Below are 115,343 nucleotides of genomic sequence, written 5' to 3'. Positions count from 1 at the left end.
TGTGCAGAAGCCGGATTCGGCTGAATTCACAAGCATGCCTGAGAATGCGATAGCGACAGGATTGGTGGACTCCGTATTGCTACCGGGAGACATGGGCGCCCAGATACAGGGGTACCTGCACCAAAATCAGGAGTCAGTTCAGGTTCAGCGCGAAGAGGCGCTGGCATCAGCCGGGGAGCTGCGACGGATCTGTAGTTTGTTACTGGCTCGCACAGGCAACGATTTTTCCTGTTACAAGCCTAATACCATGCGGCGGAGAGTTGCCAAGCGAATGGCTTTGCATAACTTTCAGAAAACATCTGATTATGTCGAATACCTCACTCACGATGAGGAGGAGGTTACTTTTCTCTTTCGTGACATGCTGATCCGGGTGACCCGGTTTTTCCGGGATCCGGAGTTGTGGGATTACCTCCGGAAGACCCTTTTCCCCAAATTGCTACGCCAACCAGATTACTCAGATGGCTTACGCATATGGGTACCAGCCTGCGCCACGGGAGATGAGGCTTATTCAATCGCCATCCTCCTGAATGAGATTCTTCGAGAGAGTGGCGAATCCAAAAAAATTCAGATTTTTGCCTCAGACCTCGACGCGGATGCCATTGCGATTGCCAGACGAGGGCGGTACCCGGCCGGGATTATCAATGAAGTACCAGAGAGTTTGTTAAACAGATACTTCTCGTATTCGGATGATCATTACACTATCTGCAAGTCGATCCGAGAGCAGATTGTTTTTGCTCCACACAATCTGATCAAGGACCCTCCTTTTACCCAAATCGACCTTATCTCGTGCCGGAATCTGCTGATCTACCTGAAGCCGGATATGCAGGCCGACCTACTGTCCATGTTCCACATGGCGCTTCGGGAAAACGGTACGCTGGTGCTGGGGCCATCAGAGTCAGTAGGCGAAGCGTCCGAGGCTTTCGAGACGGTTAATGGCACGTGGAGGGTCTTCAAACGCAATCCAGATATTCTGCTAGAACGAGATTCAATGAAACACTTTAACTCTATGGGACGAAGAGGTTTATTTCCGCGCTTCAGCCAGGCCCGGATGCAGCCCAGTCCAACCGATGACAGTGACCTGACGCAAAGTGTGCTGAAGTTGCTGGCCAGGAAGTTTGCACCCGGGGCTATTTTGGCCAGCGAGCGAGGGGATATTTTCTACCTGCATGGTAAAGCGGGGAGCTTCCTGGAGCCTCAAGAAGGCAGACCCCACTATAACATTTTTGAAATGGGACGTGGCAGCCTTACACAGGAGCTGCCCGTTTTAATGCGACTGGCAGGCTCCTCCAAAGGCAAGCGGGTTGAGAAGACTTTAAAAGTCGAACCTTCTGACGACCGGGAAGTGCTCGTCGGCGTCGAGAAACTGCAAGCTCCTGAATCAATGAGGGGGCTGTTCCTGATCATTTTTCGTGATTCCGAGCTACAGACCGTCAGCGCGACTGGCCCGAAAGAGACTCAATCGAATGGGAACGAGTCTCCACAAGTCTCCCATGTGTTTGAGCTGGAGCGAGATCTGGAACAGTCACGAGCCGCTTATCAGGCACTGTTGCAGGAGGTCGAAACGCAGAATGAAGAGCTCAGGTCTGCAAATGAAGAGTTGCAGTCCACCAACGAAGAGCTTCAGAGCAGTAATGAGGAACTCGAAACCGCCAAAGAAGAGACTCATTCGCTGTATGAAGAGTTGAGCTCAATCAATACAGAGTTGGTTGAGAAAGTGAACAATCTGTCAGAAGCTAATGACGACATGGCCAATTTGCTGAATAGCACGGCTATGGCGATTCTGTACCTGGATAACGAGCTCAGGCTCAAGCGGTTTACGGATAAGGCAAAGGACGTTATTGCAGTTCGGGAATCGGATGAGGGGCGCCCCATCAGCGAACTGGCAGTCTACCTTGCAGATGAAGACCTGATAGGAGATGCCCAGTCTGTGCTGGCGACACTGAAAGCTATTGAAAAAGAAGTGAAAACCCAAGACGGGCATTGGTATTTAATGAAATTGCGGCCGTACCGAACCCGTGAAAACGTCATTGATGGCCTGATCTGTACCTTTGTCGACATTAACGAGGTCAAGGGTATCCAGCGGTCAGAATGAGCATTAATGAACCGCAGCTCGTGTGGGTAGGTGTGAGATGAAACATTCAGGAAGTGGACATGACAATGGCCATCAGCCAGAGAGCGGTAAATCGGTTAATAATGACCTCCGGTTGATCGCTGAGAAGAGGCTTAGGGAGCAGCGGGGGGTAAACGAGGAAGAGGACCTGAACGGTCTCGTCGAAGAGCTCAGCATACATAAACTCGAGCTCGAGATTCAGAACGAAGAATTGCGTAAAATTCAAGGCGACCTCCGAGTGGCCTACGACCGCTATGCTGTGCTCTATGAACGGGCCCCTGTGGCATTTCTGACGCTTTCGACGAAAGGCAATATTCTGAACTGCAACCGGGCCGCTTCAAAATTATTCGAGGTGCCAGCGCAACAGATTATCGGGCGCCGGCTACATGATTTTGTGGCACCGGACTCCCAGGACGATCTTCATCTACACCATTACTCGCTCATTAATGATTCAAGAACCCAGTCAACATCACTAATACTGAAAACGAAAGGCAACCAATCCAAGACTGTTCTGCTCGACAGTGAGCTTGATCGCCAGTTGAATCCAGGTGAGCTCAGTTGGTTCGCGTCCCTTACGGATATATCGGATCAGAAGAGGCTGGAAACGGAGCTGACAAGCCTGAATCGGGAACTTGAGGAGCGCGTCGAGGCGCGGGCACAACAGTATCTGACCAGCCGACAGGAGACCCTGGCGGTTCTTAATGCGGCCGCCGATCCGATCATAACCATTGACGGCGAATATCTGATCCAGTCCATCAACCGTGCCACATTACGGGTGTTCGGCTACGCCGAGGATGAACTCCTGGGTGCCAGCCTCATGAAACTGCTGACTGACACCGGGGCATTAGTCTTCAGGCGTGCTTTGGCCGATTGTGCCCGGGAGCTAATTGGCCAGGCACCGAAAGTGCGCAGGGAATTGCGATGCAAAGACAAGAGTGGCGAGCAGATTCCCGTTGAGACGGCGCTGGCCCGTGTTGATGAAGAAGAACATTTCATGATTATTTTCCAAGACCTGCGTGAAAAAAGACGTCTTGAGTGGGAAGTCATGCAGGTTGCTGAGGATGAGCGCAGCCGAATCAGCCGTGAACTGCATGATAGCCTCGGACAGGAACTGGCAGCAATGTCTCTCGATACCCGGGTGATCGCAGAAGATCTGGCGCAAACCGACGAGGCTGCATCTTCGAAATTCATGGGTTTTAGTGAGAAACTTCAGCAGTGTGTTGCGGATCTCAGGGGTATTATTTTTGACTTGGGCCCAATGGAAGTCTCTGATGGTGGGTTGGTGGATGCCCTCGAAGCACTGGTAAGAAACTTTCCGGAAAATGAGGGTATCAAATGCAGTTTCCACCACTCCCATTCTGAGCAGATTGGCAACTTGCCCCATGAAACCGAGATACAGTTGCTGAGGATTGCGCAAGAGGCCGTTCACAACGCCAGAAAGCACTCCCAGGCCAAACAGATCGTGGTGCGTCTTTCCGGCAAAGAAGACTCCATCGAACTCCAGATCATTGACGATGGCCTTGGCCTGCCGGTGAGCAAGCGGCCTTATCTCTCAGGACAGGGCCTCCGGATCATGGAGTATCGCTGCAGTCTGATTGGTGGAGCTCTGAATATCAGTAACTTTTCACCAAACGGCACCAGGATCGCGTGCTGCATAGACCAGGCTCCGGATAAGGGAACGCATGGTAATCAGTGATGACGACTAAAATCATGATCGTGGATGATCATCCGATATTCAGAGCAGGCCTTGCGAACCTGATCGGTCGGGATGAGCGGTACAGTGTTGTCTCGGAGGCCGCAGGGGCCACAGAGGCAATGAAGCTCCTGAAAGAAAACCCTCCCCAGTTGGTGATTGTAGATCTCACTCTTACAGAGGGCAGCGGCCTTCAACTTATAAAGCGAATACACACGCACGATTCGACCATCAAAATCCTTGTTGCTTCCATGCATGACGATATGATTTATGCAGAACGCACGCTACGGGCGGGTGCCCATGGCTATATCAATAAGGAACAGGCAGCCTCAAAATTGATCGGCGCAATTGAGGACGTCATGCGCGGAAGCATTTATCTCAACCCGGAAGTGGCGACTCACATCGTACAACGCCGAACCCATCGGGATGACCGGGTGCCGGAACGGCCCGAAGAGATACTTACCGATCGGGAGCTCGAAGTTTTTACCTTGCTGGGAAAGGGGTTTTCCTCGAAGGAAATTGCCGATCAGTTGTGTCTGAGTCCGAAAACGGTGGACTCCCATCGGGACCACATAAAGAAGAAGCTCGGTATTGAGAAAAGTTCGGTGTTGATGCAACGGGCCGTAACATGGACTTTGAGGATGGGTGACTGAAGGGATGAATACCTTGAAAATCAAAAAGTTGCATGTTGAATTCCCGTCACTACCGGTGCATTTTTGAAGAATCGGAATGGCGGGATTCAATGATTGAACAACAGCTTTTGATGCCGGGCGACCAGCAATTATCGTTTGATTACGACGTTTAACTCGGCTTCGAAGCCGTCCTGCCACCCCCTCGCGGGGGAGTGCAGTCCCAGTCGGATACCGGCACCACTAACAATGGCTTCTGCAATGGCAAGCCCGAGCCCGGATCCCAGGGCATTTGTCTCGGCGCGAACAAAACGGTTCCGCAAAAGCGCCATGTCTGACGGAGCAACAATGTCCCCGTGATTTTTGACGCTCACGGTGCCGTCGGCCGAAAGACGGATCTCAACTGCGCCTCCTTTTCCGCCGTGTTTGAGCGCATTCTCAATAAGGTTTCTGATGAGAATGGCGAAAGCATCCGGATTCAGTAATGAGGTAACCTCAGTATTCGGAAGCTGTGCGTCTATCCGGCCAGGGTTCAATCGTTCGTAATCACCGATAATCGTTTCAAGAATTGGCACGAGGTCGTGCTCTTCTTCGGACAGAACGCCACCGCCTTCCGCTTTCGCCAGCTCCAGTAATTTCTGAGACAGCCGCGCAAGATTGTGCAGGGATTCTTCAATCTCGGACGCTTTCTGGAGAGATGTTTTTTCAGATAATTCCGTTTTCAGTCTCTGGACTTTTGCCAGAGCCGTTGCGAGCGGGGTTCTCAGCTCGTGAGCGCTATTTGCGGTAAAGCTTCGCTCAGCCTCCAGGGCCCGCCGGAGTCGTTCTAATAAGCGATTGATTGAGGCCGCAATGGGCTCAAACTCTGCAGGAAGCCTTTCCACAGCAATGGGGGACAGGTCTGCAGAGCCTCGAGATTCAAGGGTTTCCCGAAAAACCACAACCCTTCGAAGCGAACATCGGACAGCCCACCAAACGCCTATCAGGCTGACCGGGATCAAAACCAACAGCGGCAAGAGAAGGGCGAGGCCTGCCTCAAAAGCCGCTTCTCGGCGGTGGGCCAGGGGTTCGGCAACCTCAATGAAAAGCGTGTCACTGACTGCAGACTCACCGTAGATACGGTGGGTATCGGTATCAAAAAAACCCTGCCTTGGGCGGGCATCGAATACGGAGATGTCTGTATCGTGAGACTGGAGCAGGATCTTTCCCGAAGCGTCTCGGACCAGGTAGGTGAGGTACTCCTCATGATCTCCCATCGCCGGTGCTCTTTTCTGACCAGTCCCGGCCTCCCGGCTGAGAATGTCAGTGACCGCAAGGGGCAGAATTCGCTGAGCGGTTTCTTGCAGCGCACTGTCGAATACCTCATTCATCTCATGCTGGGCGACCATAGCGGAGGCGGTAACGCCCATCAACCAAAGTAAGGTGACGCCGACGGTGAGCCCAAGGCTGAGTGTTCGCTGGAGGCTGTGTCTAGCTTTCATAGCTATTCAATCGGTAGCCCATGCCACGAACCGTTGCGATCACGCCCCTGCCCAGTTTTTTGCGAAGTCGGCTGATGTATACCTCGATGGTGTTGCTTTCAATCTCGGCACCGAACTCGTAGAGCCTGTCTTCGAGCTGCGGCCGGGAAAGTAGCCTTCCGGGGTGCTGAATGAAGGCTTCTAAAAGCGCCCATTCCCGAGAGGTCAATTCTATTGGATGACCATTGCGGACAATATGATGATCATTGAGGTTAACTTCGAGATCGCCCACAGACACAACCGGGTTCGGGTTGCCCCGGTAACGCCTGGCTACGGCCGCTATGCGGGCTGACAGCTCCGTCAGATCAAACGGCTTTACCAGATAGTCATCAGCGCCGGCATTCAGGCCTTTGATGCGGTCCGACACCTGGTCCCTTGCCGTGAGGATGATGACTGGCGTGGTGCTTCCGGTTTGCCGCAGTTTTTCCAGGAAATCGATGCCGTGGCCATCTGGCAGCATCAGGTCCAGAAGCACCAGATCATATGTTGTGGTTCGAACGCTGGTTTCGGCATACCCGAGACTCTGCACCCAATCCACGGCATGTCCATCTTCAGTGATTTGCTCCTGAACCGCTTCTCCCAGCCCCGTGGCGTCTTCCACCAATAACACCCGCATGTCTCGTCCTTAAACCGGCTATTTGGAAAAGATACTACAGCTTTATTCTGACAACAGCCTGAAATCCTCACTGCCGGCATTGCCCCAAAAACGAACGCTATGTCAGTTCCTTCAGCGTGCTGTCAGAAATGTGAGATACATTGACCACAACGATCACTGAGGAGGGTAACCATGAAGACCAAATCCATTGCACTGGGTATCTCGATGTTGCTTCTGAGTGGAGTGACACTTGCCGATGATGACTGCGATGACCCCGTGTCCGGGTGGCAGCCAAGAGAGAACCTGCGACAGCAGCTGGAAGCGGAAGGCTGGACAGTTTACCGGATCAAGGTTGACGACGGCTGTTATGAAGTAAAAGGGCGAGACAGTGAAGGTAACAGGGTCGAGGCCAGTTTCGCACCGTCGTCTCTTGAGCTCAAAGAGATGGAGCATGAGGACGACGAATACGATGAAGATGATGAATATGAGGACGACGATCGTAGCGAACAAAATGGCGGAAGCGACAGGAATAAGGATAACCCCATGGGCGAAAAGCCCTTGCCGGGCAACGGAATTATGAAGAGTCGCCCTGATGTGACTGTCCAGTAACCCGCTTTCCGGCTGTGACCGGCCTTAAAGGAGATAAGATCATGAAAAAAATGTGTTTTATGCTTGGTCTTGTGCTGGTGATGGCAGTTCCGGCCTACGCACAAGCAAGGGAGGTAACCTTCACGACGCAGTTGAATAACTACCGTGGCGATGGGGCGTACATGGCGATCTATCTGACCGACGCAAACGGCGCATATCAGGGAACCATCTGGATTTCTGGCAAAAAAAGTAAGTACTACAAGCACCTGCGCGACTGGGCCAGGGGTAGTGGTATGAGCCGATCCGAATATGACGGTTTGACCGGTGCCAGCGTCACCAGTGGCCGAACCCTGAAAATGACAGTCGACCTCAACGATTCGCTGATCGATAGCGGCTATCAGGTCCGCGTTGATACTGCGGTAGAGGATATGCGCGACAACCGCTCTGATGTCGTCGTTCCGCTGACGACGGAAGGGGCAGGTAAGGCGATCAATGGACGGGGCTATGTGCACTCGTTCACCTACGACTTCTGAGTCATTGGCAAGAGGAACCTCCTATGTGGCGCAAGCTTCACTCGATTCCGGGCCTGTTCGCGGCCTTGTTCCTGATCGTCCTCGCTATAACAGGCGCGATTTTGTCGATATCGCCCGCATTGGAGCGTTCAGGTGCCATAGTTCCGGTTGCGGGTGAGGTTAGCGTCGCTCATCTCGCTGAGCGAGTGGTAGAGCAATATCCGGGCACTCAGCAGATTGAGCGCTCACCATCCGGTGCTGTCATCGTCTATTACAGTCGTGACGGCCAAGCGGGGGCTGATCTGGTCAACCCGTTAACAGGGAAGGCAATAGGCCCATACCAGCCGTCATCCTTCTTTCGCTGGGTGAAAGACCTGCACCGCGCCTTTCTTCAGGATGATGGCGGGAGGCTGATGGCCGGAGCGATGGCGTTGCTGATGGTGCTGATGTGTGTTTCCGGCACCTTTATGTTGTCCCGTCGCGTGGGCGGATGGCGATTTCTCATTAAGCCGTTAAAGGGGGCGGGTGACCATCGGATTCACTCGGAGTTGGCGCGGTTCGCGGTGATCGGACTGCTGCTGTCTGCAATGACCGGGACCTATATGTCCGCGGTTCGATTTGGCGTTTTGCCAGAGGCTTCCGGCGGCGAACCGTCATTTCCGGAAGAGGTTTCAGGCGGCGTGCCGGCGCCCATCGGGTCACTGGCAGCTCTCAAAAATACCGACCTTAACAACCTCCGCGAGCTTGTATTGCCATATCCCGATGACCTTCAGGATTTCTTTTCTCTGAGCACCCGTCAGGGCTCAGGATTCATCGATCAGTCGACCGGCGAATACCTCAAGTATCAGGCAACGCCCACCAATAGCCAGATTGTTGACTGGATTGTCCGCCTCCATACAGGGGAGGGCCTGTGGTGGCTCGGCCTGATACTCGGAGCCGCCGCCTTGACGGTTCCGGTACTGTCGATCACCGGTGCCCGTATCTGGTGGTTGCGCCGTCGTGCCTCACGAAAGACCCTGGATAATGCGGATGAGGCTAACGCGGATACCGTGATCCTGGTGGGGACGGAAAACAACACAACCTGGGGGTTTGCGAGGGATCTCCATGAAAAACTCGCTGAAGCGGGGCGTCACGTGCTTTCTACAGACATGAACCAGTTGGCCGAAGAATACCCCAGGGCAGAGTTACTTTTCGTACTGACGTCTACCTATGGTGATGGCGGTGCGCCGGCTTCCGCCAATACCTTTATGGAAAGGCTGAGGCGCTTTCGGAACACAAGCGGTCTGAGATTCGCGGTGCTTGGTTTTGGTGATCGACAGTTCCCACGGTTTTGTCAGTTCGCCGTAGACGTGGATGAAGCCCTTGGTTCCCGGGGACTTGAGAGGCTGGAGAAGGTTACCACTATTAATCGGCAATCTACTGATCAGTTTGGAAAATGGGGGGATCGAATTACCGGCCTGACAGGCTTGTCCCTCGCACTGACTCACAACCCTACACCCACCAGGAGATTTGATCTGGAGTTGGTTGACAGGGCCGATTTCGGGCTGGAAATTCAGGCGCCCACCAGTATCCTACGTTTCAGGCCTGCCGACAGAAAGAGTGGCTTCCGAGGGTTATTCGGGAAAGGAAATGCCCGGCTGCCTGATTTCGAGGCAGGTGATCTGGTCGGCGTTTTTCCACCCGGCGACGACACACACAGGTATTACTCCCTGGCGTCTTCCAGCGATGACGGACTGCTTGAAATCTGTGTACGCAAGCAGGCTGGCGGATTATGTTCCGGATTTCTTCACAACCTGAATCCGGGTGACCGTATTCAGGGGTTCATTCAACACAATCCGGATTTCCGGCCAGCGCCAGGCAGTAGGCCCATTATTCTGATTGGTGCTGGCGCCGGTATAGGTCCACTTGCTGGCTTCATCCGGAAAAACGATTCCCGTCACCCAATGTACCTGTACTGGGGTGGCAGGAATCCCCAGTCCGATTTTCTTTATAAGCCGGAGCTCGGACGCTACCTTGAAGACCAGCGTCTAACCCGTTTGAACACGGCCTTTTCCAGAACACAGGAGAAAGCGTACGTTCAGGATAAAATCAGTGAGGATGCGATGGACGTGCGCAAATTGATTGAAATGGGCGCGCAGATACTCGTTTGCGGCGGACGTGACATGGCTTTGGGCGTAAAGGAAGTCATTAATGAAATTCTCACGCCAATGGACATTGATGTGGATAAGCTCAAACGCGAGGGGCGATACCTGGAAGATGTCTATTGAAGGGCTGCCCACGGATGCAGGAACGGATTACTTCTCGGAAATCCTGCGAGGCTGTCGATCGAGAAGCAGGTCTTCGGTTCTGGGGTTGCGGGGGTAATAACGCTCGGGCAAACGCTCGATGTGAGGAAAAAACCGGGTATCTTTGTAGGGCATTTTCATAAAACCGGAAATGCCGAGTCCCGTGATCTGTTCCACCGCCGACAGAATTTTATGCAGCAGCCGGCTGAATTCCTGCTCCTGGTCCGGATCGAGCAGCCGGTAGTGGCTGTGGATTTTGAGATGGCGGGGCAGGGCTTCGAAGATGATCATACCGGTGTGGTGTATGTTGTTCAGTGCCTCCAGAGAGCGGATGATCGTGTCGGGCAGGACAAGAAACTCCTCCGGGTCGGGGCCATCCTCGAAGTAGGAATGCACTCGGGTCTCATCTTCCACTTCCGGTGCTGCGCTTACCTCGTAATGCAGTTTCATGTCAGGCGAGACCAGAAAGGGGTGGTCCGGGTCGTCGCGGTCAATATGCAGGGTGTTTCGGGCGTTAAAAAGGCAGCTCTTGAAGATACCCTTTCGATAGATTGCCTGGGCCAGATAGACCATGTTGTTGACCGCCTGTACGAAGGCGGATTTCAAAGCCGGATCGTGGAGGTTCAGCGAGGTATCGATGTACACGCCGTCGGTTTCCCAGCGAACCGCGAGCCCTCCTTCGACCGGGTATCGCCCCAGCCGGCTGACGGCGGCCAGAAAGGCCTTTTCAGTTTCCCCCATTCCCTGCATGAAATTCTTGTAGTAACGGTCCAGCTGCACGTCATTGACGTCGTTCAGGGTTTCCGGGGCTCCTTCTTCCCGAAGAAACGATTTGCGCGAACTGTAAACCACCGTGTCGATTTCCTGTCCTGAGGCTCGCACCCACACAGGTACCAGCGGCACGACGGGTTGCTCCGGCAGGTCAATCATCACGGTACGTGCCATTCTTGGCATTTCGTTCAGGTAGTAATCACCGGCTTTTCGGCGGGTTTCAGGGTCCGGGGCCAGCATTCCGTCGAGCATGCGCGCAAATTCCATCGGCAGCCCAAGTGAGGTGGCGGGGATCGCCTGGTGGCCGAATCGGCAGGACTGTGCCGAAGCCAGCGCGTACAGCGTTCCCGCCGCGCCCTGTTCGTCAAAGCGAGGAGAGGATAACCCACCGTTCAGCTGCTCCTCACCGATGAAGTAGACGTCCCCCAGCCGGGCATTGGTTTGCTGCAGGTTGTCGGACATCAGCTCCATCACATTGGCGGTAATAAACTGCTGGTTCGCGTCCAGTTGGGCAAACACCGAAGAGCCCCAATCAATCAAGGCAATGGTTTCGGTGCGTGCGTCGAAGACCAGGTTTGATGGTTTGATGTCGCCATGAACGATGGGGCGCCCGGCAGAGCCGTTTTCCCTGCGAAGGTTGCGGAGTATGTCCGCAAGCTGGTCGGCGATCCGGATGATTAGCCGCGGCTTCAGGCGCCCCTCAAGCAGCGACACTTCCTCCAGATTAAGCCCCGCGGCACGCTCCATGACCAGGATCGGCTGATTGTGGGCACGCTGATAGGAAATCAGCCGGGGCACCCTTGGGTGTCGGACTTGCTCAAGTATGAAAGCCTCATCCTCCAGTCGGTCCTGCAGGTGTTGGGGCAGATTGATGCGGGTGAACTTGAAAACATGCTCCGGGCCACTGTTGTCGTGGCGTGGCAGACGTCCTGCGAAAACAAAACCGTAGGCGCCCTTGCCGATCAGTTCAATGTCCCGGTAACCCAGCTGTCGGAGCTGGGTAGCGCAGAGCGCCACCCAGTCCTTGAGCTTTTTGGCGTCATCATGGCTGAGCAGGTAGACCGACTGCTCTTCCGGTATATAGAACTGCTGAAGCTGCGTTTCCTGCGCCATGATTGCCCGTTAACCCATGTGCAGCAGCATCGACTGCGGCGATTCCAGGTAGCCTTTCCAGCGGTTGCAGAAGCGCGCAATGGTTCCGCCATCAATAATGCGATGGTCCCCCGCCCAGCTCACGGTCAGGATAGCCCGCTCGACCACTTGACCATTCGCGTCGAAGCGCGGCAGTTTCTGGGTTCGGCCGAGGGCGACGATTGCCACTTCCGGCGCATTGATGATGGGCGAGGCGTAAGTGCCACCCAGCGCGCCTATATTGGAGATGGTAATGGTGCCTCCTTTGAGGTCCTCCTGGCTGACCCGGCCCGATCGCGCCGCCTCGGTCAGGCGGGCCACTTCATCGGCAATGCCCAGTAAGGTCCTGCTTTCGACGCCTTTGACATTCGGTACCATCAGCCCGGCCTTACCGTCCACGGCCATGCCGATATTGCACTGGGGCAGATAATGAATCTCCGTTACATCGTCGTTGAGCTGGCTGTTGAGTACCGGGAATTCCTGAACCGCCAGGGCCATGGCTTTCATGAAGAAGGGCATCAGTGTCAGCCGTGAGCCCTTGGCTTCGGCTTCCGGCTTCAGGCTCTCCCGCAGGCTCAGCAGGTCAGTGACGTCAATATCCTCGCTGTAGATAAAGTGAGGAATGGTCGTCGCCGACGTTACCATGCTGCGCGCCATTGCCGCTCTCATGCCCCGGATCGGCTCCACCCGAGCTTCCTGTTTCTGCTCCGGCTGCCTGCGCGTGCCGCCGGTATTCGCAGGTAGCGAGTCGCCAGTGCGATCCGGAGCTTGTGCAGACTGATCGAGGTGTGCCAGTACGTCGGCTTTCAACACCCGGCCGTCCTTTCCGGAACCGGCAATATCGCTCAGGTTCAGTTGGTGCTCCCGAACCAGCCGGCGGACAGCGGGACTGGCGGGAGTGCGTGCCCGGTTTCCACCCGCTACGGGTGTCGCCTTTGCAGGCGATGACTCAGGGGATGGCAGGGTTTCGGGTTTTGCCTCCGCGGGTTCCTCACGATCCCGAGGAATAAACGCGAAGAGAGGGGAGTGCACCCGGGCCATGGCCTGTTGCTGATGGTAGAGTTTGGTAACGCGACCGGCCTTGGGCGCGGTGATTTCGACCATCGCCTTGTCGGTCATCACGTCCACCACTGGCTGGTCTTCCTCGATCTCGTCACCCTCGGCCACTCGCCATTCCACCACTTCACACTCGACGATGCCTTCACCAATATCCGGCAAGATAAAGTCTTCGGTGGCGTTGTCATCGGCTTCCGGGCTTGAGGTGGACTGTGCGCGCTGCACCGGCTCCGGAGTGGAACCAGCCTCGGTAGCCTCCGGCGCAGTGTTCCCGGTGCTCTGGCCAGTGTCTTCGCTCTCGTCGACCAGTTCAAACAGCGGAGCATGAACCTTCGCGATATCGCCCTCTTTGTAATACAGGCGCGTCACCCGGCCTTTGTAGGGCGCCGGGATCTCCACCAGAGCCTTGTCGGTCATTACCTCCGCCACCGGCTGGTCTTCTTCAATCACATCACCTTCACTAACCAGCCATTTAACCAGCTCGCATTCCACGATACCTTCGCCGATATCGGGCAGTATAAAATTACTCATGGTTACTCTCCTGTCCTGATATCAGCCTAGAATTCGACGCTCGCCCTGATGGCCTCATAGACCTTCAGGTGATTGGGCAGGTGCTCTTTTTCCAGCACCAGCGGGAAGGGTGTGTCCATCCCGGTAACCCGCGCGATCGGAGATTCCAGATACAGGAAGCAGCGGTCCTGTATGGTGGCGGCGATTTCACCGGCAAAACCGCCGGTCAGGGGAGCTTCATGGGTGACGACCAGGCGCCCGGTCTTGAGCACGGAATTGGCAACGGTTTCCACGTCCCAGGGCAGAATGGTTCTCAGGTCGATCACTTCGCAGGAAATCCCTTCTTTCTCGGCGAGCTCGACGGCCTGCTGGATGACTTCCATCTGTGCGCCCCAGCCCAGAAGCGTAATGTCGGTGCCTTCCTTGATAACTTCGGCTTCGCCCAGCGGCAGCCGGTAGTCCTCATCCGGCACGTCGCCGACAGAGGCCCGATACAGGCGCTTGGGTTCAAAGAACAGGGTCGGGTTGGGGTCGTGAATCGCGCCCAGCAGGAGCCCTTTGGCCTGATGCGGATTGCGGGGAACCACAATCTTGAGACCCGGTGTGTGGGCAAAGTAGGCTTCCGGGGACTGCGAGTGATAAAGGCCGCCGGCAATACCGCCCCCATAGGGTGCGCGAATGGTCAGGCCACCGACATTAAACAGGTTGCCTGAGCGATAACGGAATTTGGCGGATTCGTTGACGATCTGGTCGAACGCCGGAAAGATGTAGTCGGCAAACTGAATCTCGGCCACCGGCACCGAACCCTGGGCTGCAAGACCGTTGGCAAAGCCGATAATCCCCTGTTCCACCAGCGGTGTATTGAAGCATCGGGCTTTGCCGTACTTCTGTTGCAGGTTGCTGGTAGCCCGAAAGACTCCCCCGAAGACGCCGACGTCTTCGCCGAAACAAAGCACTCGCTCGTTCTCCGCCATGGCAGTGTCCAGGGCGCTGTTGATAGCTTGCAACATGTTCATTTCAGTCATCTCAGGCCCCTCCCTTCGCGTGCTCTGCGCTCTTTGGATAGGCGTCCGGATGCTTTCGGATATGCGCCTTCAGGTTCTTGAACTGTTCCTCCAACATCGGGGGGACTTCATCGTAAACATCGGTTACGAGTGTTTCGAGTGCGGGTGGCGGACGTTTCTGCGCTCTTTTCATGGTTTCAAGCACTTCACGCCGCATAGTCTCCTGCAGTTGTTTTTCGTCACTCTCGCTCCACCAATTTTTGCTCTCGAGCCAGAGCCGCATCCGCAGGATCGGGTCTTTCTCCCGCCACACGGCTTCTTCGTCCTTGCTGCGGTAGCCGGACGGGTCGTCGGAAGAGGAGTGGGCCGCCAGTCGGTAACTCATGGCTTCAATCAGCACCGGGCGGTTGTGTTCCACCGCCAGCTTTCGAGCTTCCTGTGTAGCCTGATACATCGCAAGAATATCGTTACCATCCACCCGGATGACGTCCATTTTGTAGCCGTAAGCCCGGGGTGCAACGCCATCGGCGGCGAACTGTTCTGCGGCCGGCGTGGAGATAGCGTAGCCGTTATTACGGCAAAGGAAGATAACCGGTACCCGGTGAACGGCGGCCATGTTCAGGGCGGCATGAAAATCGCCCTCCGAAGCAGCGCCTTCACCGAAATAGGTAATCGTACAATGGCCATCGCCCGCCAGTTTCTGGCCGTAGGCATAGCCGGTGGCCTGGGGAATCTGGGTTGCGAGAGGTGAGGAAATAGTCATGTAGTTCAGCTTTTTGGAGCCATAGTGGACGGGCATCTGCCGGCCCTTGCCATAGTCCATTTCATTGCCGAACAATTGGTTCATGAACTCGTCGATGGTGAACCCGCGATAGGCGAGGGCGCCCTGTTCCCGGTACTGAGCCATGATCATGTCATCATCATCCAGTGCGGCGGCACTGCCAATAACGGCAGCTTCCTCGCCGGTACACTGCATGTAGAAACTCAAACGCCCCTGGCGCTGGGCGGCAAGCATGCGCTCATCGAGTATTCGGGTGGTGATCATGGCCCGATATATACGTAGGGCCTTTTCCTTGTCTAGGTCAGGGGCCTTGGCACTCTTGTAAAGTGAGCCGTCCTGTTTCAGAAGCTTGAAGGTGGGGATACGGAACTCCGCACCGTCGGTAAACACTGGGGAATACACAACTTTGGACTTTGTTGTTGTCATAATCCTCTTCCTGGGGTGATGGCCTGAGGAACAAAACACTCCTTGTGGGAGTGTAGTTAATGTCATTGTAGACAGCCTGGCAGAATCTGGTGTGATTCGTGCCAGGTTGATGTTTACCTTAACGTAAACTGCAATATTCCGGTAGACCTGCGGGGCGGATTTTTATGCCTGCCTTTTCGCTGAAATACCTCTCAGACTGGCGAATAACTCCATTAATGGCGGATAGGCACGTCGAAATCGCTGCCCCGTAGCCGAAGGCCAAGTGCGTAAAACAGCGTTGATGTAGGTCAAATCCATCGAAAGCCTTCTTCCAATTTCAGCCCCAATTCAGCTTAAGATGTTCACATCTATGGGAAGATACCGAGCCAAAAGGTGGACCCCCGTGGCTAAAGCTCGTAAAGCGTCAAACCAAAAGCTGTTTACTCAGAGTAGCGAACCAGACAGAACAACTCGCTATCAGGAAGGCAGCCTTACCCTGCCAGGAACGGTAATGCTGGGTACTGGCGTCATGATTGGCGCCGGTATATTTGCGCTGACAGGGCAGATGGCGCAGATGACGGGCGTTCTTTTCCCTCTCGCGTTTCTGGCCGCTGCCGTTATCGTTAGTTTCAGCGCCTATTCCTACATCAAGATCTCCAATGCCTGGCCTTCCGCCGGAGGCATCGGAATGTATCTTCACAAGGCCTACGGGAACCGATTACCGACCGCGTTCAACGCCTTGCTGATGTATTTCTCGATGGTGATCGCACAGAGCTTTCTTGCCCGAACGTTCGGTTCCTACACTATGCAGCTGTTCGGGGGCGACGAAAGCGGGCGCATGGTCCCCATTCTCGGTGTATCACTGATCCTGGCGGCTTTTCTGATCAACCTGCTGGGAAACCGGATGATCCAGGGTGTGGCCTCCTTCATCGGCATTCTGAAGATCGGGGGAATACTGATTTTCGGGCTGGTGGGTGTCTGGATCGCAGACAGCATATCTGTTGATTTCTCGGCACAGGGAGAAACGGGAACCGTTGGTAATTTCCTGGGTGCCACCGCGCTCGGGATACTGGCCTTCAAGGGTTTCACCACCATCACCAACAGCGGCTCCGAGGTAAAAAATCCGCACCGGAACGTGGGGCGTGCTTCGCTATTTGCGGGCAGATGTGAAGGCAAGTGCCTGGGTGCCGGCCATGGCGATCATTCTGGATATGCTGGCACTTGGTGGTTTTGTCTGGGTGAAACTGAACACCGATCCTTTTGTTATCGGTGTGGCCGTGGCAACGATGGCCGTGATTGCCATTGTCGAGCAGCTGTTCCTGACCAGAACTGCGCGCACCCGGGAATCCGGGCATGAGGGAACTCAGGTGCATCATCACCATTAATAGGTTATCGACCTGGAGAGCAGTACCATGATGGGAAATGGAGCGTTTGGTAATACCATGTTTTATAACACGATGTGGGCCGGACACTGGTTGTGGATGCTGGTGATCGGCATTGTGGTCGTCATACCGGCCTGGCGTATTTGCCAGCGCACGGGATATCCGGGCTGGATGGGCATTCTGATAGTGATTCCCGTCGTTAATCTTTTCCTGCTCTACTTCATCGCGTTTTCTGAATGGCCCGCGGATAAACAAGGGGGGCCGAATGCCTGAGCACCAGCATGCCCACCACGCCCACCATGGCCACCACGGGAATGAGCTCAAGCAACAAGAACCGGTAGCCCCTGGCACCATCTATACCTGCCCCATGCACCCGGAAATCCGGCAGGAAGGTCCGGGTGATTGCCCCATCTGCGGCATGGCTCTGGAGCCGGAGCAGGTGAGTCTCGATGAAGGACCGTCGGAAGAGCTCAGGGACATGACCCGGCGGTTCTGGCTCGGCCTCATACTTACCCTGCCGGTGCTGGTGCTTGAAATGGGCGGGCACCTGACCGGGCTCGATCACATTGTCGCCCCTCAGCTATCCAACTGGATCCAGTTGGTACTGGCAACGCCGGTTGTCCTCTGGTGTGGCTGGCCCTTCTTTGTCCGCGGTTGGAAGTCTGTGGTCAGCCGCAATCTGAACATGTTCACTCTGATTGCCATTGGTACCGGTGTAGCCCTGATCTACAGCTTGGTGGCGACGCTGGCGCCGCAGATTTTTCCGGGTGCTTTCCGGCAGGACGATGGCTCGGTTGCCGTGTATTTCGAGGCGGCAGCGGTCATCGTGGTGCTGGTGTTACTGGGGCAGGTGCTGGAACTGCGGGCGAGGGAGAAAACCTCCGGCGCCATCAAAGCTTTGTTGGATTTAGCTCCCGCCACAGCCAGAAAGCTCGATGGTGAGGGCGGCGAGGCCGATGTGTCGCTTGATCAGGTCAAGGTTGGCGACCGCCTTCGGGTTCGTCCGGGGGACAAGGTTCCGCTGGACGGTGAGGTGCTGGAGGGCAACTCCAATGTGGACGAATCCATGGTCACCGGTGAGCCTTTGGCGGTCAGCAAGAAATCGGGCGATCAGGTGATTGGCGGCAGCATCAACCAGCAAGGCAGTTTTATCATGCGGGCGGACAAAGTGGGCCGCGACACCATGTTGTCCCAGATCGTACAGATGGTGGCCAGCGCCCAGCGCAGCCGGGCACCGATTCAGGGCCTGGCGGACAAAGTGGCGGGATACTTTGTGCCGGCCGTTATCCTGATCGCCATTATCGCCTTTATCGCCTGGTCCTTCCTTGGGCCAACGCCACCTATGGCGTTCGGTCTGATCGCTGCTGTGAGCGTGCTGATTATCGCCTGCCCCTGTGCGCTGGGCCTGGCCACCCCCATGTCCATCATGGTGGGTGTCGGCCGGGGCGCCCAGAGTGGTGTGCTGATACGGGACGCGGAAGCTCTGGAGCGCATGGAAAAGGTGGATACGGTTGTGGTGGACAAGACCGGCACTCTGACAGAAGGCAAACCTCAGGTCACAAAGCTGGTTCCTGCCGAGGGATTCAGCGAGGAAGAACTCATGCGGTTTGCCGGCGGCCTGGAAAAGGGCAGTGAGCACCCGCTGGCCCATGCCATTCTCGACAAAGCCAGGGCCATGGACCTGACGCTGCCCGACGCTGAGGGTTTCGATTCCCCTAACGGCAAAGGCGTGACCGGGAAGATCGATGGGCAGCAGGTACTGATTGGTAACCGGCTGTTGATGGAATCCGAAGGCGTCGATACCTCGGATTTTGAGTCTGAAGCCGACCAGCTCCGCAGGGATGGGGCCACCGTGATTTTCGCAGCAGTTGACGGAAAAGTTTGCGGGTTGCTTGCCATTGCCGATCCGGTGAAGGAAACCACTGAAGCTGCCATAACGGCACTACAGAAGGATGGCATCCGTGTCGTCATGCTGACCGGCGATAACCGCACATCGGCTGAGGCCGTTGCCCGCAAACTGCACATTGACGAAGTGGAGGCGGAAGTCCTGCCGGAGGACAAGGGCAAGATCGTTCAGCGCCTGAAAGATGAAGGCCGTATTGTGGTCATGGCCGGCGATGGCGTAAACGACGCACCCGCATTGGCAACGGCGGATGTGGGTGTGGCCATGGGCACAGGTACGGATGTCGCGATCGAAAGTGCCGGTATTACACTGCTCCGGGGAGACCTGATGGGCATTGTGGAAGCCCGCCAGCTGTCTCTGGCGACCATGCGCAACATCCGGCAGAACCTGTTTTTTGCCTTTATCTACAACTCTGCTGGCGTCCCGATCGCCGCCGGGGTGTTGTATCCGTTTGCGGGCATCCTGCTGTCCCCGATTTTCGCAGCGGCCGCCATGTCGCTGTCTTCAGTCAGCGTGATTGTCAACGCACTGCGTTTGCGAGTGGTCAGGCTGGGATCGGACCACTGAACTTTTCTCTCACAGGAGATAACCATGTCATACACGATCAACCGTCTCATCAAGAATGTCGATTTTGAGGATGTCGACCAGAGAGCGCGGAAGGCCCTGGGGGACCATGGCTTCGGCGTGCTGACCGAGATCGACGTCAAAGCCACCATGAAGAAAAAGCTCGACAAGGACATGTCGGCCTACCGGATTCTGGGGGCCTGTAATCCCGGTATGGCCTGGGAAGCCATCGGCGTGGAACCCCGCGTCGGTGCCATGCTGCCGTGCAACGTGATTCTCAGGGAAGTTTCGGATGGCGTGGAGGTCAGTGCAATTGACCCTGTCGCCTCCATGACGGCCATTGATAATGACGAACTCAAACAAGTTGCGGGGAAAGTCCGTGACAGGCTCTCCGAGGTGGTTGAGGCGATCTGATCAACTCAGAACGATGAGTAATCAGTCAACGAGCTGAAGCCATCAAAGCCTCCCGGCCTTGTCGGCCGGGAGGCCCCAGGTTGCAAGTTCTGGCATTCAAGAGCTCCAGAAACAGTCGTGATCCCGGCCGCAGGCCGGGGATCGGTCTCAGTAATCACTGTGTTCGCGGAACACGCTCTGCTGCCCGAAGCAGTTGAGGGATCAGGAGAGGGTATCCGGTGAGGGTGTCAGGACTTCACCAACAGGGTCCTCATAGACCATCAAGCCTGGTTCCGCGTTGGCAGGGTTCTTTGTCGGCATGGACAGTGTCAGCGTCCGGGCTGTTACGCCGTAAACCGGCGTAGATGCGCAGTGAGCTGACGTGAGGTGGCAGCTCGTCTGCTGGTCATTGTCACAGTTGATGGGCAAATCGGAATGACCCATGGCCCCCCGCGCGTAGTCCATTCCATTACAGTCTTCCAAAGAGGTGACTGCCCGGTTCCCGGTTTTTTCGCTCGCCACGGTGGCGAACGCCTGTGTCGGACTGACTAGCAACAGCAAGACACCCAGCAGGGCTGCAATGAGTTGGTGATAAGACATGTCAGTTCCGATGAGGTAAATGGCTACACAACGGCAAAGCCGAGCAAGTGATAACAGTTTAAAACCTTTGAGCTGATCATACGTCAAGCAATGGAGCCATTGTTTCTGACCGATGATCAGCGATTTGATTGAGGTCAAACGGATATATCTTTTGGGCGGGGATTTCAGTTCTGTTTCAGCTTGGCATGGTGAACTCAGGTTGATTCATTTTTTTCTGTCCTCTGATCAAAAGGTGATCTTATGAAGTTCCCCTCACACAAGGCTTGGTTTTCGGGACTGACCGCCGTGATTTTGATGAGTTTGGCCGTATCGGTGTCGGCGGCCGGGAGTCTTGCCTTCATCCCCATGGGTACCGCCGACGCTGTCGGCGTAATGGATCTGGAAACCAACCGATTGACGTCGACGGTCTCCGGTACGGTCAATACCCATGGATCTGCGCTGACTCCGGGTGGCCGGTACCTTGTTGTAGGAAGCTTGACTGCCCATGACAATCAGGACGCGCCCAAACGTCCGGAAGGCGTTACAGCGGAGGATCATGCGGCCCATCACGGGGGCGGCAGCACCGCAGCGTCGGCATCATCCGGGACGGGGCGGCTCTATGTTGTGGATACCGGTACGAACACCATTGTCCGGGTACTTGAGGTACCGGGGCCAGTGCATCATGTTCTGGTGACACAGGACGGCCGTTACGCGGTTTCAACACACCCGATGGGTGGCGGTATCAGTGTTGTTAATCTGGAATCCGGGAAGATCGTTGAAGTTATCGCCACCGGTCCTTCTCCCAACTACCTGGCGACGACAGCGGATGGCCAGACGTTATTCGTCAGTAATACCGGGAATGGCACGATCAGTGAGGTGGATACCAAAAACTGGTTCGTGAAGCGCAACGTGCGCATAGGCGGGGGACCGGAGCACATGGCGCTCGCCTCCGATGGCGATCATCTTTACATCAATGACGCCGCGTCTGGTGAAGCGGTTGCTCTCAAGCTTTCCGACGGAGCTGTCATTGCCCGATATGAAATTGGGGAAGCGCCGCATGGCCTAGGCCTGACCACCGATGGCGGGGCTCTCCTGGCAACAAGTCAGGGCGACGAAGAAATCGTTCGCGTAGAGCTGGACTCCAATTCACGAAAAAGCGTTCAGTTAAAACCGGCTCCCTACCACCTGACCGTCTCTCCGATCGATGGCCGAATACTGGTCACCAGTCGTGCCGAGGCAAAGCTCTGGGTCCTTGATCCGGCGTCTCTCACCATTGTTGATGAGGTCTCGCTGGATGGGATAGGTCATCAGATATCGATTGAGGCGCAATAATTTCTTGACCTGGGAGTAACTGATACATGCTAGAAAAATAAGATATGGACGACTTAGGGGCGTTGGGGGGCGTATGGACACAAAACCGCTTTCTATTATTGCAGTACTTGCAATGCTGGCAACGCATTCATTTCAGGTGCTGGCGCAACCACTCAATGCCGAACAGCTGGTGGCCGGGATGGAAGACACCCTGTGGTCGGATAGCAACCACGGTCGGTTCACCATGCGTATCGAATCGGAGTACTGGACCCGTACCCTGGAGCTGGAAGCCTGGATGGACCGGCCGGAACACACCCTGGTTAGAATCCATGCGCCCAAAAAGGAAGCCGGCATCGGGTCGCTTCGAATCGGCGATGCCATGTGGAACTACCTTCCCAAGGTTGATCGCACCATCAAGATCCCGCCATCGATGATGCTGCAGCCCTGGATGGGCTCGAATTTCAGCAACGACGATCTGGTGAAGGAAAGCTCCTTCGTCGATGACTACACCCACGAACTGGTAGCGACCGATGAGTCCGGCGAGGTGCCTGTTTATCGGATCGTTTCGACGCCCCGGCCGGAAGCGGCGGTGGTCTGGAGCCGCCTGGAATTCCGGGTTCGGGCAGATGCTATCCCGGTGTCGGTTGCCTATTACGGTGCGCGGGAACAGGTGGTAAAGCGCATGACCTATGACCGGGTTCAATCCATGGGAGGGCGCCGGATTCCAACGCGGTGGACGATGGTTGACGCAGATAATGCGGAATCCCGAACGATCATCACGGTCCAGTCCATCGAATACGACCTGCCCCTGGACGACGAGATTTTTTCGCTGCGTCGCCTGCGAAACCCTCAGTGAGGCTCCGGAATGAGCATTGTGAATGTGGAGAATGCGTCCCGTATCTATCGCCAGGATGCCATTGCCGTCAAGGCACTGGATAACGTTTCGGTTTCCATCGAGGCGGGGGAATTCATAACCCTCGTGGGTCCCTCGGGTTCGGGCAAGACAACGTTGTTGAATCAGATCGGGGCACTGGACGAACCGGATGCCGGGCGTATTCAGGTCGCGGGTGAGGAGATCACCGGGCTGAGCCGAAAGAAACGAACCACCCTACGGTTGTGGAAAATCGGATTTGTGTTTCAGGAGTACAACCTCATTGGTGTGCTGTCGGCCCAGGAGAACGTTGAGTATGTGCTGATGCTTCGGGGTGTTCCGTTTCGGGAGCGACGTGCCGAGACCCGGAGTATTCTCGCGGAGGTCGGCCTGCACGGGATGGAGCAGCGCTTGCCCCACGAACTCTCGGGTGGCCAGCAACAGCGTGTTGCCGTGGCCCGGGCAATTGTCAGCAAACCCGCGATTGTTCTGGCAGATGAACCCACCGCCAACCTCGATTCGACGACCGGAGCGGCCCTGTTGGACCTGATGCGCAAACTCAATGCCGAGCACGGCATTACCTTCGTGTTCTCCACGCACGACCCGATGGTGATGGAGCGGGCCCGGAGGGTGATTCATCTCAAGGATGGTCGTATCGAGCGTGAGGAGCGGCGGCAGTGAATGCGTGGGTACGACTCGCCCTGGGAAACCTCCGGGCGAATCGTCGACGAACGGTGATCACGCTGATATCCGTGGCGGTTGGAGTGGGGGGGCTGGTGTTTCTCTGGGCATTCATTGATGGCATCAATACCCAGATGATCAACAATATGACCGGTTATGTCACGGGGGATCTGAAAGTCCATCAGCGGGGCTTTCACGACGACCGGGAGATGAACATTGCCCTTGTCGAGCGCTGGAACCTGACGCCAGAAATGTCAGCGGTAGCCGGAGTGGAGGCCACAAGCCCGCGGATCACCGGACACGCCCTGGCCAGTCGCGCCGACCAGTCGCGAACAGTGCAGGTTATGGGGGTTGATCCCACGCAGGAGCCTAAGGTCACGCGCCTTGATCAGTCGATTGTCCGTGGCCGTTACCTCGAAGGGGGCAATGAGATCCTTGTTGGCGTGGACGCCGCTGCTGCCTTGGGAGCGGCGCCGGGCGACGAGCTGGTTTTGGTGGTCCAGGCCGCGGATGGTTCGATTGGTGCAGACCGGTTCGATATGGTGGGGACGTTCGAAACCGGCATCAAACGGATTGATGGTTTTGTGGCGCAGATACCGCTGGCCTCGGCCCAGGACCTGTATGCTTTTCAGGGCCGAATTACCGAGATTGCGGCACGGGTGGGGGATGCCGGCCAGCTCGAACAGGTGGTTGATGCGGTGCAGAATGAACTTCGGGGGGGGCGGGATGTGGAGGTTCTCGGCTGGCCGCAGTTGATGCCATCATTGGTGCAGATGGTCGCGTTTCACGATGCCGTCACCTACATCGTGGTATTTGTGGTGTTTGTGGTGGTGGCTGCCGGCATCGTTAACACCATCCTGATGTCGGTACTGGAGCGCGGCCGGGAGTTTGGTGTCATGATGGCGCTGGGGACGCCCGGCAGTCACATCATCAGGCTGGTACTGCTCGAAACCATTATCCTGGCCTCTTTCGGATACCTTGTGGGGCTGGTCCTCGGCTTATCACTGACCGGCTATTTCGGTACACACGGGCTGGACTTCACGGCCTATATCAAGGCTATGGATACCATGCCGGGACTCAGCGGCATCGTGTATCCCACCATCATACCTGAGCGCCTGGCGGTAATCGGCGTAACCGTCGTGTCGGTCGCCCTGCTGGCGGCGGCTCTCCCGGCCTGGGCGGCGGGTCGCAACAGTCCATTGGAAGCGATGGGTCTACACCGGACTTTAACCAATCGCATCCGGCGAATTCACTGGCAGGTGACCTCCGATCATCGTCTTCTTATCTTTGCTCAGATGGCCCTTCGCTCAGTCTTCCGAAACCCGCGACGATCAGTCATCACAGCATCAGCAACAGCGTTCGGGCTGGCGGCCTATTTATTTCTTTATGCCTTCGCTGACGGCTTTTTCGAGCAGATGATCCAGAACTCAACGCAGCAACTCAGCGGGCATGTGCAGGTAATGGAGACGGGGCATACTGTCGACCTGTCGCCGGCGTTGCGTATTTCCGGGAGTTCCGAATTAGTGCAGCGATTGCAGGCAAGGCCTGACGTCGAGGCCGCCGCGCCGCGGGTGGCATTGCGCGCCATGGTGGCGAGCCCGGGAAAAAGCCTGCCGGTGGAACTGGTGGGGATTGAGCCCGAGCAGGAGAGGGCGGTCACCAGGCTTGCCGGTTATATGGAACAAGGCGAATACGTTGAGCCGGGCGCGAATGGCATTGTTATCGGGCGGAAATTGGCCGAGGAGCTGGATGCCCGGGTGGGCGACAAGCTGGTCATTACCGTACAACAGGCGAACGGTGACCTTTCTTCAGCCGCCGAGCCTATTCTGGGTATCTATAATACCGGTAGTGATCTGTTTGATAGCGAGTATGGGTTTATCGACATCGACGGCGCCCGAACACTGGGAGGCCTGGGCGAGGACCAGGCCTCTCGGATTGCGTTGCGGCTTTCAGATCGTGCCGGGAGTTCTGCTCTGGCGCAGTCTCTGAGCCAATCCCTGCCCGCCGGCGGCCTCGTGGCCCAGGACTGGGAAACCCTGCTCCCGGTGGTGGTTCAGATGGTGGAAATGACCCGGGTCGATTTCTACCTGATCCTTTCGGTGGTGTTTGTTGTCGTTGCGATCGGCGTGATGAATACCATGGTCATGTCGGTCATGGAGCGCACCCGGGAGCTGGGTGTCATGTTGGCGCTGGGCACCAGGGGCCGCCAGTTGCTATTGACCATTCTGTTTGAGGCCTTCTTCCTTGCGCTGCTGGGTATGGGTGCTGGCGCCATCGTGGGCGGCCTGATTGTCTACTGGTTCAATAAGACCGGCATTGACCTGTCCGCCATTCGCCGTTCCATGGAAACCATTCCGGGCATTACTGACCGGATTTATCCGGTGCTGATCCTTGACCATGTATGGCTGCCCTGTCTGCTGCTCTTCGCATGTTCGGTTCTGGTGGCATTGTATCCCGCTCGGCGTGCCTCTCGACTCGACCCGGTGGAGGCTATTCATCGTGGTTAGGAAAGCTTGCCTGCTTGTCTCCGCGGTGGCGGGTATCATGCTGACTCCCAATGCCTGGGCAGACTTCAGTCATTCCGGCTCACTCAAAAATCTGAGTGTCGGTTCGCGCTCTCCGATCGACGAAAATTACTATTTTTCAAACCTCAGCCGGCTTCGGCTGGAACCCCGCTATCGATACGGGGCCTGGCGGCTGGACGCAGCTTATGACCTTGAATGGATCACGGGAAGTTTTCTGGACAGTCCGGAATTTGCCCTGCTCAGGAACTCTGCAGATCCACGTTACTGGGATCTGCAGGGCAACGTGTACGATTCCCGGGACCTCGTGGCTCGCCATCAGCTTTATCGGGGCACATTGCAGTGGCGTTCACCGGTGGGTGACTTGCGCCTGGGACGCCAGCAGGTGAATTGGTCCACGGCACTCATCTGGAACCCGACGGACATCCTCAACCCTGTCACGCCTACCAGCCTGGAACCCGACGAGCGGATTGGCGTCGACGCGCTGCTCTGGGACAGGCCGTGGGGCGCGCTGGGCCGAATCAGCGCGGTCTACGCGCCGCAGCACCGTTACGCTGATAGCAGCAAGGCGGCGCGAATAAAGCGTTATCTTATCGGCATCGATATCGCCCTGATGGTGGGGGAGTTCGCTGATGTAGCCAAGGCCGGCCTCAGCGGTAGCGGATCAGTGGCCGACACAGGCTGGCGTACGGAATTCGTCTGGAGCAATCCGGATGCTGGCAACCATTACTGGCAGGGTGTCGTGGATCTCAACTGGGCATTTCCCGGCGGGTTTAACCTGGCAGTGGAGTATTTCTACAACGGTCAGCCTGAACCGCAGGCGGGGGTTGATCTCGCAAGACTGCTTCCGACACAACCGGTATATTCAGGTCGCCATTACGCCGGGCTGTTGGCGTGGCAGGATATCAGTGCATTCTGGCAGTATCGTGTGGTTGCGATCCGCAATTCCGATGATGCGAGCTGGGTATTTTACCCTCGTTCAACCTGGACACTTCCGCTTGAGCCGGAAATCTATCTGACAGCCGGAGCTCAGTGGTTTGGTGGTGACGACGACAGTGAATATGGAAGGTTTGAGCCTGTAGGACTGATGGAGGTGCAGTGGTTCTTCTGAAAGTTGCCCATCGGCCGCGAGCCGTAATTGTGCTTGCGCTAATGATTTGGGGTGTCAGTTTCTTTCTGCACTTTTTCTGGGAGATGGTGCAGGTGCCGTTTTTCGCCGATATGACTGGTGCCCCTCACTGGGATGTGGTTTGGCTATGCACCCGCGCAACCTTTGGAGATGCCAACATCGCGATTGGGGCATACGCGATTGCCGCCCTGATTTGTAGGGACTGGTTTTGGGCAATGAGCGGCTGGAGCCGGATGAACCTGTCGGCCTACCTTGCGGCCGGGCTGATGGTAACCATCATATTAGAGTATTGGGCAACGGGGGAAGGTCAGCGGTGGGGCTACAGCGAACTGATGCCCATTTTTTCTTGGACGGGAACCGGGATACTCCCCCTTGCCCAATGGGTATTCTTGCCCCTGGTAGCGGTGGTGGTTGTCAAATGGATGATCCTTGGATGGCTCGCCTTGAGGGAAATGAATCCTCACCTTTCGGAATGTAATAAATAGCCGGCCATCTTTAATATTATTTGGTCGGCTATTTGTTTGAATTTATTATTTTGGAATATTATCAGGAATGAGCATGATCTGGTCTTTTTTGGCTGGCTCGTTTGCTTTTTGCTTCTTTCCGTGTTTTTCCATATGTATTTGTTACCTCCTTGTCTTTTATTATCGTTATTTCCGCGCTATTCGTGTTGACAGATTTGTTTGGATAACTGCTTGCTTCATTAATGCGATCTGCCAAGCCCGAATTGGCAGTGGCTATGGCTGGAAATAAAGCTATGATTGCTGCAGCGATAATTACTTTCTTCATAATGTCATCCTTTCTTACTATGAGCTGGATCTTTGATTCAGCTCTGTTTCAGGTTTGTATGGTTTAATCACTCCTGATCACGGTGCCGACTGCTCAAAATTGGAGCCAATCGGTGCCTGCGTCTCCACGAGTTAGCTTTGCCGCAGGTATTATCCTGCGGTGTTTTTTTGCGTCTTTTGCAGAGCCTTGTGATACGCGCGGCCCTCGTTGGTACTGATCATTTTTAGGCGAGCCTCCATTCCTACCTCGGACATCCCGTACACCGTCATATCTCGGTGCAAACGTTGCATATCTTCATTTTGAAGGATCTTTTCAATAGACTGTTTATTCTTCATTTCTGCACGCCTAACGTTCATGTTCTCAGATTCTGACATGTTGCCGGCGAGCACCGAAGTTGAAATAAAAATTGCTGCTGTAACTATAAATAAACGTTTCATATTTTCACCTCGTTATTGATTGGCTATTGAATTAAATCACTCGCCCCTGAATTTACCCTGAATTTGTCATTAAAATAATGCAATGCCCGGCTATTAAAAATGACAAACTAGGTATCGAATGGAAATCCTGAAACAGGCTGACATGCAAATTAGGGTTCAATGTTCGCCATATAAAACGGGTAGTTTTATGAGCCTGCGCTTTACTTTAATTAAAAGTGGAAACTTTTTTTGACAGTTTGCAGTGGCAAGCTAGTGCCATCACCGCTGACCGCTCGGGACCTGACGTGGCATATTTTCTGATGGGTTTTCAGTGTTTGCGGGAAGCGTGGTACCGTCAAGGCATAAGACTTTTTGGAAATAATTTCTGGAAACTGATTCTGATAGGAAAAGTTATGGACGTAGTTATCATCGGCGCGGGGATTATGGGAACCACTTTTGCCACCCTGGCGAAAGAACTGGCGCCCGAGTTGAATATCACCATTCTGGAAAGACTGGACAGTGCCGGGGCAGGGAACTCCTGGGTATTCAACAACGCTGGCACGGGGCATGAGGCGAACTGTGAGCTGAACTATACCCCAGTGGATGAAGAGGTCATCTCCGTCGAGAAAGCCCTCAAGATTCATTCCCAGTTCAATGTCGCCAAACAGTTCTGGTCTTATCTGGTCCAGAAGGGCGCCATCAAAGATCCCAAGTCATTCATCAACCAAACCAAGCACTGCACCATTGTGTCCGAGCCTGCGATTGAAGAGCTCCGGTTACGCTTTAAGGAAATGTCCGCTCATCACTTTTTCGAGCAAATGAGTTACTCGGAAGATTTCGATGAAATCAAGAGCTGGATCCCCTACACCATGGAGGAGCGTCCCCGCCAGGAAAAAATGGCGGCGACGGTAATCGAAACAGGTACAGACGTTAATTTCGGCGCTCTGACGGAACAGATGGCCGAGTATGCGGTGAATGACCTGGGAGTGAAAATCGAATACGGCACGCATGTAAAACGCGTGCATCGAAGCCCCTCCGGCAGCTGGCTTGTCGAAACGGAAAACGGGGGAGTTGCGAGACGGTACAAGGCGGACGTGCTGTTTGTAGGTGCCGGTGGCGGTGCATTCCCGATCCTGAAAAAGAGCCACTTGCCTTTTGCGAAACGGTTCACCGGCTTTCCTGTGGGTGGACGCTTCCTGCAAGCACCGATCAGCGCCGAACAGGCCGAGCAATACCGCGCCAAAACCTACGGTAAAGCAAAGGTGGGCGCACCGCCGATGTCCGTTCCGCACCTGGATTTACGGGTCGCGAACGGAAAGTATTACCTTCTGTTCGGTCCGTTCGCCTCGTTCAAGCCGGTCCTTGAAAGAGGCCGGGGATTTCTGGATTACCTGCGAGCGATGCGCCTGCATGATATCCCGGGTTTGCTGAATGTCGCGCTGGAGCATTTCCCCCTGGTCAAATACCTGGTGTCAGAAACCTTCAAAGGTGAAACGAGCATGTTCGAGGAACTGGACAGCTTCGCCCCGGGTATGAGTAAAAAGTTCAACTGGAAACCGGTCGAGGCTGGCCAGCGGGTACAGATCATCCGGGATGGGGATCTGCAAATGGGTACCGAGATCCTGGTGTCAAGTGACAAGACCTATGGCACGTTGCTGGGCGCATCGCCGGGGGCGTCGGTGTCACCGGAAGTCATGCTGCGTTGCCTGGAACAGCTTCTGCCGTCTATTTTTACTACTGAGGAAGCGGGCAAGAAGAAAAAAGAGATCTTCCCCGAGGACGATCTGGATACCCTCGCCAAGAACCCGGAGCGTTACCGGGAGATCCGCGATTCCGTCAACAAGCGCTTGGGAATAACCCGGTCCGCGGACCAACAAGACTGATCAGGCCACCGAACTGCAGGGAGAGAGTCATGGACAGCAGCATCAAAGTAACGTCGCCTCTGGTTATTCTTCACGGAGACGAGATGGCACAGGTTGCGTTTGAACACATCCTCCGGAAGTTTGTAAGCTCTCGCCTCGATATTCAGCTGGAAGAAATCGACCTGTCTGCAGAAAACCGGCTGCTGACCAATGGCCAGGTCGTCATTGATGCCATCGACGCACTTCAGCGCCATGGTGTCGGTGTGAAAAACGCCGGCATGACCGTTAACCGCCAACAGTTGGAGGAGCTTCTCCAGAAGCATCCGGATGTGGATGGCAACAACCTGAACCCATTGGCCACCAAGTCCCCCAACGGCGCGATACGAAAGGGCATCAGCGGCAACATCACCCGGGAGGACATCCAGTTCCGCAACCTCAATATCCGCCGCCCGGAGTGGGTAGGGCGCGATATTGAGGTGGATACCATGGAATTCGGTGGCATCAAGGACAGCTTCAACCAGCTGTCCCTGGCAACCGGCGTGGTCAAACTGATGTTCGTGGGGAGCAGCGGGGACCCGGTGGAGCTCCACCGCCGTGAGATCCGCAAGGGCGATCCCTGGCTGCTGGCGACTAACGACATTGAGGACGTTAAAGCCTGGGCCCACCGTTTCTTCCAGCGTGCCATCGTGGAAAAACGGGACGTGTATCTCGGGCTGAAAGATACCGTGATCCCCGGATACGATGGCGCTATGCGTTCGGTGATCGAGGACATCTATCACAGCGACTATCAAAAGCAGATCGAGGATCTGGGGCTAAAGTATTTCTACGAGCTGATTGACGCCCAGGCGGCGCGCATTGTCTCCAACCCGCCGGAGCGGGCACTCTGGGGTGTGCCTGATAACACCACCGGGCGCAAACTGCTCAAGCTGGTGAATCAGCTTCGTGAGTTCGGTATTCCGAGCCGGGGTGCCCATGTGTCCATCTCACGCATGAGTGCCGGTGGCGGCGACCAGTACGGCAGCTTCAATATGGCAGCCCAGGAGGATGGCATTCTCAAGGTCATCGTCGACGGTGACGAGAAACATGCCCGCCGGGTCAAGAAAGGCGATCCCATGCTGCTCATGTCCAATGACCGGGAAGCCATCAAGGACTGGGTGCTGCAGGTATTCCGGGATGCCTCGCGCAAGGACAAAGAGGTGTATTTTGGTCTCAAACGCGAGTACATGGAGTACGACGAAGTCTACAGCGATGTCATTACCGAAGTGCGCAGGGAGCTGGCCAGCGAGCACACGCCGCCGCCATCGTTCATGATCATGCGGCCTTCGAGCCAGCTCAAGAAGATGATTACAGACCCACCCCGAAACGCTTTGTATCCGTCCCAGAATCTGGACGGCGATATCTTCTCGGACATTTCAGCAGCGCTCGGCGGCAGCCTTGCGACCGCCAGTTCGATCATCGAGAGCAAGGACGGCACCATGCTGTTCGAAGCGCCTCATGGCACCGCTCATGATCTGTATCTGAAGTATCTGGAGAGCGACGGCCGGGTCGCCCATTTCAATCCTTCGGCGCTGATCTTCGCGCTGGCCAACGCTCTGGAAACCCTGGGCGAACGTGAGGGCAACGAGCCCCTGAGCCAATATGCTGTCCATCTGAAGGCAGCGCTGACCGAGACAGTCGACCGTGGCATTGTCACGGCGGATCTCAAGGGCAAAACCGTCGATCCGGATTCGGAGCAGGTGGTTGATATGGTTGGTTTTCTTGAGGCAGTCGAAAAGGCGCTTCTATAAAAAGTGTCAGCCGGGTTGGCCATAGAGAAACGATTGCCAAGCCGCTTTCTAACCCTTTTCTTCGTCATGATCATCCTGGCGGGCCGACGTCCGTTCATGACTATGCGCCCGGGCTGATCAGCGGTGACTATGGCATTCAGGCCACCGTCGAGGCCCATTACAGCGGGCTTAATGCGCTGAGTGGTGCCCTTGATCCATTTGTTTTCTGTGACATAGGCACCGTTCGATCCAAAAACCCCTCGCAAACACCGAGAGTGGCAGGAGTTGGCCTCGGCTGGAGTGGCGTAAAAGGAATTGGGGTGACGATGACCTACGCCAAGGCCTTGGCCGATATTACGCCGGATCAGGATGATTGGGATTTGTATGCCCGGCTGAGTTGGGAATGGGGGGAGGTAGCATGTTTGGTACTCCGCCAATCAACCTCCTCGATGGCGTTGCGGTAGTGGTCTCCAACACTTAGGCTTCGAGGGGTCGTGAGCAATTAAGTGGATGATCATGCAAAACCTGGACTATCAAGTCTTAACGCAGGCTGCTCAATGGCTGGAGGAGGGCAGGACGGTTTGGTTATGCACCGTCCTGTCAACATTCGGTTCCTCGCCCCGCGAACCAGGGTCACTCATGGTCGCCACGACAGATGGGGGCCACGTCGGGTCCCTGTCCGGGGGGTGTGTTGAGGAAGACTTTCTCGAACGCCTGACTGCCGGAGACTATGAGTTGCCGGCAGTTACAGTGCGCTATGGCGGCCCGGAAGAGGCACCGGCAAACCCCCGGATTCGACTGCCGTGCGGTGGCGTTCTCGAAGTGCTGGTTGAGCGAATGGCAGCCACTGAGGAGAACAGAGCCCACTGCGGGCAGTTGGTTGAGGCCATGGTGTCCAGCCAAAGAACGCTTGCTCGCATGGTAAGACTCACCGATGGTATGAAATGGCTTGAAATCGCTCAGTCCATAGGGCCACGAGTGGCAATAGACCAGTCTGAAGAAACTGTTTCCATTCGTGTAGGTGCGATATCCAAACTCATCCTTGCAGGCTACTCAACCGTCGCAGAGGCTTGCGCCAGTTTCGCGGTGAGTCTTGGCTATCAAGTGGTTATCTGCGATCCACGAGATGAGGTCACTGCCAACCTGCAGCTACCGGATGGGGTTCAGTTCGAGCCGGTTTTACCCTCACTTTATATAAGCGCTCAGGGCGCGTGCACGGATGCCACTGCCGTGGTCGCCACAACCCACGATCCGAAAATTGATGATCTTGCGATGATGGCGGCGGTAAAAACCCCCGCAAGCTACATCGGCGTCATGGGTTCGATGAAAACGTCGCAGGCCCGTGCGGAGCGACTGAGCCGCACTGGCGGACTCAGCCAGGAAGAGATTAACCGCATTCACATGCCTATCGGACTTCAACTGGGCAGCAAGACCCCTGCAGAAATTGCACTGGCGATCATGGCCGATATCGTTCGCGTGAGGCGTGGCCGCGAACTGGTTGATCTATGAATGTAAGGCCTCTTTGCCTCGGCGACCTCCCTAACCGCCTCCAAAAAAAGGTGCGCTACACGCATCAAATTGTCATGATGTGCAAATAATTTCATCATTTCATCAAACATACTCATGCCATGGACTCGGCATACGCTGAGGTACAATTATGCCGATTTCAATCCGCAGCAGGTTGCTGTTGCTCGCTTTGCTGCCTGTTTTGTCTTTGGGGGTCATCCTGTATTTCACCTTTGGATACCAGACCCGCGACCTTGTTGATAAGCAGATGGAATCGGTTGGCGCAGACGTCACTGACTTGAAGCGCAGCGAGCTGAAACAGCTGATGGAAATGACATACAGTTCCATTGCCCACATTTATGAGAACGGTGGCGACCTGGAAGAGGCCCTGCCAATCCTGAAAAACCTGAAATACGGTGAAAGCGGCTACATCTTTGGCTACACAGAGACCGGCGACCGCGTTGTACTTGGCCAATCCGACAAAGGATTCGGCGAGAACTTCTGGGACTTACAGGACCAAAAGGGAAATTACCTGGTCCGGGGAATCGTAAAAAGCGCGGTAAACGGCGACGGGTACTACACCTATTGGTTTCCCAAGCCTGGTGAATCCGAGGCTTCGCCTAAGTCCTCATACAGCATTCACCTTGATAAGTGGGATGTAGTGCTTGGGACGGGGTTTTATTTTGATGACGTTAACGCTGTCCTTGGCGTACTGGCAGAAGCCGGCGAATCCGAGCTCGAAAGCTCACAAATCATTTTTATGTCCATAGCCATCATTGCAGTGATCGGCTCCGTACTGGTGGGCATTTTGATTAGCCGGACAATCAGCTCACCGATTGCGACAATCTCCAAATCCGTTGCGGACCTCTCTGAAGGTGATGCTGATCTGACCGCTCGGATTAAAGTTAACGATAAATTCGAGCTTGGTCAGCTTGCCGATAATTTCAATCGATTCCTTGAACTGCTTGGGGGCCTGATCACGGACGTTAAGTCCAACGCAGAGCGGACCCATGAGAATTCGGAAAGCATTGTTGGCCATGCAGGTAAAATGGCCGATCTGGTGAATGAACAGGATGCAGAAACAGACCAGGTGGCTACGGCCGTCACCGAAATGACCTCCGCTGCTAACGAAATTTCCTCAAATGCCTCTACTGCCGCATCCGCAGCTACAGATGCAGAAAAAGAAACCGCCACTGCGAAACAGACGGTTTCTGACGCTGCCGCTGAAATGAACGCGCTGGCTAATGACATTGCCGCTGCGGCTTATGAGGTTGAAGAGTTGGGCCAGGGGGTCGGAAGCATCAACAAGGTTGTAGAAGTGATCAACAGTGTTGCAGAACAGACAAATCTGTTAGCTCTGAACGCTGCGATCGAAGCCGCCCGAGCAGGGGAGCATGGTCGCGGGTTTGCAGTAGTTGCCGATGAAGTCAGAGGCCTCGCTCAGAAAACCCAGAGAAGTACGGACGAAATCGCCGAGATGATCGCTACGCTTGATAAAAAGGCGAAGTCTGCGGTTGATTCGATCCGGCAATCAAACGACCGCAGTAGCAAGGCATTAACGAAAAACACCGAAGTAGTCGATGCCATCAACCGTATCGTCAGTTCGATTGGTGAAATAACCCAAATGAACGAGCAGATTGCTTCCGCTTCGGAAGAACAGACCAGTGTTTGTGAGGACATCACAGAACGGCTGGTAACCATTGCAGACAAATCGAAAGAAACCAGCGAGAAGGGCAGAGAAACGGCTGTCTCGGCAGATACTCTGCTCGACAATTCAAAATCGCTGTCAGGATTGGTAAGCCGATTCCGAACCTCCTGAAACCGCCAGCTACCAAGCGCTGATAAAGGGTAAAATGATCTAACTTACGGCATAGTTTATAGAAGGAGCCCCTATGATACCGCGACGTCACCGGGAAACGCCTACAACGGTCGTGACCCTCGACGATCTCGCAACGTTGGCAGACTATTCACTCATGGACACGCTCAACTGCGATCCCGAGGGGAAAGCAAACGGAGCTGACCACTCGCCACGACAGGTATTCTCGGGCCACTATGTTCCGGTCAGTCCCACGCCACTCGAAAACCCCGAATACGTCGCGCATGGGAAAGATCTTTTTCACGAACTGGGTTTCGCCGACAGCATGGCGCAATCCAGTGACTTCGTCCGCATGTTCTCCGGAGACTTGTCGCGTGTTCCGGAGCCTCTGCGCAACGTCGGGTGGGCGTGTGGCTACGCACTTTCTATCTACGGCACCGAATTCTACCAGCAGTGCCCGTTCCAGACCGGCAATGGCTACGGCGACGGCCGCGCGATTTCGGTGTTCGAGGCAGTCATCAACGGGCAGCGCTGGGAAATGCAGTTGAAAGGGGCAGGGCGCACACCCTACTGCCGCGGCGCGGACGGCCGGGCCGTTCTGCGGTCCAGTGTTCGGGAGTTCCTGGCACAGGAGCACATGCACGCCCTCGGTGTGCCCACGTCAAGGTCTTTGAGTCTGTACGTGTCGAAAACCGAGAAAGTCAGGCGTCCATGGTATTCGGAGGGCTCACGCTCAATAGATCCAGATGTGCTCATATACGAGCCAGTTGCCATCTCGACGCGTGTTGCACCGTCGTTCATACGGGTAGGGCAGCTCGAGCTCTTTAGTCGTCGTGCCCGCAAGCAGGAACGCCCGCAGGCGATGGAGGAGCTTGAGAAGATCGTGTTGCACCTGATCGACCGTGAGTACGGTGACGTTATCGACCAGTCACTGGCCACTGCCGAAAAAGTCGTGTTGCTTGCGCGTGAGTTCCGCTGTCGACTGACGTCGCTTGTTGCGAACTGGATCCGCGTTGGCTACTGCCAGGGTAACTTCAACAGCGACAACTGTGCGGCGGGCGGCTTCACGCTCGACTATGGACCATTCGGATTCTGCGATGTGTTTGATCCGCAGTACCAACCATGGACGGGTGGCGGGCATCACTTCGCGTTCCTCAACCAACCAGCAGCGGCCGAACGCAACTTCCATTCGTTTTGTTCGGCGGTTCGGACTTTGTTGGCAGGGCATCCAGACTGTCTGCGGCAGCTGGAGGAGATTCAAAGTGATTTCCCAAAGGTGATGCAAGCGCAAATGGAGAAGATGTGGGCTGCAAAGCTTGGACTTGACGCTTTTGACGCGGCCTTGTTCCGCGAGCTGGCAACGCTGATGATGCAAACGCCTGTTGATTACACCATTTTCTTCCGGGAACTCTCGTCGTTGCCAGATGACATTGAGCCACTCAAGAAAAGCTTCTACAAAGGCCCGGCCTATGCTGCAGACCCCGAAGGCATAGACAAGCGCTGGTCAGCGTGGCTCACAAATTGGAATTCGCTCACTCGACCAGGCACGCGTGAGGAGCTTTCCAGCCAGATGAAGCTTATCAATCCGAAGTTCAGTTTGAGGGAGTGGTTTGTTGTGCCTGCTTATCAGCAAGCGGCAGCGGGTAATTACGCTTTACTGCGAGAACTGCAAGACGTGATGACGCAGCCATACGCCGAGCAATCGGAGGACGTAGAGAAGAAATACTACAGGCCGAAGCCGATGGAGTTGTTTGAAGTTGGTGGATCGTCGCACTATAGCTGCTCGTCGTGACGGGCAGCCGATGTCACTGTCACCAACAGAACCGCCACAATGGACGACCACAGAAAGTACTAAATTCGCCGGCCAGATTAATGAATAGGAGGCAATGGTTTTTGTAGGCAAACGCGTGCTTGATTCTCAGTTGGTAGTTTTCGCACCAAAGCATGCACATGTAAATATCTTCGATGATCCGTTCACTGTACGTCAGGCTCTTCACCAACATGCATAAATTCACGGAAAGCGGAAACGGCCGTATTTTGCTCAACATTGGTGGCCCAGGCGAGACCCACATCCATTGTTGGTATCCGGTCGGCCAGGGAGGTGACTTCGACGCGGCGCCCGTCGAGCGACCATGGCCGATAGATCATGTCAGACAGGATCGTGACTCCCATGCCGCTGGCAACCATTGAGCGCACGGCTTCAACTGAACTCGTGCGGAAAGTTGTATGTGGGCGATAGTTCGTTCGATTCCAGTAGCGCTGCGCTGTGTTACTGGCTTCGTCGACTGTCAGCATGATGTAGGGCTGGGCAGCAACATCGGCCAGGGAGATCGATGGTAATTCGAGAAGGGGGTGGTTCGCCGACAGCCACAGTCTGCGACGTGATTGCAGCAGTGTTTCATAGGATATTCCTTCCTGATCGACGATATTAGATGTCAGCATCACTGCGAGATCAAACATTCCCGAAGCAAGCCCGTCTTCGATTGCAGCTCGCGAAGATTCGGTTAACTGCAGGTCCACACCGGGGAAGACGCGAAGGAACCGCTCGATATAAGTTGGGATATAGTAGCCAGCAACAGTGTAGGTCATTGCCAAACGAAGAGTGCCCTTTACGTCATGACGTAAGCGGCGCGGCGACCTGACTGCCTCTTCCATTACAGCCATTATTCGTCGGGAATGATCGAAAAAGATATTGCCCTCGTAGGTCAGTGCCACACCACCAGCATGTCGTGCGAGCAGAGGGGTTCCGACAATTTCCTCGAGTTGTTTTACAGCCGTCGTCACTGCAGATTGGGAGACATTAAGTTCCAGGGCTGCCCGTGAAATCTGCCCCAAATTCGCAACGGCAATGAAGTAACGGATCTGACGAATTGTAGGTATATTCATATTTTTTATAAGAACTATTGATTAAACAGAGTGAAAAATAATACCGGATTGCACTGAGGACGATTTCGACCTCGCCGGTGCAGTCGCTTTACCCTTTCAGTTTCCCCTTAATTCCACGCCCTTAAACACATCCTAGTGCCATTGTGGCGACTTTGGCATGTCGAAGTTTGCCTCGACCCAATAGTAATCGGGATATCAGTTTATCAGATAATAGGCTGCCGGAAATCGTATTATACAAATTTACGGTCGCATTTTATGCTTATTTTAACGCCGGTCCAAAGGGACTGGCGTTGGGCAGCACAGATCCCTTCACATCAGGAGAAACAATAATGAAAAGAACTCTCAGCGCGTCGACTGCGACCGTGGCGATGGTATTTGCACTATCCAGCAGCGCAATGGCCGAAGATTGGTATCCCTATCCCGTCGAAGTCTGGACTCCGGCGTTCAACATGGATAGCCCGCGCAGCAAGGCGGATTACGTGCCAGTCGAGAAAGCCGCCCAGAAATGGAATCTCTGCGTTTCTTTCCCGCATATGAAGGATGCCTATTGGCTTGGCGTAGACTACGGCATCACCGAAGAAGCCAAACGAGTAGGTGTGGCAGCCACTGTGACTGACGCAGGTGGCTACACCAACCTCAACACTCAGATTTCGCAGATTGAGGATTGCGTTTCAGCAGGTGCTGATGCCGTTATCATCGGTGCCATCGCCTATGATGGGCTTAACAACTTGGTCGCGGAGATCAGTGATAAAGGTATCCCGGTCATCGACGTCATCAACGGAATGTCGTCCGATAAGCTCTCAGCCAAGTCGCTAGTATCCTTTGGCGAAATGGGTGCCAAGGCCGGTGAATTCCTGGCCGACCTGCATCCTGCCGGTGGTGAGTCCGCAAAAGTAGCCTGGTTCCCGGGTCCCGCCGGTGCCGGCTGGGTCGAAGCAGGTAATGCCGGATTTCTGGGCGCAGTAGAGGATTCGGCGATCGAGATGGTAGAAACGAAATACGGCGACACCGGTAAGGAAGCCCAGGCGAGGCTCGTCGAGGATACCCTCCAGACCTACCCGGATCTTGACTACATTGTCGGCACTGCGGTCACAGCAGAAGCGGCCATTCCAATCCTGCGTTCACGCGGTCTGACGGATAAAGTTAAGGTCGTCTCCTATTATTATGCTCCGGGTGTTGATCGAGGTATTTCGCGTGGCCAGATCCTCGCTGCACCAACTGACTCTACCGTTATCCAGGGTCGTATCGCTGTCGACCAGGCCGTGCGTATTCTCGAAGGCAAGGATTATCTGAAACACGTTGGCCCTAAGCTATATGTGGTAACGCAGGAAAACTACGACAAGTTCGACCCGGCTTCAACCCTGGCACCGGACGGCTTCCGCCCAGTCTTCTCGGTTAAATAAGTCATGTTGAATTCAAACAACAAACAGCAGGGTTGTGAGGAGGCGGGGGCAACCCGGCCCCCTCTCCTCCAGACGCAGGCTATTACCAAGGACTATCCTGGCGTCCGGGCGCTTGATGGGGTGGATTTCGAGCTGCTTGCCGGTGAAGTTCACGTGCTGTTCGGTGAGAATGGTGCAGGAAAGTCAACCCTGATTTCCATACTGGCTGGTGCGAACCAGCCGAGCACAGGTCAAATCACCTATAAAGGAAAGCCGGTGACATTGACTTCGGTTCACGACGCTCGCTCCCTGGGAATTTCGGCGGTTTTCCAGGAATTTTCATTGATCCCTCAGATGACTGTGGAGGAGAACCTGTTTCTTGGTGCCGAGCCCAGGCGCGCCGGATTGCTCGACCGCGCTCGCGCCAGCCGCGAGGCAAAGGAGACACTTGATGAGCTTGGTTTCGCACTGAGACCCGACCAACTTGTCGATGATCTGACCCGTGCAGAGCAACAGATGGTCGAGATTGCCAAGGCATTTCGTTCCGAACTTCAGGTTTTGATTCTCGATGAACCTACGGCCTCACTCACCACGCATGAGACTGACCAGTTATTCGAATTGATTGGTGGCTTAAAGGAACGGGGTGTTGGTGTCATCTACATTACTCACCGGATGGCTGAAATTCGTCGTATTGGCGACCGGATCACTGTCCTTCGCGACGGCCGCTACATTGACACTGTCAATGCGGCGGAAGCGACGGAGGATGATCTCGTGCAGCTTATGACGGGTCGTGTAGTTGGTGCCATTTTTCCGGAGCTGAATCTGGATGCACCAGGCGATGTGGTTCTCGAGGCCAGGAATGTCACGACGCACGACGGCGCAGTGGTCGACGCATCCATGACCGTACGGGCTGGCGAAATTGTCGGGATGGCCGGCCTGGTTGGATCGGGAAAATCGGAACTGATGCAGGCCTGCTTCGGTGCAACGACGATCCGCAGCGGGAGCGTCACACTGAACGGACATGGTATCACTGGCCACACGCCAAAACGCAATATACGCGACGGTTTCCTCTATTTACCTGCAGATAGGCACCATGAGGGCCTGATGATGACACGATCGGTGCGCGAGAATGTTGCGCTCGCGTCACTCGATATCGAGCCATTCTCAAAAGGTATTTTTATCAATCGTGGTGGCGAAAAAAAGGCGGTCGAAGCACTCACAACACGGCTCAATCTGTCGCCGCCGCAAATTGAACGCACGGTCGAACACTTTTCCGGTGGTAACCAACAAAAGGTGATGCTCGCCCGTGCCCTGACCCGCAAGTATGACTTGATCGTTTTCGACGAACCAACAGTCGGCGTGGATGTTGGCACACGCGCTTCAATTTATGAGTTTATTGTTGAGCTCGCACGCAACGGCGTGGCCATCGTTCTTATCTCGTCCGACTTACCTGAAATACTTCATCTTACTACCCGCGCCTACGTTTTTTACCACGGACGGACTCAGGCCGAACTGCAGGCCGACCAACTCACAGAGGAGAAGGTGCTTGCCCATTTCTTCGAAAAGGAGGCCTGCTAATGGCTGAGCAATCTAATACTGCGCCGAGCGCGCCGGCTATTGGCGGCATTACGAACTTAACCAAGCGTGTGTTCGTCAAGCTCGGCATTCTGCCGTTTCTCCTGTTCATCGCGATGGTTGTGTTTACGCTGTTGTCGGAGAACTTCCTCACGTTGCAAAACCTGATGAACGTGCTTCGCCAATCGGTCTACCTCATGATTGTTGCACTTGGCCAGATGATGGCCCTGCTCACCGGGGGCTTTGACCTGTCGGTTGGCACGGCCCTGGCACTGAGCTCAGTGGTCGGGGCGTTGGTGATGGCCACCATCTTCTCGATGGCTCCCGACATGGTCTGGTTGGCCATCGCCGTTGGCTGTTTGGCCGGCATTCTGGCAGGCGTCATGATTGGTGTCGTCAACGGTGCGGGCGTCGCCTTCTTCAATGTGTCTCCTTTCATGGTGTCGCTCGGCATGGCATCGGTTGGTTTCGGTATTGCACTTTACCTGACCGGTGGTGTGCCTGTTTACGGCATGCCACGGGCCTTCAGTGACACCTTTGGCTATGGATCCCTGCTCGGTATTCCCGCACCGGTCTTCGTCGCTGTATTGCTGGCAGTCGCACTGTATGTGTTCCTCTACCGTACGCCGCAGGGCCGGTATTTCTATGCGGTCGGCGGCAATCTGAAAGCGGCATCACTGTCAGGTATCAACACCAAAGGCACGCTGTTCTTCACCTATGTGCTGAGTGCCTTCTTCGCAGCCGTCGCCGGTATGCTTTTGACGGCGCGGATTGATACCGGTGAGGCCAACATTGGTGCTTCGATGCCGTTGGAATCAATTGCCGCCTGCGTCATCGCTGGAGTCAGTCTGCGAGGTGGAGTAGGGCGCCTTGAGAGCGTCGTACTCGGTGCACTGTTCATCGGCCTGATTCAGAACGGGATGAACCTGGCGCAAATCGAATCCTACTTACAAACCGTAGTGCTTGGCACTCTGTTGATACTCGCGGTTATCGCGGACCAGATCAGGCTTCGCTACGTTGCCTCTCTCAAGAATTAAGGAGAACAAACGATGCGTGTAGATATGAATTGTGATATGGGCGAAAGCTTCGGCCTGTACAAGATGGGTGACGACGAAGGTATGATGCCGTACATCACCCAGGCAAACATAGCCTGCGGTTTCCATGGCTCCGACCCTAACCACATGCGTAACACCGTAGAGCTGGCGCGTAAGAATAATGTAAAAATTGGCGCACATTTCTCACTCCCCGATCTGGCCGGATTCGGCCGGCGCGAAATGAAGATTGGCCGTGAGGAAATGGCCAATATCATCCTCTACCAGATCGGTGCACTGAAGGGCTTTCTCGATGCCAGCGGTGTCGCCCTGTCCCACCTGAAACCACACGGCGCACTCTATGGCATGGCAGCGCGGATGGAGCACATTGCCGATGCGGTCGCCGATGCCGCCGAAGTCTATGGTGTGCCCGTGCTTGGACTGGCTGGCACCCAGCACGAAAAGGTTTACAAGGAAAGAGGAATCCCCTTCCTGGCAGAGTTTTATGCCGATCTGGAATATGATGATAACGGAAATCTGATCATTACGCGGTCGCACAGCGAGGTCGACCCCGGATATGCGGCATCGCGCGTTCTCGAGGCTATGCGCAACGGCAAAGTGGATAGCGTCAACGGCAAGTCACTGCCTGTGCGCGCCGGAACCGTTTGTGTCCACTCTGATACACCCAATGCCGTTGATATCGCGAAGGCGGTCAGTGAAGCAATTAATCAGCTTTAAACAGCCTGAGACAGCATCAAAACAACAACCAGGAGTCATTACCGATGTCTAAGCACGAAGTAAAATCACCCATCCCGGGAACGTTCTACCGTAAACCGGCACCGGACCAGGCCGCCTACCGCGAAGTTGGCGATACCGTCACCAAAGGCGAAACCATCGGTCTTGTCGAGGTCATGAAAACCTTCCATGAAGTGAAAGCGGATGCTGACGGAACGATTGCAGACTTTCCGGTCAGTGACGGTGAGCCCGTTATGGCAGGGCAGGTTATTGCCGAGCTGAACTGAGGTCATCATGAAAAAAACAGGTATTCAAAAGCTGCTGATCGCAAACCGGGGTGAAATAGCAGTCCGAATCATCCGCGCTGCACGTGATCTCGGGATCGCTACAGTGGTCGTTCACAGCGACGCTGACACCGAAAGCCGAGCCGTTCAAATGGCGGATGAAACGGTTAACATCGGGCCGCCAATGGCGGCAAAATCCTATCTCTCTATCGATGCGATCCTGACGGCGGCAAAGGAAACCGGTGCCGACGCCATTCACCCTGGCTATGGCTTTCTTGCCGAAAATGCGGGCTTTGCAGACGCTGTAGCTGCAGCAGGACTTGTCTTCGTAGGTCCGGATGGCAACACCATACGCTTGATGGGAGATAAGGCGGCCGCGCGAGCCGAAGCGGAGAAGGCAAATGTACCAACGGTGCCCGGCAGTGACGGCGTTATAAAGGACATGGATGCCGCCGCCGAAATAGCAGAGGAAATTGGTTTCCCGGTAATGATCAAGGCGGCGGCCGGAGGCGGCGGTCGCGGCATCCGTGTTGCTCATGACGCTGCCGAGTTCCGGGAGCTTGCTCCCCAGGCTTCCTCGGAGGCTGCTGCAACGTTCGGTGACGGAGGCATCTATATAGAGAAAGTTATTGAGCGTGCCCGGCACATCGAGGTCCAGATACTGGGCGATGGCGAAAATGTTGTACATTTCTTTGAGCGCGAGTGCTCTTTACAGCGCCGCCGCCAGAAGGTGTGGGAAGAAGCTCCGTCGGTCGCTTTGAATGATCGGGTTCGCGATGAACTGTATCGCTCGGCTGTTGCGCTGGCAAAGGCTGTCCACTATAAAGGCGCTGGCACCATTGAGTACCTCTACGACGACGAGACAGAAAGCTTCTATTTCATTGAGATGAACACCCGCATTCAGGTCGAACACCCTGTGACAGAAATGATCTGCGGTTTCGACTTGGTCGCCGAAATGATCTTGATCGCCGGCGGCACAAAGATGGGCGTTACACAGCAGACAATACGCAGAACCGGGCACTCCATTGAAGTGCGGTTAAACGCAGAGGATCCGGCCAATAATTTCATGCCGTTCCCCGGTATTGTCGGAAACTTGCTGACCCCGGACGGGCCGGGTGTACGTTTCGACCACATGCTCTATCCGGGCTACGCCGTTCCGCCTTTCTACGATTCACTGCTGGGCAAACTGATTGTCTGGGCCGAAGATCGCGACCGGGCATTGTTACGGCTAAAACGCGCGCTGGACGAGCTACAAATCGAGGGGCTGCCTACCACCGCGCCCCTGTTCCAGGCTTTGCTCGAGAGTGAAGAGCTGCAGCAAAGTGCTGTCCATACCCGTTGGTTGGAGCCGTGGCTGGAAAACAACCTTGATCTCATCAAACAAAAAGGGGCTCAAACTCATGAGTAGTCGATACACATTTGGCGGCGATGAGCACATTTTCGTAGAAGTCGACGAAGAAATGTCGCTTGAGGCATTCTTTGTCTCACTGTCCATGACCAACGCCGTGCGCAAGGCCAATATCAAGGGCGTCACCGAAATCTGCCCGGCCAATGCCTCGTTCCAGATCAAGTTTGATCCGGATGTAATTCACCCCGACGACATGATGAAGGAATTGAAGCGACTGGAAGCCGAGGCGGAGCAGGGCGACAATGTCCTGGAAACTCGCATTATCGAAGTTCCCGTCTATTATCAGGATCCCTGGACGCACGATACGCTGATGCGGTTTCGCGAACGCCACCAGGACCCCAGCGCGACCGACATCGAATACGCAGCATCGATCAATGGTTATGACAGCGTAGAGAAATTCATTGAGGCGCATTCCGGAGCACCCTGGTTCGTGTCAATGGTCGGTTTTGTATCCGGTCTGCCGTTTCTCTATCAGATGGTCGACCGGTCGCGTCAGATCCAGGTACCAAAATACCTTAGCCCGCGTACCGACACACCACGGCAGACAGTTGGCTATGGGGGCAGTTTCTCCTGCATCTATTCCGTTCGTGGCGCGGGCGGGTACCAGATGTTCGGTATCACCCCCATGCCGATCTATGACCCGGAGCAAAGAGTTCCCTACCTGAAAGACTTCATGGTTTTCTTCAAGCCGGGGGATATCGTCAGATTCAAACCAATCAATCGCGAAGAGTATGATGCCGTGATTGCCCAGGTGCAGGCCGGCGAATACATGCCCCGTATCAGAAACGTTCGCTTTTCGCTAAGCGAGTTCAATGCCGATATGGACGGTACCAACGCCAAGCTGATGGAGGCCCTTTATGACCGTTAATGTAATCTCAGCCGGTATTGCCACCACGATTCAGGACCTGGGACGGCCGGGCTATTATCATCTTGGTATTCCCATGGGTGGGGCCATGGACCGCCTGGCTCTCAAAACAGCCAACCTGCTTGTTGGCAACGATGAGGGAGCCGCCGGCCTCGAATCCGTATTCGTCGGGCCGGAACTTGAGTTCACCCAGGATGCAACCGTCGCCGTCTGCGGTGCAGAACTGCCACCAAAAGTGGATGGCGAGCCGCGCGATACCTGGACCGCCTTCACGGTGAAAGCCGGCCAGGTACTGTCTTTCGATTTTCTGAAATCCGGCGCGCGCATCTACATTGCCATTTCCGGTGGTATCACCACCCCCATGTACCTTGGCAGCCGCTCGACCTATGCAATCGGGGCGCTTGGTGGTGTTGATGGCCGCCCTGTCCAGCCCGGCGATTCCCTGCCTCTCGGCAAAAGCAGCAAAATGGTTAAAGGCGGATTATCAGTACCCAAAGCGCTACGCCGCGGCCCGTCCAATCCGGCCGAGTTACGTGTGCTGCCTGGACTTTACTGGCACCGACTCACTGAACAGGCCCAGAAAAATTTCTTTGAGGATACCTGGAAAGTCGCCAACGAAGCTGACCGCATGGGTTATCGCTTTCAAGGCGGGCGCAAACTTGAGTTCGTGGAACGCGAACAGCCGTTCAGTGCCGGCGCCGACCCGTCCAACATCACGGACGCCTGTTATCCGTATGGCTCAATACAGGTACCGAGCGGATCCGAGCCGATTGTACTGCATCGCGATGCAGTGTCGGGTGGGGGATATTTCATGTTAGGTACCGTGATTTCGGCTGACATGGACCTGATCGGCCAGTTACAGCCCAATACGCCCGTTCGGTTTGTGAAAGTGGATATGGCGGCAGCCCTTGCCGCGCGCAAGGAGCAGGCGACCATCATGGATGAGATTCGGGAAGTATTGAGCTAAAGATGACAGGACCATGTCTTAGAATGGCTTGACGATTTGTGACGAAGTCAGCGACTGCAGGGCGCTGACTTCGTCAGTCGTTCCCGAGATTTCTGCGCTATCAATGGACGACCACACAAAGTGCTAAATTCGTCGTCCGACTCCCAGTTCGGAATAGTCTCGCTGGAACCGCGAAATTGGAGGCGAGCAACGGGCCTTGTTAGCAGGGGACGCCATTAAACAAAAGCGAACTTTTGCTTTGCGCCTATACGACCCGGATTTTCGTCGCCTAAGCAGGAAAAAAAAGCCCAATATTGCGTGGCTGACGAGCCGGACTCACACTCCTTTGACACACTGAGCCGCTATTTAGGAATGTCCGCAGTAACAGCGTAGACCCGGCGGCAAGGCCGGACACTTACCAACATTTGCCGTCAACTCAAGAACATCGAGCTTTGCGAGCATATTGGTTCATTGCCCACAATACGCCTGCAACCAGCATGGTAATCGCAATAGCCTCCATTGGACGTGGTAAGCGACTGCTGTAGACAAAACCGTACAGCAGTGCGAACACCGGTTCGAACACGAAGACTTGCCCCGTCAATGAAATAGGTAAACGCCTCGATGCGCCATTCCAGAACATGTTGGCAATTAGCGAACCACCCACTCCGATTCCAAAACTGACAACCCAAAACAAAAGCCAGTCTTTTCCATCCGGTACTGCGTTTGCTGAGATAGAGGGCGATCTGGCTATCCATAATATTGCTGCAAGTCCAAGCGCCCATAAACCTGCACTCACACCTATCATCGAGGACCACAATCTACTCGACATCTCAGCTCGGCGTTTCAACGCCCTCGCATTCAAAACTGTAAACAGGCTCCAGCTAGCGAGTGCGCCAAATGCCATCAGCAGGCCCCTCACGGACTGGCCAATAGACTGAGACTGCTCACCCGCCATTTGGAAAGCATCAGCGTTGATAAAGAAAATCCCGAGAACAATGCATGACAGTGGCCCAGCAAGGACAGAGAGTGGCAGAGTGTCCTTATCGGACCGTCCAAGGAGCGTGACCACAACCGGGGCCATTCCCACTACCAATGATGCTGGGCCAATGCCCACATCTTGGATTGATCCGGCCAGCAAGGCGAAGAATAGGACATTTCCTAAAGCGCCGAGCATCATGAGAATACCGATATCTGAGAGCGACAGTCGTTGCCAGATCCTTAAAAACGATGGCGCGAGAAGGATCAGTGATATCCCGCCGTACATCAGAAACCGGCCAGTGGCGATCTCTAACGCCGAGAACGACTCCAACACCAGCGGGCTGAGGAAAACCAATCCCCAAAAAGCGCCTGCTACAGCGCCGAGCAACACCCCAGTACGAATCATAAAGTTTCCCTTTGGCACGCAAACGTAGATTTGAGCACTCTAGGGCAGTGATGCTTGCTCCAGTAGAGACATATTCGACTTGAGCCATGCCAATACGGCATTGCTGTTATTTGTCGTCGGGTTTACGCAAAATGGCCTGCAAAACTGCCCCTGAGTTAGGAACTTAGACCTATGAATAAACTGAAGCGGCTCCCACCTATCCATACGATTTCTGCTTTCGAGTCAGTGGCGCGGCTGGGGAGTTTTACTGCCGCCGCTGATGAACTTAATTTAGGCCAAAGCGCGATCAGCAAGCAGATTAAAACTCTGGAAGAGCAAACGAGGACGCCGCTTTTCATGCGACATGCACGTGGTGTAGAGCTAACTCATGCTGGAAAAGAATTGCTTAATTCTGTTCAGCCGGCGCTACACCAGCTGTCGTCTGGTATCGAGCAAGTTCGACAGCGCCATGATGCGAATACCGTCACCGTCATCGCGACCCATGCTGTAGCCCATTATTGGTTGTTCCCTCGCGTAATAGAGTTCAATCGGATCCACCCGGAGATTACTGTTAGCATCCGCTCGGATAACGCCATTGATGCGTCAAAGGTGACAGAATATGATTTCGGCATCCTGTACGGTGAAGGGCGCTGGACTTTCCTCGATAAGGTGTCGTTGTTTGCGGAGTCTGTGTATCCGGTATGCCATCCGGAGCTGAAGGTGGAAGATCCCAAGCAACCTGGGGATCTGGCGCACATGCCTCTGATAGAGCTGGATTCTGCCGAGTGGGATTGTATCGGTTGGTATGACTGGTTTCGTAGCTTTGGTGTGGAATACCAGTCGGCCGAGAATTCGCTGACCTTCAACCAGGTCACTCTTGCTTACGAGGCAGCTCGTCAAGGTCTTGGAATTGCCCTAGGCTGGCACTTTATGGTCAAAGAAGATCTTCGATCTAACACTCTGAAGCGTGTGGGATCATTTGTTTTCGAATCTGGTAAAAGAGACTACCTTGTCCACAGTACTCTGTCTTCCTTGAAGCCATCGGCACATATATTCCGGGAATGGCTCCTTACCTCCTTATGAATTCGGAACTGACGGAATTAAACGAGACAGGTAGTCAATACGTGGCTGTTGCCGGACGTATCTACACGGCGGTCCGCCGCGCCGCAAAGCCAGGCGAAGATGTCGCAATCTGAATGTCCGCTTTGCGACCAAACCCAACTTCGCTCTTCAGTCACCGGGGCATCCCCAATAGCCATGCAATCTACGTTTGATGGGCCGGAATCGTAATATGAGTCGAACTGGAAGGGGCAGGGCGGCTATCGATGTCCGGCGCTATCAACAAGACTCATGACAAGTGGGCTGAAAATTTTAACCTGTTAGGTACGAATACCAGGGGGCATTCGAGGCGTTTGGACAATAATAACGACTGTGCTCTAAAGTTTATTCGGTTGCTGGACTAACCAACATATTTGTATCCGGCATCCTGCAACGCTTCCTTCAGTGACTCCTCGGGAGGTTCTTCGTAAATAAGCGTTGTTGACGGTGACACATGGCCAGCGATTTTTTGCGCGACTTTAACTGACTTCTTTTGTTCATGAATGATATTCGTCATTAAAGTCCGCCGGCCACTGTGGGAGCTGGCTCGCTCAATACCTGCCCAATGCCTCTGCATGAGAGCGAAGTGTTCCTGGGCGCCGGCCTTGGCCATGGTGTCAATTCGCTGAACAAGCTGGTGGAAATCGTGAACACTAAAACTGATTCGACGCCGCTGGTACGTGGATTTGGATCGCTTCAACGCATCGGCACCCTTAGTGTAAGCCGCAGGCAACGCTAAGATTTCCTTAAGTTTGAAAGAGCGCTGACCAGAACCAGAACTTTCAGGGCAGAGTTCGCCCACCTCTTGCTCGTGATCAAAGAGCATCGCTACCCGGAAAAGAATACGGCACTCGTTCAGATCAGCTTCAAGCTCGGACTGCGAGTTCAGGAGATCGCGTGCCTGGCCGGTTTTGCTCATCAGGGAGGCTCCAGGTGGTCGCTCGGATGCAAGGAGGGGGCAAACATAAAATTGGACGACCACACAAAGTACTAAACTTCCGCTATCAAATATCAGCGACTTAACCTCCAAAATCCACACAAAGTGCTAAACAGACTTAAAGCAGATTCGAGAATAGGGCGCTCATTCCAGCTTCCACACAAAGTGCTAAATTCGGCGTCCGACTCGGAGTTCGGAATAGTCTCGCTGGAACGGAAAGATTGGAGGCAAACAACAAGCCTTGTAAGCAGGGGACGCAATTAAACAAAAGCGAACATTCACGCCGCGCCTACTTTTCTCTTTTCCCACCCTCGGCCGCCGAGTAAATCTTCTACCTTCAGGAGCGAAGAAACTCCTTTTTGCTCGGGACTTTCGCTTTTTCGGGACACAAACCTGCCTGGCGCTAAAGTAGGCGTTTAATGAACAGTCGCTAGAATCGGTGCTTTTTATGCGGTTTAACTTGCACAGCTCTGCACTCTTTCCTCAGATGCAAAGACCCAAAAAGGCCAAGAGCCATCTAGTAAGCCCATGAAAAATTATCGTTATTCGGGTTGTGAAGCAGTTTTGGATGGAATGGTGCAGTTGCGGTTTATACAAATGCAAACTAATAAGCTATTAGGACTTCTTTGCATCATATCCGTTAGAGAGGAAGGGAGGCACAAGTGGAAAACCAAGAGACTTACCACAAAGCGAAGAAAAGACTACAGGCTAAAATTGGATTTTATATACATCTGGCGGTCTATTTGGGAATCAATACCCTGCTTGTTGTCATCAACCTTCTCACATCAAGCCAATACCTCTGGTTCAAGTGGCCACTTATTGGATGGGGTATTGGCGTATTCTTTCATGCCTTGGGAGTCTTCGTCTTTTCTCGAGGATCGGCTATTAATGAACAGATGATTCAAAAAGAGATGAAGAAAGAAGCGCGTAAGAAGCAGTGATTCCAAAGGAACAACTACTAAAACCATAAGCTTGTCCTGACAGGGGCGTTCACAAGGGGGAAGTTCGGGGTGTGGTCGATGGGCTTTATTTTGAATATACGTTCTCGGTCAGCAGTTGTTGCTTGAACTAAAATAATCAGTATCGGGGATTGTTTTTAAACATAGGGAGATGGATAGGGAGGTCTCGCCGTATGACAGCTGCATCAAATGAAAACCAATTCGACGTTATTGTCATTGGTTCTGGAATGGGCGGTATGACGACGGCTACGGCACTCTCCCGCATGGGGCACCAAGTTCTCATGCTTGAGCAGGCGCAGGTACTTGGCGGGCTGACTCACTCTTTCACTCGCGCTGGTTTCAGCTGGGACGTTGGTCTCCACTATTGCGGCATATTCGGCCACGCCCAATTCGCCGGCCGGATTCTGGACTGGCTCAGTGGCGGAACCATCGAATTTCGCTCACTCGGCACCATCTATGACACGCTGCACTTCCCGGATGGTTTCGAGATTGCCGTCGGGCGCCCGGCGGAAGCCTATAAGATGGAGCTTAAAGACCAGTTTCCCGACAATGCGGCTGAAATCGATGCCTACTTTGAGGCATTGCTGTCGGCGGAGGAAGCGGCATATATGGTGGGTGCGGAGCGATCGATACCTGAGCCATTTCGTTCGGCCCATCGCTGGTGGAATAAAAAGAAGATCCAGCGCTGGGCTAATCGCACGACGGGTGAGGTGATAGATGAGCTCATCAGCAATCCAAAACTCGCCGCCGTGTTGTCGGCCCAGTGGGGTACCTATGGTGGCAAACCGAGAGAAGCCAGCTTTGCCTTTCATGGCATGGTCATGGGGCATTACCTTGAAGGTGCCGGCTATCCCGTCGGCGGCGCCGGCGCCATCGCAAAAGGACTGGTTCCTGTGATCGAAGCAGCCGGTGGTTGTGCGCGCGCTGGAACACCGGTTAGTGAAATATTGCTGGAAATCGGTAAAGCCGTGGGCGTGCGCACCCAATCCGGTGAACAATTTCATGCGCCCATCATCGTCTCGGCGATCGGCGCCGGTGAAACCGTGAAGCACCTGTTGCCCAGGGAAATTTGCAAACAGTCCTGGGCACAGGAGATAGCCACTTTCAAACCATCGATCTGTCACTTCGATCTTTATTTGGGCTTTGAGGGAGACATCGCCAAACACGGGGCAACACGCTCGAACCACTGGTTTTACAATAGCTGGGACACCAATGATGCTATCTGGACAGGGGGAGACAGTGAGCCATTTTCGATGGCGTTTGTGTCGTTTTCGTCTCTTAAAAACCCCGCTCATGATCCAGGTCCGACGAGCAAGCACACTGGCGATGTGATGCTCTGGGCTGACTGGTCGTCAGTGGCCAAATTTGCGGATGGCGGTGCGGCTGAACATCCCGACGAGTGGGCCGCATTCAAGCAGAGTATCGAATCCAGGATGCTGAACTTCTTCAAGGAGAAGTTCCCGGATCTCGCACCACTTATCGTCTACCATGAACTCGGCACGCCACTCGCAACGGCATTTTTCACTGGCCACGAGAAAGGCGGATTCTATGGTGTCGAAACGACTCCGCGTCGAATGTTATCGGATGCACTCAATGCTCGCACACCTGTCCCCGGACTATTCCTGACAGGCCAGGACGTCATGAGCCCAGGAATCGCAGGGGCTCTTGCCGGTGGTATGTTTAGCGCTGCGGCGGTTGATCCACGTGTATTCCAGAAACTCAAATAAGGCATTTGAGATATCCATGAACATTAGACACTTCCTTAACAATTCATTTCTAATCGAAAGATGATTTGGAAATTTGCTCTAGTTTTATTCGCCGTAGGAGGCATAAGCCATATCATTTTTGGCATCGTCTATGTCACTGCTAGCGAACTGATGCCATACCATGCGCAAGCCTTAAATGTTGATTGGAATAGACTTGGTGAAAACTACAAAATCCTGTTCCTCGCCTTTATCAGGTTGGCAGGGGCCGGAGGGTTAGTGGCAGGCCTCGTTAACTTGACCCTTGTAAGCTATCTCTATTATCGCGTCGAATCTAGGATGGTTTGGCTATTAATAGCTTCGAGCTTAATTTTTCAGTCCGTGACGAATTATGTTGTCTATTCCGTGTATATAAATACACCCGGAGATCCCCCATTACTGATGGTAAGTATTGGTTCAGTAACGTTTATCATTGCCACCATAATGCTATTAGCAGGCTTTCGAGATCAACATTCCTAACAATGGGCTTCACCGTTTTAACCCATTTGTAGGGGCTGTGAGGGGAGACTCCCAGTCGTTGCGACACTTCGGCGACGGTATAGCCCCGCTCCAGCACTTGTCGGACCGCTTCGTCTTTGAATTCCGGGGGATAACGTTGGCTGCTCATGACAGTTCCTCCTATGCTCTAATCATAGGCTAGGAGTGTCTAGTGGACCGGGGTAAGTCCAATCATAGGCTAGGAGTGTCTAGTGGACCGGGGTAAGTCCAAGCGGATATTCGCGGCCTCAATTTTGCGCCCGTTTAAGGCTGGGCGTAATGGCAGTCTCAACAAGTAGATCTTTGAAGGCGCTTTAGATTCCCAGTGTTTAGCGCGTCTATCCCGGAGCACAATTAGAGCCGAATTATTACAACTCTGAGTGGATATAAAACGGGGTCAGGGTGACAATGAACAACCATTGCCTCGGTGTTAAACGCAATCCAATTCCGACTCCGCACCATGAGTGAGAACCTCCCCATTTTATTCGGGATTTACCCGGTGTTTTTGTCAGGAATCACTCTGGCTTGGCTGCTCTGTCTGCAACGGTGCAGCTGGACGATTTGGGGCGCGCGGGTATTGGCGTGCGGAAGCATCATTGCTTTCATTTTTATGGCGGGGCCTTGGGCCTTCACGAGTTATTACTTACGTTACGTTTTTCTCGTGCTATTCGCCTTAACCGTTGTTTTGTCCTATTTCCGAATAGAACGCAGTAACCCTCACTTTGGAATCTGCGCTGATCGAATCCCGATTGCCTCGATATTTGTTTTTCTTCTTTTTGCGGTTCTGAATGCTCTGGCCCTAAAGTCCTATTATCCATCTGGGCGGACGATTGACATAACTTTTCCGCTCAGATCAGGCACCTATTACGTGCTACAAGGGGGCGGCAGTATAGTGACGAACCCTTTCCACGTGCTGGCCGGCAACAAGAAGGCCATAGATATCGTTAAGCTAAACCCGCTCGGCAATCAGGCAGAAAATATACCGCCGCGAGTGCTGAGTGCCTATCAAATCTTTGGCGAGAAACTCTACAGCCCATGCCACGGGCGAATCTTAGAGGTTCGTGACAGCTTGCCGGATAATCCTCCGGGACACCCCGATACAAAGCACCCGGAAGGTAACTACATAGTGCTGCAGTGTCCCATGGGGAATATTTTGATGGCTCATCTGAAGCGAGAAAGCATTATGGCAGGGCCCGGTCAGATCGTAACCGAGGGCCAGCAGTTGGCTGAAATCGGCAATTCAGGAAATACGCTTGAGCCACACCTGCATATTGAGGCAACGAAAGACGGCAAACCGACGTGGCTTAGGTTTAACGGACTCTCGTTGTCGGTAAATAGCCTGATAACGAGAAAGTGAATAATACATAACAATGCGAACGACGCGGCCAAAACAGGCGACCTCGAAAAGGGAGAAAGCCAAGGTCTGCCAGTGAGGTGACTGCATTCTGCCTGTCTTTCATGACCAGCGTGGCGAGGATTATATGGCAAATCAGGGTTTGAAAAAGGCAATCGGCCTCGCGGCGGTTTCAATTGTTTTACTCGTAGAGTTCAGTATGTTCTACGATTTTTTTTACCCGTTTCGGTTTCTGTGGAGCCAAGGCCTTATAACCGAGCTTCTCCTTTCGGTAGTAGTTTTCCTGTGGAGTTTGGCTGGCGTGTTTCTGGTCTTTTTCGGTGGCCGCAGTCTGTTCCGAACAATCACCCTGCCGTTTTTTATATTTTTTTATCTTTCCAATATTGGCTCCTTCTTCGTTTCAAACGGACCTATCGATTTCCAGCAGGCAGACCTGATCGTAAGTTACTTCCAGTGGTGGGCCGGGGCAGTGGTTGAGAATATTGGTCTGGCTGTACTGCCGCTTCTCATAGTCCTTGTACCGCTTATTCTTGTCGTCGAACGTTTGCCTCGCCTTTTCACGCTGAATATTCGCGGGAGGCTCTACGCCGTTCCAGTCCTCACAGTGCCGCTTGTCTTCATCGCTCTGCTACTTAGCGATGGTGTTTTTGATCGATACCCCTCTTTTTTCAGGGTGCCGGCATTGCTTGCATTTGCGGGCCAAAGCGATCTTTACAGTGCAGAGCGATCAGATGTCAGCTACTCCGGTTCTTTCGAATCGCAGGTTGAGAAAATAGTTCTGATTGTCGATGAAAGTATCCGAGCTGACATTCTTGGCATCAATGGGTACGTGAAAGATACGACCCCCTATCTACGCTCGGTGGACGAGGGACTGGTGAATTTCGGTCTGGCCGCTTCGGCTTCAAACTGCAGTGATTATTCCAACCTCATCCTCAGGACAGGGATCAGAAAAGAGGCGATCCCGGACCGGGTTCAGAGGAGTTTGAGGATACCGTCGATCTGGCAACTTACCGGGCGGGCCGGGTTTTACAACGTCTACCTGGATGCTCAGAGCGCAGAGGAGTGGGCGAACTACCAAAACTTCATGAATGAGCATGAAGCTACTCACGTAGACGAAATACTAAGGCTTCGCCAGGACCTTGCCTACGACAGCGACACCGTGGCTCGCGACAGGTTAACTGAGCTGCTAAAGCAACCAGGTAAGACCTTCATAATGCTTAACAAGTCTGGGATTCATTTCCCGTACTTCAGGAGCTATCCCAAGGACTTCAAGCTCTTCACCCCAGCTCTCGATCCAGGTGAGCCAATGAATGATCGAGAGAGGTCCTTGAATTCATACATGAATGGAGTGCGCTGGAGCGTCGATGATTGGTTCAGGAACTTGTTGTCCGAAAGAGAAGTATTCAGGAAGTACGTCATCATCTATACGAGTGATCATGGACAAAACATCGTCGATGACGGGACATTGGCCACACACTGCAGGCCGAGAGCGAACCGTTTCGAAGGTATTGTGCCCATGATGGTTTTCTCGAACGACTCGGAAATCCTGGAGCAGTTTGAGGCATCGCAAACGACGAACTACGACCAAACGAGCCATTTTCAGGTATTTCCTACGTTGATTAGCCTCGCAGGCTACAATGAACTCTGGGTGAGGAATCATTATGGCGCCTCTCTTAAGGAGCCCGTCGGTACGCCACCAGAATTTTTTGTGGGGGATGCCTTTGGCCGGGGATCGGTCAGAGAATGGGTCCCAATATTTCCTCGCAGAGACTGAAAGCTTCTGAACCATTCGAGGGTCGGTGCATTGCTGCAGCGCTATCTCTCGGTTAACCACTGAATGGCACATCTCCCCATGGACAATACAACTCCGATAATCAGAGTATTTTTTGCCAAGATGAAGCCGGATTTTTTTCAACTATCCGAGGAAGAGCAAGGGCAGTTCATGGCTCGTGACCGGGCTAACCTTGACGCTTTGGGCATGAAGGCAATTTCCATGATCGACTGTACGAAAACTGATGATAAGTGGGACTACATCGGTGTGGAAAGTTGGCCGTCAATGGAAGCGCTGGAACAACGAGAGTGGTTTGAAAAGGAGGAGCTTCAAATTTCTCGGTATGTGGTGTACCGGGTTCATTGGGGTGTTGAGCAGTCTTTCGAGGAGTATGGCCAGGCCTAGTGAACGCCACCCGGGGCAGTCCCACACTCGAACGCTTAATCTCTGGAAAAGAGGTATCAGTGACGATGAGTGATAAAAATACGACCCACGCGGTTTCATTTCGCCAGTGGCTCAGGTTAGTGGTGGCGTATTGCCTGATACCATTGGTTCTCTTCATATGTGGTGGCGACCTTGGTTGGCTGCAGGGTTGGTTCTATTCCATGCTCGTTTTGGTGACTGGTATCGGTGGCCGCGTATGGGCGGAGGGGCGGCATCCCGGGATAACTGCTGAAAGGCAAAATAAAGAAACATTTCAAAACGCCAAGGCCTGGGACAAGGTGCTTGCTCCCCTGATGGCGGTGAGCATCGTCTTCCCTATGGTCATAGTGGCAGGGTTGGATCATCGCTATAGCTGGTCCCCCGAATTTCCAATCTGGCTCAGCGTAGTAGGCTTGATCGTTATCGCCTTCGGTTACACCTTTGCTGCGTGGGCCGTGGTAGAGAACCGCTTCTTTTTAAGTGTTGTAAGTAGCCAGGCAGATCGAGGTCATGTGCTCTGTGATACCGGTCCATACCGGTTTGTGCGACACCCAGGCTATGCTGGAAATAGTGTTGCACTGTTCGGATTTGTTCTTGCTATGGGCTCGGTATGGGCACTTATTCCTGCAGCATTCGCCTTGCTCATCTCGGTGACGAGAACCGTGCTTGAAGACCAGACTTTGCGGGAAGAGCTACCTGGCTATCGGGGCTATGCTCAACGGGTGCGCTACCGGCTGATTCCTGGTCTTTACTGAGGAATCTGGGCGTCGGATGCTAAAGATCACAGTTTGAGGTCTATCACAGACCTTGATCGGCCGAGCCTGAATGTCCGCTTTGCGACCCGCGCAGACCTACCCCAGGTCCGTAAACGAAAGCGGTCAGTGGGCCGGGAACGCTCTTCTTCGACGCCCCCAGGTAAATCCATGCTGTTTTATACGGTATGATTGGTTGCGCAGGGGGCGCAATAACGAAGAGGTCAGTTTTCTGGAATCATAAAGACGTCTGGCCGATAGCTGACAGCTTGAAGAAATACACCGTAGGGGGCTTATGTGAAAATACCTATTGAAACAAAGCGTTTCGTCATACGCCGATTCGAAGAAAGTGACCTGAAGGGTTTTCTAAGCTTCATGTTAAATGAGGGGTCTACGAAATATCTAATGTTCGAGGCTGAACAAAAAACCGAAATTGGAGCACGAGCACTCTTCGACTATGTTCGCGATGCATATGATTCGAATGAGCCTGTTCACTCTTATGCAGTAGCAGAAAAAGGAACCAATAGATATGTTGGTTCATGCGGCTATGCGCCCTATGATGATGGAATAGTTGAATGCTACTACAGCATTAACAACGATGATGTTGGAAAAGGAATTGCTACTGAGGTCACTTCGGCTTTGGCAAGGTTGCTTTCCACTGAAGTAGAAGTCCGTGCTTATTGCCATCCAGAAAACTATGCAGCACACGCTGTTGCAGAGAAATCTGGGTTTGAGCCAAAAGGCATCCAGAATCACAAAAATTTTGGCAATTCTGGCAGGCTCTTTGTCTATGAACGATCCAGCTAACAAACGGCACCAACGTACAGAAAACTCTGATCAGCGGTGCAACTGAAATAGGGATGTTTACACTCCCATAGCCTCAAACGGAGGCTATTTTATTTGCATTGACCTCCTTGCCCGAATGTCCGCTTTGCGACCACACTGAACTCCACGCTTCAGTCACCAAACCATCTCCAATTGCCAAGAAACCAACGTTTGGTGGGCCAGAGTTGTCATATGAGCCGATCTAGAGGGGGCAGGGCAGCTATGGGTCCCGCGCTATCAACAAGACTCATCACAAGTGGGCTGAAAATTTTAACTTGGCAGGTAAGCATTCCGGGGGCGTTTGAACAGTAATAATGAATGCGCTCCAAAGTTTATTCGTTTGCTGGACTAACCAACATATTTGTACCCTGCATCCCGCAACGCTTCCTTCAGTGACTCCTCGGGAGGTTCTTCGTAAATGAGCGTTGTTGACGGTGACACATGACCAGCGATTTTTTGCGCGACTTTAACTGACTTCTTTTGTTCATGAATAATATTTGTCATTAAAGTCCGCCGGCCACTGTGGGAGCTGGCTCGCTCAATGCCTGCCCAATGCCTCTGCATGAGAGCAAAGTGTTCCTGGAGAGTGTTGGGAGAATAGGGGCCTCCTTTCTGAGTCAGGAATAGAGGATCCGTCCTTTTCACCGAGGGGTGCGCTGCCAGGCGGATCGCAAGGTGTTTTTCTATGGCCGTTCTCAGCGCAACGTCATTCATTGGAAGATCCCGCGATTTACCACGATGTTTTTTGACCTCAGGATAAAAATCCTCTGGTTTGATCTCGGCGCCGGCCTTAGCCATGGTTTCAATTCGCTGAACAAGCTGGTGGAAATCGTGAACACTAAAACTGATCCGACGCCGCTGGTACGTGGACTTGGATCGCTTCAACGCATCGGCACCTTTAGTGTAAGCCGCAGGCAGCGGGAGGATTTCTTTGAGTTTGAAAGAGCGCTGACCAGAGCTTTCAGGGCCGAGTTCGGCGACGTCTTTGATCTGGAGCAGCGCGATTTCCTGGACTCGCAGTCCGAGCTTGAAGCTGATCTGAACCAGCGCTGTGTTCTTTTCCGGGTAGCTCCCGGTGGCTCTGTCACAGCTTAGAAGACGGTAAGTACCAGACTCCGTTTATAGCCAAACTGTGGTGAATGTCTAATGTGCTTTAAATCAATAACCTAAGGGGTGCAGCACTTGTTGTGGAAATTTAGCACTAGTTTTTGTCGGCCAGTCAGAGCTGACGCCATTCCATAATCGAAATTAACCGCCAAAATCCAAGGCACTGATTGCCCGAAAGGCGCTATTCGAGAAAAAAACCGAAAAGTGTTCAGAATCAGGAATATAGAAAGGTGGGCGACGAATTTAGTACTTCCTGTGAAAATTTCGTACTTTCTGTGGCTATTCTTTAGCACTTTCTGTGGTCGTCCACGGATGCGAGGAGAGGGTAAAGATAAAATCCGTAATAATGTTATTTCCAAGCATACCGTACTGCGCATAATGTATATTATGTTAAAGCAAATACAGCTGATCCAAAGGATAAGCTGTATTGTGGACGACCACAACTAGTACTGAACGAATTCCACAACAAGTACTGAACCTCCACAACAACTACTAAAACCGTCGTCCAGCTCCTAACCTATTGTTTTAAAATGCTACTACGATTACTTAGGGAAAAGGAGGAACTACCGAGGTTGTGGCCTATCGTGAGTCCTTTTTAGTAAGGGGCAACTGGGGAGACGTAGCTATGCCCCAATCTTTGAAGAGCGATGAGATCTTAGCCTCCACCATTAACGGAGAATGCCGTGAGTCAATGCGGTAAAGCGCCATGCCTGTGCAGCCCGGGCAGTTTTAAACGTCATTGACAAATTTTTCCATCAGGTCATTAATGAGGAATAGATTTCACACGGTGTTCATGGGTATGAAAGTTCACATTTCTAAACAGGCCTCGGACGACTTCTTCGATCGCCGAGCAGCGAAAAAAGAGGTTGTGCGTATGCGTGAATATCGCGACCCAAACTACGCCAAAGGAATGGATGCTCTTTTCGGTGGTGCCGTAAAGGCGCCGAAGCGTGGTCGTATGCGATTCTGACCGAGGTGTGCTAGTCAAAAATCTTCCGCATAGCTCCCTAGAGCTCCTACCGCAGAAGTACCAAGTAATTGTCGGCCAATTCCAGTGCAGCCCCTGATTGCTCTCGACTTTAGCCCTTGCAATCAAATCACAAATTTACCTTCCAGAGATCTGGGCTTGCCTGACTGTTCTGAAAGAAACCCAAAAATCCGTTAAAATAACATTATTACGGATTTTATATTTGCCCTCTCCTCGCATCCTAGCGGCTTACCAGGAGCTTATCCGATGAGCAAAACCGGCCAGGCACGCGTGCTCACGCCTGAACAGTTCGCCCACCTCTTGCGTGAGATCAAAGAGCATCGATACCCGGAAAAGAACACGGCGCTGGTCCAGATCAGCTTCAAGCTCGGACTGAGAGTTCAGGAGATCGCGCTGCTTCAGATCAAGGACGTTGCAGAATTAGGCCCCGAAACCTCAGGTCAGCGTTCGTTCAAGCAGAAAGAAATCCTTGCGTTGCCTGCAGCTTACACAAAGGGTGCCGATGCACTGAAGCGGTCTAGATCATCGTACCATCGGCGCCGAATAAGCTTCAGCGTGCATGATTTCGACCAACTTGTACGGCGTATTGAGACTATGGCGAAGGCTGGTGCTGACATTAAGCCTGAGGATTTCTACCCGGAAGTTAGAAAACATCGAGGTAGATCGCGAGATCTTCCAATGAACGATGTTGCATTGAGAATTGCCTTAGAGGAATACCTCTCAATCCGCCTAGCCAAAAACCCTGCGGTTAAAAAGAGCGATCCTCTCTTCCTTACTCAAAAAGGAGGCCCCTACTCCCCTAACACCTTACAGGAACACTTATCCCTCATGCAGCGGCAATGGGCTGGAATCGAAAGAGCCAGCTCCCATAGCGGTCGTCGGACCCTGATGACGAACATCATTCATGGGCAAAAGAAGTCAGTAAAAATCGCTCAGAAAATCGCCGGCCATGTTTCGCCATCTACGACACTCATATATGAGGAGCCTCCTGAGGATTCGCTGAAGGAAGCGTTGCAAAATGCCGGATACGATTTTATCGGCTAATGCTTCGGCGTCCTTGGAAAGTTTGTTGAACCTGACCTTGTGCTCCGTATTCAATGCATCGGCAATAATGCCAATTTTGGACCAACCTTTAACTAGCGATTGACATGTCATCACGCGTAATCCAGCGCTTTTATTATTGCGCCCTCAGACTCGTCAGAATTTCCAGGAGTTCACGGCTGCTATTTAATCCGAGTGTAGGCAGCAACGCCGACAAGAAATTTATTACCCTTGCGGACGTCGAAGCTTCAGAATTGGTTAATTCTTGGCTTATCAGACCTTCGTGAAGAGTTAGTTTAGTGAGCATAGAACGTTGATTTTGGGTAATGAACGCCCATCTTCGATTTAACCAAGGCAGCAAAACCTCGCAGGCGAGCTGGAAGTGCCCATATGGCTTGGCAATCTGTAAAGTTTTCAAGGAGATTTCAAAAGTCTGTGTAGGAGAAATGGATTGGAAGCCTCGAATGGCCCGAGCTTGTTCAAAGATAAGGTTTCCAAAACTTGTCTCATAGTCAAAAGCCACTCCCTTTCCTTGAATCGCATTCAGCAAATCTGAACGGATCTCGAAACCACTTGAGTTAGGGAGCGCTCGGAGCAATTCCTCGACAGCAGATACGTTTTCATTCATGAGTGAAAAAGAAAAGTAAAGCAATAGTAGCTGCTCGGAAATATTTCTATGCTCTTTTTGCTCGGGTTCAGTGGCCAAAGGAAGTGTGCCATAGTCAAAGTTGACCAGACTGATTTCGCGAGCTTGTCGCAGAAGCGTATTTGCGTGTGCAAATGATGAGATTGTCGAACGCAAAGCATAAACAAACAGCTTCGCATCAAGTTGATTCAAGGCGTTGTGTCTAAGGCCAGGAACTAAAAGAAGCTGGCCCTGAATCAAAGGCCCATTGGGCAGGTAAGCTTCAAGGTTTTTCGTTACACCCACATTTATCGACGCATAATTCTCGATCTTCGCCAACATGTACCACGCGTACTCTATTGGTAAAAGCCGTCGCTCGGAGATCTCTTTATTGGGTTCTGGATTGCTAACGATCCCCGGGTAGATTTTTGTTTCCTCACCCTCTCCAAACTGATGAGGTTCGCCAGCTGCATCCTGGGCCAGCCACATCAACACGTGCCGACTAACAGCGTGACAGTGAGCCGTGCGAGTTGTGATGTTTGTATCGAGTTGAGGAAGTTCTTTTAAAACCTCAATGAAGTATTTTAAACAGATCGACTTTTCGCCATCATGCCAATTCGCTAAACCTGCGTCTGCGAGGAGCCCAATGCGCATAGCTTCCATGTCCGGCAATCCAGATTTGCCAGCTGCTTCGCTACCGAATAGATAATATTTCTGCGCGGTTTGGTAATCGCCTTGCTTTTCTGCACTGATCGCGGCGTCTCGCCCTAAAAAAGCTTTCTCCACCTCTGAGAGCTGTGTGTCGTTTTCTATAAGCCTTTTCGACAGTGCTAAACTACCTTCATGATCCTCTGAACGATACAAAACTTTGGCCTTGGCACGGACCAGCTCCGAGTTAGTTTGCCCATAAATGGCAAGCCCCTCATTTAATATGGCTAGTGCGCTGTCTTTATCATTTCCATATTCATCCAAGATTATTGCACGATACTTGCGACAGCAAACTGACAGATCGTTGCGGCCCCATCCAGCGGCTTTCGCTTCCAGACTGGCAAAGGTGTCGCTGTGAACTTGCGGTTCGATGGTGCCGTTTTCGTGTTCACTCAACCAAGCGCCTGCAACCAATGTATCTATCGAGAAATCGTCCCGATCAAAGGGTTTCAAGAGATTTGATCGAGTTTTGATGGAGCTATTATCCAAGAAATCAAAGACTGTAACGAGATCAAAAATCCGGGATAGTTGTCGTGTTTGATTTACAAACATGAAACTTGTGATGTCGCATCCCTCCTTGATGCTAATTTCTTGCAAACTCTCCATCACTTCTTCAGGTAAACCACCGTCTTCGTTTTGCAAAATCTGCCGAAGCTCTTGGATGAGGTCTAAGAAGTTAGAGCCGAGTACTGAGTTCGAATGCTGTAGCAAAAGCTTTGAATAGATAACCAGGTTTAAAAACTTTCGCATCATTACGTTTTGCACGTTCTTTTCTTCAACGAAAAATCGGTTTAGGGCCTTTTCCAGCTTCTGAGGTTCATTTTCTTGACTTAAAAGAAGTAATTGGACGCCGCGAAGCATTTGGCTAGTGAGCGGATCGCCAGGATATGGTTCGACGTCAGTTCTCAATAACGTAAACACTGAGAGGTGTGGAGCGAGTCTTTGAAGCTTTTCATCCTCTGAATTTAGTAAAAACAGACAAAGTTTGACCACTACCGATTTGTTGTTGCTGCTGCGAGCAGAAAAGAACGCTGCATTTAGGTCAATGACATCAAGGGTTTTGCCACTCGTGAGTGACTCAGCAATTGCACTGTGTATAACTTTCTTGTCACCGTCGGTCAGTGAACTTGCTGCATAATTTGTGAGCAACGGAGAAAGGCTAAATCTGTCAGCTTCATGCTGGTCAATCCAAGAGCCGATTAATCTATCAAAGATGATTCCCGTGTCGTGAATGGGCGGAGTAATTTTGCCGAGATCAAGGACCAATCCTCTGCGAAATCCGCCAACCTTTAATGAGAGACGTTCAATTAGTCGCCTAGACGATTCGGGAAGATCTTGCAAAAGTCGTTCTCGAGTTCGCCTTCTCACCTCGGCTATTGCTGGGGACTCTTCAATCAAGCTATTTAAGGTCTGTAACTCCGATGAGTCCCATCCTCTTGCACACATGCTCTGAATAAAGGCCATGGCCAACTGCGGATGCCCGCCGCCAGAAATGAGATGAGTGTAATTTGCCCATTCTGAGGCGGAGGGTACCTCTAACTTTTCGAGAATCTCTGTTAGATCTTTTCTGGAAAACTCAGCAAGAACCACTGCGATCTCTGCTTGAAGACCGGAAGCAAATAGGAAATCGCTGCTTGGTCCGTTGGGCGCCGTTATTATTAACAGAACGTCTGAACGTCCGGCAGAAAAAAACAGATAGTTGAGATTATCCAATACAGACGGATTTAAGGTGTGTTCAAGGTCATCGATTATCAAGCCTCTTAGGCCGTATTCTGACAAGGCGTTGGCCAAATCCAACAAAGCAATAGCAGTTTGTTCTTTAGCAAGCCCTCTAAGATTTACACTACCCCACTCTCCGCCTACTTCATGCGCTAGGATTCGAGCGGCGACGGTTTTCCCCATACCAGCGGCGCCTGTAATCCAGCATGAGCCGGACCTCTCCAGGCATGACAACATTTTTGTTAGATATCTATCACGCTTTGCTAGAGCAATAGGGAGTGGAACTTCAGAAACCGGACTCGGTTTTAGATTCGCTTCTCCAGAAAGTCCATTTTCACTAGACAATGACCTTGATAGCGCTTTTGCTACTCGGAGATTCTGGGATTCAAATTGAGCCCTATTTAAGGTGATTTGGGTTGCTCTTTCTAAATGCTCTTCCAAATCAGCTCTGGTTACAAAGCGCTCACTAGGATTTCTAGCCGCTGATAGTTCTAATATCGAGAGGAGAATTCCAGCTATACAATCGGGAACATCCGAAGCAAGACCGCCCTTTTCGAGTACAAGTTTTAAAATTCTTGACTCAATTTGCCGTTTAAGGAATGGCGAATCAGGAGCGCCGCAGTCAAAGTGGATCCGCTGCAAAAAATTTTCACGTAATCCTGTATCGTCCAGTGCGGCGATATAGCGTTTGGTTTTGTCGGCTAGCTTTGAGTTCCTCAGAACTTTACGCAGTTCGGATAGATCCCCAACCTTTGCGAGGCTGCGCCATGACTCCAGAGTTGCCCTATTATCGACTCGATGTTCAGCTTTCTTCTCCTTGCCGATCCTTGAGGTCGTCAGATGACGGAGAGAAACATTTATTCCGGGGTTCCGTTCCACTAAGTCAACAAAACTATCAATCGAAGCAATAATGCCATCCGTGTTTATGGTGACGGTACCTGTAGTGTCTTTTACTTGAACGGCTTTAAGTGCGTCAGCAGCAGCTACGGCATAATCTTCCGCTACCTCGAGGTATAGAAACTCGTCAAAATCAATATCCGTCCATGCAAGGGCAGATTGATAGATTTGATATGCATAGCCTCTCAGAGAGTCGATAGCCTCTCTTGTTTCGTCTCCCAACGGAGGCTGTTGCGGAAATGGCATTCAAACTCCCGGCTCAATTAAATAAATCGGTTCCGTCAGTGGAACTCTACTCCTTCCAAAAAATGCGCTCCGTCGAACGTTAGCACATTCGTGTACACCTCTGTGGATTCGACGCTCCGATGCCCGAGTAGTTGACTCACAAACTTCAGCGGTCGCCCATGCAGGAGTAGGTGCACCGCAAAGCTGTGCCGAAAGGTGTGACATCCGATCTTGAACGGCGGCTCTCCCCCGACCTGTTCGATTAACCGGTCGATGTTGGCACTGACCGCCTGGCGCGTGATCGGAAAGATCCGCTCGTCCTTCCGAAACTTCCCCATCCACAGGTAGCTCTGGATCCGGGTCTGGAAGTCCCGGTCGAGGATCGGGATGAAGCGCTTGGGCGAGCGTTGCAGGCTGCGTTTGCTCGGCCGCCCTGCCCCTTGCTTGAGCGTCTTGAGGACCACCCCGAAGTCGTAGCCGTCGTCATGGAAACTCGCCGGCGTGATCGCCAGGACCTCGGAGACCCGGGCGCCGGTGCACCACATCAGATCCAGGATCAGCCGGTGCATGGGGTGGGTCTCGGCCTCCAGCAGCGTCAGTACCTCGGGCTTGAGCAGGTACTTCGGCATGGTGTCGAGGGTCTCCAGCAGCAACGGCCGCTTGTCGATGAGCCGGTCCCAATCGATGGTCACTTCGGTGATCGGGAACGACACCAGGGGGCGTTCCTGAAACCCGAGCGAACGCTTGTTTCGAGACGGGCGCGGAAATGACCGCGCGCTGGTGATGGATTTTGACATTTCCCCTCCGGGGTTCTGTCAATTATCGGGTGGAATTAAAGGCATGGCCAAGCGCCCTCTTCCGGTCCCCTAAGTATGGCAACCAGCGGGAAAACCGCAAGAAACGGGGGTCGGTTGACGAACTACCTGTAAACGTCAAATTGAAAGACCTATATTTTTGGACCCCACCAATCTATCTTTAAAAGATCCATTCAGGGGGTGTCCCATGGCTGCAGCGCCCACCTCACGAAATCCCACCATTCGTTGTCACAGTGGTGAGCTAATTCCCCGGCAGCGGCAGAGCACCCGCGCTCTTCGCACCGGTACAGATAGCTATATCCAGTGGATGGTCAAGCACCCTCACCTGACTGAATTTCACTCCCGTGCCGAATGGCTGTATGCGGGTCTGCTCGAGGGCAACGCAAAGGTAATCTCCTATGTTCCTCAGCCGTTTACTTTACAAGTGGGTAAACGGCGTTACACCCCGGATTGTTACGTTCTGGAGGGTGCCGAACGCCGGGTTGTCGAGCTGAAACCCCGGGGCGAATTTGATGAAGTCTTGCGTGGCCCACTGGAGGCATTCTTTGCCATCCAAGGGATGACATTTGACGTGGTCAGTAACGAATCGGTTTACGAGCGAGCGATAGAAGCTGAGACCTGGCTAGACATTGTTCGCGTCCTGCATCTAAACCGTGAAATGAACACTGTAGTCGCGGAGTACGACGTCTTAGATCTTATTACGCCCGGGCAGGCAAGGCGATTCGATGACCTGGTTGATCCAGGAGATCGACCGTCTTCACGTTTACGGGAGGTGGCTGCTTTGAGACTCCTCCAACGAGGTCTTTTAAAGGGCGACTTTACGAAAAAGCCTCTGAATTACGATACCGAGTTGACTCGGACATGAGCTGGCGCGAACGACTTATCAAAGAACCCGGACTCGCGGACATTCAACAGTGGCCCGTGATTGAGCTTGGCGCATTACCGAAGGAACACCGCGCACTCTATCTCCGAAACAGGCGTGTTGTGGCGCGAATTTTAGAAGGCAATACGGTGAAGGATGTTAGCGCAGAGCTCGGTCTAAGTTCAGGACGTATCAGTCAGCTAATGGAACGCTGCCTGGGTGGAGAACTTGAAGATCCAGCTTCGATGTCAGTTGGCCTGATTCCACACCGGCGATTGATCAAGGCTTCCAGGGCTGCTGAATTGCCTACCCTTGCACACCCCAAAGGCGCCCCGTTTGCTTTTCAAGCATTGTTGGAGCAGTTGCCAGAAGTAAAGAGGCAACTTGATGAGGCTATTTTGGCGGCTGTGCGCCGCAAGCCAAGATCCCAGCGCCTGACGCCACAGCGATTTCATCAACAGTTTCTGCACTTGCTTGCAGAGACCCACTGGCCCGCCGATCTTTATCCGTATACGTCTGAGTCGCAAGGTTACGAGTCGGCGCGCAGATACCTGAATCAACAACGAGAGGTGCTTCAGGCACACTCGAGAGGGCGCAAACGTTTTACGGCACATACCAAGACCGACTGCAGTAAGCGCGCATTGTCCGCCATTCAAATCGACGAGCACATCCTTGATTTACACACAGGGTTGGTCATTGATTTTAATGACCAATTGATCGATCTCCGTTTAAGCCGATGCAGTTTACTGCTGTCTGTGGACGTAGCGACGGAGTGTGTGCTGGGTTTTCTTGTCGTGCCGACACAACATCCGAATCAGCAAGACCTTTTAAACTTGATGGAGCTGAGCCTAACAAAACAACGTCTTCCCACTATCGCAACTCCTGGTTTCGAACCTTTGTCGATGCCGGCCTTCCCAGCGCAATTGACGCCAACACCGGCTCTAGGGGTGGGTACCGTTCAGTTGGATAACGCATGGATGCATCACAGCACAGCCGTTATGGACGTACTGTGCCGGCAGTTGGGAGCGACCATCAGTTACGGTTTGCCGGCGCAACCTAAGACCCGCGCTCTCGTTGAGCGAACGTTTGACTACATTGAGCGACACTTGGGCCATCGCGTGGACTCGACCTCCGGTTCGTATCCAACGGATCCAAACCGTGAGTCGAATCAAAATGCCCGGCAACCACCTGCTCTGAAGTTCCAAAGTCTGGTAGAAGCGCTCCATTTGGTGTTTGCGGCGAGCAATCACACCCCAAGACCGCATTTGGGTGGTGCGACCCCCATGGCCTTATTCCGCGAACATCTCGCTCGCCTTTGGGTTCCCCTCAATATCGAACATGATGGTGAAACAGGATCTCTTTTCAGTCTGACCAAAAAGGTCCCTGTCCATCGCCTTCAAAAGGAACAACGCGAACCATACGTTCAGTTCTGTTATTGCCGCTATACGGGTAAAGGGCTTTTATCTCTGCCTCCCGAGGAAAAGTGGATTGTTATCACCTACGATCATCGTGATATTCGTACCGTCGCAGCTCACACCTGTTTAGGCAGTTCGCTGGGTACGCTATCTGCCCCCCATTCCTGGCTGAGATTCCCGCACTCAATGGCCACTCGTAACCTTCTCTTTAAACGGAAAAAGCGCCACCGTTTTAGCCACAACGATCCATTAACTGGGTATTTTACCGAGTTGCTGAGCCAACCCCGCTCTCCCAGCAATGCATCTCAGTTATTGCGGCTGTATCTCGAGATGACCCGGAGTGGGCGAGAAGTCCTCCAGTTCGGAGAGCAGTCCAAGACGGACCTATCTGAGGTCGAGACACCTTGGGATTTAGACAATCGGAAAGAGTTTACCTGGTCACCCATCGGGTACTCTGGTGACAAAGGGCGGTCCTGATGCCTCAGCAATCGAACTCTCAGACAACAGGAATTGCCACTGGAGATCACCCAGTGTTGTGCCCTTTAAATCCGGTTATCTCCACACCTGCCATGCTGGATTTAGAGAACCAATTGACTCAGTGGCTCTGGACGGGCGCAACAGGCGCGGTCATCGCGGGCGCATCGCGAAGTGGCAAAACCACCTCGTTCGACGTGATTTGTTCAAGGCTCAGGGCGCGCAATGGTCGATCCATTCCCGTTCTACGCATGACAATGCCACTGCGCGACCAAAAAACGGTGCTATCCGTATATCGGCAGCTATGCTGGGCCGCAGGCCTCAATATTAACGGACGTCATACCGCGGATGAATTAGCGGTGCGCTACCTGCATCTGATCTCTGATGTCATGGCCGAACACGAGCTCGAGCAAGCCCTCTTGGTCGTCGATGAATGCCAGCGACTCTCGCCCCTCCAGTTCAATGTCTTCGCTGAACTGTATGACCGTCTCCGCTCCATCCAAAAGACTCTGATGACGGTCTTTGTGGGTAATGATCCTGAAACCTGGCGTCTGATTGATGGAATGGATTCGGATCAATACGCCCATATTCATGGTCGGTTTTTTCTCCACCGCCGGGCCTTCTCAGGCATCCAGTCAGCAAAAGAGGTCAGGTATTGCCTGGCACAGTATGACGCGCTGCGTTATCCCGAAAAGTCGGGCCGAACCTACGTGGAGGCCTTCGTACCGCAGGCTGCGGCCGCGGGATTTCGACTGGCCTCTGCGAGCGACCTATTCTGGCGGGTTTTTCGGGGCTATCAACAACGTTTCAAAATCGGCTCCTGGGGCATGCAATCCTTTTCAATCACCACCAACACTTTACTATCCGACTTCTTGCCCCGTTACGGCGTGGACGAACTGGGTGAAGCGATGATTGACGAAGCCATTCGTCTTTCCGGTCTCGTGCCCTCATTAGTCACGCGGCCGACAATTGATAAAAGTCGGTAACGGATCGGTACCGTGGCTCTTTTCAATGGTTTCAATACAGGCCAATGGATGGCGATGCAGCACCAAAGCCATTATGCGACGGCTCGGCAATGGGTCATTGCTAATCCGGGTTGGGCTACAAGTACTGTTCAAATGTCGTATCTCACGTATGCCGAATCCCAAGGTGACACTTTGAGTCCTGCCGAATTCAGCCGCTACGCTCCCAGCAAGCATTGCCCTCTTTGTGCGCAACATCTTTTTCATTGCCGTCTTTATGATTATTGCTGGTTGGCACGATGCCCAATACACGGTTGTGAGTTGGTTGCGCGATGCCCACGATGCGAACAAAGCTGGCCCTCTGTAGCCAATATGAGTTCCCGTAATTGCGAACTCTGCGGGATACCCAAGTGGGAGAATCTCCTGGGCCGAGGCTTGTCTTCCCGTGCAATTACGCCACTCAGCAGCCTCCATCAGTTTCTGGAAGAGTCTACGCCAATTAATTGTTTAAGCAGCCGTCGGCTCCCCTTCATCGACTATACCGAGTACTTCTACTATCGTTCCCGGTGTCGTTACGATTCGTTTGGTCCAATTTCCGTAGACTCGAAGTTCTTTCCCGACTTCCAACTGTTCTTTTCACAATCGTTTACCAAGGATTCGCTTCAAGAACTGGGGGTCAGGACAACCGGCATTAGCCTGGCCTATTCGAAAGTGCAGACTAGGACGTTCAACCCCAAAATTGTAAAAGCCCAAAATGGCCGCAGACGGCCAGCCACTCGCTCCCCCAGCCGACATGCAATCTGCTCAATCATGAAATGTGCTCAACAGATTGTTGAATTTTTGGGCGGTGGCGAACTGAATAAGCACGTTTTGCGAATTAGGGAGTATCGATTTGCGCGTTACGTGGCTTTTTGGGAATCGGACATGCAACCGTGTCGAGTCTGTTTAGCGTTCACGCTCTGGTGGGCTGCCGTTACGCAGAGGTATTATGATCCTTTAAATTCGACGACACCTTTCTATTATTATTTCACTGAAATTTTTGGGTTTCAGGAATGGCCTCAAACACCCGACCGACTGGTTTCTTTTGATACGAGTGGCGCTGGCGATAGGCCCAGCCATCATATAGAACGTATTATTTTTGAGAGAAGTTTGCTGTGCCTTTTTTTGGATTTCTTAACGTATTCAGGGCATGTGTGTGAACGGCTGCGATGCCTCCATGCGGGGCATGTCGACCAATGGTCTGACAAGGCCCGATACAGACCCAGAGATTATGCTTCGCATCTATACGCCTATGGCCCGACCTCCCCTTCATCCTTCGGTTACTGCTGGCCAGATATTGATCCGTTGTCCGAAATAGACTGTAGTTTGTTGGAACATTCTGGGTGTCTGCCCACCAAAACACATTTCGTTGACCGAACCGAGGTCGACAACCTGTGTGACATCGAATGGGATCCCGGAGACGATCAGCTCTGGAACTACGAGGCCTTCAGATCACTGGTTTTAAGAATTGGCAATGCATTCCACGCCCAGAATGTCGCTGGAGGCTATCGTCGCCCTGTTTGGGACGAGCCTTTAGGGGCGGATGCTGCGTTTTTATACTTAAACCGCTATGGGCTCTCATGAAAAAGTACCGGTTTCGATCTTTTCCAATACCTCTCGTACCCATTTGCGCCCCTCAAAGGTATCCATGATCGCCATGGGGCTTTGCCCTGCCAGAGCCGATACTTCAGCGTTGAACCAGTTGGAAGCGGCTTCAGCGGACTCCCACACCTCAACAGCGCGCATATACACCACTACTGCATCGAGTATCGCTTCTGACTGCGCTTGTGATAGCGCTTTAACCTCGGATAAGGCTGCTAGGTCCCCAGATGACTCGATACCCAGGGCCGCCGCTAAAACCGGCTTGAGGTTTGCGACTCTTAACAGCTTACTGAGCCACGTCCCGGTTAGACCGCCTCTGATGACATCAATCAATACTGGCGAAGATGTAAGAACGACTCCGGGCACTTCATTGGTTATGTCGTTGGTACCTTGAGTCGACTGCTCTTGGGTTGATTGGGCTTGTTGAAGAATGGACTGCAGGGTCCTCTGCACTTGAGAATGTTCGACCTCAGAGGGATAGTTGTACCCTACGCTCGGGTTGTCTGCTTCGTAGTGTCGAACAAACTCCCTTTTTTTCGTCAAGAACTCGGTATAAGAACAGTGTTCTGACTGCCAAAGGATTTGTTGCCTGATGATGTATTCTTTTCTGTCGTCTTCCGGCAGATGCGCAAATTCGTCGTTCAAAGACTCCAGATCTAAACCACTACGGCTATAGCAACAAGGGGTCTCACTGTCGCCCTCCGCAATAAAAATCTTTCCAGTAGGAAAAGTGATCAAGACGATCTGTCTCATGGAGCAATGCCGTCTGGTTTGTGAATTACGTATTGAGACTAAGGATAGCTGATTACCGGCCCGGTAATCAGCGTCGAATCTAAGATCGAACCACCAACACAATCGCCGTTATATCTCGACCTATTTCACTTGCAGTGGTTGCAAACGCACCCCATATTCTGCACAGCGCGCCGCCCGTCTGCGAGTTGGAGATGGGCGCCCACTCAATATTAAACGCTTGAGAGTCGGTTTCTTGAGCGAGAACAGTCGTGGTCAGGGCTAGTCGATGGCAACGCTGTGCAAACCATGCAGGATTCGGTATTTCGGTAGGGCGAACTTGGTCATCCTATTACTGGCGTCTGGTCAGCCCTTGCCCACATAAAAATTAAGCATGCCTTGATAAATTCCGGTCGCCGGCTCATGTGCGCACGTCTTGAACCTTTTGCATCCATTACTGGTTTTTGACACTAGGAGAAATTCTCCCAAAGGAAAAAAAGCATCGTGACAAATCGCTTTCAGTATATACCTGCATGGCGATTTCAGGGATGCCTCCCGTACACTGTGCCCTCGAATCCTTTCATCTCAGGCAGACCAGAGATTGGCCATCTCAAAAAACGCTGATACAGTCATGACTAAGTTAGTAAGGTAACAAACTAGGTTGATGTAGCCCTTATCCTTAATCACCATTTGGTAAACCGACTCTCTTCAGATCAAATAATAAAGCTGGGCATTGGGAGCAAGTTGTGCAGGAACGCATTAATCCATCAGCAAATTTTGGCTTTCTGGCCGAGCACGACCAACTTTTCGCAGAGCTTGCCGGCACCGCCGAGCGCGCTTTCTCCAGCGACCCCAACACCACACTGATCAAGCTTCGCCAACTTGGAGAGGGATTGGCACAGCATCTAGCTGCGCTCTCAGGCATCGAGTTCGACGAACAAACCAGCCAGGCTGACCTGATCTATCGCCTGAACCGGGAACTGCGCCTTGAGCCGCAGGTAAAAGAGTTGTTCCATACCCTGCGAATCGAAGGTAACAAAGCCACACACCAGTTCCGTACACGCCATAAAGAAGCCATGGACGGCCTGAAGCTGGCCCGGGAACTGGCGATCTGGTTTCACCGTTCCTTCGGCAAAGCGGGTACCAACTTCAAACCCGGCCCATTCGTGCCTCCGGCAGACCCAAGCGCCCAGTTACGTCAGCTGCAGACCGACATCGAAAAGCTCCGTCATGAGCTCCAGCAAACCAATATGGAGCTGGACAGTAGCCAGCAGCTGAGGCAGCTGATTGAAAAAGAGAAGACCGAGTACGAAGCGCTCGCCCATGCCATGGATGAAGAATCCCGTGCCCTGTCCGAACAGGCCCGAAAGCATGAACAAGCACTGACGGAGCAACAGCAGGCGTACGAAGATAAGATCAAATCCCTGCAACAACAGCTATCCAATAAGGGCGAGCAAACCGTCAATGCTCAGCGCCAGCAGGTAGCCAAGCAGACCAGGGCCGCCAGCGATACCCTGGTCCTGAACGAAGAACTCACCCGCATTCTCATCGATCAGCAACTGGTTGAGGCCGGCTGGGAAGCAGATAGCCAGGAAATCACCTACCAGAAAGGTGCAAGGCCCGAAAAAGGCACCACCCGGGCCATTGCCGAGTGGCCCACTAACGCCAAAGGTGAGAAAGGACGGGCGGATTACGTTCTGTTTGCGGGCCTCACACCGATTGCCGTGGTAGAAGCCAAGAAAGAAAACACCAATGTGGCCGGCAAAATTCGCCAGGCCGAGCGCTACAGCAAAGGGCTAAAGGTGGAATCGCCCTTGGTCGGAGCCTGGGAACTCACTGGGCGCACTATCGCCTGGCCGACGGATGACGATGGTCACTTCCTGGCACCCTTTGTCTACTCGTGCAACGGACGGCCCTATATACCGCAGCTCGCAGAGCAGTCTGGCACCTGGTTCCGGGATGTGCGGGAGGCAAGCAATACCCGTCGGGCGTTACCGGGTTTTCATACTCCCGGAGGCCTGCTGGACCTATTGGAACGAGATAGGGACAACGCTGAAAAGCTGCTGAAGAATGAGCCCTTTGGATACCTGAAGCTGCGGGACTATCAGCAAAAAGCCATTCTCGCCACTGAAAATGCACTGGCACAGGGTGTTCGGTCCGCCCTACTCGCCATGGCAACAGGGACCGGCAAAACCCGCACTGTTATTGGCCTGATGTACCGGTTTCTGAAAACGGAACGCTTCCGGCGAATACTCTTTCTGGTAGACCGCACTGCCCTTGGCCAGCAAGCCATTGATGCCTTTAACGAGGCGCCGCTGGAACAGAGCCACACCCTCAGCAAGATCTACAACGTCGCAGAACTGGGCGACATGGGCGCGGAAGCGGAAACCCGGGTGCAGGTGGCCACGGTACAGGCGATGGTGAAACGCATCTTTATGAGTGATGAGCCGCCGCCCATCGATCAGTTCGACTGTATCATCATCGATGAGGCTCACCGGGGCTACACCCTGGATCAGGAAATGACTGAGGGCGAGCTGGCCACCCGGGACACCAGTCAATACATCTCCAGCTATCGCCGGGTCCTCGACTACTTCGATGCGGTCAAAATCGGTCTTACCGCCACTCCAGCCAAGCACACCAGTGAAATTTTCGGCAAACCGATTTACACCTACTCCTACAGGGAGGCGGTGGCAGATGACTGGCTGATCGACCATGAGCCACCCATCCGCTACGAAACCCTGCTCACCCGGAACGGTATCCAGTTCGAGAAGGGCAAGCCGGTGGAAGTGATCAATACCCAGACTGGTGAGGTGGATACCACCGAACTGGAAGACGAGCTTAATTTCGAAGTAGACGCCTTTAACCGCCGTGTGATCAACGAGAATTTCAATCGCGTGATCTGCGAGCAACTGGTGCAAGAGCTCGATCCACTAGGCGACGAGAAAACCATGATCTTTTGCGCCACCGACATGCATGCCGACATGGTCAAGCGTCTGCTGGATGATGCTTTCAAGAATCTCTACAACGGCAGCTACAACGAAGCCGCCGTCGCCAAGATCACCGGGCAGAGCGACAAAGTGGGTCAGCTTATCCGCCGTTATAAGAACGAGCGTTATCCGAGCATCGCTATTACCGTGGATCTGCTCACCACGGGTATCGACGTGCCTCCCATCTGCAACCTTGTATTTATGCGCCGGGTACGATCACGTATCCTTTTCGAGCAGATGATCGGCCGTGCCACCCGTCGCTGTGATGAGATCGGCAAGACCGTCTTCCGCATCTACGATCCGGTGGATATCTACGCCGCCCTTCAGGATGTGAGCACCATGAAGCCCCTGGTGAGAGACCCCAACATCACCCTGGAACAACTGGTCGACGAACTTACGGACGAGAACCAGCTGGAAAAAGCCCTTAACAGCCCTGGCGAGCAGAACGATGAGAGCCAGGCCGACGTGGTTCTCAGTCAGCTCAGCCAGAAACTGATGCGGGTTCTGCGTAAGGCTGACAACAAGGCCGATAGCCGCCCTGCCCTAAAACAGAAACTGGATGAACTACAGCAGGTCTGGGGTGTTGAGCCGAAATCCCTTCATCAGCACCTCCACAAGCTGGGTCCACGCCAAGCGTCTGAATTCATCCGTCAGCACAGCGGTCTTCTTAGCCAGCTTGCCGAGGTGAAACAGCTCGCGGGCACCGAATACATGCCGTTGATCTCCAACGACGAGGATGAGTTCGAGAAACGGACGCAAGCCTATGGCATTCACGAGCGGCCGGAAGACTACCTGGACGAATTCAACCGATTCATTAAGGAACAGCTCAACCAGTCTGCCGCCCTGGCCGTGGTAGTCAATAAACCCCGGGATCTTACCCGGGACCAGCTCCGGGAAGTAAGGCTACTCCTGGATAACAACGGTTACTCCGAGGCCAGATTACAGGCCGCTGTTCGCAACCAAACCAATAAGGACATTGCTGCCAGCATCATCGGTTACATCCGTCGCGCTGCCCTCGGAGAGCCGCTGATCCCTTTCGAGCAGCGGGTTGCAGAGGCCATGGACCGGATTTACACACAGCACAGCTGGAACCCAAACCAGCGCAGATGGCTGGATCGGCTAGCCAAGCAACTGGTACATGAAGTCATCATCGATCGGGAGTTCGTCAACAATCGCTTCGCTGACGACGGCGGTGCCCGGCAGATGGACAAAATACTGGGAGAGCAGCTGGATACGGTGCTGGATGAACTGAATGAAGCCATGTGGCCTCGCCAAAGTGCCTGAACAGCAAACCGAATTGTAACTTTCAACTCTACCTGAATTATTGGAACCCATGACCAACAACGACATCGTCCAAAAACTCTGGAACCTCTGTGACGTCCTGCGGGACGACGGTATTAACTACTCGGACTACGTCACCGAACTGGTACTGCTGCTTTTCATCAAAATGGTCCATGAAAACACTGAAGCCGGTACCCTCAGAAAGCACCCACTACCCGAAGGCTGCCGCTGGACCGACATCAATGGCAAATCCGGCATCAACCTGCTTAACGACTACAAACGCATCCTGCTCAGCCTATCGACTGGCAAAGACGGCGACGGCAACCTAGTGCACGATGACCCGCTGATCAGCGCCATCTACGCAGATGCCCAGACCCGCCTGCGGGAGCCGCGCCATCTGGAACAGATGATCAAAACTCTGGATCAAATCGACTGGTTTAGCGCCCAGAAGGATGGTCTGGGGGATCTGTACGAAGGCCTGCTGGAGAAGAACGCCAATGAGACCAAATCCGGTGCTGGCCAGTACTTCACCCCACGCGCCCTGATTAACACCATGGTGCGCTGCCTGAAACCGCAACCCGGCGAACACATACAAGATCCGGCGGCGGGCACCGCGGGCTTTCTGATTGCCGCCCACGAATACATCAAAAGCCAGACCGACGACCTGTACGACCTGACCGCCGACCAGAAAGCCTTTCAGTCCACCCGGGCCTATGTGGGTATTGAATTGGTACCAGGAACCCGCCGCCTGGCCCTGATGAACTGCCTGCTACATGGCATGGAAGGCGACGAGGAAGGCGTGGTGCATCTGGGCAATGCCCTGGGGCAGACCGGTGCGAGCCTGCCGAAAGCGGATGTGACCCTCGCCAATCCGCCCTTCGGCACCAGCAAAGGCGGAGACGCCAGCATCACCCGGGACGACCTGACCTACAAGACCAGCAACAAACAGCTGGCCTTTCTCCAGCACATCTACCGTAACCTCAAACCCGGTGGCCGCGCCGCCGTAGTACTGCCGGACAACGTACTGTTCGAAGCTGGCGTTGGCACCGACGTGCGCCGGGACCTGATGCACAAGTGCAACCTGCACACCATCCTACGCCTGCCCACCGGCATCTTTTACGCTCAAGGCGTGAAAACCAACGTCCTGTTCTTTACCAAGGGCAGCGTCGCGGACAAATATCAGGAAGAAAACTGCACCGAGAACGTCTGGGTCTACGACCTACGCACCAACATGCCCAGCTTCGGTAAACGCACACCCTTTGGCGACCAGCACCTGAAGCCGTTCGAGACCGTTTATGGGGAAAGCGCCAACGGCGACAGCGAGCGCAAAGAGGGTGAATACAGCTTCCATTCCGAAGCCGTCGAACTGCCCGAGCACAGCGATGAAAACGAAGGCATCGACCCACGGCTGGCCCACAGCCGCTGGCGCAGCTTCAGCCGCCAGTGGATTGCCGAACATAAAGGCGACTCGTTGGACATTTCCTGGCTGAAGGACAGCGACAATGTGGACGCGGCCAACCTGCCCGAGCCGAGTGTTTTGGCGGATGAGGCGATGGGGGAACTGGTGCAGGCGCTGGGAGAGCTAGATGCGTTGATGCGGGAGTTGGGGGCTGAGGAGGAGGCTGATGGGGCGAAGGTGCTTTTGCGGGAAATGATGGGCGGGGAAGAGTAATGTCAGAGCACAACATCCCCAATGGCTGGATACGATCCAAAATCTCAGACATCTCGACCAAAGGACTGCAGCGGAAACCAGCATCCAATGAAAGCTTCGCCTATGTGGACATAGGCAGTATCGACAGGAACCTAAAAAAGATTTCAGACCCTCAAGTGATTTCTGGGGAAAACGCACCCAGCAGGGCGAGGAAAGTTATCGAAAGCGGCGATATTCTGGTTTCTCTAACCAGGCCAAACCTCAATGCTGTAGCTCTGGTTGATCTGAAATATCACAAGCAAATCGCGTCGACTGGATTCGAAGTCATAAAACCTGTGCTAGTGGATAGTCGCTATATTTTCGCACTAGTTCGCTCAAAAGAATTCGTCGATCAGATAAGCGGAGTCGTTCAGGGTGCGCTCTACCCTGCAGCGAAGTCGTCGGATGTTCAGAACTTTGAGTTTCCGCTACCCCCCCTCGCCGAACAAAAAGTCATCGCCGACAAACTCGACACCCTGCTGGCCCAGGTGGAAAACACAAAAACCCGCCTCGAACACATTCCGCAAATCCTCAAACGCTTTCGCCAGTCCGTGCTGGCTGCGGCGGTGAGTGGGCGGTTGACGGAGGAATGGCGAGATCTAGCTGGCTTGCCTGAATGGGAGATAAAAGTGCTAGGTGATGTAATTGGAAACATTGATCAGGGTTGGAGTCCAAAATGTCATAATGAGCCCACGTCTGATGAAAGCTGGGGAGTTATCAAGACATCGTCAGTTCTTCCAATGGATTTCGTTGAATACGAGAATAAGAAGCTTCCAAGTAACCTTGATACAAAACCGAATTTGCGCGTCCTGCCCAGTGACATCCTCACTACAAGGGCGGGTCCTAGATCGCGATGCGGTATCACTTGTTATGTCAGTTCTCTATCTAAGAATCTGATGATTTGCGACAAGGTATATCGATATCGAGTGATCGAGGGAAAGGGAAGCAGCAAGTTTCTAGCACTTCAGCTCAACAGCCCCTCTGTGCTTGAGGAAATTGAAACGCTGAAAACAGGTATCTCCGAAAGCGGCATGAACCTGACCCAGAAAAAGTTTCGCGAATTAGAGCTCAACTGGCCCACTCCAGAAGAGCAAACCGAAATCGTCCGCCGAGTAGACCAACTCTTCGCCCACGCCGACCGCATCGAACACCGGGTCAACAACGCCTTGGCGCGCGCCAACAACCTCACCCAATCCATCCTGGCTAAAGCCTTCCGGGGCGAGCTCACCCAACAATGGCGCAAGGAAAATCCAGAGCTGGTCAGCGGTGAGAATAGTGCCGAGGCGTTGCTGAAGAGAATCAAAGCCGAGCGGGCGGCGATGAAACCTGCAAATAAAACTCCTAAGCGGACACCAGCGTGACGTATTTTCGCTGTTAGTGCGTTGCGGGAAACACCGCAATAGAAAGGAAGCAGCAGTATGAGCAAGCTCAATATCGCTTCGAACAAAGCAGAATTCACGGACAGGTTTCGCCGCTTGGCCGATCTGGTCGAGACTAGCAAGGAAAGTGCCAACCGCCACGGAGAGCGCTTCAATATTTTCTCCATACTTGGCGTTCAGCGCGATGAAAACCGGACCCATTCCCGGTACCTTGCGGAGTTGTTGAGTCCTTCCGGACGGCACGGTGAGGGTTCCCAATTTCTTAATGCATTTGTCAAAGACGTTCTGGGACTTTCACTCGATGTGAGTGGGCCGATCAAAGTAACAAGAGAACTGGCAACCGAAGACCGACGGCGTGTGGATATCGTGGTTGAGTCTACTGACCTTATTATCGGCGTTGAAGTAAAGATCGACGCCGGAGATCAAAAGGCTCAGCTCCACGACTATTTCACAGAGATCAGTCAACGGGCCAAAAATCGTAAAACCGTTGTGCTGGCCTATCTCACTTTGGATGGCAAGGCACCTTCAGGGTATAGCCTCAGGGGCCTTGAACAGGAGAATGTTCATTGCCTCTCCTTTGCAGAAGACATCCGCCAGTGGATCGACCGCTGTGCAGCCCTCTGTGAGCACAAACCAGAGTTATCTTACGCCCTCATCCAATACAAGCGCCTACTTGAAAGCCTCACCGGAGCCGGAACCTCTATGACCTCTCTTATTGCCGATAAATTGGCCCACAACCGTGGCGATCTGGAAACTGCCCTGGCAGTAGAAAAGGCACTGCCTAGAGCCAAATCCGCGGTCATGCTCCGGTTCTGGGAGGAACTATCTTCCGCTATGGCCAATGCGCTTGGTGCGGCGCCCGTCGTCTATGGGGATAAAACTCTGAGGGAGCTTTCTCACAATTACTTCAACGGTCGCGGCGGGAAACACGTTGGCATCAAACACCCCATTGGAGAGCTCAACGGAGAAAAGCTCTGTCTGTACGTGAACATCTACCACGCCATCCACTACGGTCTGCGCGTCGATAGCCCCTCGGGTTCAACAGTCTCGCGACCCGACATAAAAGATAAACTCAGGGAAAAGCTGAACGATGGTAACGCGGTAGCCAACAAGGAAGCAGATTGGCTGGTTTGCTACTACTACGACCCATACCCCAGTCATGAGCCTGCCGTCCTCAACTTTCACTCGTTTGACGGGGCTGTCCTTGATTTGCTGGAAGATGAAAACCGGCAAGCCGTCATCAATAATATGGTTGAGCATCAGGTGAGACTGGTAGATGAGGCCCGGGCCCTCATCGAAACCAGCACAGCGTAAAACGACAGAAATTGTCGTGACGTTGCTGTCTGATAGGTACGCCGATCTGACATTAGCGTCCAAAAAATCATTAGCGTCTGGTGGAAAACCGCTTAGCTGGACCGACGGAGACCATGCTTCATGAATCCTGAGCTATCGTTCGCCCAAAATCGCCTGAATCAGCTCACTGAACAACTGCTTTCGGAGACACCCGTTACTGGAGACATCATATTCTTCGCAAACGATGACGCTGGTGGAATAAGTGGCGCAACCTGGCGATTTGAAGATGAAGATCACGCACTTTTGAAAGATCGAAACGTCAAATTCATGCTTATGGAGTTGTTGAATACCCTCATTCAGCATCGGGCCGGTGAGGGGCATACAAATACCCTCCATGGCATCGTTCATCTTGAGAAGTCGTCACCAAGCATTCAGTGGTTAACCTCTAATGAGGCAGAGCAACAACGAAACTTAGAGTGACGCAAACTGGTGGCTGGTGCGCGCACGGACTAACGGGAAGATATATGGAATTTGCTCTCATAATCGGGTCAGTCATCTTTCTGTTCCTTCTTATCGGCGGCAACAAAGCGCCTCAGAAGCCACGTAAATCAGAAAGCGATGCACTCCGGATTAAAATCGTGATTGAAGAATCCGGTAAGAAGAAGCCCAACCGGGAGCTCGTGGATCAGAAGCCGGCTTTATTCAGAACCTCACAAAACAACTCGCCAGAACACAACACATCAGCTATTAACCGTGGGCTCATCATCGCTGAACCATGGATTGGCAAAATCCTGAATGGTGAGAAGGTATGGGAGATGAGGGGCCAAAGGACAAAAATGCGCGGGCCGATTGCCCTGATCAAAAAAGGTAGTAAAACGATTGTTGGTATCTGCCATTTGGACGGCGTTGAGGGACCTTTCGATAATCGTGAGCTAGCTTTGCACCAATCCAAACATCAAGTCCCTTCTGATATCTACGAGTCTCCGGATTATAAATGGCGCTATGCCTGGGTATTGTCAGAGATAGAGCCCCTTGCTCAACCGGTTCCTTACAAACACGCTAGTGGGTCCGTAATATGGGTCAAGCTGGACGAAGACGCCATAAATCGGCTTGCTGCCGCAAGTTCGTCCCAGATCTCAACACCGGACTACGATGCTGTTGATTCTTGTACCGAGTCGCCGGATGCTGAATTCGTGAGGATGATTACGGTACCTTACGCCCGTGATGGTTCTTATTTTTGCCGGCATCAATCCTCGATTGGCGGTCGTTATTTTATTGAAAGCAAACACGGGAGCCTGGAATTCACCGATTACGACGAAGCTCTGGATTATATGCGGAATATGTCAGTTGCCCGCTGGTGTCGCCCTACCGATCAAAGTACCTGCGAAATTGTTAGTGCAGTCGAATGGAAGGCTCTGATCGAGGATTAATTAGGATTCAAGGAGAATCACATAGTGCAAACGGATCTAACCCAAGAACAGCAGCTCAAGAATATTCTCGATGGTATATCGCCCTTTGACAGGAATCCTGTGTGGCTTTCCAGCTTGGCCGAATTTCTTGAATACGTAGGCAATGCGGATCTGGAAACCCGAAAAACCCGCGAGTTCCAGCAAAAGCTGTGGGAAGACAATCAAGTAAGCGGCGTGGGGATGGGCACTGTGAATATAACGGCAGCGCTCGATGATCCGGACTTCAGGTCTTGGATTGCTGAGGCTTCAATGAAGCCCCTACCCGAAAGCCACGAGGCCCGAATAGCCCAATTACAGTCTTTTCACGACCAAATGGCCGCTTGGCTGAAAAAGTACACGAAACGTATTGCTTGGGTAAAAATTTGTCGGGTAATGGCTGCGCTTTACCCACAGCATTTCAGTACGATTACCTACGATCTCATGGCTCAGGAATGTCACCGCGCATGGTTCGGAGACTCGGCACGCCGCCCCAAAGTAGTCAGCTGTCAGAACGACCTGATGCGACGTTTGGAAGATTTGCTAGGCCCCGTAAAGAACACGCCGACCGCGCTCGCGGATCGAATGACGCTTCCATGGTTTGTGTATGAGAGCCACGTTCAGGGCTCCCGTATGGAGACTGTGGCTGAAGTAGCAAACGATCAGGGGGAGGTTAAACTGAAGCCATTGCCCGCTCTCCAACGGCGGAAAGGGCTATCCAGCATCCGGGGCGGTATGGCAACTCTGATAAAGGGACTGAGCTTTGTCGAAGATGGCGTTCGCCGAGATGAGTTGATTGATTTTCTTAGATCTGAATTCCCGGACTACCGAGAGAACAGTCTTAGAACTCTGGTCAATGTTCTGAAGAACGAATTTTATGTAATTCAGGAAAACGACGGAATCTTCACCAAGACGACTCGGGGCGAGCTATATCTGGAGACAGAGGACCCGCAAGAGTTAGTACCTATTTTTCTTACCCGGGTTCTCGGAATCGATCATGTTCTACTTGCTCTGAAAGAGCGGGACCGAACCAGTCGAGAACTCTATTCGCTTCTTCAGAAGGTAAATTCTGGATGGACTTCAGACTTCATGCCGGGAAGCCTCATAAAATGGCTGAAGGACTTTGAGCTGATTCAAAACTCGGATAGTGGTCTGTTTTCACTGAGCGAATCTGGCCAGGAATGGACGGAGCAGATTCATTGGACGCCAGAGTTCCTGAAACCGGCGGATCTGGGTGAAGGGGCCGATGCGCCAGATATCGAGGCTGACTTTCTCAATATAAGCTCCGTTGATGAAGTTGCCCTTATAAACGAGGTCACGGCCAGTACCGCATTTGCATCCAGACTTGTGAGTCAGCTTCACTTTGGCTTGTGGTCTCATGAGCGTCGCCATTTGGCCATTCTTGCGGGCCTTTCGGGATCGGGTAAAACCCTATTGGCCCAACGCTATGGGCAAGCCCTTACAGAGCAATTCAACCTTCCAGCTGACAAGCACGTGTTTGTTCAGGCGGTACAGCCAGGCTGGTATGACGCATCGCCACTCTTCGGCCACATTAATCCTTTAAGGCCTGACAATTATGTCCGCTCTCCGCTGCTGGATTTCCTGCTGCAGGCTGCCAGCCGTCCGAATGAGCCATTTATTGTGATTCTGGATGAGATGAATCTCTCTCATCCAGAACAGTATTTTGCGCCAGTACTGTCGGCTATGGAGACTGGCGATCACCTCCGCTTACACAACGAAGGAAAATCCTTTGACGGTGTACCGAACACTATTCCATATCCAAGCAACGTGGCCTTTATCGGTACTGTGAACATGGATGAAACCACTCACGGCATTTCAGACAAGGTTCTCGACCGTGCTTTCACAATGGAGTTTTGGGAGATCAATTTGGAGAACTATCCGAATTGGCAGAACTTCGGCCTGAACGTCCGGGACTTATCAAGAGTAAAAGATTGCCTCACAGACCTTCTCAGCGCGTTAGAAACCGAACGTATGCACTTTGGTTGGCGTACGGTAGAAGACGTTCTCTCTTATATGGCCCTCGCTCAAAAGATGCCGGACATCGAAGTCGCTAACGCATTGGATGACGTCATTTATGCACGAGTGCTTCCCAAATTGCGAGGATCCGAGAGCCAAAGGCTCCATGAAGCTCTTTTGCAGGTAATCAAGGTACTCACTGAGTATGACCTCAAGCGATGCCGCGCGAAGGTGGAGACGTTGAAAAGAGATTTGAGTGATACGGGCATGATGCGATTCTGGCGCTGATATGAAAATTCCGGTCTTCTCAGTGGATTCATCACACGGATTGCTTGGTTATCTCGACTCTGAGCAAAAACTGCTGGATTGCGATGAAGCACAAAGCTACCTGATACAGGTTCCGGATAGAACTGCCAGGCTTTATGCAGATGACGCTTTATTGGAAATGGACGATTCAGGCGAACACTGGGTTTGGCAGCCAGGATTTTTTGCGGGTGAGATGATCTTTGAGCTGGAGCTTCCAGACCTGGCTTCCCCACTCCGTTATAAGGTGGACGTCGCACCAGCCAAGCATAAAACGGGGCGAGAGCAATTCAACGAATATCTTCAGCAGATTGTGGATTATGTCCCCGAGCTAGTGACTGGTACCGAGCCCGCCCTGCAAGACCTTGCAGGGCGTTCCAGTTTTGTTTCCTTGTGGCTCCGTTATTCGCGCTTGCGACAATTTAGTGGTCGTTACCTGTCTGGCCTCAATGCTATTTGCGAACGGCCAATCATCCGACTCAACAGCCAGCGCGAACAAATGCCTCTGCACATGGCGAAAAGCGTCGATGAGACAACCATTCAGCGTTTGATCAGCAACCCAAGGCTGCTTGCAGCGTTCGCTGAAGACAGAACGTCTGAAACAGCCCTGGCTCCAGAAGACTGGAATCTGGACGTACCGTTTCACGAACCATCGCTGGACAACCCTGCAAACCGGCTCATAGCCAGGCAGCTGGTCGAGGTTCGCCGGCTGACGAGGCTTTTATTAGCTGAATTACGGGATCTTCGGGTTACGGTATCCGAAACCAAAACCGATCTGATGGCGAGATTGCCCCGCCGTATCCGTTTCCTACAGGCTATGGATAAGCAACTGGGCCGGCTTTCGCGCAGAGACCCGTTTGCCAGAGTAAATATGGATAAGCGAGGAGCCGCAGGGTTCAACGCGGTTTCCGGAAATCCTCACTACAGCATGACCCATCAGGCTGGCATCAGAATTCTTCGCCTGGGTCTATCCGATATGTCGTCCGGAGAACAACACTACACCGCCCCAACATGGGAGATATATGAGGCATGGTGCTTCGTCGCTATCGCTGAGGCGCTCGAATTGAGGTTCCCAGAGTTTTGCTGGCGGCTGGAACACAAGCCTGAATCAGCAGATCTCGCTCTAAAAGGAGACGCGGGTGAAAAACACATTTCTCTTTTCTACCAGATGAAATGTCGCTCTCTCGAAAAACCCAACCGGTACGGGTATTTTTCTATCTCAAGGGAAAGAAGGCCGGACATGGTGCTAGAGATTGCGAAAGGAGAAAACAAGCAGTTCATCTGTCTCGACAGCAAATATACGGCGAGCGGTGAGAGGATTCTAGATTCAATGTCCTCTGCCCACATTTACCGCGACTCCTTAAGGTGCGGCTCCATTTCTCCGCTATTATCGATCATCCTTGTGCCGGCTAATAAAACCGTGTCTGTGCTTGGTAGTGACGAATACTGGGATAGGTATGGGGTCGGATGTGCCATCTTGAACAAGCAAAGTGATACAGCGTCATTACTCGACCGTGTGGTTAGAGCTCTGCCCTTCTGATGCTGACATTCCTAAAAAGATGCATACGGTGTAGAGGGGTGTTGATAAAACTTTCGCCCAGATTTCAAGCGAGGCTTCGAAAGGAGGCAGATCATCCAATTTTTACTGAAACATAGAAATTTCCGATCGCTATCTGTCTTTTGCTTAGCGGCGTTAATCTCTGCTTGTGGGGTGTCGGACAAAGAGCGTCTGATAATTGAAAACTGCAAGCAAACCGGACAATCCCTTGATGTCTACGACAGTGACGGAGAGCATCTTGCGGATACACGCCTGGGCAGGCAGTTGATCGACGAAGTTTGTAGGGTAAAGGCCGAGCTTTATGTTGAGGGATATAGAATTGACCCGACCATGAATCGGCGAGATATGTGGTTCTACCAGCAACACGTCATGCAAGAAAAGAGCTTACGAGGCCTGTACCTCAATTCAATTAGGTAGTGGCAAAACTGATGTGAGAATTCGCCGAGGCGAAGCTGGGGAAATCGAATAGAACCCGTATTAGCTACAGCCTGACTCGGAAAAATCCGGCTCCCGGAATGGACGACGAGTTTAGTACTATTTGTGGACACCGTAATCAACGATCTATTTTAGAATCTACTTTAAGTTTATTTAGCACTTTTTGTGGAAACTACCCACTAACCTACTGATTTATCGTAAAGAAGGTTTAGTAGTTCTTATGGTCGTCCACCGGATTCCGCTTGATGGATTTCCCAGGCCACGATCTTGCAGCTATAGATATCCATGATCAGGTACAGATACCAGTGCTGACCACGCACCGCGGAAGGATAATAACTGATGTCCCAACTCCAACCTGGTTTGGGCCTGTTGCGGTGAAGCTGCTCGGCTCAGGCACCTTGCGAGGCGGTTTCATGCGCCCTCTGTGGCTTTTGCTGGAGCTTTTTCAGTGCCCGATAAAACGACGACTCCGAGGCCAGATAAAGGCCTTTGTCAGCGAGTGACGGCACAACCTGCGACGGCGCTTCATTGTGCGCTCGCTGATATCTATCAGCTCTGCGACCTTGTATCGGGCTGCACCGCATCATCGGCAATGGTTCATCAAACAGCTCCAGGGCCTTGCACGTTCGGTCAGCGGCGTCAGTTGTCCTCGCTGCTGTCCGGGTCTTCCACGTACAAGGCTTCGAGCTTTTTTGACAGCACCAGAAGTGAACGGAGCAGAGCCCTAAGCACTGCGTTTTAGTGATACAAAAGAGATCCAAGTCTGGACAAAGTTCGTAAAGACATCTACTCATTATTAAATAATTCTAATGTTTTCACTGTCTTATAATATGAGGACTCTTGTTGATGTCACTGAAACATTTTTTTGGGAACCTGGCCGTAGGTAAAAAGCTGGCGGGCAGCTTTGCTATTCTCCTGATACTGCTCGCCATTGTGTCTGCTGTCGGGATTTTTTCGCTTAATGACTATAATCGCGGCGTTTTGATAGTAAAACACGCCAACGAGGCAGAAATCGGATTGCTGGAGGCAGAAAGGGCCGAGAAGAACTTCACAATCACACAGGACCCCAAGTATATCCAGCGCGCGCTCAAGTACCTCGGTGAGGCTAAAGCTGCTGTGACGCCCCTGATTGATATGCAACAGGCTGACAGCGAGGACCAGCAGCAGGCAGAACAGATCCTTGACGGTGTCCGGTCCTTTGAGGAACTGCTCAAACGGTATGAGTCCAGCATCTCCGGCCGGGCAGACATTGTCAGATCCCTTGAAGAGCAAATGGCCGCTGTTGCAGGCAGTACCATCGACTCAATGGAGGGTCTTAAACAGGGCGAGCAGGCAGAGTTGCAGGATATATATGACCTTGCTGTTGCGGAAGTCACTATCGTGACAGTGATCGCCCTCATTGTTGCCTTCATCCTTGCGTGGACCCTGACCCGATCAATCACCCGGCCAATCAACGAGGCGGTTAGCATAGCCAACAAGGTTGCCTCAGGCGACCTGACGGTGAATGTTCAAGACCTGCGCGGCGATGAATTCGGTCAGTTGCTTGCAGCCTTTGGCACGATGATCACGAACCTCAGAGAACTGATTCGTGAAATCGAAACCGGTGCTTCCAGCATAGCTTCATCCTCGGAAGAGCTTTCCACGGTAAGCAACCAGAACAGCGAGGGTGTGGCAGAACAACAAGCCCAGACCGACCAGGTGGCCACTGCGATGAATGAGATGGTTGCGACGGTCAATGAGGTGGCAAAAAGTGCGGAAGCGGCCTTTGAGGCAGCCAATCACGCCAGCGACAAGTCCGGCAATGGTGAAAAGGCCGTCCGGGAAACCCTGGAATTGGTCGCAGACCTGAATAAACAAAGTACTAACGTGATGGAGCAGCTCAACGGTCTGCAAACTCAAACCAACAACATTGCGACTGTGCTGGACGTGATCAAGTCGGTTGCCGAGCAGACCAACCTGCTGGCACTGAACGCCGCTATAGAGGCGGCCCGTGCTGGCGAGCACGGGCGTGGCTTCTCGGTGGTGGCCGATGAAGTGCGGTCACTGGCTCAACGTACCCAAAGCTCTGCCGCCGAGATTGAAACGCTGATCAGCAACCTGGTTGCCAGTGCGGAATCATCGGTTTCCAGCATGGAGACTGGCAATAAACTCGCGGAACAGACACTTGAGCGGGCACAACGGGCCGGTACTGTTATTCAGGAAATGGCGCAAGCGGTTGAAGAGATCCGCCAGTACAACAGTCAGATTGCAACGGCTGCTGAAGAGCAAAGCTCCGTGGCGGACGAGATCAATCAGAACGTCACTCTGATCCGCGATGTGGGCGATCAGTCTGCGGCTTCCACCGAACAGGTCTCTTCAGCCAGCCAGGAACTGGCGCGGCTCGCAGAAGGGCTCAGTACGCAAGTTGCACGTTTCAAGGTGTGATCAGCAATAGAGTATATCCAGTCCACCGTATCCTCGGTTTTCTAACGCCCGCCAGGGTTGTGTCCGATTGAACAGCCCATTTTCAACTTTCCCGGTCGTTCTTTTTTGCAGGGCCAAAGACCGTCCGTTCATGGCTCAGTCGGCAATTTTGGTCTAGGTTTAATTTGAGGTAGCAAAATTGGTACAGGACCAATTGCAGTCATCTCGTCTGAATCAATTTGGATGATCAGAGAGGGATTGGATATGAAACCTAAACTTTTATCAGTCACATTGGCTGGCACCCTCTGCCTGGGGTCTTTTTCGGCTCTTGCAGACTCGCATGGCATGACCACCATGCAGCTGGCTGAAGAAAAGAAATGCATGGCTTGCCACACCACAAGTGAAGAATTGCCCAGAGCCCCTTCCTTCACGAGTATTGCTCAGAGATACACGATGGAGGATGACTATGACCGGCTGGTTAAGGTCGTACTCACGGGCGGTGAGGATCACTGGGGATCTGCCAAGATGCCGGAAATGGATGCTCGCGCTGAGGTCAGTCAAAAAGAGGCCGAAAAGCTTGTGAAATGGATTTTCGATATGAAGGAGTAACGGTGATCGCACCTTGTGTGCTGGTACGGGCAATGGGCCAGTGTCATTCTTGAATGCACTGGCCCATTTGCCAGAGGATAGCTGACCTGTACTTGCCCCTTGTGAATCTGCTGTTTGCATTGCCCTCTTTCGTTCTCTACGATACTGTTTATATATACAGTGTACTGAGGGAAGTGAGTGAGCGTGTCATTTATACATATCCGTCGCCAATACGATTTCAGGAGTATTGAGATCGGCCGTTGGGTGACCGAGCCTGAAAGGGATCGGGCGGCGGTTCGTTTTCATGGCGCGCTGGTGGCTCTCATGAAAACGCTCCAGGTTCCGGAGGCCGTTATTTCCCTGAAAAGCACGCTGGGCCTTCAGTACGGTATTGGCGGCCAGCCTGGTGTCTGCGCCCATTACATTCCGGCGACCAGGCAGCTGGCACTCGCCAAGAATGCCGGGGCCGGTAGCCTTGCTCATGAGTGGTTTCATGCCTTTGATCACTACATTGCCAGCAAGGTGTTTGTTCAACCCTCAAAAGGCTCCTTTGCCAGCTCGCTGTGGCTTTCCAGCCATCAGTTCAAGCCTCACTCGCTAACAAATCAGCTTTTTCGGTGCTTCGAGGCAATCCTTTTAAACAAAGACGGCACCAGCCCTAGTGAACTGTTCGTCGCTTCCCGAAATGCAGATCGGGTTCAGCAAAGGTTGTATTGGGCTAATCCGGAAGAAATGTGCGCCAGGGCCTTTGAAGCGTTTATTGAAGACCAGGCGCCGAGGAATAGCTTCCTGGTTCAAGGCACCCGGGATTCCGAGGAGGCCCGTATGGGCCTTTACCCACTTGGCCCGGATCGGGAGCGCGTTTCCTCTGCCTTTCAGGCTTATTTTTCCAGTCTCGGCCAGGCCCTCCAGAAAGCAACAGCGCGCTCCGAAGGGTCTTTAGCCTAACCCATCAGGCCTGGTCCGCTTGTTTCGCAAGTTCTTCCAGTGTGTTGAATTGGCAGTCGCGTTTGGCCAGGAAGCTGTCAGCCGAGTCTATGAGAATGTTGTCGTCGCTCATGAAACGTCGCCCAAGGAGTACCGGATAGGAAAAGTTTCCGCGGTCTGTCAGTGAGAATTGGGTTTCATGGATAGTACCGGCAATGCAGAACTCCATTTTCACGACGTGGCGTCGCTGTGAAGGAGCCCCTTTTCTTTTAATCAGGACCGTTCGGTACACCGGGCGTTCAAGTTCAAGAATGACATCATCGTGCGTAATGTTCCCTTTACCGGGCTGGTCTTCATGATCGCCAAGGGGAATTTGGAAGCTGACCCATTCCTGCCCTTCCCTTTGGAACTCCTGCACATTCACAGCGTGCAGCGACGATGTTTTTGCACCGGTATCAAGTCGGGCTTTCAGCCGAAGGCCTGTGTCTTTCATAACCACCCACTCGACAAAACCAAGAGTCTCGGGAATACGTTCGGTTGTGTCTCTCGGCTCTTCGGAACCGGACTCGGCGGATAATACGCTACCTGCCGATAACCCAAGCCCAAGTGAAAGTGCAAGGATCGCTATAATCCTCATTAAATATCTCCCGCAAAACGTTGTAATTCAGGAAAAAAGCTAAGAAATCGACTTTCCAGTTCAGAGTCGTTTTCGCGGATTTCGTCAATGATGCCTTCAAACCGGTTCGGAAAACGAATCCGCCCGGCGACACGATCCAAGGCAAAACCGATGTTCTCAAGGTCTTCATAAGAACCAAACCAGTCATGCCAGACCATACGACGTGTCACTTTCACCATATGCGATGGCATGAGGTACTCGAGGCTCTGTAGTTCCCCATAAATGGTTTGAACGAAGGTATCACGATGATCCTGACTGAAGCGTTGCCAGTGTCTTAACAAATAGTGATCGTAGAGAATATCGAGGGCGACGCCAGCAAACCGACGCCGTTCTCTGGAGAAAAGCCGTTTGCTGGCAAGAACCTCAGGATGCCTATCGGTGAATCCATCAACAGCCAGGTGATGTCGGACACCATGCCGAACCTGAACAGGGAGCGCTGAAACATCAACGCCCCGGGTGAAGTCCCCTAAAATACTGCCCACGCGCGCCTCCGGAGAGTCCGGTGCGAGGAAAACGTGGGCAAGGTGATTCAAGTAAACTCCTGATCGTCTGAAAACTAGAAATTGAACTGAACGCCAACCCCCAGTCCGTCAACGGTGACGTCTTCGTCATCATAATAACGCATGTACTCAAGGTTTCCAGATACGTTGGGAGCAACCTCCATATTCAACCCCAGCCCGTAGGAAACGTCGGTCTCATCTTCCGTAGCCGTTCCCAGAAATGACTGCGCCTCTACTTCGACCCGGGTAAAGCCGAGAATGGCATAGGGCGTGATGGGGGATTGGTTTTTCAGGTTAAATGTGGCATATCCGCCGAAAAAGTTATCCAGTGAGTAGTCGACACTCCCGATACGGTCGTCATCAACACCAAATCCGCCACGAGCCTCAACGCCCAGGAAGGGCGTTGCCATGACACCCACTTTTGCCGATAGCGTGCCAACATCCGCATCTTCCGCGCCAGCATCCAGATTCACGAAGGTATAATTCAGGCCGGTATAAAGGCCGCCGACTCCGGATTTGTACATGTCCTGGGCGCTGACAGAGCCAGCAGCGACAAGGCCGGAAGTAAATACAAGAACTAAAGGGCGTACGTGTTTCATGGTATTTCTCCTTAACCGATTCAACCGGTATTCAGGTTTTAAAGTTGCACCAACTGCACGACATTTGCCATAAGAAAGATCCACATTTACCTGTAATTTACAGTGATTTAATCCTCTGTTAATTCAGGGCCAGGGCACCCATTTCCTTGCGGAAGCGGGCACCCACAGGTATTCTGACGCCGTCTCTTGGTTCAGCTGGCTTGAGCATTCTTTGAGAAACCTCTATCCCGTAATTTTTATCGTCAGTGTCATGTTTGTGCTGCTCAGTATTTTCATGACGCTTCCGGTCATTTTCCTGGCTGGTTCTGTTGCGCCAAATGCCATGGCGTTTGCGGAGTCGGCGGCGATCGTGTGCCTTGTCGGAGTGGTTGGGATTGTTGCCACCTACCGCCAGTCAAGAGATCTTAAGCCGCGCTACATGTTTGTACTAACCGTTTCCAGTTGGTTCATCATCGCCCTCTTTGCCGCCCTTCCCTTTTATCTTAGCGATAACAACATTTCTGCAGCGGACGCCTTCTTTGAAGGTACTTCTGGCATCACCACTACCGGGGCAACGGTTTTCCATGGCCTGGACTCCATGGACCGCGATCTTCTGTTGTGGCGGTCTATCCTGCAATGGATCGGCGGAATCGGGATCATCGGTATGTTCGTTGCCGTATTGCCCTTCCTTCGCGTCGGGGAATGCGCCTGTTCGCAACCGAATCGTCCGAATGGACGGATAAGGCCCTGCCACGAATGAAAACCCTCAGTCGCGGGCTGCTGATGGTTTACCTGTTGTTTTCGGTGGTAGCCGTTGTCACCTATTGGCTTTCAGGCATGACAATGTTCGATGCGTTTAACCATGGGCTGACGAGTATCGCCACCGGTGGTTTTTCCACATCTGATATGTCCATGGGCAAATTCAATGACCTGATTCTGATGGAAGCCACGCTGTTCATGATAATAGGCAGCCTGCCTTTCTTTCTGTTTGTCAGGGAGCTGCATGGTCAGCATGGGGTGTTGTTCCGGGATCAGCAGGTCCGCCTTTTCCTGACAATCTTGTTTGTGGTTCCTGCACTTCTTACTTTCTATCGATGGCTGGTTTCACCAATTCCCTTTGATCCTCTCCATAACTACACGGCGACGCTGTTTAACGTGACATCCGTGGTGACCACCACGGGCTATGCGTCCGAGGATTATTCCGCCTGGGGGCCCCTGACTTTTGTCCTGTTCTTCTTCCTGATGTTCGTCGGCGGATGTTCGGGCTCAACAGCGGGAGGTATGAAGATCTTCCGTTTCCAGTTATCCCTGATCATTCTCAGAGAGCAGTTGATGCGGTTATTGCACCCACGCGCGGTGCTGACGCGGAACTATAATGGTCGGGCAGTAAGTGATGAAATTATCTCGTCAATGATTGCCTATACCTTCATTTTCCTGCTGTGTTTATTGGTTATGACTGTGGCATTGGCGGCAATGCAGCTGGATTTTGTGACATCACTGTCGGGTGCATTAACGGCTCTCACCAACGTCGGACCTGGTCTTGGCGATATTATCGGGCCGGCCGGAAACTTTGGCACCCTGCCCGATGGCGCCAAATGGCTTCTCTCTGTTGGCATGTTAATGGGGCGACTGGAAATACTGAGTGTTGTGGTTATGCTTTCCCCGGCATTCTGGCGAAGCTGACGGCTCATTTCAGCCAAAGTACCGAAGCATTCTCCAGTGGCAAATTCAAGCGCTCATCCCTTATCCGCAACCGTGGTGTAAAGTGACCTTCAGGCCGTGACGCGACGGTGCATTCATATACAAATCCATGTTCTGAACCTTCAAGCTGATGCTTCATGGTCATTTCATGGACCTCACGAGGCCCATACTCCGAGGCATTGGCGACGAGCTCCACCGCGACCCGGCTGTCGGGAACACCATCCAGATACGCATCCACGGTATAGGTTTGCCTGCCGTCAGACTCCGTGACCTCAAACGAGCTGAAACGCAGACGTGACCATTGCATCTCAAGCTCCCGGCATTCGCTTGTCATTGCCCTGGCAACATCAGGGGTCCTGAAATCACCTTGCTTAACCATCGGAAGATAGAAATCTTCTACATATTCGCGGACCATCCGGTTTGCTGAGTAACGTGCCGTCAGGCCGTCCATACTGGCTCTGATCCGTTTGATCCAGCCCTCGGGTCGCCCTTCTTCGTTAACGGTATAGAACGAAGGAATGACGTCGTTCTCCAGGAGATCATAGAGCTCCAACGCATCAGAGTGGTCGTGTTCATTTGAACGACTTAATTCCTCGAAATCCGCTCCCGGCCTTATCGCCCAGCCAACATCCTCTGACCAGGCTTCTGCCCACCAGCCATCATACTGGGACAGGTTCAGGCCGCCATTTACCAGAATCTTCATGCCGCTTGTGCCACAGGCTTCCCACGGATGACGTGGGCAGTTGAGCCACACATCCACGCCCTGTATCAATTGGGCAGCAACACCCAGGTCATAATCCTCAATGAAGACAACCTTGCCCTCAGCGTCGGGCTGGAACGCAAACTCCTTCCAGCGCCTTATCAGTTCCTTACCCTGTTGGTCCTGAGGGTGGGCCTTGCCAGCAAGCACGATCTGCAACGGGTGGTCTCGGCTGTTGAGCATGGCCATTAAACGGTCTGGATCTTTCAGAAGCAGGTCGGGACGTTTGTAGTCTGTAAAACGGCGGGCGAACCCGAGCGTCAGGGTTTCGTTGTCCAGCAAAAGGCCGCAGGCCGCCGACGGATTGTTTCCCCGGGCATGCTCACAGTGCTGGCTTGAGAGGCGGTGGCGAAGGTATCGCACAAGCCGGGTCCGCTGACTATGACGCATAGACCAAAGGTCGGTATCAGAGGTGGAGGCCAGGGGTGTCCGGAGTTCCATTGGACGGCGCCAGCGGTCCTGCCCGCAGGCTATGGTCCAGAGCGCGTCTGCTTCCGGAGAGTCCCAGCTGGGTGTGTGTACACCATTGGTCACGTATTCTACCGGTATATCCTCCGCCGGCCAGCGTGGGAAATAAGGCTGAAATAGCGTCTGGGTAACCTGATGATGAATACGACTCACCCCGTTTATCCGCCCGCACAATTTGAGGCCGAGATAGGCCATATTAAGGGAGGCTTCATCCTCCGCTCGCAGAGAGTGCCCACCACTGCTGCTTCCGAGACGCATTAGCTCATCCATCGTGAATCCGGCGCTACTCATCCAGGGCCCCAGATAAAGCCTGATAAGAGACGGCGAAAAATGGTCAAATCCGGCAGCAACCGGGGTGTGGGTTGTAAACAGGTTGGTAGCCCGGGTAGCCATTCGGGCTGTTTCAAAATCGGTGCCGTGATCATTTTTCCAGCTCAGTGCACGCTCCAGGAATGCAAACGCGCTGTGACCTTCATTGATGTGGCACACGGCAGGTTCAATACCCAGTTGACGGAGGAGTCTCCACCCTCCGATACCAAGTACAATTTCCTGTTGTAGCCGTTTCTCCGGTTTACTGCTGTAGAGCTCGCTGGTAATACCTCGGTCACCGGGCTCGTTCATGGGATCATTGCTGTCCAGAAGCAGTAATTGGCATCGTCCGATTTGCGCTCGCCAGGCGCGCAACCGCACACTGCGCCCGGCAAAAGGAATTACCACCCTCACCCATTGGCCATCCTTATCCGTGAGTGGCGCGACTGGCAACATGGTTGGGTCGTTGTAGGGGTAAAACTCCAGTTGCTGACCTTCCGCATTAATGTTCTGGCGAAAGTAACCCTGCTGAAACAGAAGCCCCACAGCCACCACAGGCACGCCCAGATCACTGGCTGCCTTCAGGTAATCGCCTGCGAGAACACCAAGACCACCGGAATACAGGGGCAGGGATTCGCTGAGTCCATACTCCATACAGAAAAAGGCAACAGTGTTGTCCAGCTCTCCGTTGCAGTCGTCGGAATACCAGGTCTGAGCGTGGGTAAACTGATGGTAATCCTCGAGCTGGCGTTCATAGAGGGACTGAAAGGTTTCGTCTTTGGCGAGAGAGTCCAGCCAATCTATCGATACACTGTTCAGTACCAACCAGGCATTGCGAGTGGCGCTCCAGGTCTCTTGGTCTATCGCACGCCACAGGTCATCACTACCATGGTGCCAGCTCCACCGAAGGTCTAGCGCCAAGGTGAAGAGGCCCGTCAGGGCCTCAGGTATCTGTCGGGGAGTATAAGCAGCTAAGGGCAATGGTTTGCTCGTCCCTGAATGAGAATGGGGTGCCGATAATGCGACGGCGACCATGAATCATGGTCGCCGACTCACGTTCAGTTTTTCTATTACCTCCCCAGTGCGCTCTGCCACTCTGGATAATGGGCCTCAGGCAAACGATGTTTATTTAGCCACTGAACGAGCGAGGAAATTGTGAAAGTGTCGTTCTCAATCCCGTCAAAATCTACCCCCAGGCCGTGATCGGATTTCCTGACAACGTGAGCTTTCAGTCTTCGGAACTGCCTTCCTTGCCGATCTGGAAACCGGAATTCAATCTCCAGTGTCTGATTGAGCTGCGCATTGGAATAGCCAGTAGCGATGAAGAGTCCACGCTTTGAGGCATCCCGGACCTGACCGGTCGCCACGGGCATCCCCCGCTTATAAATCAACAATTCGAGTTTTGCCGGAATGCGTTTGCTGAGTCTGTGCTCCATGTCTCCTCCGTTTGACGTTATGGATTAAGTCCATTCTTTGACCGGATTTGTACAATTTATATCCAACTTGAGAGAGACTTTTTGATTCCGGTCAAAAATTGACCATGCGTCAGGTTAATCTTCTGCAAGCTCCGGCAAGTTTGCGAATTCGATCGGCGAGGTGCTCAGGGCAAAGATTCCAGTCCAGCTGCCAGATCCAGTTGTTTTCAGTGGTGCCCGGCGTATTGAATCTCGCGTCCGAATCCAGCCCCAGGAAGTCCTGCATCGGGACAATGGCTAACAACGAAACAGAACGAAAGGCGGCTTCAATGACCGGCCAAGGCATGTCCTCGCCGGTGGTTTCAAAATAGTCATTTACATACTCACGGGTATGGTTGTCCAGACTGCGATACCACCCCAGGGTTGTATCGTTGTCATGGGTTCCGGTGTAAACCAGGTTCTGCTCTTTATGATTGTGAAGCAGGTGCGGGTTTTGTGGGCTTCCATCAAAGCCAAACTGAAGAACGGTCATACCCGGTAGCTGAAAATCCTGCCTGAGTTGTTCGACATCGTCGCCGATGATGCCGAGGTTCTCAGCAACCAGTGGGAGATCCGGAAACCGACCAAAGCAAGCCTCCAGAAAATGTCTTCCTGGTCCTGGCACCCAGTAACCGTTCTTTGATTCGGGTCTGTCCGCCGGTATTTCCCAATAAGCCTGAAGCCCCCGGAAATGGTCCAGGCGGATCAAGTCAAACAGGTGCCGCTGGCTCTCCAGACGATGCAGCCACCACTGATACCCCTCGCTGGCCATCGCTTCCCAGTCGTAAAGCGGATTGCCCCAATGTTGCCCGTCGGGAGAAAAGTAATCCGGTGGTACGCCGGCAACAACGGTAGACCTGCCCTCGCTGTCCAGTTTGAACAGATGTCTGTTCGCCCATACGTCTGCGCTGTCATGCGCTACGAAAATCGGGATATCGCCAAACAGGAGTATGTCGTGAGCGTGGGCATATTGCCTCAATGCCTGCCATTGGCGATAAAAGACAAACTGTTCAAATCGTATTCTCTTGATGACGGATGCAGATTGGTCGGCAAATTCTCTCAGAGGGTCCGGATGCCGGTCGCGGAGCAGGGTTGGCCAGTGCAGCCAGCTAATGCCCGGTTGAGATTCCCGAATTGCGCAAAATAAGGAAAAATCATCAAGCCAGTAATTGTTGAGCCTGCTGAAACGCACGTATTCGCCATAACTAAACACTTCAGACTCTTCGCTTGCCCGATCAAAGAAGCGCTGCGCTGCCAGTTCAAAGAGAGCCCGTCGATCCCGCTTTTCAGGCATCCGTGCAAGATCTCGGGAGTGCAGAAGCCCCGGGGGAACGAGTTCCGCCAGATCAATCAAATCCGGATTGCCGGCGTGGGCGGAAAGTGACTGGTACGGGGAAAGGTCTCGGTGTGTTGGCCCAATAGGAAGCGTTTGCCACACCCCGATGCCGGCGTCGGCAAGAAAATCGGCAAACGTTCGAGCGCTTTGCCCCAAAACGCCCCAATCGGCCTGGAGGCAGGTTGGGTGAAGCAATACGCCCACGCGACGTTTGTTAAACAAGTCCTCCCGGCTGCGGAGTGGCGTCATCCCTGAGCATCCTGATCATGCCCTGGCCTCATGGCACCACCATGTGTCGGTTCTCCACCCCCCTGGCTCAGTTGATGGAAGACCGATGCCGGTGCGCTGTATCCGATTACGTCATAGAGATTTACCAGGTGCCTCCGGTAAAGGTGCTCGAAATCGCTAACGATTTGAGCCGGGTTGTAGTCCCCGAACCACCAGAACCAGTCTGACCCCTCACAGATCGCCAACTGTCGCCTGGCCGTTTCTTTTTGTTCAGCCGTCAGGCTACCGTTATCCATAGCCCGGTCGTAATGAAATTTTGCTTCACACAGAAGGTCCCACGCCCGGTTCTTGTCAGGGTCGCCTATCCAGGTGGAAAACGTACCGTAAATCCAGCTGCCAGCAACAAGGTGGGGCAATGAAAGTGTTGGGCACACCGGCTCGTCAATCAACTGGCGGAAAGTGGTCAGTCTCAAGCCGGGATGATCTTCCAGAACGGCATATAGCTCATCCAGAAAGTGAAAACCATTCTCGGGGAAGTATTCCCAGGCATTCTCGCCGTCCAGAATGATGGAGATCACCGGTTTTGAGCCTGGTTTACCATGCGCTGCAATGTTCTCCATGTGGTGAACCAGGTCTCCTACTGCATCCGATGCGTGCCAGCTTGCATAGGTAAACCCGATCAGATCGGAGAGCCCGTCATCCCGAAAGAAAACGGTAATCGGTGAATCGCCAAAGTTGTAGGGTCGATGGATATCGGCATCGGGAACAGAAAGGTCGAGCTCTTTTGCACGGTTAATACTGTTGTGTATCACCGAGTCCCCGCTCGCAGTCCAGCGAAAACCATGCTGATCAAGAAAGCCGAGGGTTTCCTGACTGAGTCCTCCCTCAGATGCCCAGCAACCCGTTGGTTCGATACCAAAGAATCGCTGGAACACGATCCTCGCCTGCTGAAGCTGCCAACCCACCCTGAGTTCGCCACCGGGATACCGTACAGACTCCGGCAATGAAATGTCCGGCATGGATTCACGAGCAGATGCCAGATCGATCAGCAATGGCAGCATACTGTGGGTATAAGGGCTGACTGAAAGCTCCACCTGACCTTTCTGGGCAAGGTGGCGATACCGCGGACCAATCCCGGCGAGGATCTCAAAAATCACATTCAAAAGTGCGTGCCGGTCATCCATTGAAAATCCATACCCTTTTTCCTGGAGACTCCGGACGCAATGGTTTTCGTGTCTGATGGTTTCGCCCATCCACCCAAGGTGGTACCACACCAGTAAATCGGTGAGGAACATAGGGGAAACATAGCGCTGCATTTCCGGTTTCTGCCGATAGAATTCAGCCAACTCGGACAGCCTCTGATAGGCCGGAAAGCGGGAGATTATCCTGTCAGGATTGGCACGAAGGCACTTTTCCATCAGCTCCTGAAAAGCCGGAGTTCCGGTTTCAGGTAATGTCTCTGCAACAAGGGCTGCCAGCAACGGGTCTCCGATCTGCCCCGCACCATGGCGCCAGCGTTCAATCTGAACCAGGTAGGTTTCGATCTGTTCCAGCAGTATGGGCGCAAAATTGACGACTGTGCGGGCATTCGGATGGGCCTCGATATGGGCCGCCATGTCGCTGTAGTCCTTGATGGTATGGAGATATACCCACGGAAACAGGAATTCGCCGGTATTGAGATCCCGGTAATCGGGCTGGTGCATGTGCCAGCAAAGCACTACCGGTATTCTCGGATCAGAGGCCATGAGGATAGTCCTGCCCGAGCATCTCGGGAGTTATCAGAACGACGCCTTGGGGGGACACACGAAAACGTTTTCGGTCTTCGGCTTCATCAAAGCCGATCCGGGTGCCATCGGGAATACGGCACCCCCGGTCTATGAGGGCTTTCTGAATATGACAGTGCCGGCCGATCTCCACGTCTGGAAATATAACGGAATCCCGGACATCGCTGTAGGAGTGCACGCGCACCTGCGAAAAAAGAAGCGAATGCCTCACCAAGGCGCCAGAGACAATGCACCCACCTGCGACCATCGAATCAACAGCTGTGCCACGGCGGGTCTCATCGTCGAAGACAAACTTGGCCGGGGGCAGCTGTTCCTGATAGGTCCATATTGGCCACTGCGAGTCGTACATATTGAGCTCAGGACTGATGCCTATGAGCTCCAGGTTGGCTTGCCATAGCGCATCGACAGTTCCGACATCGCGCCAATAGGCGGGTTTGTTCTGAACGGGATCGCGGAACGGGAACGCCATGACCCGAAGCCTGTTGATAACCGAGGGAATAATGTCTTTGCCGAAATCATGGGACGACGACTCATCCAATTCATGATCGCGCATCAATTCATCGAATAAGACCTGTGTACTGAAAACATAGATTCCCATTGACGCCAGGGCCTTGCCCGGAACTCCCGGCATGGGTTTCGGATTACTCGGTTTTTCGGAAAACTCGATGATCTGGAGCTCGTCATCAACAGACATCACACCAAAAGCCGAAGCCTCATCATGCGGCACCTCAATACAGCCTACTGTGATATCGGCTTCGCTCTCCACATGGGCGGCAAGCATCGTGCCGTAGTCCATTTTGTAGACATGGTCTCCAGCCAGAATCAGCACGTACTCGGACATATGGCTGCGAATGATATCCAGATTCTGGAGCACCGCGTCCGCCGTGCCTTCGTACCACGAGGTTTCGATCCGTTGCTGGGCCGGAAGCAACTCGACGAATTCGTCCAGCTCTCCCCGCAGAAACCCCCAGCCCCGTTGAATATGCCGGATCAGCGAGTGTGATTTGTACTGGGTAATCACACCAACCTGACCAATTCCCGAGTTGATGCAATTTGAAAGTGGAAAATCGATGATCCGGAACTTGCCTCCGAACGGAACTGCAGGCTTGGCTCGCCATTTCGTGAGTTCGTGGAGGCGGGTTCCACGCCCCCCGGCAAGAACCAGTGCCAGAGTTTGTCGTGTGAGACGGCTGACGTAACGCTTGGTCGTTTGCATATTAGCTTCCCTGAAAACCAAAAGGTCTTCTACCCCTGCGTCTGCCTTAGGACACGGGAGTTCGACATGTTTTTGACTCACGCAATAATATTAGAACAGTATCACGGTATTATGACGTAAAATTGTTGTGGGTCATTTTTTGAACAACCCACATGGCGTCCAATGAAAAACCCGATGGCAGGAACGAGTGTGGTCTATGGAAAGCCCTACCCTGAGCGACTTTGATCTCCATCTATTTAACGAAGGGCGTCACTGGCATATCTACAATGTGCTCGGTGCTCACATCTGCAAAAACAAAGGAACGGAAGGCGTACGTTTTGCCGTTTGGGCGCCCAGCGCCGAAGCGGTGAGCGTGACGGGTGATTTCAACGGCTGGAGCACTTCCAGTCACAGGATGGCCCTGCATGACGGAACCGGTGTCTGGTCTCTCTTCATACCGGGCATCACGGCTGGGGCCCTGTACAAATTTTCGATTACCACATCGGCCGGCCGGCAACTGCTGAAAACCGACCCCTATGGCCAGTCATTTGAGCTGCGGCCAGCCAATGCCGCCGTTGTGACAGAGCGGGGCTATTTCGGGTGGGGAGACGGTGACTGGCTTTCTAAACGAGGGCACTGGAACTGGCAGGAGGCGCCCGTTTCGGTTTATGAAGTTCACGCTGCGTCATGGCGTCATCATGGCTCCGGTCGCTGGCTGACATACCGCGAGCTGGCAGATCAGCTGGTGCCTTATGTCATTGAAATGGGCTTTACCCATATTGAGCTGTTGCCGGTAACAGAGCACCCACTTGATGAGTCCTGGGGTTATCAGACGACGGGTTACTACGCCCCCACCAGCCGGTTTGGCAGTCCGGACGATTTACGGTATCTGGTAGACCAGTGCCACCGCCATGACATTGGCGTCCTTCTGGATTGGGTGCCAGGCCATTTCCCGACTGACGATCATGCCCTCGCCCGCTTTGACGGTACCGCCCTGTACGAACATGAGGATCCCCGAAGGGGCCAGCACAAGGACTGGGGAACACTGATCTACAATTATGGCCGTCACGAGGTCCGTAATTTTCTGATCGGAAGTGCCCTTTTCTGGCTGGACGCTTTCCATATCGACGGACTGCGAGTGGATGCAGTGGCTTCGATGCTCTACCTCAACTACTCCCGCAAAGAGGGCGAATGGCTACCGAACATTCATGGCGGCCATGAGAACCTGGAAGCTATCAATTTTTTGCGGGAGCTGAACCGGGTGTGCCAGGAGCGCTTTCCGGGAACGCTGGTGATTGCTGAAGAGTCCACGTCATGGCCCGCTGTCACCCGGCCACCGGAACTTGGGGGGCTCGGGTTCAACCTGAAATGGAATATGGGGTGGATGCACGACACCCTGGCTTATTTTCAGCAGGATCCGGTATACCGGCAGTATCACCACGACAAGCTCACCTTCGGTCTGCTTTATGCGTTTTCGGAAAACTTCATGCTTCCGCTTTCCCATGATGAAGTCGTCCATGGAAAGGGTAGCCTTATCAATAAAATGCCCGGAGATGACTGGCAAAAACGGGCGTCATTGCGGCTGCTCTACACCTATATGTTTACCTACCCCGGCGCCAAGCTTCTGTTTATGGGGGGCGAATTCGGTCAGGGTCGAGAGTGGTGTGAGTCAAGAGAGCTGGATTGGGAGTTGCTGGCAGAACCTGCACACCAGGGCCTGCAAAAGCTGGTTCAGGATCTCAACAAGCTCTACTGCCGTGAAGTTTCGCTTCACGGAAAAGATTTCACACCCCGGGGATTTGAATGGATTGATTGCCATGATTCCCCGCAGTCGGTTATCAGTTATCTTCGAGTCGCTGACGGTGAGTCGACTCTCATTGTCATCAACTTCACGCCGGTGCCGAGGCACCATTACCGCATCGGTGTTCCGCAGTCGGGAACCTGGCTGGAAATCCTTAATTCAGACTCCGAGTACTATGGCGGAAGCAACGTTGGAAACCCCTTTCCGATGGTTGCAGACGATCAGCCCTGGATGGAACGAGACTGGTCGCTGGAACTGACGTTGCCGCCTCTCGGTGCCGTCGTCCTGAGGCCATCCTCGTGAAACGGATTCTTTTTGCCACCAGCGAAGTCTACCCACTGGTTAAAACCGGGGGTCTCGCCGATGTGTCGGCGAGCTTACCCGAGGCGCTTTGTCGCATCGGATACGATGTGCATATCCTCCTGCCCGGCTATCCTGCCGCGATCGCTGCAGCCCGAAAGGCTGGATCCAGGCGTAAGGTGCGGTTCAGCATCGGCCAATATGACGTCAGTCTCTGGCGCACCCGGCTACCGGGTACTGCGGTTACATTATGGCTGGTTGATTGCGCGCCCCTGTTTGACCGGCCGGGCAACCCGTATCAAAACGATGAAGGCGAAGACTGGTGGGATAACGCCTATCGGTTTCATCTGTTTGCCCAGGTCGGCGTCATGATGGCTTTGGGGCAAGCCGGCCTGAGCTGGAGACCGGATATCGTTCACTGCAATGACTGGCAGAGCGGCTTGATTCCTGCGCTCCTCGCGCATTCACATAAACGACCCGGAACGGTATTTACCATCCACAATCTTGCCTACCAGGGACTGTTTCCCAGTGACACCTTTCGGGCGCTCGGCCTTCCGGATTCCCTCTGGCGGCTTGAGGAGCTGGAATTCCATGACCAGCTGTCGTTCATCAAAGGCGGCCTGGTCTTCAGCGATCGGATAACCACGGTCAGCCCGGGATATGCACAGGAAATTCAGAGCCCCGAGTTCGGTTATGGGCTTGACGGACTGCTTCGCCACCGACAGGCGCAGCTCTCCGGTATTCTCAACGGTATTGATACCCGGAGCTGGAACCCGGAAGAAGACGAGCACCTGCAGTTTCACTACGGCAAAGATCACCTTAAAAGCAAGGCTCAGTGCCAGACAAGGCTGCAGCAGGAGCTTGGGCTGGAGGTCAATGGCGCGCCGTTACTCGGTTTCATCGGGCGACTCGTCGGGCAAAAGGGCCTCGACTGGTTGTTGGATGTGATGCCTCAACTGCTTGAGCGCGGTTGTCAGTTTGCCCTGCTCGGCTCGGGCGAAACCCGATATGAGGAACCTCTGAAACGGCTGGCGCGGGAATGGCCGGATCAGGTATCGCTGACCCTTGGCTACAATGAACCGCTGGCTCACCGGATCACCGCCGGAAGCGACGCATTCCTCATGCCGTCACGGTTTGAGCCTTGCGGACTCAACCAGATGTACAGTCTGCGCTACGGAACAATACCCATCGTCCACTCTGTCGGGGGCCTGAAAGATACCGTTTTTGATCTGTCGGAAACCGGCATAGACAGGGCCAACGGTTTTTCTTTTCATGAGGCGAATGCTGATAGTTTCCTGAACGCCATCGAGCGCGCCCTGGATTGCCTCAAAAACAGAAAGGCCTGGCGACGGCTTCAGACTAACGGCATGTCCGGAGACTATTCCTGGAAGCAGAGTGCCCGGCAGTACGGGGAGCTGTATCAAGAGATTTTGGCTCAACAACAGTCTTAGCAGGCTTAATGTGAGTGTTTGCCCAAGAGGAGGCAGCCAGCATGCATGAAGTAACCCATTTCCGGCTTGAAGCGAGTCCGCGTGTCCCGGAAGCTCTGGAACGACTGGACGAACTGGCCAACGATCTCTTTTACAGCTGGAACCACGGCGTGAGAGGTCTGTTCGCCAGGATCGACCTGCCCCTGTGGCAAAAAGTGGAGCACAACCCCAAGCTTTTCCTCCGCCGCGTCGCTCAGGAACGTCTAGACGAAGCGTCTGAGGATCGGGCATTTTTGTCTGAATATCGAAGAATTCTAAGTAATTATGACGCATACCTCGAAGCGGAGCCAGGGCCTGAAGTGGTCGAAAAGCTGGATCCGGACACCTCTTTGGTTGCCTACTTCTGCGCCGAGTTCGGCTTTCATGAAAGCTTCCCGATCTATTCCGGCGGGCTTGGTATTCTGGCGGGAGATCACTGCAAGGCGGCCAGTGATCTTGGGCTTCCCTTCGTGGCGATAGGGTTGTTGTACCAGCAGGGTTACTTCATTCAGAGCATCGATCCACAAGGGCAGCAGGTCGCCCGGTACCAGTCCCACTCCAGCGATGAATTACCGATTACACCCGTGGAGAAAGACGGTGAACTCCTGAAGGTTTCGATACCGTTCCCCGGACGCACGGTCGTGGCCCGCGTATGGGAAGCCCGGGTCGGGCACATCCGTTTGTACCTGCTGGACACCCATACCACCGAAAACAATAAAGAAGATCAAGAGCTCACCTTACAGCTCTATGGCGGAGACGAATCCACGCGGATCAGTCAGGAAATGTTACTGGGGATCGGTGGGATCCGCGTGCTCGATGCGCTGGACTTCAAGCCCACAGTCTGGCATATCAATGAGGGGCATGCCGCTTTCCAGATTTTGGAGCGGTGTCGCCAGACTATGATTAACGGGTTGTCGTTTGAAGCTGCTCTGGAAGCTGTCGCCGCAGCCACCCTGTTCACAACCCACACCCCGGTGCCCGCGGGGCACGATATTTTCAGTCGAGGGTTGGTGCATCATGCACTAGGGACTTATCTGAAAGAATCCGGACTGGATTTCGAAAAGGTGTTTGCACTCGGATCAAAGACCGGTGGCGATACCTTCAACATGACCAGCCTTGGCTTGCGCGGTTCGCGCTTCCACAATGGCGTCAGTCGTATTCACGGTAGCGTGGCATCGGTTATGGAAGGTGAAATCTGGCCTCAGATCCCTGCCAGCGAAAACCCGATAGGGTACATAACAAATGGTGTTCACGTACCGACCTTTCTCGCGCCCGAATGGTCCAGCCTGTTCGACATACAGACACCGGCCTGGAAGAGTGAACTGCGCAACCCCGAATTCTGGACCTTTGTCGACAGCATTCCGGACTACCACTACTGGAGCGTTCACAAAGCACTGAAACAGCAGATGGGAGAGTTTGTTGTCGAGCAGCTCGGGCGGCAGCATGTCCGCAACGGGACCGGTCACTCAGTTACAGAGCGAATGACACGCCAACTGGTCTCTCCGGAAAAGGATACGCTTGTTATCGGATTTGCCAGACGCTTTGCCACCTACAAGCGCGCCACCCTGATATTTTCAGACCTTGAGCGGCTTGAGCGCATTCTGACAAATCCGGATCAACCGGTGGTACTGGTGTTTGCGGGCAAGGCCCACCCGAAGGACAGCCCCGGCCAGCAATTGATCAAAGTCATCCACGATCTCTCCATGCACCCTACTCTGATGGGCCACATTATTATTCTGGAAGACTACGATCAGGCCATGGCAAGACGGCTTCTGAGCGGTGTCGATGTCTGGTTGAACACTCCGGAATACCCCAAGGAGGCCAGTGGCACATCCGGTGAAAAGGCCGCCATCAACGGGGCACTCAATCTGAGCGTGCTGGATGGCTGGTGGGGCGAGGGCTATGACGGCTCCAATGGCTGGGCGATCACGCCTCGGGATACCGGGCTGGATCCAGAGTTCCGCAATGAAGAAGAAGCAAGAGACCTCCTGGATCTACTGGAGTTTGAGATCGTGCCTCTTTACTACGATCGGGCGTCACAAGGCTACTCGAAGGGCTGGGTTGAACGCTCCAAGAACTCCATGAAATCTATCATGCCCCGGTTTAACGCCCAGCGAATGGTTATGGACTACGTTGAGCGCTATTACTGTCCTGCCTCTGGCCAGGGCAAGAAGATGGCCGAGGCAGACGGCGCAGTGGCAACCGAGCTGGCCGAATGGAAACAGCGAGTCCGTAACGCCTGGCCGGGTGTGTCAATCAGGGTTCAGGGTTGCGTGGAGTGTCGGTGCCCCTTTGATGAAACCGTTGAGTTGCGCGTGGAAGCCGAACTGAACGGCTTAACAGCAGACGATGTACGGGTTGAATGCCTGGTTACCCCGGAGTGCACCGGAAGCCATGAGTCGTCGGGACCGGATCGGTTCCTGCTAGAGCAGGAAGAACAGCGGGGGGAAACGACCGTCTTTTCAGCTCGTATTCCCCCACCTTACCCTGGCTTACAAACACTCAGATTGCGGCTCTATCCATACAACGACTCACTATCTCACCCGCTGGAGATGGGTGCCATGCTATGGATTTAGAGCACGTGTTTCTGGATAAAACGGCCGATTTCCAGGACTTCCTCAAGGCACACGCTATGATCCATGGGGAAGGTCTGGTAGGTCGGATTGAAACCCATTGCCTTGAGCGTCTCCACACTCCGGACTCCGAGTGATTCAGGAACCACCGGGTCAAAGGTACCGTGATAGACGCTGATGGGAATATCGGCGTTGGCTTCAGAGAGCTTTATGGTTTTCGCGGTGGCAAAATAAGTGGACAGGGCGAGAACCCCGGCAAGGCGCTTCGGGTAACTCAGACCCAGTTCATAGGCGACTGCCCCACCCTGCGAAAATCCGGCAATGATGATTTGGTCGGCCGGTATGCCGCGCTGGATTTCCAGATCTATCAACCTGCCAACTGCCTCAGCCGAACCCATTAACTGTTCGGTATCCACCACACGGTCTATGTCCATGGCCTTGATGTCGTACCAGGCCGGCATGGTCATCCCGCCGTTGATGGTCACGGGCAAATTGGGCGCGTGAGGAAAAATAAACCGCACGGCGGCATCCTCGGGCAAGCCCAGTTCCGGAACGACCGGTTCAAAATCATGCCCGCTGGCACCCAGGCCATGCAGCCAGATAACGGTGGCGGTTGGTTCGGGCCTGGTTTTCAGTTCAATATATTTAAGATCCTGCACTCGGTACCTCTCTGACTCTTTGGGTGTGGCGCCGTCGCTAGTCCGTGATCGGCTCATCGGCATTGGCATCCAGGGCGGTCACCACCGGGTTGGCATACATATCAAGCAGGTAGGGACGAATAGCCGGATCACAGGCGCCCAGACGCCGCTCCATCTCGGCCTCCGCCGCTTCCATTTCCGCGGGAGACCAGGTTTCTGCGGTTACCACCGAATCACTGACACGTTCAGGTGTTGCGTGCGCATCAGGATGAAGGCCCCGAAGCTGATAGGCAACCAGGTTCGACGCATGCAGATGGTAATTGGCGTGCATTTCCCGGTCGATCCGGGATGCCAGATCTTTTGGCGTTTCGGGGCAATCCTTGATCGGTGCACCGAAATGCACATGCACATGGCCCTTAAAGCCCGTAAGGCCCCGCATGATTTGATCGGTGTCCTCACCTTCGGCCTTTGTATAGCTTCCGGTTCGAGCCCGTGTTTCCAGTTCTTTGGCCTTGTCCATATCGCAGGGGTCGTACTCATAGGCAATGGATACCGGCACGATATGCAGGCGATTCATGGCTTCTGAAAAACTCAGACCACCCTTCTTGCAGCTCATATAAAACATTTTGACGATCGCGGGATCGGTAAAATCCAGCCCGTCTTTGGCGCGACCTTCCCGCTGTGCGATCCAGATACTGTGGTTGGTCTTGATGCTGTGGTTAATGAAGCCGGAGAGCGTGATATAGGCGTCGCGCATTTCCCGTGGGCTGGTCATGTTGCGCCTGACCACGAAGCTCTTATTTAACCGCATCATTTCGGCAAACACCCGATTGGCGAGAAGGTTGTCGCCAATTGCAATCCTCGTGGTGTGAAAACCGTTCTGGAACAACAGATAGTTAACGACCATGGGATCAAAGACAATATCCCGGTGGTTTGAAATGAACAGATGAGCGCTTTGCTTGTCGAGGTTCTCCAGACCGCTGGTCGTTACGCGGGTGGTGGTGTTTTCCACAAGTTCACCAACGTAGGAGGAAAGCTCTGCCTGCAGATCATCCACCCGGTGAAACTGACTAAAATGGCTCACAAGCCAGCGGCGAATGAACACCCGCAGTATAGCCGGTGCCCACCGGGCAAGCCTTGGCGATTTAAATCGGCCGACCATATCCAGAAAGTCCGGATCATTCACCAAGCGATGAATGGCCTGGCTGGTTTCTTCGTCCGAATAGGGACGGATGGCATCAAAATCCTGCATGGAAGCCCTGTTTTTATCGGTGTTTGACACAGAATGCCTTAAAACGGTGGTTCAAAAACGGCGGTATTGTAGCGTTTCTCTAGCGGCTTTGCCTCCATCCGGAACCGGATCTGGCCAACGGTGACCATGAATCTGTTATCATTTGCCGCCTTTGCCTGCTCGGCCTTGTCTTCCTGCACCTATATCCGGCTCGAAACCGGACAACCGGCTAATCTATGCACTTTGAACAGGATTTTGAACAACTGGCAACAGAACGTCCAACCGCTTCAAGAAAGGAACCCGAACAGGTACTTCATGAAGTTTTCGGCTATGAGACGTTCCGCCCACTGCAGGGAGATATCATCCGTGAGGTGGTGAGCGGCGGCGATGCGCTGGTGCTGATGCCCACTGGCGGTGGTAAGTCACTGTGTTATCAAGTGCCGGCACTGGTGCGTCCTGGCACTGCAATCGTTATCTCTCCGCTGATTGCCCTGATGCACGATCAGGTTGCCGCTTTGAAACAGCTGGGCGTCAGAGCGGCTTTCCTGAACTCAACCATGGATTTCGAGCAGGCCCGGGAAACCGAATACGCACTGCTCACCGGTGAGCTGGACCTGCTTTACTGCGCTCCGGAGCGTCTGATTCAAACCAGAACTCTGGAGCTCATGCACAATGCCTCAATATCGCTTTTTGCTATCGATGAAGCTCACTGTGTTTCCCAGTGGGGACATGACTTCCGGTCTGATTATCTGCAGCTGAGCATGCTCGCTGCTGAGTTCCCCGGTGTTCCACGCATTGCCCTCACCGCAACAGCAGATGAACGGACCAGAAAAGAGATCGCAGAACGCTTGTCTCTGACTGAAGCCCGTCATTTTGTTAGCGGCTTTGATCGCCCTAACATCCAGTATCGAATTGCCCCGAAAACAAATGCAAACAAACAGTTGCTGGACTTTATTAAAGCTGAACATGAAGGTGACTGCGGCATTGTTTACTGCCTCTCACGCAACAAAGTCGACGCGACGGCAAGGATGCTGGCAGATAAAGGCTACACAGCTCTTCCCTATCATGCCGGCTTGCCTGCGGAAAACCGGGCCAGACACCAGGAACGGTTTCTGCGGGAAGACGGTGTCATTATTGTTGCCACCATCGCCTTCGGCATGGGTATTGATAAGCCAGATGTCCGGTTTGTGGCGCACCTGGATCTGCCCAAAAGCCTGGAAGCCTACTATCAGGAAACAGGCCGGGCCGGCCGAGATGGAAAGCCCTCTACAGCGTGGATGGTTTATGGCCTGCAGGACGTAATCAAGCTTCGCCAGATGCTTGAAGCTTCCCAGGGAAATGATCAGTTCAAACGGGTGGAACGTCAGAAACTGGACGCCATGCTTGGGCTGTGTGAAGTGACCCGCTGCCGTCGCCAGGTGCTCTTGCGCTACTTTGGAGACGTACTGGAGAATCCCTGCGGCAATTGCGATACCTGCCTGAACCCGCCTGAAACCTGGGATGGAACGGTGGCTGTCCAGAAAGCCCTTTCCTGCGTGTACCGCACCGGCCAGCGATTTGGAGTCACCTACCTGATTGATGTTCTCAGAGGATCTGAAAACGAGCGCATCCTTCAGTCTGGCCATCACCAGGTATCCACCTACGGAATCGGGACGGAGCTTTCCGCCAATGAGTGGAAATCCGTGTTTCGTCAACTGGTTGCCAACGGTTTCCTGAAAGCGGACCCGGAGGGTTACGGCGCACTTCAGCTGACCGAGGAGTGCCGGACGTTGTTGAAAGGTGAGCGTCAGGTTGAGTTGCGCAAAGACCCGGTGGTCAAGAAGACCGGAACCCGGTCGTCAGGCAGCCGCAGTGGTGCAGCTGTGCGGGAAAATGTTACGGACCAGGTCGGATGGGAGGCACTGAGAGCCTGCCGCAAAGAGCTGGCGGATAAACAGGGTGTGCCACCCTATGTTATTTTCCACGATACCACGCTGTTCGACATGCTGGAACGCAAGCCCCACACGCTTGGGGAACTGGCCGAGGTCAGTGGCGTCGGGGCGGCAAAGCTGGAAAAATACGGAGAGATCTTTCTGGAGGCTATTTCGAAGCTGGACCAGGCCTGAAAGATTCGGACAGGTTACTCCGTTGGCTTAAAGCCCTTTTTCCTTACCCGGTAATAGGCAACCGATGTAGCAACGTGGTTGCCTTCCTGATCGTGTAACAGTCCTTGCAGGGTGAATTTTGCCCTTCCGGTAGTATCCGCTTCCTGACGGATCCCCACTACCTCTTCCGGCGAAAGCGAGAATTCAACGGTAACATCGGAATTTGCCGGTTGCAGGAACTGCAGTGTCATTTCCTTGAGGATTGGAGTGTAGGCAGGCCCTAAATCAAACAGCGAAAGCACGCCACCGGGAATTTCGGCAACCAGGAAATAAGCCCCCGCGTACATACTTCCAAAGTGGTTCTTGTTTCCCTTCAGTTTAATTTTCGCCCGCACATAACCGGGACTGACTTCCTCCACACTGAAACCATTCCGCGGTGCAAAAGGGATGGAGAGGCCGATTATCCGGTTTACAGCAGCGTATCCACCGGTCTTTCTCAACCATGCCAGAGGCGTTGCCAGCGTCGCCTTGGGGTCGGTTCCTGCCACCCACTGCCCGGTGGCGCCAATAATGTTGTCGATAAGTGCCATAGCTGCGCCCTGCCCATTAGCCTGGTCATTAGAGAGTCCCGATCATTACAACCGCCCTGGCCGACTGCAATATTCTTTTACACTTTTTTTGATTGATTTTGCATTTGCCCTTCTTTTTTTGTTCTAAAGTGAGAGCACTCCGGGAATTACTGCCGGCAACAGACTGCCAGCGAAAAGGAAGGACTCTGAAGTTGCAACCATCCACTGCAAAGCCTTATGGCATGCCCGCACAACCCTGGGGGTGTCGCTCTCTTCTTCTGCTGATGATGATGGTCTGCTTTGGCGTGCTTCCGGGAACACATGCTACTGCGGATGAGACCCGTGATTACATCCTCTGGTATCGAAATTATGACAGCCCAGCGATTCGCGCCCTTGTCGAGCTGGCACTGGAGGAAACCCCCGAATACGGTCCGTTCCGGCTAATCAGAAGTGAGGAACTTAGTCAGGGTCGGGTCCTCAGGGAGCTCGCGCAGAGGCAATCGGGCCTGGTTGATATTGCCAATGTTGCAACGTCACCAGACAGAGAGACCTTTCTGACTCCGATACCTATCCCGGTTGACGGCGGCCTGCTTGGCTTTCGGGTCTGTGTCGTGCTCCCTGAGAACCTTGGTGACTTTGCGGGCATTCGTACGCTCGCCGACCTGAAACAGTCAGGGATACGCATTGGCCAGGGCGCTCACTGGCCAGACACACCTATTCTGGAATCCAACGGGATTGAGGTGGTGACCCACTCTCGCTATGAAATTCTGTTTGGAATGTTACGGAATGACCGGTTTGAATGTTTCGCCCGGGGAGTCAGCGAGGTTCTGTACGATCTTGAAGTGGAACACGACTCTCAGCTGGTGGTAGAACCAGACCTTTTGCTCGCATACCCCATGCCCTCATTTCTATTTGTGGGCCCGGAGGACCACGAAACCGCCCAGCGACTACAACTCGGTATGGAGCGCGCGATATACGATGGCCGTTTTGCCGAGTTTCTGAAAAACTATTATGGGCGTGCGGTTGAAATCCTCAACCTGCGCCGGCGACAGATTATTGCTCTTGAAAACCCGTTCCTCACTGGGGAATCCCTGAACATCGGGCGACTGGCACTCGAAAACCTTCGCCGCCGCCTCGACAGCCTGAGCGATTAAACTCTGAACCGGGATGCGTTCTGGTTCAGAGTATGACCGATGCTTTCAATATGTCCGCTGTAGACATCGTTTTCGCTGGCAGCGGCCGCAGCCTCCTGCCCCTGATCCGAAATGCGTGTAATCGACGAGTTAAGCTCCTCGGTAACGGACGTCTGTTCCTCGGAAGCCGTTGCGATCTGCGAAGTCATTTCACTGATGGATGTGATGGCATCGGCAACCCGGTTAAGCGCCTCCATTGCGTCCTGAGCCTTCTCCATACTGACGTTGGACACTGCGGTGGAGGCCTGCATGACATGAACCGCATCATTCGCGCCTTTCTGTAACCGCTCGATCATGTTGTTGATTTCTTCTGTGCTCGACTGGGTCCTCTGCGCCAGATTACGCACTTCGTCGGCAACAACCGCAAAGCCACGCCCTGCCTCCCCTGCCCGGGCAGCCTCTATCGCCGCGTTGAGCGCGAGCAGATTGGTTTGTTCAGCAATCCCCTGGATAACCTCCAGAACCGATGTAATGGAGGTAACATCCTTGCCGAGGGCATCGATCACCTGGGCTGCCGAATTGACTTCTTTGGACAGTTTCTGGACCGCATCCCGCGATGCCGCTACGGTTTCGAGCGAAGCGCGGCTATCACCATCAGCACTGTTGGCTGCATCGGCGGTCTGCTGGGCATTCTGTGCGATCTCGCCAGCGGCGGCAGACATTTCATTGATTGCAGTGGCGACCATATCAATCTCCGCCTGCTGGTTCTCAACGCTGCTGCGACTGGTTCGCGCGGTCTCCCGCAAAGATCGGACATTGCTGCCAAGCTCCTCACTGCCGCGCTGCACATCACTCACGACGGTCTGAATGTTTTCCACGAAGCGGTTGAAACTGCCCGCCAGTTGTCCGAATTCGTCCCGCGCACTGGCATCAAGCCGTTGTGTCAGATCAGCATCACCAGTACCGATGTCGGCCATTGCGGTATTCAGGCGCCTTAACGGAGCCATTAACACTTTAATGCCTAAATGCAGAACGATCAGAGACACGAGCAGACCAATCACCGCCATCACCAGCCCGGTAATCCTGGCACTTTGTACCGGGGCACTGATCTTATCGATGTTTACAAAGGTGCCGAGGTACCACTCAACGCCGCGTGCCTGCCTGATCGGGTAAAAGCTGGCGCTCCAGGAGGCCTCCTCCGTTTCATAAATATGGGCGGTTCCGTCCAGCCTGGGCGGCGTACCCACCAGACTTTTAATGTTTTTGCCGATCAGATCTTCGTTCGGGTGGAAAAGCACCATCCCCTGTTTATTGATCAGCGCAGCGTAACCGGTATCGGCCAGAGTGACCGTGGCAAGGGTCTTTTCAATGGCACCGAGGCCAATGTCAGCCCCGGCGACTCCTTCATACTCACCGCCCTTGACCGGGGCCAGGGTCGAAATGATGGTGTCATTGGTACTGGCATCCCTGTATGGCTCGGTGAAGGAGGCCTGGCCCAGACTCATGGCTTTTTTATACCAGGGGCGAACGCGGGGGTCGTAGTCAGCGGGGAGCGTGGCATTGGCCTCTTTCGACTTCATCAGCATGTAGCCATCAGTGCGCCCCACATAGACGTCACGAAACCCTCCTCCGGCTGTAATCGCCTGAAGAATCGTGCGTGCCTCCTCATCGTTCCCGGCCTTCTCCAGTGCTTTTGATGCGGCTTCGGTCAGTGCCAGGCGCGTGTTGAGCCATTCGGCAATGCTTGACGTACTCTGGGCCACCGTGTCGTCAATCAGAGCTTCAACGTAGGTGTTGGTGGTTTTTTGCAGTCGGAGATCGCCGGAAAGAGTGAACGCGCCCATGGCGAGCAGCAGGAGAATTCCGAAGGCGATCAGTAGTTTTTGACCGAAAGTGAGGTGCACAGTCTAGTCCTCTGGGAAGGGGCGTAGGTTGGCTTAGTCTCGAATGCGCAGGACGAGAATTCGCGCTTGATTTGATATCTGTTAACTTGCGTTTCGGCCTGTTGAGCGAAGTCTTTAATTCCTTCTGATAAACTCCTACGAAATAGCGACACGTACTGGTTTTTTATTTTCTTTTAAAGCGGGAGCCGACCTGAATGGCCCATGAAGAGCTTCATCTTAACCTCCGCAACCTGACCCTGGACGACTACGGCCAGCTTCAGACAC

General features: G+C 53.4%; 88 protein-coding genes and 4 pseudogenes (2 of these 92 running past the window's edge). 62 read left to right on the top strand and 30 right to left on the bottom strand.

Annotated elements, in window-relative coordinates; all coding sequences use genetic code 11:
- The 3 genes in view from BKP64_RS05990 to BKP64_RS05980 are tightly spaced (at most 37 nt apart) and all read left to right on the top strand, a layout consistent with a single transcriptional unit that may run on beyond the window.
- On the top strand, window positions 1-2,092 hold the 3' portion of the coding sequence (locus tag BKP64_RS05990; protein WP_070967285.1) for a CheR family methyltransferase. Its footprint begins 524 nt before the window's first position; the window shows 2,092 of its 2,616 coding nt (coding positions 525-2,616); its start codon lies beyond the left edge, outside the window; it ends in the stop codon at window positions 2,090-2,092.
- Between the two features lie 37 nt (window positions 2,093-2,129).
- On the top strand, window positions 2,130-3,806 hold the full coding sequence (locus tag BKP64_RS05985) for a PAS domain-containing sensor histidine kinase (RefSeq protein ID WP_070967283.1): 1,677 nt from the start codon (window positions 2,130-2,132) through the stop codon (window positions 3,804-3,806).
- Window positions 3,806-4,456, top strand: a complete 651-nt coding sequence (locus BKP64_RS05980; RefSeq protein ID WP_070967281.1) for a response regulator transcription factor — start codon at window positions 3,806-3,808, stop codon at window positions 4,454-4,456. Before BKP64_RS05985 ends, BKP64_RS05980 begins: the two co-directional genes overlap by 1 nt.
- Window positions 4,457-4,584: 128 nt before the next feature.
- Here BKP64_RS05980 and BKP64_RS05975 read toward each other — a convergent pair whose 3' ends face one another.
- Together BKP64_RS05975 and BKP64_RS05970 are read right to left on the bottom strand one after the other, a co-directional pair.
- The gene (locus BKP64_RS05975; protein WP_070967279.1) at window positions 4,585-5,913 is read right to left on the bottom strand and encodes an ATP-binding protein; all 1,329 of its coding nucleotides are present in this window, start codon (window positions 5,911-5,913) and stop codon (window positions 4,585-4,587) included.
- Entirely contained in the window at window positions 5,903-6,568 is a 666-nt protein-coding gene (locus BKP64_RS05970) for a response regulator (protein ID WP_070967276.1), read from the bottom strand. Before BKP64_RS05970 ends, BKP64_RS05975 begins: the two co-directional genes overlap by 11 nt.
- Before the next feature lie 171 nt (window positions 6,569-6,739).
- Between BKP64_RS05970 and BKP64_RS05965 the strand changes: the two genes are divergently transcribed.
- Genes BKP64_RS05965 through BKP64_RS05955 form a run of 3 tightly spaced genes read left to right on the top strand, consistent with a single transcriptional unit; the run spans window position 6,740 to window position 9,914 of the window.
- On the top strand, window positions 6,740-7,156 hold the full coding sequence (locus BKP64_RS05965; protein WP_070967274.1) for a PepSY domain-containing protein: 417 nt from the start codon (window positions 6,740-6,742) through the stop codon (window positions 7,154-7,156).
- 41 nt (window positions 7,157-7,197) lie between these two features.
- Window positions 7,198-7,668, top strand: a complete 471-nt coding sequence (locus BKP64_RS05960) for a DUF2271 domain-containing protein (RefSeq protein WP_070967272.1) — start codon at window positions 7,198-7,200, stop codon at window positions 7,666-7,668.
- Window positions 7,669-7,691: 23 nt separating this feature from the next.
- Window positions 7,692-9,914: a PepSY domain-containing protein gene (locus tag BKP64_RS05955; protein ID WP_070967269.1), complete on the top strand. Its 2,223-nt coding sequence runs from the start codon at window positions 7,692-7,694 to the stop codon at window positions 9,912-9,914.
- A gap of 27 nt (window positions 9,915-9,941) precedes the next feature.
- Here BKP64_RS05955 and BKP64_RS05950 read toward each other — a convergent pair whose 3' ends face one another.
- The 4 genes from BKP64_RS05950 to BKP64_RS05935 are packed head-to-tail and all read right to left on the bottom strand — an operon-like array spanning window position 9,942 to window position 15,611.
- On the bottom strand, window positions 9,942-11,816 hold the full coding sequence (locus BKP64_RS05950) for a protein kinase domain-containing protein (protein ID WP_070967266.1): 1,875 nt from the start codon (window positions 11,814-11,816) through the stop codon (window positions 9,942-9,944).
- Window positions 11,817-11,825: 9 nt separating this feature from the next.
- A complete protein-coding gene (locus BKP64_RS05945; RefSeq protein WP_070967263.1) occupies window positions 11,826-13,421 on the bottom strand; it encodes a dihydrolipoyllysine-residue acetyltransferase in 1,596 nt (531 codons plus the stop codon).
- 26 nt (window positions 13,422-13,447) lie between these two features.
- Window positions 13,448-14,425, bottom strand: a complete 978-nt coding sequence (locus BKP64_RS05940) for an alpha-ketoacid dehydrogenase subunit beta (protein WP_070967260.1) — start codon at window positions 14,423-14,425, stop codon at window positions 13,448-13,450.
- 1 nt (window position 14,426) lies between these two features.
- Complete coding sequence (locus BKP64_RS05935; RefSeq protein ID WP_070967258.1) at window positions 14,427-15,611, bottom strand: thiamine pyrophosphate-dependent dehydrogenase E1 component subunit alpha; 1,185 nt, start codon at window positions 15,609-15,611, stop codon at window positions 14,427-14,429.
- A 490-nt stretch (window positions 15,612-16,101) separates the two neighbouring features.
- Between BKP64_RS05935 and BKP64_RS05930 the strand changes: the two are divergent.
- The 4 genes and pseudogenes from BKP64_RS05930 to BKP64_RS05915 all read left to right on the top strand — a co-directional run bounded on the left by BKP64_RS05930 (window position 16,102) and on the right by BKP64_RS05915 (window position 19,853).
- A pseudogene (locus BKP64_RS05930) lies at window positions 16,102-16,975 on the top strand (APC family permease).
- Between the two features lie 27 nt (window positions 16,976-17,002).
- The gene (locus tag BKP64_RS05925; protein ID WP_070967254.1) at window positions 17,003-17,245 is read left to right on the top strand and encodes a hypothetical protein; all 243 of its coding nucleotides are present in this window, start codon (window positions 17,003-17,005) and stop codon (window positions 17,243-17,245) included.
- The gene (locus BKP64_RS05920; RefSeq protein WP_083329164.1) at window positions 17,238-19,442 is read left to right on the top strand and encodes a copper-transporting P-type ATPase; all 2,205 of its coding nucleotides are present in this window, start codon (window positions 17,238-17,240) and stop codon (window positions 19,440-19,442) included. The genes BKP64_RS05925 and BKP64_RS05920 overlap by 8 nt, the downstream gene beginning before the upstream one ends.
- 24 nt (window positions 19,443-19,466) lie before the next feature.
- Window positions 19,467-19,853 carry a DUF302 domain-containing protein gene (locus tag BKP64_RS05915; RefSeq protein ID WP_070967249.1) on the top strand — a complete coding sequence of 129 codons (387 nt, stop codon included), beginning with the start codon at window positions 19,467-19,469 and terminating at the stop codon, window positions 19,851-19,853.
- Window positions 19,854-20,054: 201 nt separating this feature from the next.
- On the opposite strand, the gene BKP64_RS05910 is transcribed toward BKP64_RS05915, so the two are convergent.
- Entirely contained in the window at window positions 20,055-20,432 is a 378-nt protein-coding gene (locus tag BKP64_RS05910; RefSeq protein ID WP_070967246.1) for a hypothetical protein, read from the bottom strand.
- A gap of 240 nt (window positions 20,433-20,672) precedes the next feature.
- Between BKP64_RS05910 and BKP64_RS05905 the strand changes: the two genes are divergently transcribed.
- From BKP64_RS05905 to BKP64_RS05880, 6 genes are all read left to right on the top strand, one after another.
- Entirely contained in the window at window positions 20,673-21,743 is a 1,071-nt protein-coding gene (locus BKP64_RS05905) for a YncE family protein (protein ID WP_070967243.1), read from the top strand.
- Window positions 21,744-21,816: 73 nt separating this feature from the next.
- Window positions 21,817-22,578, top strand: a complete 762-nt coding sequence (locus tag BKP64_RS05900; RefSeq protein ID WP_070967240.1) for an outer membrane lipoprotein-sorting protein — start codon at window positions 21,817-21,819, stop codon at window positions 22,576-22,578.
- A gap of 9 nt (window positions 22,579-22,587) precedes the next feature.
- The gene (locus BKP64_RS05895; protein ID WP_070967237.1) at window positions 22,588-23,274 is read left to right on the top strand and encodes an ABC transporter ATP-binding protein; all 687 of its coding nucleotides are present in this window, start codon (window positions 22,588-22,590) and stop codon (window positions 23,272-23,274) included.
- Complete coding sequence (locus BKP64_RS05890; protein WP_070967235.1) at window positions 23,271-25,781, top strand: FtsX-like permease family protein; 2,511 nt, start codon at window positions 23,271-23,273, stop codon at window positions 25,779-25,781. Before BKP64_RS05895 ends, BKP64_RS05890 begins: the two co-directional genes overlap by 4 nt.
- A complete protein-coding gene (locus BKP64_RS05885; protein WP_070967232.1) occupies window positions 25,774-26,907 on the top strand; it encodes a hypothetical protein in 1,134 nt (377 codons plus the stop codon). Before BKP64_RS05890 ends, BKP64_RS05885 begins: the two co-directional genes overlap by 8 nt.
- Complete coding sequence (locus tag BKP64_RS05880; protein WP_227515514.1) at window positions 26,895-27,410, top strand: hypothetical protein; 516 nt, start codon at window positions 26,895-26,897, stop codon at window positions 27,408-27,410. Before BKP64_RS05885 ends, BKP64_RS05880 begins: the two co-directional genes overlap by 13 nt.
- A 61-nt stretch (window positions 27,411-27,471) precedes the next feature.
- Here the strand turns inward: BKP64_RS05880 and BKP64_RS19285 are convergent, their stop codons facing one another.
- Together BKP64_RS19285 and BKP64_RS05875 are read right to left on the bottom strand one after the other, a co-directional pair.
- Window positions 27,472-27,714 carry a hypothetical protein gene (locus BKP64_RS19285; RefSeq protein ID WP_157755406.1) on the bottom strand — a complete coding sequence of 81 codons (243 nt, stop codon included), beginning with the start codon at window positions 27,712-27,714 and terminating at the stop codon, window positions 27,472-27,474.
- A 149-nt stretch (window positions 27,715-27,863) separates the two neighbouring features.
- Window positions 27,864-28,151 carry a hypothetical protein gene (locus tag BKP64_RS05875; protein ID WP_070967229.1) on the bottom strand — a complete coding sequence of 96 codons (288 nt, stop codon included), beginning with the start codon at window positions 28,149-28,151 and terminating at the stop codon, window positions 27,864-27,866.
- 392 nt (window positions 28,152-28,543) lie between these two features.
- On the opposite strand from BKP64_RS05875, the gene BKP64_RS05870 reads away from it, so the two are divergent.
- The 5 genes from BKP64_RS05870 to BKP64_RS05850 all read left to right on the top strand — a co-directional run bounded on the left by BKP64_RS05870 (window position 28,544) and on the right by BKP64_RS05850 (window position 36,872).
- A complete protein-coding gene (locus tag BKP64_RS05870; protein ID WP_070967226.1) occupies window positions 28,544-30,013 on the top strand; it encodes a malate:quinone oxidoreductase in 1,470 nt (489 codons plus the stop codon).
- A 29-nt stretch (window positions 30,014-30,042) separates the two neighbouring features.
- Complete coding sequence (locus BKP64_RS05865) at window positions 30,043-31,779, top strand: isocitrate/isopropylmalate family dehydrogenase (RefSeq protein WP_070967223.1); 1,737 nt, start codon at window positions 30,043-30,045, stop codon at window positions 31,777-31,779.
- Window positions 31,780-32,274: 495 nt separating this feature from the next.
- Window positions 32,275-33,267: an XdhC family protein gene (locus BKP64_RS05860; protein ID WP_070973576.1), complete on the top strand. Its 993-nt coding sequence runs from the start codon at window positions 32,275-32,277 to the stop codon at window positions 33,265-33,267.
- A gap of 148 nt (window positions 33,268-33,415) precedes the next feature.
- Window positions 33,416-35,083 carry a methyl-accepting chemotaxis protein gene (locus BKP64_RS05855; protein WP_070967220.1) on the top strand — a complete coding sequence of 556 codons (1,668 nt, stop codon included), beginning with the start codon at window positions 33,416-33,418 and terminating at the stop codon, window positions 35,081-35,083.
- A 73-nt stretch (window positions 35,084-35,156) separates the two neighbouring features.
- Window positions 35,157-36,872 carry a protein adenylyltransferase SelO gene (locus BKP64_RS05850; protein ID WP_070967216.1) on the top strand — a complete coding sequence of 572 codons (1,716 nt, stop codon included), beginning with the start codon at window positions 35,157-35,159 and terminating at the stop codon, window positions 36,870-36,872.
- Window positions 36,873-37,054: 182 nt separating this feature from the next.
- Here BKP64_RS05850 and BKP64_RS05845 read toward each other — a convergent pair whose 3' ends face one another.
- The gene (locus tag BKP64_RS05845; protein WP_070967214.1) at window positions 37,055-37,966 is read right to left on the bottom strand and encodes a LysR family transcriptional regulator; all 912 of its coding nucleotides are present in this window, start codon (window positions 37,964-37,966) and stop codon (window positions 37,055-37,057) included.
- Window positions 37,967-38,295: 329 nt separating this feature from the next.
- Here BKP64_RS05845 and torT point away from each other — a divergent pair, with 329 nt between their 5' ends.
- Genes torT through BKP64_RS05805 form a run of 8 tightly spaced genes read left to right on the top strand, consistent with a single transcriptional unit; the run spans window position 38,296 to window position 46,213 of the window.
- The gene (gene torT / locus BKP64_RS05840) at window positions 38,296-39,369 is read left to right on the top strand and encodes a TMAO reductase system periplasmic protein TorT (protein WP_070967211.1); all 1,074 of its coding nucleotides are present in this window, start codon (window positions 38,296-38,298) and stop codon (window positions 39,367-39,369) included.
- 3 nt (window positions 39,370-39,372) lie between these two features.
- Window positions 39,373-40,926: a sugar ABC transporter ATP-binding protein gene (locus BKP64_RS05835; RefSeq protein WP_070967208.1), complete on the top strand. Its 1,554-nt coding sequence runs from the start codon at window positions 39,373-39,375 to the stop codon at window positions 40,924-40,926.
- On the top strand, window positions 40,926-41,960 hold the full coding sequence (locus BKP64_RS05830; RefSeq protein WP_070967206.1) for an ABC transporter permease: 1,035 nt from the start codon (window positions 40,926-40,928) through the stop codon (window positions 41,958-41,960). Before BKP64_RS05835 ends, BKP64_RS05830 begins: the two co-directional genes overlap by 1 nt.
- Window positions 41,961-41,972: 12 nt before the next feature.
- On the top strand, window positions 41,973-42,692 hold the full coding sequence (gene pxpA / locus BKP64_RS05825) for a 5-oxoprolinase subunit PxpA (protein ID WP_070967203.1): 720 nt from the start codon (window positions 41,973-41,975) through the stop codon (window positions 42,690-42,692).
- Between the two features lie 44 nt (window positions 42,693-42,736).
- Window positions 42,737-42,976, top strand: coding sequence for an acetyl-CoA carboxylase (locus BKP64_RS05820; protein ID WP_070967200.1), 240 nt, complete (start codon window positions 42,737-42,739; stop codon window positions 42,974-42,976).
- Window positions 42,977-42,983: 7 nt separating this feature from the next.
- Complete coding sequence (locus BKP64_RS05815) at window positions 42,984-44,381, top strand: acetyl-CoA carboxylase biotin carboxylase subunit (protein ID WP_070967198.1); 1,398 nt, start codon at window positions 42,984-42,986, stop codon at window positions 44,379-44,381.
- Window positions 44,374-45,249: a 5-oxoprolinase subunit B family protein gene (locus tag BKP64_RS05810; RefSeq protein ID WP_070967195.1), complete on the top strand. Its 876-nt coding sequence runs from the start codon at window positions 44,374-44,376 to the stop codon at window positions 45,247-45,249. Before BKP64_RS05815 ends, BKP64_RS05810 begins: the two co-directional genes overlap by 8 nt.
- On the top strand, window positions 45,239-46,213 hold the full coding sequence (locus BKP64_RS05805; protein WP_070967192.1) for a 5-oxoprolinase subunit C family protein: 975 nt from the start codon (window positions 45,239-45,241) through the stop codon (window positions 46,211-46,213). The genes BKP64_RS05810 and BKP64_RS05805 overlap by 11 nt, the downstream gene beginning before the upstream one ends.
- A 415-nt stretch (window positions 46,214-46,628) precedes the next feature.
- Here BKP64_RS05805 and BKP64_RS05800 read toward each other — a convergent pair whose 3' ends face one another.
- Window positions 46,629-47,576 (bottom strand): DMT family transporter, encoded by a 948-nt coding sequence (locus BKP64_RS05800; RefSeq protein WP_083329163.1) that lies wholly within the window; start codon window positions 47,574-47,576, stop codon window positions 46,629-46,631.
- Window positions 47,577-47,747: 171 nt separating this feature from the next.
- On the opposite strand from BKP64_RS05800, the gene BKP64_RS05795 reads away from it, so the two are divergent.
- Window positions 47,748-48,638, top strand: a complete 891-nt coding sequence (locus tag BKP64_RS05795) for a LysR substrate-binding domain-containing protein (protein WP_070967189.1) — start codon at window positions 47,748-47,750, stop codon at window positions 48,636-48,638.
- A 376-nt stretch (window positions 48,639-49,014) separates the two neighbouring features.
- On the opposite strand, the gene BKP64_RS05790 is transcribed toward BKP64_RS05795, so the two are convergent.
- Entirely contained in the window at window positions 49,015-49,572 is a 558-nt protein-coding gene (locus tag BKP64_RS05790) for a site-specific integrase (protein ID WP_070967187.1), read from the bottom strand.
- A 680-nt stretch (window positions 49,573-50,252) separates the two neighbouring features.
- On the opposite strand from BKP64_RS05790, the gene BKP64_RS05785 reads away from it, so the two are divergent.
- Together BKP64_RS05785 and BKP64_RS05780 are read left to right on the top strand one after the other, a co-directional pair.
- Complete coding sequence (locus BKP64_RS05785; protein WP_070967184.1) at window positions 50,253-50,531, top strand: 2TM domain-containing protein; 279 nt, start codon at window positions 50,253-50,255, stop codon at window positions 50,529-50,531.
- Window positions 50,532-50,722: 191 nt separating this feature from the next.
- Complete coding sequence (locus tag BKP64_RS05780) at window positions 50,723-52,276, top strand: phytoene desaturase family protein (protein WP_070967181.1); 1,554 nt, start codon at window positions 50,723-50,725, stop codon at window positions 52,274-52,276.
- A gap of 499 nt (window positions 52,277-52,775) precedes the next feature.
- On the opposite strand, the pseudogene BKP64_RS19035 reads toward BKP64_RS05780, so the two are convergent.
- Window positions 52,776-52,919: pseudogene (locus BKP64_RS19035) on the bottom strand (transposase); the annotation flags it as partial.
- A 330-nt stretch (window positions 52,920-53,249) separates the two neighbouring features.
- Here BKP64_RS19035 and BKP64_RS05770 point away from each other — a divergent pair.
- The 5 genes from BKP64_RS05770 to BKP64_RS05750 all read left to right on the top strand — a co-directional run bounded on the left by BKP64_RS05770 (window position 53,250) and on the right by BKP64_RS05750 (window position 57,896).
- Entirely contained in the window at window positions 53,250-54,146 is an 897-nt protein-coding gene (locus tag BKP64_RS05770; protein ID WP_157755405.1) for a M23 family metallopeptidase, read from the top strand.
- Window positions 54,147-54,270: 124 nt separating this feature from the next.
- Complete coding sequence (locus BKP64_RS05765; protein ID WP_070967173.1) at window positions 54,271-55,917, top strand: sulfatase-like hydrolase/transferase; 1,647 nt, start codon at window positions 54,271-54,273, stop codon at window positions 55,915-55,917.
- A gap of 63 nt (window positions 55,918-55,980) precedes the next feature.
- Entirely contained in the window at window positions 55,981-56,319 is a 339-nt protein-coding gene (locus tag BKP64_RS05760) for a hypothetical protein (protein ID WP_157755404.1), read from the top strand.
- Between the two features lie 65 nt (window positions 56,320-56,384).
- The gene (locus BKP64_RS05755; RefSeq protein ID WP_070967168.1) at window positions 56,385-57,092 is read left to right on the top strand and encodes a methyltransferase family protein; all 708 of its coding nucleotides are present in this window, start codon (window positions 56,385-56,387) and stop codon (window positions 57,090-57,092) included.
- A gap of 294 nt (window positions 57,093-57,386) precedes the next feature.
- Complete coding sequence (locus BKP64_RS05750) at window positions 57,387-57,896, top strand: GNAT family N-acetyltransferase (protein WP_070967165.1); 510 nt, start codon at window positions 57,387-57,389, stop codon at window positions 57,894-57,896.
- A gap of 366 nt (window positions 57,897-58,262) precedes the next feature.
- Here BKP64_RS05750 and BKP64_RS19715 read toward each other — a convergent pair whose 3' ends face one another.
- On the bottom strand, window positions 58,263-58,628 hold the full coding sequence (locus BKP64_RS19715; RefSeq protein WP_335628101.1) for a tyrosine-type recombinase/integrase: 366 nt from the start codon (window positions 58,626-58,628) through the stop codon (window positions 58,263-58,265).
- On the opposite strand from BKP64_RS19715, the gene BKP64_RS19710 reads away from it, so the two are divergent.
- From BKP64_RS19710 to BKP64_RS05740, 3 genes are all read left to right on the top strand, one after another.
- A complete protein-coding gene (locus tag BKP64_RS19710) occupies window positions 58,590-59,009 on the top strand; it encodes a hypothetical protein (protein WP_335628100.1) in 420 nt (139 codons plus the stop codon). The two genes, BKP64_RS19715 and BKP64_RS19710, sit on opposite strands and share 39 nt — an antisense overlap.
- 811 nt (window positions 59,010-59,820) lie before the next feature.
- Window positions 59,821-59,991 carry a hypothetical protein gene (locus tag BKP64_RS19280; protein WP_198402652.1) on the top strand — a complete coding sequence of 57 codons (171 nt, stop codon included), beginning with the start codon at window positions 59,821-59,823 and terminating at the stop codon, window positions 59,989-59,991.
- A gap of 264 nt (window positions 59,992-60,255) precedes the next feature.
- On the top strand, window positions 60,256-61,053 hold the full coding sequence (locus BKP64_RS05740) for a tyrosine-type recombinase/integrase (protein WP_070967162.1): 798 nt from the start codon (window positions 60,256-60,258) through the stop codon (window positions 61,051-61,053).
- Between the two features lie 133 nt (window positions 61,054-61,186).
- On the opposite strand, the gene BKP64_RS05735 is transcribed toward BKP64_RS05740, so the two are convergent.
- Complete coding sequence (locus BKP64_RS05735) at window positions 61,187-65,245, bottom strand: hypothetical protein (RefSeq protein WP_070967158.1); 4,059 nt, start codon at window positions 65,243-65,245, stop codon at window positions 61,187-61,189.
- Between the two features lie 35 nt (window positions 65,246-65,280).
- The gene (locus BKP64_RS05730) at window positions 65,281-66,021 is read right to left on the bottom strand and encodes a tyrosine-type recombinase/integrase (protein ID WP_070967156.1); all 741 of its coding nucleotides are present in this window, start codon (window positions 66,019-66,021) and stop codon (window positions 65,281-65,283) included.
- A gap of 205 nt (window positions 66,022-66,226) precedes the next feature.
- Here BKP64_RS05730 and BKP64_RS05725 point away from each other — a divergent pair, with 205 nt between their 5' ends.
- The 4 genes from BKP64_RS05725 to BKP64_RS19275 are packed head-to-tail and all read left to right on the top strand — an operon-like array spanning window position 66,227 to window position 71,375.
- Window positions 66,227-66,904, top strand: a complete 678-nt coding sequence (locus tag BKP64_RS05725; RefSeq protein ID WP_070967153.1) for a hypothetical protein — start codon at window positions 66,227-66,229, stop codon at window positions 66,902-66,904.
- Window positions 66,901-68,793 (top strand): helix-turn-helix domain-containing protein, encoded by a 1,893-nt coding sequence (locus tag BKP64_RS05720; protein ID WP_070967150.1) that lies wholly within the window; start codon window positions 66,901-66,903, stop codon window positions 68,791-68,793. The genes BKP64_RS05725 and BKP64_RS05720 overlap by 4 nt, the downstream gene beginning before the upstream one ends.
- Entirely contained in the window at window positions 68,793-69,776 is a 984-nt protein-coding gene (locus BKP64_RS05715; protein ID WP_083329160.1) for an AAA family ATPase, read from the top strand. Before BKP64_RS05720 ends, BKP64_RS05715 begins: the two co-directional genes overlap by 1 nt.
- Before the next feature lie 12 nt (window positions 69,777-69,788).
- Window positions 69,789-71,375, top strand: a complete 1,587-nt coding sequence (locus BKP64_RS19275) for a hypothetical protein (RefSeq protein WP_157755402.1) — start codon at window positions 69,789-69,791, stop codon at window positions 71,373-71,375.
- Here BKP64_RS19275 and BKP64_RS05710 read toward each other — a convergent pair.
- Complete coding sequence (locus BKP64_RS05710) at window positions 71,370-72,146, bottom strand: antitoxin Xre/MbcA/ParS toxin-binding domain-containing protein (RefSeq protein ID WP_070967143.1); 777 nt, start codon at window positions 72,144-72,146, stop codon at window positions 71,370-71,372. The genes BKP64_RS19275 and BKP64_RS05710 overlap by 6 nt on opposite strands.
- Before the next feature lie 722 nt (window positions 72,147-72,868).
- On the opposite strand from BKP64_RS05710, the gene hsdR reads away from it, so the two are divergent.
- The 8 genes from hsdR to BKP64_RS05670 all read left to right on the top strand — a co-directional run bounded on the left by hsdR (window position 72,869) and on the right by BKP64_RS05670 (window position 86,017).
- The gene (hsdR, locus tag BKP64_RS05705; RefSeq protein WP_070967140.1) at window positions 72,869-76,393 is read left to right on the top strand and encodes a type I restriction-modification system endonuclease; all 3,525 of its coding nucleotides are present in this window, start codon (window positions 72,869-72,871) and stop codon (window positions 76,391-76,393) included.
- 49 nt (window positions 76,394-76,442) lie between these two features.
- Complete coding sequence (locus BKP64_RS05700; RefSeq protein WP_070967137.1) at window positions 76,443-78,062, top strand: class I SAM-dependent DNA methyltransferase; 1,620 nt, start codon at window positions 76,443-76,445, stop codon at window positions 78,060-78,062.
- Window positions 78,062-79,441, top strand: a complete 1,380-nt coding sequence (locus BKP64_RS05695) for a restriction endonuclease subunit S (protein ID WP_070967134.1) — start codon at window positions 78,062-78,064, stop codon at window positions 79,439-79,441. The genes BKP64_RS05700 and BKP64_RS05695 overlap by 1 nt, the downstream gene beginning before the upstream one ends.
- A gap of 57 nt (window positions 79,442-79,498) precedes the next feature.
- Window positions 79,499-80,773 (top strand): PDDEXK-like family protein, encoded by a 1,275-nt coding sequence (locus tag BKP64_RS05690; RefSeq protein ID WP_070967131.1) that lies wholly within the window; start codon window positions 79,499-79,501, stop codon window positions 80,771-80,773.
- A 120-nt stretch (window positions 80,774-80,893) separates the two neighbouring features.
- Entirely contained in the window at window positions 80,894-81,232 is a 339-nt protein-coding gene (locus BKP64_RS05685) for a hypothetical protein (protein WP_070967129.1), read from the top strand.
- Between the two features lie 44 nt (window positions 81,233-81,276).
- Window positions 81,277-82,182, top strand: a complete 906-nt coding sequence (locus BKP64_RS05680; protein ID WP_070967126.1) for an ASCH domain-containing protein — start codon at window positions 81,277-81,279, stop codon at window positions 82,180-82,182.
- A 24-nt stretch (window positions 82,183-82,206) separates the two neighbouring features.
- Window positions 82,207-84,462 carry an McrB family protein gene (locus tag BKP64_RS05675; RefSeq protein WP_070967124.1) on the top strand — a complete coding sequence of 752 codons (2,256 nt, stop codon included), beginning with the start codon at window positions 82,207-82,209 and terminating at the stop codon, window positions 84,460-84,462.
- A gap of 1 nt (window position 84,463) precedes the next feature.
- Entirely contained in the window at window positions 84,464-86,017 is a 1,554-nt protein-coding gene (locus BKP64_RS05670; RefSeq protein ID WP_070967121.1) for a DUF2357 domain-containing protein, read from the top strand.
- Window positions 86,018-86,694: 677 nt separating this feature from the next.
- Here the strand turns inward: BKP64_RS05670 and BKP64_RS19485 are convergent.
- Window positions 86,695-86,991: pseudogene (locus BKP64_RS19485) on the bottom strand (IS3 family transposase); the annotation flags it as partial.
- A 325-nt stretch (window positions 86,992-87,316) separates the two neighbouring features.
- On the opposite strand from BKP64_RS19485, the gene BKP64_RS05655 reads away from it, so the two are divergent.
- The 3 genes from BKP64_RS05655 (at window position 87,317) to BKP64_RS05645 (ending at window position 90,409) form a co-directional block, all read left to right on the top strand.
- Entirely contained in the window at window positions 87,317-88,894 is a 1,578-nt protein-coding gene (locus tag BKP64_RS05655; protein WP_070967113.1) for a HAMP domain-containing methyl-accepting chemotaxis protein, read from the top strand.
- 243 nt (window positions 88,895-89,137) lie between these two features.
- Window positions 89,138-89,482: a c-type cytochrome gene (locus BKP64_RS05650; RefSeq protein WP_070973574.1), complete on the top strand. Its 345-nt coding sequence runs from the start codon at window positions 89,138-89,140 to the stop codon at window positions 89,480-89,482.
- 183 nt (window positions 89,483-89,665) lie between these two features.
- Window positions 89,666-90,409 carry a CLCA_X family protein gene (locus BKP64_RS05645; protein ID WP_227515513.1) on the top strand — a complete coding sequence of 248 codons (744 nt, stop codon included), beginning with the start codon at window positions 89,666-89,668 and terminating at the stop codon, window positions 90,407-90,409.
- A 4-nt stretch (window positions 90,410-90,413) separates the two neighbouring features.
- Here BKP64_RS05645 and BKP64_RS05640 read toward each other — a convergent pair whose 3' ends face one another.
- Genes BKP64_RS05640 through BKP64_RS05630 form a run of 3 tightly spaced genes read right to left on the bottom strand, consistent with a single transcriptional unit; the run spans window position 90,414 to window position 92,163 of the window.
- Entirely contained in the window at window positions 90,414-91,025 is a 612-nt protein-coding gene (locus BKP64_RS05640) for an ATP-dependent zinc protease family protein (RefSeq protein ID WP_070967108.1), read from the bottom strand.
- Window positions 91,025-91,597, bottom strand: coding sequence for an acyl carrier protein phosphodiesterase (locus BKP64_RS05635; protein ID WP_070967105.1), 573 nt, complete (start codon window positions 91,595-91,597; stop codon window positions 91,025-91,027). Before BKP64_RS05635 ends, BKP64_RS05640 begins: the two co-directional genes overlap by 1 nt.
- A gap of 23 nt (window positions 91,598-91,620) precedes the next feature.
- Window positions 91,621-92,163 (bottom strand): porin family protein, encoded by a 543-nt coding sequence (locus tag BKP64_RS05630; RefSeq protein ID WP_070967102.1) that lies wholly within the window; start codon window positions 92,161-92,163, stop codon window positions 91,621-91,623.
- 250 nt (window positions 92,164-92,413) lie between these two features.
- Here BKP64_RS05630 and BKP64_RS05625 point away from each other — a divergent pair.
- Window positions 92,414-93,825, top strand: a pseudogene (locus BKP64_RS05625) (TrkH family potassium uptake protein).
- Between the two features lie 4 nt (window positions 93,826-93,829).
- Here BKP64_RS05625 and glgP (BKP64_RS05620) read toward each other — a convergent pair.
- The 5 genes from glgP (BKP64_RS05620) to glgC form a co-directional block, all read right to left on the bottom strand.
- Window positions 93,830-96,361: an alpha-glucan family phosphorylase gene (gene glgP, locus BKP64_RS05620; RefSeq protein ID WP_070967099.1), complete on the bottom strand. Its 2,532-nt coding sequence runs from the start codon at window positions 96,359-96,361 to the stop codon at window positions 93,830-93,832.
- Window positions 96,362-96,450: 89 nt separating this feature from the next.
- Entirely contained in the window at window positions 96,451-96,816 is a 366-nt protein-coding gene (locus BKP64_RS05615; protein WP_070967097.1) for a PilZ domain-containing protein, read from the bottom strand.
- Window positions 96,817-96,925: 109 nt separating this feature from the next.
- A complete protein-coding gene (gene malQ / locus BKP64_RS05610) occupies window positions 96,926-98,419 on the bottom strand; it encodes a 4-alpha-glucanotransferase (protein WP_070967094.1) in 1,494 nt (497 codons plus the stop codon).
- Entirely contained in the window at window positions 98,416-100,143 is a 1,728-nt protein-coding gene (locus BKP64_RS05605; protein WP_070967091.1) for a glycoside hydrolase family 57 protein, read from the bottom strand. Before BKP64_RS05605 ends, malQ begins: the two co-directional genes overlap by 4 nt.
- Window positions 100,133-101,398, bottom strand: coding sequence for a glucose-1-phosphate adenylyltransferase (gene glgC / locus BKP64_RS05600; RefSeq protein ID WP_070967088.1), 1,266 nt, complete (start codon window positions 101,396-101,398; stop codon window positions 100,133-100,135). The genes BKP64_RS05605 and glgC overlap by 11 nt, the downstream gene beginning before the upstream one ends.
- A gap of 196 nt (window positions 101,399-101,594) precedes the next feature.
- Between glgC and glgB the strand changes: the two genes are divergently transcribed.
- The 3 genes from glgB to glgP (BKP64_RS05585) are packed head-to-tail and all read left to right on the top strand — an operon-like array spanning window position 101,595 to window position 107,523.
- Window positions 101,595-103,481 carry a 1,4-alpha-glucan branching protein GlgB gene (gene glgB / locus BKP64_RS05595; protein ID WP_070967085.1) on the top strand — a complete coding sequence of 629 codons (1,887 nt, stop codon included), beginning with the start codon at window positions 101,595-101,597 and terminating at the stop codon, window positions 103,479-103,481.
- Window positions 103,478-104,929 carry a glycogen synthase GlgA gene (gene glgA, locus BKP64_RS05590; protein WP_070967082.1) on the top strand — a complete coding sequence of 484 codons (1,452 nt, stop codon included), beginning with the start codon at window positions 103,478-103,480 and terminating at the stop codon, window positions 104,927-104,929. The genes glgB and glgA overlap by 4 nt, the downstream gene beginning before the upstream one ends.
- 41 nt (window positions 104,930-104,970) lie before the next feature.
- Entirely contained in the window at window positions 104,971-107,523 is a 2,553-nt protein-coding gene (gene glgP, locus BKP64_RS05585; RefSeq protein WP_070967079.1) for an alpha-glucan family phosphorylase, read from the top strand.
- Here the strand turns inward: glgP (BKP64_RS05585) and BKP64_RS05580 are convergent.
- Both BKP64_RS05580 and BKP64_RS05575 read right to left on the bottom strand, forming a co-directional pair.
- Window positions 107,520-108,179, bottom strand: a complete 660-nt coding sequence (locus BKP64_RS05580; RefSeq protein WP_070967071.1) for an alpha/beta hydrolase — start codon at window positions 108,177-108,179, stop codon at window positions 107,520-107,522. The two genes, glgP (BKP64_RS05585) and BKP64_RS05580, sit on opposite strands and share 4 nt — an antisense overlap.
- 37 nt (window positions 108,180-108,216) lie before the next feature.
- Entirely contained in the window at window positions 108,217-109,410 is a 1,194-nt protein-coding gene (locus BKP64_RS05575) for a 1-acyl-sn-glycerol-3-phosphate acyltransferase (RefSeq protein WP_070967068.1), read from the bottom strand.
- 215 nt (window positions 109,411-109,625) lie between these two features.
- Here BKP64_RS05575 and recQ point away from each other — a divergent pair, with 215 nt between their 5' ends.
- The gene (gene recQ / locus BKP64_RS05570; protein WP_070967066.1) at window positions 109,626-111,494 is read left to right on the top strand and encodes a DNA helicase RecQ; all 1,869 of its coding nucleotides are present in this window, start codon (window positions 109,626-109,628) and stop codon (window positions 111,492-111,494) included.
- Between the two features lie 14 nt (window positions 111,495-111,508).
- On the opposite strand, the gene BKP64_RS05565 is transcribed toward recQ, so the two are convergent.
- A complete protein-coding gene (locus BKP64_RS05565; protein ID WP_070967063.1) occupies window positions 111,509-112,063 on the bottom strand; it encodes a YiiD C-terminal domain-containing protein in 555 nt (184 codons plus the stop codon).
- A 191-nt stretch (window positions 112,064-112,254) separates the two neighbouring features.
- Here BKP64_RS05565 and BKP64_RS05560 point away from each other — a divergent pair, with 191 nt between their 5' ends.
- Window positions 112,255-113,196 carry a hypothetical protein gene (locus tag BKP64_RS05560; protein WP_227515511.1) on the top strand — a complete coding sequence of 314 codons (942 nt, stop codon included), beginning with the start codon at window positions 112,255-112,257 and terminating at the stop codon, window positions 113,194-113,196.
- Here BKP64_RS05560 and BKP64_RS05555 read toward each other — a convergent pair.
- Complete coding sequence (locus BKP64_RS05555; RefSeq protein ID WP_070967059.1) at window positions 113,193-115,079, bottom strand: methyl-accepting chemotaxis protein; 1,887 nt, start codon at window positions 115,077-115,079, stop codon at window positions 113,193-113,195. The genes BKP64_RS05560 and BKP64_RS05555 overlap by 4 nt on opposite strands.
- Window positions 115,080-115,273: 194 nt before the next feature.
- On the opposite strand from BKP64_RS05555, the gene BKP64_RS05550 reads away from it, so the two are divergent.
- A protein-coding gene (locus BKP64_RS05550) for a bifunctional GNAT family N-acetyltransferase/carbon-nitrogen hydrolase family protein (RefSeq protein WP_070967056.1) crosses the window boundary here: on the top strand, window positions 115,274-115,343 show its beginning. Its footprint extends 1,451 nt past the window's final position; the window shows 70 of its 1,521 coding nt (coding positions 1-70); its start codon is at window positions 115,274-115,276; its stop codon lies off the right edge, out of view.

This window comes from Marinobacter salinus (assembly GCF_001854125.1).
GTDB classification, from domain to species: Bacteria; Pseudomonadota; Gammaproteobacteria; order Pseudomonadales; family Oleiphilaceae; genus Marinobacter; species Marinobacter salinus.
Note: the sequence above shows the minus strand (reverse complement) of the source record. Positions and strands in the feature narration are given on the sequence as shown.

Bases quoted from the DNA above. Each gene is read 5' to 3' on its own strand.
- BKP64_RS05910 (WP_070967246.1), bottom strand. From the start codon at position 20,432: ATGTCTTATCACCAACTCATTGCAGCCCTGCTGGGTGTCTTGCTGTTG.
- glgC (WP_070967088.1), bottom strand. From the start codon at position 101,398: ATGCAAACGACCAAGCGTTACGTCAGCCGTCTCACACGACAAACTCTG.
- BKP64_RS05630 (WP_070967102.1), bottom strand. From the start codon at position 92,163: ATGAAACACGTACGCCCTTTAGTTCTTGTATTTACTTCCGGCCTTGTC.
- BKP64_RS05805 (WP_070967192.1), top strand. From the start codon at position 45,239: ATGACCGTTAATGTAATCTCAGCCGGTATTGCCACCACGATTCAGGAC.
- BKP64_RS05965 (WP_070967274.1), top strand. From the start codon at position 6,740: ATGAAGACCAAATCCATTGCACTGGGTATCTCGATGTTGCTTCTGAGT.
- BKP64_RS05720 (WP_070967150.1), top strand. From the start codon at position 66,901: ATGAGCTGGCGCGAACGACTTATCAAAGAACCCGGACTCGCGGACATT.
- BKP64_RS05575 (WP_070967068.1), bottom strand. From the start codon at position 109,410: ATGCAGGATTTTGATGCCATCCGTCCCTATTCGGACGAAGAAACCAGC.
- BKP64_RS05795 (WP_070967189.1), top strand. From the start codon at position 47,748: ATGAATAAACTGAAGCGGCTCCCACCTATCCATACGATTTCTGCTTTC.
- BKP64_RS05925 (WP_070967254.1), top strand. From the start codon at position 17,003: ATGATGGGAAATGGAGCGTTTGGTAATACCATGTTTTATAACACGATG.
- BKP64_RS05640 (WP_070967108.1), bottom strand. From the start codon at position 91,025: ATGAGGATTATAGCGATCCTTGCACTTTCACTTGGGCTTGGGTTATCG.
- BKP64_RS05700 (WP_070967137.1), top strand. From the start codon at position 76,443: ATGACCAACAACGACATCGTCCAAAAACTCTGGAACCTCTGTGACGTC.
- BKP64_RS19280 (WP_198402652.1), top strand. From the start codon at position 59,821: ATGAAAGTTCACATTTCTAAACAGGCCTCGGACGACTTCTTCGATCGC.
- BKP64_RS05980 (WP_070967281.1), top strand. From the start codon at position 3,806: ATGACGACTAAAATCATGATCGTGGATGATCATCCGATATTCAGAGCA.
- BKP64_RS05850 (WP_070967216.1), top strand. From the start codon at position 35,157: ATGATACCGCGACGTCACCGGGAAACGCCTACAACGGTCGTGACCCTC.
- BKP64_RS05935 (WP_070967258.1), bottom strand. From the start codon at position 15,611: ATGACAACAACAAAGTCCAAAGTTGTGTATTCCCCAGTGTTTACCGAC.
- BKP64_RS05690 (WP_070967131.1), top strand. From the start codon at position 79,499: ATGAGCAAGCTCAATATCGCTTCGAACAAAGCAGAATTCACGGACAGG.
- BKP64_RS05915 (WP_070967249.1), top strand. From the start codon at position 19,467: ATGTCATACACGATCAACCGTCTCATCAAGAATGTCGATTTTGAGGAT.
- BKP64_RS05815 (WP_070967198.1), top strand. From the start codon at position 42,984: ATGAAAAAAACAGGTATTCAAAAGCTGCTGATCGCAAACCGGGGTGAA.
- BKP64_RS05865 (WP_070967223.1), top strand. From the start codon at position 30,043: ATGGACAGCAGCATCAAAGTAACGTCGCCTCTGGTTATTCTTCACGGA.
- glgB (WP_070967085.1), top strand. From the start codon at position 101,595: ATGGAAAGCCCTACCCTGAGCGACTTTGATCTCCATCTATTTAACGAA.
- BKP64_RS05830 (WP_070967206.1), top strand. From the start codon at position 40,926: ATGGCTGAGCAATCTAATACTGCGCCGAGCGCGCCGGCTATTGGCGGC.
- BKP64_RS05955 (WP_070967269.1), top strand. From the start codon at position 7,692: ATGTGGCGCAAGCTTCACTCGATTCCGGGCCTGTTCGCGGCCTTGTTC.
- BKP64_RS05800 (WP_083329163.1), bottom strand. From the start codon at position 47,576: ATGATTCGTACTGGGGTGTTGCTCGGCGCTGTAGCAGGCGCTTTTTGG.
- BKP64_RS05650 (WP_070973574.1), top strand. From the start codon at position 89,138: ATGAAACCTAAACTTTTATCAGTCACATTGGCTGGCACCCTCTGCCTG.
- BKP64_RS05760 (WP_157755404.1), top strand. From the start codon at position 55,981: ATGGCACATCTCCCCATGGACAATACAACTCCGATAATCAGAGTATTT.
- BKP64_RS05875 (WP_070967229.1), bottom strand. From the start codon at position 28,151: ATGAAACGTTTATTTATAGTTACAGCAGCAATTTTTATTTCAACTTCG.
- BKP64_RS05870 (WP_070967226.1), top strand. From the start codon at position 28,544: ATGGACGTAGTTATCATCGGCGCGGGGATTATGGGAACCACTTTTGCC.
- pxpA (WP_070967203.1), top strand. From the start codon at position 41,973: ATGCGTGTAGATATGAATTGTGATATGGGCGAAAGCTTCGGCCTGTAC.
- BKP64_RS05565 (WP_070967063.1), bottom strand. From the start codon at position 112,063: ATGGCACTTATCGACAACATTATTGGCGCCACCGGGCAGTGGGTGGCA.
- BKP64_RS05680 (WP_070967126.1), top strand. From the start codon at position 81,277: ATGGAATTTGCTCTCATAATCGGGTCAGTCATCTTTCTGTTCCTTCTT.
- BKP64_RS05765 (WP_070967173.1), top strand. From the start codon at position 54,271: ATGGCAAATCAGGGTTTGAAAAAGGCAATCGGCCTCGCGGCGGTTTCA.
- BKP64_RS05780 (WP_070967181.1), top strand. From the start codon at position 50,723: ATGACAGCTGCATCAAATGAAAACCAATTCGACGTTATTGTCATTGGT.
- BKP64_RS05755 (WP_070967168.1), top strand. From the start codon at position 56,385: ATGAGTGATAAAAATACGACCCACGCGGTTTCATTTCGCCAGTGGCTC.
- BKP64_RS05670 (WP_070967121.1), top strand. From the start codon at position 84,464: ATGAAAATTCCGGTCTTCTCAGTGGATTCATCACACGGATTGCTTGGT.
- BKP64_RS05790 (WP_070967187.1), bottom strand. From the start codon at position 49,572: ATGAGCAAAACCGGCCAGGCACGCGATCTCCTGAACTCGCAGTCCGAG.
- BKP64_RS05770 (WP_157755405.1), top strand. From the start codon at position 53,250: ATGAGTGAGAACCTCCCCATTTTATTCGGGATTTACCCGGTGTTTTTG.
- glgP (WP_070967079.1), top strand. From the start codon at position 104,971: ATGCATGAAGTAACCCATTTCCGGCTTGAAGCGAGTCCGCGTGTCCCG.
- BKP64_RS05970 (WP_070967276.1), bottom strand. From the start codon at position 6,568: ATGCGGGTGTTATTGGTGGAAGACGCCACGGGGCTGGGAGAAGCGGTT.
- BKP64_RS05695 (WP_070967134.1), top strand. From the start codon at position 78,062: ATGTCAGAGCACAACATCCCCAATGGCTGGATACGATCCAAAATCTCA.
- BKP64_RS05740 (WP_070967162.1), top strand. From the start codon at position 60,256: ATGAGCAAAACCGGCCAGGCACGCGTGCTCACGCCTGAACAGTTCGCC.
- BKP64_RS05845 (WP_070967214.1), bottom strand. From the start codon at position 37,966: ATGAATATACCTACAATTCGTCAGATCCGTTACTTCATTGCCGTTGCG.
- recQ (WP_070967066.1), top strand. From the start codon at position 109,626: ATGCACTTTGAACAGGATTTTGAACAACTGGCAACAGAACGTCCAACC.
- BKP64_RS05820 (WP_070967200.1), top strand. From the start codon at position 42,737: ATGTCTAAGCACGAAGTAAAATCACCCATCCCGGGAACGTTCTACCGT.
- BKP64_RS05735 (WP_070967158.1), bottom strand. From the start codon at position 65,245: ATGCCATTTCCGCAACAGCCTCCGTTGGGAGACGAAACAAGAGAGGCT.
- BKP64_RS05945 (WP_070967263.1), bottom strand. From the start codon at position 13,421: ATGAGTAATTTTATACTGCCCGATATCGGCGAAGGTATCGTGGAATGC.
- BKP64_RS05715 (WP_083329160.1), top strand. From the start codon at position 68,793: ATGCCTCAGCAATCGAACTCTCAGACAACAGGAATTGCCACTGGAGAT.
- BKP64_RS05900 (WP_070967240.1), top strand. From the start codon at position 21,817: ATGGACACAAAACCGCTTTCTATTATTGCAGTACTTGCAATGCTGGCA.
- BKP64_RS19285 (WP_157755406.1), bottom strand. From the start codon at position 27,714: ATGAAGAAAGTAATTATCGCTGCAGCAATCATAGCTTTATTTCCAGCC.
- BKP64_RS05920 (WP_083329164.1), top strand. From the start codon at position 17,238: ATGCCTGAGCACCAGCATGCCCACCACGCCCACCATGGCCACCACGGG.
- BKP64_RS05940 (WP_070967260.1), bottom strand. From the start codon at position 14,425: ATGACTGAAATGAACATGTTGCAAGCTATCAACAGCGCCCTGGACACT.
- BKP64_RS05605 (WP_070967091.1), bottom strand. From the start codon at position 100,143: ATGGCCTCTGATCCGAGAATACCGGTAGTGCTTTGCTGGCACATGCAC.
- BKP64_RS05725 (WP_070967153.1), top strand. From the start codon at position 66,227: ATGGCTGCAGCGCCCACCTCACGAAATCCCACCATTCGTTGTCACAGT.
- BKP64_RS05835 (WP_070967208.1), top strand. From the start codon at position 39,373: ATGTTGAATTCAAACAACAAACAGCAGGGTTGTGAGGAGGCGGGGGCA.
- BKP64_RS05960 (WP_070967272.1), top strand. From the start codon at position 7,198: ATGAAAAAAATGTGTTTTATGCTTGGTCTTGTGCTGGTGATGGCAGTT.
- BKP64_RS19715 (WP_335628101.1), bottom strand. From the start codon at position 58,628: ATGAATGACGTTGCGCTGAGAACGGCCATAGAAAAACACCTTGCGATC.
- BKP64_RS05615 (WP_070967097.1), bottom strand. From the start codon at position 96,816: ATGGAGCACAGACTCAGCAAACGCATTCCGGCAAAACTCGAATTGTTG.
- BKP64_RS05895 (WP_070967237.1), top strand. From the start codon at position 22,588: ATGAGCATTGTGAATGTGGAGAATGCGTCCCGTATCTATCGCCAGGAT.
- BKP64_RS05730 (WP_070967156.1), bottom strand. From the start codon at position 66,021: ATGTCAAAATCCATCACCAGCGCGCGGTCATTTCCGCGCCCGTCTCGA.
- malQ (WP_070967094.1), bottom strand. From the start codon at position 98,419: ATGACGCCACTCCGCAGCCGGGAGGACTTGTTTAACAAACGTCGCGTG.
- BKP64_RS05710 (WP_070967143.1), bottom strand. From the start codon at position 72,146: ATGAGACAGATCGTCTTGATCACTTTTCCTACTGGAAAGATTTTTATT.
- BKP64_RS05860 (WP_070973576.1), top strand. From the start codon at position 32,275: ATGCAAAACCTGGACTATCAAGTCTTAACGCAGGCTGCTCAATGGCTG.
- BKP64_RS05855 (WP_070967220.1), top strand. From the start codon at position 33,416: ATGCCGATTTCAATCCGCAGCAGGTTGCTGTTGCTCGCTTTGCTGCCT.
- BKP64_RS05905 (WP_070967243.1), top strand. From the start codon at position 20,673: ATGAAGTTCCCCTCACACAAGGCTTGGTTTTCGGGACTGACCGCCGTG.
- BKP64_RS05685 (WP_070967129.1), top strand. From the start codon at position 80,894: ATGAATCCTGAGCTATCGTTCGCCCAAAATCGCCTGAATCAGCTCACT.
- BKP64_RS05975 (WP_070967279.1), bottom strand. From the start codon at position 5,913: ATGAAAGCTAGACACAGCCTCCAGCGAACACTCAGCCTTGGGCTCACC.
- BKP64_RS05950 (WP_070967266.1), bottom strand. From the start codon at position 11,816: ATGGCGCAGGAAACGCAGCTTCAGCAGTTCTATATACCGGAAGAGCAG.
- BKP64_RS05655 (WP_070967113.1), top strand. From the start codon at position 87,317: ATGTCACTGAAACATTTTTTTGGGAACCTGGCCGTAGGTAAAAAGCTG.
- BKP64_RS05810 (WP_070967195.1), top strand. From the start codon at position 44,374: ATGAGTAGTCGATACACATTTGGCGGCGATGAGCACATTTTCGTAGAA.
- torT (WP_070967211.1), top strand. From the start codon at position 38,296: ATGAAAAGAACTCTCAGCGCGTCGACTGCGACCGTGGCGATGGTATTT.
- BKP64_RS05985 (WP_070967283.1), top strand. From the start codon at position 2,130: ATGAAACATTCAGGAAGTGGACATGACAATGGCCATCAGCCAGAGAGC.